Source organism: Glutamicibacter sp. (genome assembly GCF_035257265.1).
In the GTDB taxonomy this organism is placed as follows: domain Bacteria; phylum Actinomycetota; class Actinomycetes; order Actinomycetales; family Micrococcaceae; genus Glutamicibacter.
Genome location: NZ_DATEXC010000071.1, coordinates 1 through 114,027, shown reverse-complemented (window position 1 = coordinate 114,027; position 114,027 = coordinate 1). Strand labels below are relative to the sequence as shown.

At 56.8% G+C, this 114,027-nt stretch carries 112 protein-coding genes, 4 tRNA genes and 2 riboswitches; of the genes, 68 read left to right on the top strand and 48 right to left on the bottom strand.

From position 1 onward, the window contains the following. Positions 1-1,407: 1,407 nt before the first annotated feature. The 8 genes from VJ369_RS18890 to rpmH form a co-directional block, all read right to left on the bottom strand. Entirely contained in the window at positions 1,408-2,571 is a 1,164-nt protein-coding gene (locus VJ369_RS18890; RefSeq protein ID WP_324093536.1) for a ParB/RepB/Spo0J family partition protein, read from the bottom strand. Between the two features lie 181 nt (positions 2,572-2,752). Next, positions 2,753-3,682, bottom strand: a complete 930-nt coding sequence (locus VJ369_RS18885; protein WP_324093535.1) for a ParA family protein — start codon at positions 3,680-3,682, stop codon at positions 2,753-2,755. A gap of 176 nt (positions 3,683-3,858) precedes the next feature. After that, the gene (rsmG, locus tag VJ369_RS18880) at positions 3,859-4,500 is read right to left on the bottom strand and encodes a 16S rRNA (guanine(527)-N(7))-methyltransferase RsmG (RefSeq protein WP_188683888.1); all 642 of its coding nucleotides are present in this window, start codon (positions 4,498-4,500) and stop codon (positions 3,859-3,861) included. Between the two features lie 44 nt (positions 4,501-4,544). After that, the gene (locus VJ369_RS18875; protein WP_324093534.1) at positions 4,545-5,072 is read right to left on the bottom strand and encodes a protein jag; all 528 of its coding nucleotides are present in this window, start codon (positions 5,070-5,072) and stop codon (positions 4,545-4,547) included. Positions 5,073-5,074: 2 nt separating this feature from the next. Continuing rightward, positions 5,075-6,034, bottom strand: coding sequence for a membrane protein insertase YidC (yidC, locus tag VJ369_RS18870; protein WP_324093533.1), 960 nt, complete (start codon positions 6,032-6,034; stop codon positions 5,075-5,077). Then, positions 6,034-6,411, bottom strand: coding sequence for a membrane protein insertion efficiency factor YidD (yidD, locus tag VJ369_RS18865; protein WP_105676430.1), 378 nt, complete (start codon positions 6,409-6,411; stop codon positions 6,034-6,036). The genes yidC and yidD overlap by 1 nt, the downstream gene beginning before the upstream one ends. Further along, entirely contained in the window at positions 6,411-6,761 is a 351-nt protein-coding gene (rnpA, locus tag VJ369_RS18860) for a ribonuclease P protein component (protein WP_105676428.1), read from the bottom strand. The genes yidD and rnpA overlap by 1 nt, the downstream gene beginning before the upstream one ends. A 64-nt stretch (positions 6,762-6,825) precedes the next feature. Further along, a complete protein-coding gene (rpmH, locus tag VJ369_RS18855) occupies positions 6,826-6,963 on the bottom strand; it encodes a 50S ribosomal protein L34 (protein WP_096257183.1) in 138 nt (45 codons plus the stop codon). 513 nt (positions 6,964-7,476) lie between these two features. Between rpmH and dnaA the strand changes: the two genes are divergently transcribed. The 11 genes from dnaA (at position 7,477) to VJ369_RS18800 (ending at position 18,475) form a co-directional block, all read left to right on the top strand. Next, complete coding sequence (gene dnaA / locus VJ369_RS18850) at positions 7,477-8,913, top strand: chromosomal replication initiator protein DnaA (protein WP_324093532.1); 1,437 nt, start codon at positions 7,477-7,479, stop codon at positions 8,911-8,913. Between the two features lie 465 nt (positions 8,914-9,378). After that, the gene (gene dnaN / locus VJ369_RS18845; RefSeq protein WP_324093531.1) at positions 9,379-10,506 is read left to right on the top strand and encodes a DNA polymerase III subunit beta; all 1,128 of its coding nucleotides are present in this window, start codon (positions 9,379-9,381) and stop codon (positions 10,504-10,506) included. 59 nt (positions 10,507-10,565) lie between these two features. Further along, positions 10,566-11,729, top strand: a complete 1,164-nt coding sequence (gene recF / locus VJ369_RS18840; protein ID WP_324093530.1) for a DNA replication/repair protein RecF — start codon at positions 10,566-10,568, stop codon at positions 11,727-11,729. Then, complete coding sequence (locus tag VJ369_RS18835) at positions 11,722-12,249, top strand: DUF721 domain-containing protein (protein ID WP_324093529.1); 528 nt, start codon at positions 11,722-11,724, stop codon at positions 12,247-12,249. Before recF ends, VJ369_RS18835 begins: the two co-directional genes overlap by 8 nt. 340 nt (positions 12,250-12,589) lie before the next feature. Continuing rightward, positions 12,590-14,587, top strand: a complete 1,998-nt coding sequence (gyrB, locus tag VJ369_RS18830; protein WP_324093567.1) for a DNA topoisomerase (ATP-hydrolyzing) subunit B — start codon at positions 12,590-12,592, stop codon at positions 14,585-14,587. Positions 14,588-14,645: 58 nt separating this feature from the next. Beyond that, positions 14,646-17,273: a DNA gyrase subunit A gene (gyrA, locus tag VJ369_RS18825; RefSeq protein ID WP_324093528.1), complete on the top strand. Its 2,628-nt coding sequence runs from the start codon at positions 14,646-14,648 to the stop codon at positions 17,271-17,273. After that, the gene (locus VJ369_RS18820) at positions 17,270-17,878 is read left to right on the top strand and encodes a DUF3566 domain-containing protein (protein WP_324093527.1); all 609 of its coding nucleotides are present in this window, start codon (positions 17,270-17,272) and stop codon (positions 17,876-17,878) included. The genes gyrA and VJ369_RS18820 overlap by 4 nt, the downstream gene beginning before the upstream one ends. Positions 17,879-17,996: 118 nt before the next feature. Continuing rightward, positions 17,997-18,070 (top strand) — tRNA-Ile (locus tag VJ369_RS18815). Positions 18,071-18,101: 31 nt separating this feature from the next. Beyond that, positions 18,102-18,221 carry a DLW-39 family protein gene (locus VJ369_RS18810; RefSeq protein WP_219844195.1) on the top strand — a complete coding sequence of 40 codons (120 nt, stop codon included), beginning with the start codon at positions 18,102-18,104 and terminating at the stop codon, positions 18,219-18,221. 8 nt (positions 18,222-18,229) lie between these two features. Further along, positions 18,230-18,302 (top strand) — tRNA-Ala (locus VJ369_RS18805). Positions 18,303-18,402: 100 nt separating this feature from the next. After that, positions 18,403-18,475 (top strand) — tRNA-Ala (locus VJ369_RS18800). Positions 18,476-18,996: 521 nt separating this feature from the next. On the opposite strand, the gene VJ369_RS18795 is transcribed toward VJ369_RS18800, so the two are convergent. Beyond that, positions 18,997-20,181, bottom strand: a complete 1,185-nt coding sequence (locus tag VJ369_RS18795; RefSeq protein ID WP_324093526.1) for a glycosyltransferase family 1 protein — start codon at positions 20,179-20,181, stop codon at positions 18,997-18,999. Positions 20,182-20,488: 307 nt separating this feature from the next. Between VJ369_RS18795 and VJ369_RS18790 the strand changes: the two genes are divergently transcribed. After that, a complete protein-coding gene (locus VJ369_RS18790) occupies positions 20,489-21,358 on the top strand; it encodes a DMT family transporter (protein ID WP_324093525.1) in 870 nt (289 codons plus the stop codon). On the opposite strand, the gene VJ369_RS18785 is transcribed toward VJ369_RS18790, so the two are convergent. Next, the gene (locus tag VJ369_RS18785; protein ID WP_324093524.1) at positions 21,355-21,558 is read right to left on the bottom strand and encodes a hypothetical protein; all 204 of its coding nucleotides are present in this window, start codon (positions 21,556-21,558) and stop codon (positions 21,355-21,357) included. The genes VJ369_RS18790 and VJ369_RS18785 overlap by 4 nt on opposite strands. A gap of 168 nt (positions 21,559-21,726) precedes the next feature. On the opposite strand from VJ369_RS18785, the gene VJ369_RS18780 reads away from it, so the two are divergent. Further along, positions 21,727-22,272 (top strand): peptidylprolyl isomerase, encoded by a 546-nt coding sequence (locus VJ369_RS18780; protein ID WP_096257201.1) that lies wholly within the window; start codon positions 21,727-21,729, stop codon positions 22,270-22,272. A gap of 229 nt (positions 22,273-22,501) precedes the next feature. Next, complete coding sequence (locus VJ369_RS18775; RefSeq protein ID WP_324093523.1) at positions 22,502-23,224, top strand: rhomboid family intramembrane serine protease; 723 nt, start codon at positions 22,502-22,504, stop codon at positions 23,222-23,224. A gap of 507 nt (positions 23,225-23,731) precedes the next feature. Here the strand turns inward: VJ369_RS18775 and VJ369_RS18770 are convergent. Further along, the gene (locus tag VJ369_RS18770; protein WP_324093522.1) at positions 23,732-24,346 is read right to left on the bottom strand and encodes a LysE/ArgO family amino acid transporter; all 615 of its coding nucleotides are present in this window, start codon (positions 24,344-24,346) and stop codon (positions 23,732-23,734) included. Between the two features lie 71 nt (positions 24,347-24,417). Here VJ369_RS18770 and VJ369_RS18765 point away from each other — a divergent pair, with 71 nt between their 5' ends. Then, a complete protein-coding gene (locus VJ369_RS18765) occupies positions 24,418-25,302 on the top strand; it encodes an ArgP/LysG family DNA-binding transcriptional regulator (protein ID WP_324093521.1) in 885 nt (294 codons plus the stop codon). A 1-nt stretch (position 25,303) separates the two neighbouring features. Next, positions 25,304-25,372: riboswitch (guanidine-III (ykkC-III) riboswitch) on the top strand. A gap of 12 nt (positions 25,373-25,384) precedes the next feature. Then, positions 25,385-25,702: a multidrug efflux SMR transporter gene (locus tag VJ369_RS18760; RefSeq protein ID WP_324093520.1), complete on the top strand. Its 318-nt coding sequence runs from the start codon at positions 25,385-25,387 to the stop codon at positions 25,700-25,702. A gap of 3 nt (positions 25,703-25,705) precedes the next feature. Here VJ369_RS18760 and VJ369_RS18755 read toward each other — a convergent pair whose 3' ends face one another. After that, positions 25,706-25,963, bottom strand: a complete 258-nt coding sequence (locus VJ369_RS18755) for a cell division protein CrgA (RefSeq protein ID WP_096257211.1) — start codon at positions 25,961-25,963, stop codon at positions 25,706-25,708. A 221-nt stretch (positions 25,964-26,184) separates the two neighbouring features. On the opposite strand from VJ369_RS18755, the gene VJ369_RS18750 reads away from it, so the two are divergent. Next, positions 26,185-26,955 (top strand): class E sortase, encoded by a 771-nt coding sequence (locus VJ369_RS18750; protein ID WP_324093519.1) that lies wholly within the window; start codon positions 26,185-26,187, stop codon positions 26,953-26,955. 173 nt (positions 26,956-27,128) lie between these two features. Beyond that, on the top strand, positions 27,129-27,773 hold the full coding sequence (locus tag VJ369_RS18745; protein WP_324093518.1) for an aminodeoxychorismate/anthranilate synthase component II: 645 nt from the start codon (positions 27,129-27,131) through the stop codon (positions 27,771-27,773). Here the strand turns inward: VJ369_RS18745 and pknB are convergent, their stop codons facing one another. The 7 genes from pknB to VJ369_RS18710 are packed head-to-tail and all read right to left on the bottom strand — an operon-like array spanning position 27,774 to position 37,020. Further along, entirely contained in the window at positions 27,774-29,678 is a 1,905-nt protein-coding gene (gene pknB, locus VJ369_RS18740; protein WP_324093517.1) for a Stk1 family PASTA domain-containing Ser/Thr kinase, read from the bottom strand. After that, positions 29,675-31,492, bottom strand: a complete 1,818-nt coding sequence (locus tag VJ369_RS18735; protein WP_324093516.1) for a protein kinase domain-containing protein — start codon at positions 31,490-31,492, stop codon at positions 29,675-29,677. Before VJ369_RS18735 ends, pknB begins: the two co-directional genes overlap by 4 nt. Further along, a complete protein-coding gene (locus VJ369_RS18730; protein ID WP_324093515.1) occupies positions 31,489-32,937 on the bottom strand; it encodes a penicillin-binding transpeptidase domain-containing protein in 1,449 nt (482 codons plus the stop codon). The genes VJ369_RS18735 and VJ369_RS18730 overlap by 4 nt, the downstream gene beginning before the upstream one ends. After that, the gene (locus VJ369_RS18725; protein ID WP_324093514.1) at positions 32,934-34,322 is read right to left on the bottom strand and encodes an FtsW/RodA/SpoVE family cell cycle protein; all 1,389 of its coding nucleotides are present in this window, start codon (positions 34,320-34,322) and stop codon (positions 32,934-32,936) included. The genes VJ369_RS18730 and VJ369_RS18725 overlap by 4 nt, the downstream gene beginning before the upstream one ends. Further along, complete coding sequence (locus tag VJ369_RS18720) at positions 34,319-35,716, bottom strand: PP2C family serine/threonine-protein phosphatase (RefSeq protein ID WP_324093513.1); 1,398 nt, start codon at positions 35,714-35,716, stop codon at positions 34,319-34,321. The genes VJ369_RS18725 and VJ369_RS18720 overlap by 4 nt, the downstream gene beginning before the upstream one ends. A gap of 3 nt (positions 35,717-35,719) precedes the next feature. Then, complete coding sequence (locus tag VJ369_RS18715) at positions 35,720-36,199, bottom strand: FHA domain-containing protein FhaB/FipA (RefSeq protein WP_324093512.1); 480 nt, start codon at positions 36,197-36,199, stop codon at positions 35,720-35,722. Next, positions 36,196-37,020 (bottom strand): DUF3662 and FHA domain-containing protein, encoded by an 825-nt coding sequence (locus tag VJ369_RS18710; protein WP_324093511.1) that lies wholly within the window; start codon positions 37,018-37,020, stop codon positions 36,196-36,198. The genes VJ369_RS18715 and VJ369_RS18710 overlap by 4 nt, the downstream gene beginning before the upstream one ends. Before the next feature lie 269 nt (positions 37,021-37,289). On the opposite strand from VJ369_RS18710, the gene VJ369_RS18705 reads away from it, so the two are divergent. Further along, positions 37,290-37,373, top strand: a tRNA-Leu gene (locus tag VJ369_RS18705). Positions 37,374-37,452: 79 nt separating this feature from the next. Here the strand turns inward: VJ369_RS18705 and VJ369_RS18700 are convergent. From VJ369_RS18700 to VJ369_RS18690, 3 genes are read right to left on the bottom strand one after another with little or no spacing between them, the layout of a single operon-like run. Continuing rightward, positions 37,453-38,517 (bottom strand): NAD(P)/FAD-dependent oxidoreductase, encoded by a 1,065-nt coding sequence (locus VJ369_RS18700; RefSeq protein WP_324093510.1) that lies wholly within the window; start codon positions 38,515-38,517, stop codon positions 37,453-37,455. A gap of 2 nt (positions 38,518-38,519) precedes the next feature. Continuing rightward, positions 38,520-39,200 (bottom strand): NADPH-dependent F420 reductase, encoded by a 681-nt coding sequence (locus VJ369_RS18695; protein WP_324093509.1) that lies wholly within the window; start codon positions 39,198-39,200, stop codon positions 38,520-38,522. Continuing rightward, a complete protein-coding gene (locus VJ369_RS18690) occupies positions 39,197-40,264 on the bottom strand; it encodes an LLM class flavin-dependent oxidoreductase (RefSeq protein WP_324093508.1) in 1,068 nt (355 codons plus the stop codon). The genes VJ369_RS18695 and VJ369_RS18690 overlap by 4 nt, the downstream gene beginning before the upstream one ends. 202 nt (positions 40,265-40,466) lie before the next feature. On the opposite strand from VJ369_RS18690, the gene VJ369_RS18685 reads away from it, so the two are divergent. Continuing rightward, complete coding sequence (locus tag VJ369_RS18685) at positions 40,467-40,982, top strand: YdeI/OmpD-associated family protein (RefSeq protein WP_324093506.1); 516 nt, start codon at positions 40,467-40,469, stop codon at positions 40,980-40,982. On the opposite strand, the gene VJ369_RS18680 is transcribed toward VJ369_RS18685, so the two are convergent. Beyond that, positions 40,983-42,026 carry a LacI family DNA-binding transcriptional regulator gene (locus VJ369_RS18680; protein ID WP_324093505.1) on the bottom strand — a complete coding sequence of 348 codons (1,044 nt, stop codon included), beginning with the start codon at positions 42,024-42,026 and terminating at the stop codon, positions 40,983-40,985. It lies immediately after the preceding gene. A 139-nt stretch (positions 42,027-42,165) separates the two neighbouring features. Between VJ369_RS18680 and VJ369_RS18675 the strand changes: the two genes are divergently transcribed. The 9 genes from VJ369_RS18675 (at position 42,166) to VJ369_RS18635 (ending at position 49,163) form a co-directional block, all read left to right on the top strand. Then, positions 42,166-43,125, top strand: a complete 960-nt coding sequence (locus tag VJ369_RS18675; protein ID WP_324093504.1) for a nucleoside hydrolase — start codon at positions 42,166-42,168, stop codon at positions 43,123-43,125. A 92-nt stretch (positions 43,126-43,217) separates the two neighbouring features. Beyond that, a complete protein-coding gene (locus VJ369_RS18670) occupies positions 43,218-43,916 on the top strand; it encodes a dienelactone hydrolase family protein (protein ID WP_324093503.1) in 699 nt (232 codons plus the stop codon). A 77-nt stretch (positions 43,917-43,993) separates the two neighbouring features. Next, positions 43,994-44,428 (top strand): universal stress protein, encoded by a 435-nt coding sequence (locus VJ369_RS18665; protein ID WP_324093502.1) that lies wholly within the window; start codon positions 43,994-43,996, stop codon positions 44,426-44,428. 95 nt (positions 44,429-44,523) lie between these two features. Then, positions 44,524-45,243 (top strand): LysR family transcriptional regulator substrate-binding protein, encoded by a 720-nt coding sequence (locus VJ369_RS18660; protein WP_324093501.1) that lies wholly within the window; start codon positions 44,524-44,526, stop codon positions 45,241-45,243. Positions 45,244-45,285: 42 nt separating this feature from the next. Then, the gene (locus VJ369_RS18655; RefSeq protein ID WP_324093500.1) at positions 45,286-46,074 is read left to right on the top strand and encodes an enoyl-CoA hydratase/isomerase family protein; all 789 of its coding nucleotides are present in this window, start codon (positions 45,286-45,288) and stop codon (positions 46,072-46,074) included. 2 nt (positions 46,075-46,076) lie between these two features. Next, positions 46,077-46,751, top strand: a complete 675-nt coding sequence (locus tag VJ369_RS18650) for an alpha/beta fold hydrolase (RefSeq protein WP_324093499.1) — start codon at positions 46,077-46,079, stop codon at positions 46,749-46,751. Then, positions 46,748-47,653 (top strand): PfkB family carbohydrate kinase, encoded by a 906-nt coding sequence (locus VJ369_RS18645; protein ID WP_324093498.1) that lies wholly within the window; start codon positions 46,748-46,750, stop codon positions 47,651-47,653. Before VJ369_RS18650 ends, VJ369_RS18645 begins: the two co-directional genes overlap by 4 nt. Continuing rightward, the gene (locus tag VJ369_RS18640) at positions 47,650-48,444 is read left to right on the top strand and encodes an HAD family hydrolase (protein ID WP_105676315.1); all 795 of its coding nucleotides are present in this window, start codon (positions 47,650-47,652) and stop codon (positions 48,442-48,444) included. Before VJ369_RS18645 ends, VJ369_RS18640 begins: the two co-directional genes overlap by 4 nt. Further along, the gene (locus tag VJ369_RS18635) at positions 48,441-49,163 is read left to right on the top strand and encodes a glycerophosphodiester phosphodiesterase family protein (protein WP_324093497.1); all 723 of its coding nucleotides are present in this window, start codon (positions 48,441-48,443) and stop codon (positions 49,161-49,163) included. Before VJ369_RS18640 ends, VJ369_RS18635 begins: the two co-directional genes overlap by 4 nt. Positions 49,164-49,228: 65 nt before the next feature. Here VJ369_RS18635 and VJ369_RS18630 read toward each other — a convergent pair whose 3' ends face one another. Next, positions 49,229-50,206 (bottom strand): hypothetical protein, encoded by a 978-nt coding sequence (locus tag VJ369_RS18630; RefSeq protein ID WP_324093496.1) that lies wholly within the window; start codon positions 50,204-50,206, stop codon positions 49,229-49,231. Between the two features lie 91 nt (positions 50,207-50,297). On the opposite strand from VJ369_RS18630, the gene VJ369_RS18625 reads away from it, so the two are divergent. Continuing rightward, the gene (locus tag VJ369_RS18625; protein ID WP_324093495.1) at positions 50,298-53,480 is read left to right on the top strand and encodes an HAD-IA family hydrolase; all 3,183 of its coding nucleotides are present in this window, start codon (positions 50,298-50,300) and stop codon (positions 53,478-53,480) included. A gap of 64 nt (positions 53,481-53,544) precedes the next feature. Here the strand turns inward: VJ369_RS18625 and VJ369_RS18620 are convergent, their stop codons facing one another. The 7 genes from VJ369_RS18620 to VJ369_RS18590 form a co-directional block, all read right to left on the bottom strand. Next, positions 53,545-54,951: a sugar porter family MFS transporter gene (locus VJ369_RS18620; protein WP_324093494.1), complete on the bottom strand. Its 1,407-nt coding sequence runs from the start codon at positions 54,949-54,951 to the stop codon at positions 53,545-53,547. Positions 54,952-55,215: 264 nt separating this feature from the next. After that, complete coding sequence (locus VJ369_RS18615; protein ID WP_324093493.1) at positions 55,216-56,487, bottom strand: uracil-xanthine permease family protein; 1,272 nt, start codon at positions 56,485-56,487, stop codon at positions 55,216-55,218. 27 nt (positions 56,488-56,514) lie between these two features. Next, positions 56,515-57,951: a bifunctional hydroxymethylpyrimidine kinase/phosphomethylpyrimidine kinase gene (gene thiD, locus VJ369_RS18610; protein ID WP_324093492.1), complete on the bottom strand. Its 1,437-nt coding sequence runs from the start codon at positions 57,949-57,951 to the stop codon at positions 56,515-56,517. Further along, positions 57,948-58,589 (bottom strand): thiamine phosphate synthase, encoded by a 642-nt coding sequence (gene thiE / locus VJ369_RS18605; protein ID WP_324093491.1) that lies wholly within the window; start codon positions 58,587-58,589, stop codon positions 57,948-57,950. The genes thiD and thiE overlap by 4 nt, the downstream gene beginning before the upstream one ends. Beyond that, positions 58,582-59,376 (bottom strand): hydroxyethylthiazole kinase, encoded by a 795-nt coding sequence (gene thiM, locus VJ369_RS18600; RefSeq protein WP_324093490.1) that lies wholly within the window; start codon positions 59,374-59,376, stop codon positions 58,582-58,584. The genes thiE and thiM overlap by 8 nt, the downstream gene beginning before the upstream one ends. After that, positions 59,366-59,460: riboswitch (TPP riboswitch) on the bottom strand. It overlaps the preceding gene by 11 nt. A gap of 35 nt (positions 59,461-59,495) precedes the next feature. Next, a complete protein-coding gene (locus VJ369_RS18595; protein ID WP_324093489.1) occupies positions 59,496-59,864 on the bottom strand; it encodes a GntR family transcriptional regulator in 369 nt (122 codons plus the stop codon). Further along, positions 59,861-61,390, bottom strand: coding sequence for a hypothetical protein (locus VJ369_RS18590; protein WP_324093488.1), 1,530 nt, complete (start codon positions 61,388-61,390; stop codon positions 59,861-59,863). The genes VJ369_RS18595 and VJ369_RS18590 overlap by 4 nt, the downstream gene beginning before the upstream one ends. A gap of 85 nt (positions 61,391-61,475) precedes the next feature. Here VJ369_RS18590 and VJ369_RS18585 point away from each other — a divergent pair, with 85 nt between their 5' ends. Continuing rightward, positions 61,476-62,909, top strand: coding sequence for an aldehyde dehydrogenase family protein (locus VJ369_RS18585; RefSeq protein ID WP_324093487.1), 1,434 nt, complete (start codon positions 61,476-61,478; stop codon positions 62,907-62,909). 77 nt (positions 62,910-62,986) lie between these two features. Further along, positions 62,987-64,429: an amino acid permease gene (locus VJ369_RS18580; protein WP_324093486.1), complete on the top strand. Its 1,443-nt coding sequence runs from the start codon at positions 62,987-62,989 to the stop codon at positions 64,427-64,429. On the opposite strand, the gene pgm is transcribed toward VJ369_RS18580, so the two are convergent. Next, positions 64,401-66,017, bottom strand: coding sequence for a phosphoglucomutase (alpha-D-glucose-1,6-bisphosphate-dependent) (pgm, locus tag VJ369_RS18575; protein ID WP_324093485.1), 1,617 nt, complete (start codon positions 66,015-66,017; stop codon positions 64,401-64,403). The two genes, VJ369_RS18580 and pgm, sit on opposite strands and share 29 nt — an antisense overlap. Before the next feature lie 52 nt (positions 66,018-66,069). Here pgm and VJ369_RS18570 point away from each other — a divergent pair, with 52 nt between their 5' ends. From VJ369_RS18570 to VJ369_RS18560, 3 genes are all read left to right on the top strand, one after another. Beyond that, positions 66,070-66,387 carry a DUF4190 domain-containing protein gene (locus tag VJ369_RS18570; protein WP_324093484.1) on the top strand — a complete coding sequence of 106 codons (318 nt, stop codon included), beginning with the start codon at positions 66,070-66,072 and terminating at the stop codon, positions 66,385-66,387. Between the two features lie 72 nt (positions 66,388-66,459). Beyond that, positions 66,460-67,209, top strand: a complete 750-nt coding sequence (locus VJ369_RS18565) for a hypothetical protein (protein WP_324093483.1) — start codon at positions 66,460-66,462, stop codon at positions 67,207-67,209. A gap of 2 nt (positions 67,210-67,211) precedes the next feature. Beyond that, a complete protein-coding gene (locus VJ369_RS18560) occupies positions 67,212-67,415 on the top strand; it encodes a helix-turn-helix domain-containing protein (protein ID WP_324093482.1) in 204 nt (67 codons plus the stop codon). A 41-nt stretch (positions 67,416-67,456) separates the two neighbouring features. On the opposite strand, the gene VJ369_RS18555 is transcribed toward VJ369_RS18560, so the two are convergent. From VJ369_RS18555 to VJ369_RS18540, 4 genes are all read right to left on the bottom strand, one after another. Then, a complete protein-coding gene (locus VJ369_RS18555; protein ID WP_324093481.1) occupies positions 67,457-68,914 on the bottom strand; it encodes an oligopeptide:H+ symporter in 1,458 nt (485 codons plus the stop codon). Between the two features lie 94 nt (positions 68,915-69,008). Continuing rightward, positions 69,009-70,355: an amidase gene (locus VJ369_RS18550; RefSeq protein WP_324093480.1), complete on the bottom strand. Its 1,347-nt coding sequence runs from the start codon at positions 70,353-70,355 to the stop codon at positions 69,009-69,011. 6 nt (positions 70,356-70,361) lie between these two features. Further along, positions 70,362-71,453 carry a site-specific integrase gene (locus VJ369_RS18545; protein WP_324093479.1) on the bottom strand — a complete coding sequence of 364 codons (1,092 nt, stop codon included), beginning with the start codon at positions 71,451-71,453 and terminating at the stop codon, positions 70,362-70,364. 3 nt (positions 71,454-71,456) lie between these two features. After that, positions 71,457-72,089: a helix-turn-helix transcriptional regulator gene (locus VJ369_RS18540; protein ID WP_324093478.1), complete on the bottom strand. Its 633-nt coding sequence runs from the start codon at positions 72,087-72,089 to the stop codon at positions 71,457-71,459. A gap of 96 nt (positions 72,090-72,185) precedes the next feature. Between VJ369_RS18540 and VJ369_RS18535 the strand changes: the two genes are divergently transcribed. The 14 genes from VJ369_RS18535 to pheA all read left to right on the top strand — a co-directional run bounded on the left by VJ369_RS18535 (position 72,186) and on the right by pheA (position 81,371). Next, a complete protein-coding gene (locus VJ369_RS18535; protein WP_324093477.1) occupies positions 72,186-72,383 on the top strand; it encodes a helix-turn-helix domain-containing protein in 198 nt (65 codons plus the stop codon). Next, positions 72,383-72,949, top strand: coding sequence for a hypothetical protein (locus tag VJ369_RS18530; protein WP_324093476.1), 567 nt, complete (start codon positions 72,383-72,385; stop codon positions 72,947-72,949). The genes VJ369_RS18535 and VJ369_RS18530 overlap by 1 nt, the downstream gene beginning before the upstream one ends. After that, entirely contained in the window at positions 72,942-73,169 is a 228-nt protein-coding gene (locus tag VJ369_RS18525) for a hypothetical protein (protein ID WP_324093475.1), read from the top strand. Before VJ369_RS18530 ends, VJ369_RS18525 begins: the two co-directional genes overlap by 8 nt. Positions 73,170-73,396: 227 nt before the next feature. Next, positions 73,397-73,897, top strand: a complete 501-nt coding sequence (locus tag VJ369_RS18520) for a hypothetical protein (protein WP_324093474.1) — start codon at positions 73,397-73,399, stop codon at positions 73,895-73,897. A 192-nt stretch (positions 73,898-74,089) separates the two neighbouring features. Continuing rightward, positions 74,090-74,275, top strand: coding sequence for a hypothetical protein (locus VJ369_RS18515; protein WP_324093473.1), 186 nt, complete (start codon positions 74,090-74,092; stop codon positions 74,273-74,275). Positions 74,276-74,678: 403 nt separating this feature from the next. Continuing rightward, complete coding sequence (locus VJ369_RS18510) at positions 74,679-76,133, top strand: terminase large subunit domain-containing protein (protein ID WP_324093472.1); 1,455 nt, start codon at positions 74,679-74,681, stop codon at positions 76,131-76,133. Between the two features lie 10 nt (positions 76,134-76,143). Beyond that, complete coding sequence (locus tag VJ369_RS18505) at positions 76,144-77,442, top strand: phage portal protein (RefSeq protein WP_324093471.1); 1,299 nt, start codon at positions 76,144-76,146, stop codon at positions 77,440-77,442. A 15-nt stretch (positions 77,443-77,457) separates the two neighbouring features. After that, complete coding sequence (locus VJ369_RS18500; protein ID WP_324093470.1) at positions 77,458-77,937, top strand: hypothetical protein; 480 nt, start codon at positions 77,458-77,460, stop codon at positions 77,935-77,937. Between the two features lie 12 nt (positions 77,938-77,949). Then, entirely contained in the window at positions 77,950-78,147 is a 198-nt protein-coding gene (locus VJ369_RS18495; protein ID WP_324093469.1) for a hypothetical protein, read from the top strand. Positions 78,148-78,280: 133 nt separating this feature from the next. Further along, positions 78,281-79,129 (top strand): phage major capsid protein, encoded by an 849-nt coding sequence (locus VJ369_RS18490; protein ID WP_324093468.1) that lies wholly within the window; start codon positions 78,281-78,283, stop codon positions 79,127-79,129. A gap of 2 nt (positions 79,130-79,131) precedes the next feature. Beyond that, on the top strand, positions 79,132-79,449 hold the full coding sequence (locus VJ369_RS18485; protein ID WP_324093467.1) for a hypothetical protein: 318 nt from the start codon (positions 79,132-79,134) through the stop codon (positions 79,447-79,449). Beyond that, positions 79,446-79,778 carry a hypothetical protein gene (locus tag VJ369_RS18480; RefSeq protein ID WP_324093466.1) on the top strand — a complete coding sequence of 111 codons (333 nt, stop codon included), beginning with the start codon at positions 79,446-79,448 and terminating at the stop codon, positions 79,776-79,778. The genes VJ369_RS18485 and VJ369_RS18480 overlap by 4 nt, the downstream gene beginning before the upstream one ends. A 346-nt stretch (positions 79,779-80,124) precedes the next feature. After that, positions 80,125-80,451, top strand: coding sequence for a rhodanese-like domain-containing protein (locus VJ369_RS18475; RefSeq protein ID WP_324093465.1), 327 nt, complete (start codon positions 80,125-80,127; stop codon positions 80,449-80,451). Further along, a complete protein-coding gene (gene pheA, locus VJ369_RS18470; RefSeq protein ID WP_324093464.1) occupies positions 80,448-81,371 on the top strand; it encodes a prephenate dehydratase in 924 nt (307 codons plus the stop codon). The genes VJ369_RS18475 and pheA overlap by 4 nt, the downstream gene beginning before the upstream one ends. On the opposite strand, the gene VJ369_RS18465 is transcribed toward pheA, so the two are convergent. Continuing rightward, positions 81,368-82,414, bottom strand: coding sequence for a diacylglycerol/lipid kinase family protein (locus tag VJ369_RS18465; protein WP_324093463.1), 1,047 nt, complete (start codon positions 82,412-82,414; stop codon positions 81,368-81,370). The two genes, pheA and VJ369_RS18465, sit on opposite strands and share 4 nt — an antisense overlap. 38 nt (positions 82,415-82,452) lie before the next feature. Between VJ369_RS18465 and serS the strand changes: the two genes are divergently transcribed. Next, complete coding sequence (serS, locus tag VJ369_RS18460) at positions 82,453-83,730, top strand: serine--tRNA ligase (RefSeq protein WP_324093462.1); 1,278 nt, start codon at positions 82,453-82,455, stop codon at positions 83,728-83,730. Positions 83,731-83,843: 113 nt separating this feature from the next. Continuing rightward, entirely contained in the window at positions 83,844-84,674 is an 831-nt protein-coding gene (locus VJ369_RS18455; RefSeq protein WP_324093461.1) for an HAD family hydrolase, read from the top strand. Here the strand turns inward: VJ369_RS18455 and VJ369_RS18450 are convergent, their stop codons facing one another. Both VJ369_RS18450 and VJ369_RS18445 read right to left on the bottom strand, forming a co-directional pair. Then, positions 84,675-86,129, bottom strand: coding sequence for an HNH endonuclease (locus tag VJ369_RS18450; RefSeq protein ID WP_324093460.1), 1,455 nt, complete (start codon positions 86,127-86,129; stop codon positions 84,675-84,677). 49 nt (positions 86,130-86,178) lie between these two features. Further along, positions 86,179-86,781, bottom strand: coding sequence for a hypothetical protein (locus tag VJ369_RS18445; protein ID WP_324093459.1), 603 nt, complete (start codon positions 86,779-86,781; stop codon positions 86,179-86,181). 117 nt (positions 86,782-86,898) lie between these two features. Here VJ369_RS18445 and VJ369_RS18440 point away from each other — a divergent pair, with 117 nt between their 5' ends. Beyond that, a complete protein-coding gene (locus tag VJ369_RS18440) occupies positions 86,899-88,068 on the top strand; it encodes an amidohydrolase (RefSeq protein WP_324093458.1) in 1,170 nt (389 codons plus the stop codon). Next, positions 88,065-89,549: an MFS transporter gene (locus tag VJ369_RS18435; protein WP_324093457.1), complete on the top strand. Its 1,485-nt coding sequence runs from the start codon at positions 88,065-88,067 to the stop codon at positions 89,547-89,549. The genes VJ369_RS18440 and VJ369_RS18435 overlap by 4 nt, the downstream gene beginning before the upstream one ends. Here VJ369_RS18435 and VJ369_RS18430 read toward each other — a convergent pair. From VJ369_RS18430 to VJ369_RS18405, 6 genes are read right to left on the bottom strand one after another with little or no spacing between them, the layout of a single operon-like run. Beyond that, complete coding sequence (locus VJ369_RS18430) at positions 89,546-90,178, bottom strand: hypothetical protein (RefSeq protein WP_324093456.1); 633 nt, start codon at positions 90,176-90,178, stop codon at positions 89,546-89,548. The two genes, VJ369_RS18435 and VJ369_RS18430, sit on opposite strands and share 4 nt — an antisense overlap. A gap of 13 nt (positions 90,179-90,191) precedes the next feature. Further along, positions 90,192-90,821 carry a pyroglutamyl-peptidase I gene (locus tag VJ369_RS18425; RefSeq protein ID WP_324093455.1) on the bottom strand — a complete coding sequence of 210 codons (630 nt, stop codon included), beginning with the start codon at positions 90,819-90,821 and terminating at the stop codon, positions 90,192-90,194. Next, positions 90,794-90,946, bottom strand: a complete 153-nt coding sequence (locus VJ369_RS18420) for a hypothetical protein (protein ID WP_324093454.1) — start codon at positions 90,944-90,946, stop codon at positions 90,794-90,796. Before VJ369_RS18420 ends, VJ369_RS18425 begins: the two co-directional genes overlap by 28 nt. Before the next feature lie 52 nt (positions 90,947-90,998). Then, on the bottom strand, positions 90,999-92,192 hold the full coding sequence (locus VJ369_RS18415) for a heparan-alpha-glucosaminide N-acetyltransferase domain-containing protein (RefSeq protein WP_324093453.1): 1,194 nt from the start codon (positions 92,190-92,192) through the stop codon (positions 90,999-91,001). Further along, positions 92,189-93,121 (bottom strand): 4-hydroxy-tetrahydrodipicolinate synthase, encoded by a 933-nt coding sequence (dapA, locus tag VJ369_RS18410; protein ID WP_324093452.1) that lies wholly within the window; start codon positions 93,119-93,121, stop codon positions 92,189-92,191. Before dapA ends, VJ369_RS18415 begins: the two co-directional genes overlap by 4 nt. A gap of 17 nt (positions 93,122-93,138) precedes the next feature. Further along, positions 93,139-97,119, bottom strand: coding sequence for a Pls/PosA family non-ribosomal peptide synthetase (locus VJ369_RS18405; protein WP_324093451.1), 3,981 nt, complete (start codon positions 97,117-97,119; stop codon positions 93,139-93,141). A gap of 419 nt (positions 97,120-97,538) precedes the next feature. Between VJ369_RS18405 and VJ369_RS18400 the strand changes: the two genes are divergently transcribed. Beyond that, on the top strand, positions 97,539-98,249 hold the full coding sequence (locus VJ369_RS18400) for a hypothetical protein (RefSeq protein ID WP_324093450.1): 711 nt from the start codon (positions 97,539-97,541) through the stop codon (positions 98,247-98,249). Positions 98,250-98,252: 3 nt separating this feature from the next. Next, a complete protein-coding gene (locus tag VJ369_RS18395; protein WP_324093449.1) occupies positions 98,253-99,524 on the top strand; it encodes a DNA recombination protein RmuC in 1,272 nt (423 codons plus the stop codon). Here VJ369_RS18395 and VJ369_RS18390 read toward each other — a convergent pair. Then, the gene (locus tag VJ369_RS18390) at positions 99,521-100,012 is read right to left on the bottom strand and encodes a GNAT family N-acetyltransferase (RefSeq protein ID WP_324093448.1); all 492 of its coding nucleotides are present in this window, start codon (positions 100,010-100,012) and stop codon (positions 99,521-99,523) included. The two genes, VJ369_RS18395 and VJ369_RS18390, sit on opposite strands and share 4 nt — an antisense overlap. A gap of 66 nt (positions 100,013-100,078) precedes the next feature. Further along, positions 100,079-100,558: an inorganic diphosphatase gene (locus tag VJ369_RS18385; RefSeq protein ID WP_096254308.1), complete on the bottom strand. Its 480-nt coding sequence runs from the start codon at positions 100,556-100,558 to the stop codon at positions 100,079-100,081. 98 nt (positions 100,559-100,656) lie between these two features. On the opposite strand from VJ369_RS18385, the gene VJ369_RS18380 reads away from it, so the two are divergent. The 13 genes from VJ369_RS18380 to panC all read left to right on the top strand — a co-directional run bounded on the left by VJ369_RS18380 (position 100,657) and on the right by panC (position 112,849). After that, positions 100,657-102,018 carry a D-alanyl-D-alanine carboxypeptidase/D-alanyl-D-alanine-endopeptidase gene (locus tag VJ369_RS18380; RefSeq protein WP_324093447.1) on the top strand — a complete coding sequence of 454 codons (1,362 nt, stop codon included), beginning with the start codon at positions 100,657-100,659 and terminating at the stop codon, positions 102,016-102,018. Between the two features lie 9 nt (positions 102,019-102,027). Next, positions 102,028-102,951: a zinc-dependent metalloprotease gene (locus VJ369_RS18375; protein WP_324093446.1), complete on the top strand. Its 924-nt coding sequence runs from the start codon at positions 102,028-102,030 to the stop codon at positions 102,949-102,951. Then, complete coding sequence (gene tilS, locus VJ369_RS18370) at positions 102,948-103,889, top strand: tRNA lysidine(34) synthetase TilS (RefSeq protein ID WP_324093445.1); 942 nt, start codon at positions 102,948-102,950, stop codon at positions 103,887-103,889. Before VJ369_RS18375 ends, tilS begins: the two co-directional genes overlap by 4 nt. A gap of 66 nt (positions 103,890-103,955) precedes the next feature. Further along, on the top strand, positions 103,956-104,507 hold the full coding sequence (gene hpt, locus VJ369_RS18365) for a hypoxanthine phosphoribosyltransferase (protein ID WP_096254304.1): 552 nt from the start codon (positions 103,956-103,958) through the stop codon (positions 104,505-104,507). 107 nt (positions 104,508-104,614) lie between these two features. After that, on the top strand, positions 104,615-106,540 hold the full coding sequence (gene ftsH / locus VJ369_RS18360) for an ATP-dependent zinc metalloprotease FtsH (protein WP_324093444.1): 1,926 nt from the start codon (positions 104,615-104,617) through the stop codon (positions 106,538-106,540). A gap of 10 nt (positions 106,541-106,550) precedes the next feature. Then, complete coding sequence (gene folE, locus VJ369_RS18355) at positions 106,551-107,129, top strand: GTP cyclohydrolase I FolE (protein WP_105676201.1); 579 nt, start codon at positions 106,551-106,553, stop codon at positions 107,127-107,129. Positions 107,130-107,134: 5 nt separating this feature from the next. Beyond that, positions 107,135-108,037, top strand: coding sequence for a dihydropteroate synthase (gene folP / locus VJ369_RS18350; RefSeq protein WP_324093443.1), 903 nt, complete (start codon positions 107,135-107,137; stop codon positions 108,035-108,037). Continuing rightward, positions 108,024-108,857 (top strand): 2-amino-4-hydroxy-6-hydroxymethyldihydropteridine diphosphokinase, encoded by an 834-nt coding sequence (gene folK, locus VJ369_RS18345; protein WP_324093442.1) that lies wholly within the window; start codon positions 108,024-108,026, stop codon positions 108,855-108,857. Before folP ends, folK begins: the two co-directional genes overlap by 14 nt. Further along, positions 108,854-109,315, top strand: a complete 462-nt coding sequence (locus VJ369_RS18340) for a DUF3180 domain-containing protein (RefSeq protein WP_324093441.1) — start codon at positions 108,854-108,856, stop codon at positions 109,313-109,315. The genes folK and VJ369_RS18340 overlap by 4 nt, the downstream gene beginning before the upstream one ends. After that, the gene (locus VJ369_RS18335; protein ID WP_324093440.1) at positions 109,296-109,781 is read left to right on the top strand and encodes a PH domain-containing protein; all 486 of its coding nucleotides are present in this window, start codon (positions 109,296-109,298) and stop codon (positions 109,779-109,781) included. The genes VJ369_RS18340 and VJ369_RS18335 overlap by 20 nt, the downstream gene beginning before the upstream one ends. Beyond that, positions 109,778-111,106, top strand: a complete 1,329-nt coding sequence (locus VJ369_RS18330) for a PH domain-containing protein (protein ID WP_324093439.1) — start codon at positions 109,778-109,780, stop codon at positions 111,104-111,106. Before VJ369_RS18335 ends, VJ369_RS18330 begins: the two co-directional genes overlap by 4 nt. A gap of 4 nt (positions 111,107-111,110) precedes the next feature. Continuing rightward, positions 111,111-111,977, top strand: coding sequence for a Rossmann-like and DUF2520 domain-containing protein (locus tag VJ369_RS18325; protein ID WP_324093438.1), 867 nt, complete (start codon positions 111,111-111,113; stop codon positions 111,975-111,977). An 8-nt stretch (positions 111,978-111,985) separates the two neighbouring features. Then, positions 111,986-112,849, top strand: coding sequence for a pantoate--beta-alanine ligase (gene panC / locus VJ369_RS18320; RefSeq protein WP_324093566.1), 864 nt, complete (start codon positions 111,986-111,988; stop codon positions 112,847-112,849). Here panC and VJ369_RS18315 read toward each other — a convergent pair whose 3' ends face one another. Next, a complete protein-coding gene (locus VJ369_RS18315; RefSeq protein ID WP_324093437.1) occupies positions 112,850-113,812 on the bottom strand; it encodes a nitronate monooxygenase in 963 nt (320 codons plus the stop codon). Between the last annotated feature and the right edge of the window lie 215 nt (positions 113,813-114,027).

Sequence of the window (114,027 nt, the reverse complement as noted above, 5' to 3'; positions counted from 1 at the left end):
CAGTGGGGATCGTTCCCCTTCGCTTTGGAATCATCCCTCAACTACTTGATCGCGAGAACGAAGATGGAGCTAAGACTGCACCGCCTTAGTGGTGATTAGTCTGAGGATTCAGAGTCACCTGGTACGGCATTGAACGCCACCCAATATTCACAGTTATAGCCTTCGGTTCTCCCGTATATGATGTTCGGTAGCTCTAGGCAGGACTCTGCCGGGGTAGCGCTTCAGAAGTAAGAACGCCTGCTCCGAATGTTCACGAGTTTAGTCCGCTGAAGGTTCCGTAGCAGATCTGGTTCACAGCGATATGGAGCGTACCCGTCACTTATATCGTCACTGCCACGAGCGGGTTAGCTACTCCGATTGTGCGGGTTGTTACATTACGATGATCAAGGGCTCTGACAATTTGAATATGTGACTCTTCGGGAGCCACTTAGGTTTTGGTTCAGAGCCATCGGACAAAAACGATGTTATTGCCTCCGAGAGCCACCCAATATTCTCGTTCAGCGCCACTTTGTATGAACTCCCCACAGCACGCCAGAACTCAAATGACGACAAAGCGAGACGTCTTCACCGGGACGAACGCGCAGCTCTCATTGCTCTTCGCCCTCTGCGGGACGCTCCAACCCTATTCAGCGAGTTGAGAATATCTCCAAGTCTTCAATGAAGAATCTGTTCAGAGTTCACAGACACCATCAAGCAAGCCGTCGAGGGCCGTACGGGGGTAACTGAGCTGTGAAACAAAGTGCTAGAGGAAAAGGTCAAAGCCAACGCGAACCTGAAGCCTCGGCCAGCAGTCCAGCCGAAAAGACGCACTGGAAAACACGGGACACCTGCAATGGCCGACATATGCATGGACATAATCGACCACAACGCGCCCTGAATAGATACCGATTGGGAACAGTTTGCGTGCTGAGTGCGCGACTTCCGAAAAAGGACTGGTGGATTATCACCAAGGTGAAATGCATATTCAGGGCCGCCGGCTGAAAGGACAGATGGTCCCTGGCTCTGAACGAGAATATTGGGTGGCTCTGAAACCTTCGAATATTCAGTGAAAAGCCCTGAAGCGGTAAATCTGTCAGTAGGCGCTACCAGAGGCGGTCTCATCGGATAAACCGCGCAAGTTATAGTCCTCCATGACCCATACATTAAGGATTAGTGCTGCCATATCGCGCTACAGCGGACCTACAGGCCGCCAGAGAAGGTGAAAGGCCTTCCGTAGCTTAGAAAGGTCTCAGCGTCCTTCTAGAGGCATTTCTACGAGCTTTCCTGTGCGTTATGACCTCTAGTAATCTCGCGAGCTATTGGTGCCGTCTCGAACTTACTCCAGCCATCTCTGCTTATGTCTAGGTCCTCATTAAATAATGATGGTCATGTTTCACATGAAACATGACCATCATTATTAGTTGAACCCTAAGATTTTTTAAGGTCCGGATCTAGAACTTCCATGATTCGATTGAGGTCTTCAACCGAGGCAAATTCAATGCTGACTTTACCTTTTCGTGAGCCCAACTGGATCTTCACACTGGTGTCCAGTCGATCAGCTAGAGAAGTAGCTAGGAAATCTAGCCGTTCGTTCCGCTGGGTCTCTCGCGGTTTGACGTTCTTCTTGACCGGCTTGTCCCCACTAAGTGCTACAGCTTCCTCTGTAGCACGAACCGAAAGGCCTTCATTGACGATGCGTTGAGCTAGCTGTTCGATGGCTTCCCCATTGGACAGGCCGAGCAAGGCTCTTGCGTGACCCGCGGAGAGCACTCCCGCCGCAACTCGTCGTTGAACCAAAGCTGGTAGCTTCATGAGCCGAATGGTGTTCGAAATCTGAGACCGCGAACGACCGATTCGGTCAGATAAAACCTCTTGTGTGCAGTTAAACTCTTCGAGTAACTGCTGGTACGCAGCCGCTTCTTCTAGCGGGTTAAGTTCCGAGCGATGCAGGTTCTCCAACAGTGCGTCACGTAAAAGATCGTTATCTTGAGTGTCGCGGATAATGGCTGGAATCGTAGACAAGCCGGCGGCTTGAGTAGCGCGCCAACGACGCTCACCCATAACCAGTTCGTACGGAGCCTCATTCTCTTCTCGCGAAGGACGAACAACGATCGGCTGAAGCAATCCAATTTCACGGATCGAATGGATGAGTTCATCCAATTGTTCCTGATCGAAGTTAGTTCTTGGCTGCTTACGATTTGGATGAATGTCGTTAACATTGAGCTCTGCAAAACTTGCACCAGGGACCTCAACTAGACCTGAGCAAGATTCCTCAATATTAGGAGTAGTCGCCTTCGTCACGACTGCTGGTTCCGTTTCTCTTGGAGCCACAGACGAAGTTAAACCTGGCATCGCCGCACGAGTCTTTTTACTATTTTTTGCAGGGGTAACTTTAGCTGCAGAAGACGACGATTTTCGTCCCGGTTCAAAGAACATATCCACAGGTCGTGCAGATTTGGTCTTGCTTGTTTGCGGTTCAGGAGAGGATGTTTCACGTGAAACATCCTCAACAGTCTCAGGTACAGCGCCTGTTGGCGAACTGGAAATCAGTGCACCTAGTCCCCTGCCTAAGCCACGCTTTTTCTCAGCCATTTGCCGGCACTCCTTCTCATCCAAATACTCAGCCACGACTAGTCTACTGTTTACTCGACAAACAAGCGGGATGTTGCTTGCCTTAATTGCTAGAAGTTCCGAAGACCAAAAATTGAAAATTTAGTTGTTAAACAACAATAAGCGGGTTATTTCCCGCTTAAGTTGGCTCAAAGGCTTCCGGTTAGACTTTAACGGCTCTTTCGGCAATCTCTATGGCTGCTTCCATGTAAGACAGAGCACCCGTAGAGCTTGGATCGTAAGTAATAACCGTTTGTTGGTAACTAGGTGCTTCAGAGATACGCACGGAGCGTGGAATGACGGCCCCTAGAACTTGCTCAGGAAAATGTTCTCGGACTTCGTTAGCAACTTGAGCTGCAAGGTTCGTTCGTCCGTCATACATAGTCAGCAGAATCGTTGACACAGTCAACTTTGAATTCAAGTGTTTCTGAATCATCTCAATGTTCTTCAGCAACTGGCTAAGACCTTCCAATGCGTAGTATTCGCACTGGATCGGAATCAGAACCTCTCTGGCAGCAACAAACGCATTAACCGTCAACAGACCAAGGCTCGGTGGACAGTCAATGAAAACATAATCTAACCGAGGGAGTCCCTCACGCTGCCGGGTTCGCGCGTAGTCGTCCAATGCTCGCTGCAACCGCTGTTCACGGGCAACCAGAGAAACCAACTCAATCTCAGCGCCAGCCAGGTGAATAGTTGCAGGTGCAACTTGCAATAAAGGTAGTTCGGGGCACGTCGCAATGACGTCAGCCAACGGAAGATCATTGATTAGAACATCGTAGATGCTATCCACTTCCGAATGATGCTCGATGCCGAGCGCAGTTGACGCATTTCCCTGTGGATCAATGTCGATCACAAGAACGTTCAAACCGCTCTTTGCCAGCGCAGCTGCCAAGTTGACCGTAGTCGTCGTTTTACCGACACCACCCTTTTGATTCGAAATCGTGAAGTAACGAGTCTTCGGAGGAGTGGGGACCTTACGCTCAGAAATTGCTTCGCGTCGGCGGTGCTCGCTAGCCAATTGACTGGCAAGTGGTGAAGAAGAGTCATTGAAGTCAAAAACGTTACTCGACGAACCTTTAGCCTTGGACAAAGGTGAAACTCCTCCTCGTAATTTGATGCGTGCAATTCTCACGAATATTTTGACCGTGTTTCACGTGAAACATTCGAAAACAAACGTCTTAGCGTGTATTCAATTTAGATCTCAACAGGCTCCAGAATTTTGCGTCATGCCGCATCGAAAGCTACTTAAAGACTAACGCCTAAGCCTTAGCCAACCTTGATTCGAACCACCGTGGTGACTTCTTCAAGGATGTCTTCACCCACAGTCAAGACTTCGGTTTTGGTGCCACCGAGCTTACGAATAACTTTTTGGGCCTTGTCGATTTCTTCTGCAGCCGAACGGCCCTTGATCGCGATCAAGTCACCCTTGCCATGCAGTAGCGGAATGGTCAAGCCCGCCAAGTTACTCAGGGCAGATACAGCACGAGCAGTAACGTATCGAGCGTTGATCGTCTCGACCATCTGTTCCGCGCGCCCACGCATCACGGTAACGTTATCTAGCCCCAGATCATCAATGACCTCTGTCAGCCAGATGCAGCGACGCTCTAGCGGCTCGATCAGAGTTAGCTTCAAGTCTGGACGTGCGATGGCAAGACAAAGCCCGGGAAGCCCTGCTCCGCTGCCTACGTCGGCCACTTCAGCGTCCTGCTCCATAAGCGATTCGATGATCGCGCAGTTCAATACGTGGCGTGACCAAAGGCGTGGAACTTCACGTGGGCCAAGTAAGCCACGTTCAATTCCGGAGGTCGCTAGGTGCGTTACATAACGCTTGGCAAGATCCAGTCGGTCGCCGAAAATCTTCTCGGCGGCTACGGTCTCCGCAGCTGTCAGGCTGAGGTCCTCAGTCATTGCATTGGTCCTTAGAACGTTCGAAACCGCGAATAGCGATGTACTTAGTTAGCTAGCGTCGAGACGACGATGTGGCGGCGAGCTGACTCGCCCTCGGATTCCGAGTGCAACCCAGCATCGGCAATCACATCGTGAACAAGCTTGCGCTCGTATGCGCTCATCGGTTCAAGATGAACAGCTTCTCCACTTTTGCGCGCTTGCTCGATGGCCTGTACAGCAATTTCCTGCAATTCCTCGGCACGGTTGGCGCGGTAGCCAGCTATGTCCAAAACAAGCCGTGAGCGTTCTCCTGTAGCGGTCAGTACGGCCAAACGGGTAAGTTCCTGAAGTGCATCGAGGACTTCACCGTCCTTGCCAACCAGGCTGTTGAGGTCAGTGGTTGCTTCTTCGGCAACGATCGAAATGTAGGTACGTCCACCACGAATTTCAATGTCAATGTCGCCATCAAGATCGGCAATATCGAGCAGTTCTTCGAGGTAATCCGCGGCAACATCGCCTTCGTCAATTACCTCGTCTGCTTGCTCATGCTGATCCTCGAGCTCTGTTGCTTCAGGATTTTCAGTTGCAGTCATGACTACCTCTTCTTGCGGTTCTTGCGCTTAGGCTGCTCACGCTGGCCTTTAGGCTCTTCAATGGCTGGGGTCTCGGATTCGTCGACCTTCTTCTGCCCCACAGGAGGCAGACCCTTCTCTGCGCGGCGAGCGTTTAGTTCGCGTTCTGCCTGAGAGCCCGGGGTTGGGTTGTTGCGAATAACCCAGAACTGCTGTCCCAGGGTCCACAAGTTCGATGCGGTCCAGTAGATCAGCACACCGATTGGGAAGTTGATGCCACCGATACCGAAGACCAAAGGCAGGATGTAGAGCATCATCTTCTGCTGCTGCATGAATGGGCCCTGGAGAGCTTCTGCGCTCATGTTCTTCGTCATCAGCTGACGCTGGGTGAAGAACTGCGAGGCGGTCATTGCAAGGATCATGATGACAGCAACAACGATTACGGCCCAGTTGATGGCGCCGGAGTTAATAGTGCCCAAGAACGTCTCAGACAGTGGTGCTCCGAGAATCGAGGACTGATCGAAGCTGCGGATGTGATCAGCGGACAGGGCGCCGATTGAACGGCCGTCATCGCTGGCACGGGATGCTTCGTTGAGCACGCGGAACAGTGCAAAGAAGAATGGCATCTGCACGAGCAGTGGCAAGCACGAAGAAAGTGGGTTGGTCTTGTGCTTTTTGAACAGCGCCTGCTGCTCTTGCACCATGGCCTGACGCGACATTTGGTCGGTCTTGCCCTTGTACTTTGCCTGGAGCTTACGAAGGTCAGGCTGCAGTGCCTGCATCGCACGCTGACTCTTGATCTGCTTGACGAAGACCGGGATCAACAAGGTACGAATAAGCAGCACAAGGAAGATGATGGACAAGGTCCAGGTCACACCCGAGCCTTCATCCATACCAAGGACTGTGAACAGTTCGTGGAAGGCCCACAGGACCCACGACACGGCATACGTGAACGGAGTCAATATCGTGTCTAGAAAGTTCATTAGCGGTCAAGCTCCTTGTGGCCGCTATCCGCGGCGTCTTCATCGTCGGGAATCACAGGATGATTCAGAACTATGATCCTCGGCAGTTTACCTTCAGGCCAAATCCTTGGTCCTTCAGGCACTTGGTCTACACCGCCGTGGGAAAATGGATTGCACCTCAGAACCCGCCAAGCGGTCAAGACGATGCCTTTGATAGCGCCGTGTTGAGTCACCGCTTCGAGCCCATAGGCAGAACAGCTAGGAAAGTATCGGCATACATCGCCGTAAATCGGCGAGATGATTTTGCGGTAGGTCTTAAGGAATCCAATAAGCAGGTTGCGCGGAATATCAATGATGAACCAAAGCACCCCGGTACGCGGAGTTAAGTCCTTACGCATCAGCGAACCTCTGCTTTACGCTGTACAGATGCAAAGGCGGCAGTAACCTGGGTCCGCAGTTCGTCCCAAGTGAGCTCTGCAGCTCCGGGTAAAGCACGAACAACGATGTCCAGGTTCCCATCCACGCGCCTGAGCTCGTGGGCAACTTCGCGCATACGGCGTTTAGTCAGATTTCGTTTAACTGCAATTCCCACTGCCTTGGAGACAATAAATCCAAACCTGTCCCCCGCGGCCCCTTCGGGACGAGGACGTGCATATAGCACGACGTTCCGGCGTCCGCTTCGGGCGCCGGAACGTACAGTGACTGTAAGGTCTTGCGCTAAGCGCAATCGCTGATTCTTTGGCAACATTTTTGTTCTAGCCAGATCTAGTAGATTCCGCCAGAACTACGCAGCCAAAAGCTGTTTCGCAAATTTATGCGGAAAGCTCGGTACGGCTCTTGCCGCGACGTGCGGACAAGATTGCGCGACCTGCACGGGTACGCATACGAAGACGGAAACCGTGCTTCTTGGCACGACGACGGTTATTAGGCTGAAAAGTCCGCTTGCTCACGGTGACACTCCAAGAAATTTAAGTGATGCGCCGGACCCGCTACTAGCTAGCTGGATAACAACAGGCTGACGCTCGTTCTTTAAAAAATGTGTAATTTTGCGGGCTCTTCTAAAAACTGAGCAGGTCACAAAACGTACACATAGGACTGAATAACGATAGGAAAAATTCCGCCATAGGTCAAATTGGCGCGATTTTCAAGGACCTCTGTGCATATCAGAGCCTTACCTGTGAATAATCTACCCCAAAGTTGTGGATTACTTCATCATTTAACGAAAGACAACTCACAATCTGGGATGGAAATCCATGTCACTGCGCCCATGAAAACGGTATATCTCAAGGGGAAAGGCGTTTTCCACAGGTAAACAGCTAACTTTTTCCACCTGACTGTGCATAACCATGTGGATAGTGGTTAGAATCAGTGGAGATAACCTCGCCAAAACGGCGAAAATGAGGCCTAAAACCGGGCTTTATGTGATCAACATTGCATTAAATGATGGAAGTGGGGCGCCCTTAGTGAGCAGCGACGAGACCAATAGTATTGGGAGCTCCTGGCGTCAGGTCATTCGTAAGATCGAAGATGATGATCGAGTCAAAGCCCGTCATCGGCCATTCGTGTCCCTTGCTAAACCCCAGGGACTCATTGGCAGTACCCTGCTTGTTGCCGTACCTAACGACCTCACCCGCGATATCTTGCAAACTCAGCTACGCGAACCTCTCGATCAGGCGTTGCGTGAGGTCTTCCAAGACGATATCCGCTGCGCCGTCAGTGTCGATCTTTCTTTGGCTGAGGATGTTGAACAGCCATCCGAACAAAAGACTTCTCCAGCTCCGGTGCCAGCTCCAGTTCCAGAAACCCCCGGACCGCGACCGCAGCCTGCTCCACAACCGACGCCCCCATCAAACTCCCAAGAGTTTGGCCGGCTCAATCCAAAATACATTTTTGACACTTTTGTCATTGGGTCATCGAACCGATTCGCTCACGCGGCCGCGGTTGCTGTCGCCGAAGCACCGGCCAAAGCCTACAACCCGCTATTTATCTACGGCGATTCCGGGCTAGGTAAAACTCACCTGCTTCACGCCATCGGGCATTACGCGCGTCATCTCTATAAGGGGATCCGAGTACGTTATGTGAACTCCGAAGAGTTCACTAATGACTTCATCAACTCAATCCGTGATGACGAGGGTGCCAGCTTCAAGCAGACCTATCGTAATGTCGATATTTTGCTCATCGACGATATTCAGTTTTTGGCCAATAAAGATGCAACTCAGGAAGAGTTCTTCCACACCTTCAATGCGTTGCACAATCACAACAAGCAGGTCGTGATTACCTCTGACTTGCCGCCTAAACAGCTGCAAGGATTTGAAGATCGCATGCGTTCGCGCTTCGAGTGGGGTTTGCTCACCGACATTCAGCCCCCTGAATTGGAAACCCGTATTGCGATCCTGCGCAAGAAAGCTGACGCCGAGAATCTTTCGGCTCCAGGTGATGTCATGGAATATATCGCCTCTCGAATCTCTACGAATATCCGTGAACTTGAGGGTGCACTCATACGAGTGACCGCTTTTGCTTCATTGAACAACCAACACGTTGATCTGGCTCTGGCAGAAACCGTACTCAAGGATTTGATCAGTGCTGACGGTGCTCAGGAAATCACTCCTTCAACCATCATCAAACAAACCGCCGAGTACTTTGGGCTGTCTATTGATGAGCTCAACAGTAAATCTCGCACTCGGACCCTGGTGACAGCACGTCAGATCGCGATGTATCTGCTGCGTGAGCTGACTGATATGTCATTGCCGAAGATCGGCGCAGAACTTGGCGGGCGAGACCACACCACAGTTATTCATGCTGATCGCAAGATTCGTGAGTTGATGGCCGAGCGGCGCGCAATCTTCAACCAAGTGACAGAACTGACAAACCGGATTAAACAGAGTCAACGCGAGCATTAAACCGGTAAATCACAGCTGTGGATAAGACTGTGGATTACATGATGACAACCTGCGCATAACTAGCACCTTGCGTGTGGACTCCGAAAAGCGTGGCACTGAGTATCAACAGGACCATGGAACTCAGTGTCACTGCCAGTCACAGTTTGTTCACATGCACAATTGGTTCAAATTATGGGCTCGGGGGGCTTATCCACAGTATCCACAGGGGTTATTAACACTACTTCCTTTAAACACTTATTCATCCAAATAACGAGACCTCTCCCCCAACGCCGGTATTGAACTGCTTTTTGTTCATAAGCTCGTGGTTACACACACTTGGAAAGTTCTATGAGGGCTATTCCATGAAGCCGTGGCAAGATTAAGTGGAGATATCGTGTAGCTACCTGCTCTATGCTTAAGAACTTGGCGGGAAACAACCTTCTTGGCCTCACTTAAGACTTATGGGTTCCGAAAGGCGGATTTTTCGTGAAGTTCAGCGTTGAAAAGGATGTATTGGCAGATGCCGTTTCTTGGACCGCAAGGTCTCTAGCGCAGCGTCCACCATCTCCAGTACTTGCTGGCATTTTGATCACTACCCATGAAGGCATCGTTCGCCTTGAGGGATTTGATTACGAAATTTCATCCCACATCGAAATCCCTGCCGATATTGCAGAACAAGGCAAAGTCTTAATTTCTGGCAAGCTGCTTGCGGAAATTACACGTTCATTGCCAAATTCAACGGTGACGCTCGAAACTGATGGAACAAAGATCACCGTCTCCTGCGGACGTTCACGATTCCACTTAGCGACCATGCCAGTTGAGGAATACCCTTCCTTGCCAGCACTTCCAGAAGTTGCAGGTACCATCAATGGCCAGGCTTTCTCTGAAGCTGTATCCCAGGTCATTGTTGCTGCGTCGAAGGATGACACCCTGCCAGTGTTGACTGGTATCAAGGTTGAAATTGAAAATGACCTAATCACTTTCCTTGCCACGGACCGCTACCGTTTAGCGATGCGTGAACTGAATTGGACTCCAAACCAGCCAGAAATTTCTACTTCCTTCCTGGTCAAGGCCAAAACCTTAAACGAAGTAGCTAAAACACTTTCCAGTGCTGGCGACCTGAAGCTTGCAATCAGCCCTACCGGGGAAATGATCGGTTTCGAAAGCGCTAACCGTCGGACAACCTCGTTGCTTATCAATGGCGATTACCCAAAGATTCGTTCGTTGTTCCCGGATAACACTCCAATTCACGCTACTGTCCGTTCTAGCGATCTAATTGAAGCGGTACGCCGCGTTTCTGTCGTTGCTGAACGAAACACGCCAGTACGTATGGCGTTCACCGACGGACAGCTGACCCTTGACGCAGGCACCGGTGAGGAAGCCCAGGCCGAAGAATCAATTGTTGCTTCATTGCGCGGAGAAGACATTACGGTTGCATTCAACCCAACCTTCCTCAGTGAAGGATTGAGCTCGTTCAATACTGACTTTGTTCGTTTTTCCTTCACTAGCGCTCCAAAACCAGCAATGGTCACGGGTCAGAAGAAGATTGATGAAGACGACCAGGACCAATACCGGTACCTCGTTATGCCAGTTCGACTTCCAAACTCGAACTAGCCACAAGTTAGCGGTGGAATGCTAAATGTTCCACCGCTTCGTAGCTTTCAGGATTCTCGGTGTATATCTCGCAGCTTTCCCTCACGAGCTTTCGCTCGTACGTGCAGGCCGACGTGCAACTAGCCCCGGGCATCAACGTACTGGTTGGACCCAACGGCGTCGGTAAAACGAACATCGTTGAAGCCATCGGTTATCTTGCGAACCTCTCCTCGCACCGGGTCAGCAACGATGCTCCGCTGCTTCATTTCGGTTCCGAACGCGCGCTAATCCGCGGTACGTTACACCGTGGCGCTCAGTCCACCTCCCTCGAAGTGGAAATTACCAGCGGCAAAATCAACAGAGCGCGGATTAACCGGGCTAATCCGGTACGCGCACGAGAGATTCTTGGACTCGTGCGAACGGTACTCTTCGCTCCCGAAGATCTGTCCTTGATTAAAGGCGATCCATCTAATCGACGTCGTTTCCTCGATGAAATGCTGATCTCCTTAAGGCCTATCGAAGCCGGCACCAAAAACGACTACGAGCGAATCGTGAAACAACGAAATGCGTTGTTGAAATCGATCAGAGGCAAATCAAAACTCAATTCTTCGCAAGAGAACACCTTGCAGGCATGGGACATGCAACTGGCCACCTGCGGGGCCCGCCTCATTCGTGGCCGATTGATGGTACTCGCCTTGTTGCGACCCTATATGGAAGCGGCCTACGCAGATCTTGCCGATGGTAAAAAACATGCTGATGCGGTTTATCGCTCATCGCTTGAAGGTGAGATTGACGAAAATTCTTTGCCGGTGAAAAATCTTGAGGGGTTGAACCAAGACGAAATTCGCGATTTGCTGCTGAGCGCCATCGAGGCAAACCGGGCACGGGAACTAGATCGCGGAATTTCACTATTTGGTCCCCATCGCGATGATTTGACCCTGACACTAGGGGCAACTCCTGCAAAAGGCTACGCTTCGCATGGAGAAACCTGGTCCTTTGCGCTTGCATTGCGCCTTGCTGCTTACCGCGTCTTTGGCGATGATGATCCGCGAACTGGGTCCGGCCCGATTTTGATCCTCGATGATGTTTTTGCAGAACTTGACGCTACCCGGCGGGACCGATTGGCGCATATTGTTGCCGGTGCAGAACAAGTATTGGTGACCGCGGCGGTGGCTGCCGACGTGCCCGAGGCCTTGAAAGGACATTTTTTCATGGTGAGCCCTGGTCAGGTCAGCGATGTCTGAGGAAGAACTCGACTCGGCCAAGGCGTTGCTCAATCGCATGCGCAAAATTGCCGAAGAGCGTGGTGAAACTAGAATTGACGCTGCCCGCATGGAGCGCGTCAAAAAGCGTCAGGCAACGCGTCGCGGATTTGCTGCGCCGCAGGGTAAACCCGTTGAAGGATCCGCACGCGACCCACATGCTATCGGTGAGATCGTATCGAGAATGTCTAAATCTCGTGGCTGGAATACTCAAGTTGCGGTCGGCTCGGTATTGGGTCGCTGGACAGAATTGGTCGGCGAAGATGTGGCAGCGCATTGCAAGCCCGAATCTTTTGAAGACACCGTCGTAGTTGTACGCTGCGATTCAACTTCCTGGGCTACACAATTACGACTACTCAGCCATCAAATTTTGAAAAAAATTGATGCAGAATTAGGTTCGGGAATCGTCACGGTTATCAAGGTTTTGGGCCCTAATGCACCCTCATGGCGCCACGGTCTACGTTCGGTTGCCGGACGAGGCCCGCGAGATACATACGGATAGAATTGCTGGCACGGCATATGGCGCTCTAACGGAGCCGCTGGCTGGATCCCCCCTTACTGCTCCGCCAGTAACCGCTCTAAGTGATGATTCTGTGCCTACTACGGCCGATTTGATGCTCAGGATCCCTATATATTTCGCTAAACGCGGTAGAATTAGAGGCAGTGAGTGCGCGTCGCGTGGGTATCCCCCACATACGTTGCACCAGACCATGGTTTTTTGTTGTCCCGCACGCAGTGACGGCAAGAAATCGCGCACCAAATTCGAGGAGTTCGTAGCACAAGTGTCTACCGAAAACGCTTCACCGCAGGAGCCGGCCGAGAGCCAAGTACCCGCGGAATCGATGACTTCAAAAGTCGAACACACCTATGGCGCCCAGGACATTACCGTCCTCGAAGGACTCGAAGCGGTACGCAAACGTCCGGGCATGTATATCGGTTCAACCGGACCGCGCGGCCTGCACCACCTGGTCTACGAAGTTGTTGATAACTCCGTCGATGAGGCTCTAGCCGGATACTGCGACACTATCGACGTCACCTTGCAGAATGATGGCGCTGTTCGAGTACAGGACAACGGCCGTGGCATCCCCACAGATATGCACCCTACAGAGGGCAAGCCAGCGGTAGAGGTCGTCATGACGATCCTGCATGCTGGCGGTAAGTTCGGCGGCGGCGGGTACGCGGTCTCCGGCGGTCTGCACGGCGTAGGCATTTCGGTAGTTAACGCGCTATCTAGCCGCGTGGACACCATTGTTCGGCAAAAGGGTTACGCCTGGCGGATCTCCTTCGGCAATGGCGGCATGACTACCTCCCCATTGACACGTGGCGAAGAAACCGAAGAAACCGGCACCACCCAGACGTTCTACCCGGACGCCGGTATCTTTGAAACCACGGTATTTGATTTCGAAACCCTCCGTGCACGTTTCCAGCAGATGGCCTTCCTGAACAAGGGCCTGCGCATCCGTCTGACCGATGAACGTGTGGTTGAAGAGGTTGAGGCTGAAGTCGAGGACGAGCGCGAAAACCAGGTTGTTAAACCACGCGTGGTCGACTACCTGTACAAGGACGGACTGCTCGATTACGTCAAGCACCTGAACTCCGCGAAAAAAGTGGAATTGGTGCACGACGAGGTCATTGCCTTCGAGGCCGAGGACACCACTCGCGGTATCAGCGTTGAAGTTGCTATGCAGTGGACCAATGCCTACTCCGAGTCTGTGCACACCTACGCAAACACCATCAACACCCACGAGGGTGGTACCCACGAAGAGGGTTTCCGCGCTGCCTTGACCGGCTTGCTCAACCGCTATGCCCGCGATAACAAGATCCTGCGCGAAAAGGATGACAACCTCTCCGGTGATGACGTCCGCGAGGGTCTGACCGCAGTTCTTTCGGTCAAGCTCTCCGAACCGCAGTTTGAAGGCCAGACTAAAACCAAGCTGGGTAATTCGATGGCCCGTGGCTTCGTGCACGGTGTGGTCAACGAGGAACTTGGTGACTGGTTCGAGCGCAACCCGAATGTCGCTAAGGACATTATCCGCAAGGCGATGCTTGCCTCCCAAGCCCGTATGGCAGCCCGCAAGGCCCGTGACAACGCGCGCCGTAAGTCGCCGATGGAATCCTTCGGCATGCCGGGCAAGCTTTCGGACTGCTCCTCGAAGAACCCTGCCGAGTGTGAGGTTTTCATCGTCGAGGGTGACTCTGCAGGCGGCTCGGCTAAGCGCGGACGCGACCCACACACGCAGGCGATTCTGCCGCTGCGCGGAAAGATCCTGAACGTGGAACGTGCGCGTTTGGACCGTGCGCTGGGTAATGCCGAAGTACAGGCGATGATCACCGCCTTCGGCACCGGCATCGGTGAAGAGTTCGACATGGCTAAGCTGCGCTATCACAAGATCGTGTTGATGGCCGACGCCGACGTGGACGGCCAGCACATCACCACGCTGCTGCTCACGCTGATTTTCCGCTTCATGCGTCCGCTGATCGAGCAGGGCTATGTGTATCTTGCAAGCCCACCGCTGTACCGCATTAAGTGGTCCAACGCCGCTCACGAATACGTCTTCTCGGACAAGGAACGCGACGACGCGCTCGTCAAGGGCGCCGCGTCGAACAAGCGTATTCCTAAGGAAAACGGCATCCAGCGCTACAAGGGTCTGGGCGAGATGGACTACTCGGAACTGTGGGACACCACCATGGATCCGGCCCACCGCATTCTGCGCCAGGTGGCCATGGATGACGCGGCCGCAGCCGATGAGGTCTTCTCCGTGCTGATGGGTGAGGACGTCGAATCACGCCGAACCTTTATTCAGCAAAATGCCAAGGACGTGCGCTTCCTGGATATCTAACGCGCCTACCGCAGCGAAACGATAACCAGCAACGAATTTTAGACTTGTAAGGGACGAAATGAGCGACGAGCAAACCCCGGGGAACGAACCGTTGGACGGGGAGATCGTGCCCGCACTAGAGGGACACGACAAGATCGACCAGATCGATCTGCAGACCGAAATGCAGCGGTCCTACCTTGACTACGCTATGGCGGTCATCGTGGGCCGTGCACTACCCGATGTACGCGATGGACTGAAGCCAGTGCACCGCCGCGTGCTGTACGCGATGTACGACGGTGGCTACCGTCCGGAGCGCGCCTACAATAAGTGTGCCCGCGTGGTCGGCGAAGTGATGGGTCAGTACCACCCGCACGGTGATACCGCGATCTACGATGCGCTGGTCCGCCTGATTCAGGACTGGGTCATGCGTTATCCGCTGGCGCTGGGCCAGGGTAACTTCGGCTCCCCAGGTAATGATGGCGCTGCCGCCCAGCGTTACACGGAAACCAAGATGGCCCCGCTGGCCATGGAAATGGTCCGTGACATCAACGAGGATACCGTTGATTTTAAGGACAACTACGACGGCAAAAACCAAGAACCAACCGTGTTGCCGGCGCGTTTCCCGAACCTGTTGGTTAATGGTTCCTCGGGTATCGCGGTGGGTATGGCTACCAACATTCCGCCGCATAACCTGCGCGAAGTCGCCGAGGGTGTGCAGTGGTATCTGGAGAACCCAGAAGTTACCCGCGAGGAACTACTTGCGGCGCTGATGCAGCGCGTCAAGGGACCGGATTTCCCTTCCGGCGCCATGATTCTTGGCACCAAGGGCATTTCCGATGCCTACCGCACCGGTCGTGGCTCGATCACCATGCGCGCGGTAGTGAATGTGGAAGAAATTCAGGGCCGCTCCTGCCTGGTAGTCACCGAACTGCCATATATGGCCAACCCGGATAACCTCGCGGTGAAGATCGCCGAGCTGGTCCGCGATGGCAAGGTCGCCGGCATCGCCGATATGCGTGATGAGACCTCGGGCCGTACCGGCCAGCGTCTGGTGATCGTGCTCAAGCGCGACGCCGTGGCCAAGGTGGTACTGAACAACCTCTACAAGCACACCGAACTGCAGTCCAACTTCTCCGCGAATATGCTCGCGATCGTCGACGGAGTGCCGCGCACCCTGCCACTGGATGGTTTCATCCGGCACTGGGTGACCCACCAGATCGAAGTGATTGTCCGACGCACCAAGTACCGCCTGAAGAAGGCCGAAGCCGAGGCTCACATCCTGCGCGGCCTGCTCAAGGCCCTGGATGCTTTGGACGAGGTCATCGCGTTGATCCGCCGTTCTTCGACCACCGAAGCAGCCCGCGACGGGTTGATGGAACTGCTAGATATAGACGAGGATCAGGCACGTGCCATTCTCGATATGCAGCTACGCCGGCTTGCCGCCTTGGAACGCCAGAAGATTCAGGATCGTCACGCGGAATTGGCGGTGATGATTGCCGAGTTCAAGGAGATCATCGCCGACCCGCAGCGCCAGCGCACCATCGTCTCGGAAGAACTCGCCGAGATCGTGGAAAAGCATGGTGATGACCGTCGCACCAATATCCTCATGGGCTTTGATGGCGACATGAACGTCGAAGATCTCATTCCCGAAGAGGAAATGGTCGTCACCATCACCCGTGGCGGCTACGTCAAGCGCACCCGTATCGACAACTACCGTTCGCAGCAGCGCGGCGGTAAGGGTATCAAGGGCGCCAACCTTCGCGGAGATGACGTGGTGGAACACTTCTTCGTCACCTCCACACACAACTACCTGCTGTTCTTCACCAATCACGGCCGGGTGTACCGCACCAAGTGCTACGAGCTGGCCGAGGCTGGACGCGACGCCAAGGGACAGCACGTAGCCAACGTGATGGCTTTCCAGCCAGATGAGCACATCGCGCAGGTGCTTGATCTGCGCACCTACCAGGACGCGCAGTACCTGATGCTTGCTACGCGCAATGGTCTGGTCAAGAAAACGCGCTTGGAAGACTACGACACCAACCGCACCGCCGGAGTCATCGCGATCAACCTGCGCGAAGACGACGAACTAGTCTCCGCGCAGCTGGTGAGTGAATCCGATGATGTGATGCTGGTCTCGCGCAAGGGGCAATCGGTGCGCTTCACCGCGACCGACACCGCGTTGCGTCCGATGGGCCGCGCTACCAGCGGCGTGACCGGCATGAAGTTCCGCGAGGGCGACGAACTGTTGGCCGCCGAGGCGGTACGTCCCGAAGCGTTCGTTTTCACCGTGACAAACGAGGGCTACGCGAAGCGCACTACGGTCGACGAATATCGTGTGCAATCCCGTGGTGGCTTGGGTATTAAGGTTGCCAAGCTCAACGAGGAACGTGGCGAACTTGTGGGTGCGCTGATCGTTGATGAAACCGATGAGGTACTCGTGGTGATGGCATCGGGCAAGGTTGTTCGTTCTGCCGTCTCGCAGGTTCCTTCCAAGGGCCGTGACACCATGGGTGTCATCTTCGCAAAACCGGATAAGAAGGACCACATTATTGCGGTTGCAAAGAACTCGGAGACCGAGCTCGAAGAGAACTCGGAGGAACATGGCGTAACGTTGGACGCAGAAAACATGACAGATGAGTCATCTGCTGCGCCGGAAATCGCTTCGGACGTCCAAAACGATGACACCGATAACGGAGGTAACGCATGAGCACGCCCTCGACGCCTCGCCCAAGTGGCAGCGCCCCGAAGAGCGCAGCGCCGCGACCTACCCAGGTAAAGCGCCCAGCGCCAACCTCGAATGGTAACCGCCCAACCGGTGCCCGCCCGGCGCCAACCGGACAGCCGCGTCCTGCCGGCGGGCCTGCACGACCTGGTACAGGCGCACCTCGTCCCACCGGACAGCGGCCGCCGCAGTCGCAGGATCGTCTGGTTCGCCCTGCGCCTAAGGCCAAGGTCCGCAAAGCCCGACTGCTCGCGTCAAAGGTAGAGCCGTTCTCAGTCTTGAAGCTTGCCTTCTTGCTGTCGGTCGCCTTTGGTGTCATTACCGTGGTGGCCTCGGTAGCTATCTGGGCCCTGCTGGACCTGACCGGCACCTTTGACTCCTTCAACCAGCTGATGCGTGACGCGATTGGTGCCGAAGGCACTTTTGACCTGCGTGATGTGCTCTCGCTGGGTCAGGTCGCCTCGTACGCGACAATCATTGCGGTAGTCAACGTCGTGGTAATTTCGGTGCTCTCGATGCTCGGAGCGGTGTTGTATAACATTGCCGCTTCGCTCGTCGGAGGCGTCGGAGTGACCCTCACGGACGACTAAGAACGTGCTAGTCGAGCCCGGGATTCATGCTGTGATGCATGACACCCGGGCTCGATTTGTATCTTCTTGCAAACCCCGGTAAAGTTTTATTTCGTTCCGAAGGGAACAAAAAAGGTAAGGGCGTATAGCTCAGGCGGTTAGAGCGCTTCGCTGATAACGAAGAGGTCCCTGGTTCAAGTCCAGGTACGCCCACTGAATCCTTGCCGCTGAGAAAGAGGGTAGAATGAAAAAGCTCCTGATTCTCGGGACTGTTGTGGCTGCTGCGGTAGTCATGATCAAGAAGGTAAAGGGTTCAACGGAAATCAAGGAAACCTGGCAACAGGTTACCGATAAAGTTTCCTAACGCTTTTCGGGGCCTTAGCTCAGTTGGTAGAGCGCCTGCTTTGCAAGCAGGATGTCAGGAGTTCGAATCTCCTAGGCTCCACAGAATAGATTGGCGGAAAGCAGCAGCTTTCCGCCTATTCTTTTCCAAAGGGTGAGCGTTGCTCATTTTCGGAAGTGAAAAATCTTCCACAATTGAATACGGGGCCTTAGCTCAGTTGGTAGAGCGCCTGCTTTGCAAGCAGGATGTCAGGAGTTCGAATCTCCTAGGCTCCACATTTGAAGTAGTTCTAAGAGCGGTGATCGACTCAATGAGTCAGATCGCCGCTCTTTTTGTTTACGCTGCTGCACCCATAATCCGCGGGATCGCATCTGTCGCGTCGTCAATAAATTGTTGTACTTGCGAGCCCGCGGATTGAATAACATGTACTCGTTGTACTAGCTTCCTCGGTGATCCCGCCGACGTGGGACAAGCTAACCATTCCCCGCGCGCCAGCTTGCGGTAAATCTGTTGCGGTCATCCGCGGCATCCATAGCTCTGTGATCATGCCGCCAGTCGTTGATACGGCTCTGGCCGTTGGCGCAGGCACGGGATCAGTAGCGATGTTATTAACTCACGACGTCGCGCGAGTTGCTGCTCGCATCATTGCCCGACCGCGATTTGAGGTTACTGTGCCTGGGTGCGTTGGTATCCTCCATCGCATCCTCGGTCTGTTGCCGCAGAGACTGCGCGACCAAATTTTGGGAAAGATAGTCCCTAATCAGGTCGCCTCGGTGGACCTCAAAGTTTGCTCCGATTACGAGGAGATTTTCCCACCCGGCCAGCCGCCAACCTCATGGCCACTGCGGACGCGTTCAGAATGCACCGTTGAGTAGCTCTGCAGTAGTTCCTCGCCGATCCGATACCATGATCGGTCTTGAACCTGAGCATGTGCCGCGGAGGCAAAGGCTTGACGTTTGGCATCATCGTAGATCAGGTCACTGACCCGATCTCGAAGCTCGTTGAGGTCTCCCGGGGCATACAGCCAGCCTGTGCGCGAGGAATCCACCAGATCTAGCGGTCCTCCCCTGCCAACCGCAACGACCGGCACAGCGCAAGCCATGGCTTCCTGAATGGTTTGGCAGAATGTTTCCGAGGCGCCTGGATGAACAAAAACATCAAAGGAAGCAATGACTTCCGCCAACCGGGTTCCGGAGAGGAAGCCGGTGAAATGTGCGGTGGGCAAAATACTGCGCAGTTCGTCTTCCAGCGGGCCCGAACCGACGATCACGAGTCTTGTATTCGGTAGTGAGCTCAAAACCCGTAGGTCAGCGACCTGCTTTTCGGCAGCAAGCCGGCCAACATATCCAATGATGCGTTCCCTGTTGGGGGCAATAGTCTCACGGAACTTTTCATCACGCCGTTGTGGGGTGAATTGCACGGTGTCCACTCCCCGGCCGCTCAAAACTAGGCGCGTAACGCCCAGAGATTCGAGCTGGCGGCGAGAAAACGTACTTGGCACCAACGTTAGGTCTGCAGTCGTGTGAATGGCTCTCACATGATCCCAAAGCTTTTCGGTGAGCCATGGCATTTTATAACGCGCGGCATAGGTCGGAACCTCGGTTTGATACATGGCAACGGACGGTATGTTCAGTTCTTGAGCCGCACGTAGGGCACGCCAGCCCAGTAAGAATGGGCTGGCCAGGTGCACCACGTCGGGTGCCTCTCTGGCCAAGATTCTTTTGAGACGGCCAACCCCTCCGGCAGCCAAGCGAACCTCCGGGTAATTAACCATTGCCACAGAGGGAACGGTAATGATCGGAAATCCCTTATATGAGCGGGGTACGCTGTGGCCCTTGAGCTCGCCGGCCAACGAGGCTGCGGGAGTGATGACCACGGCGCTATGACCGGTCAGCTCAAGATGATCAAGGGTCCTTAGGACCGAATTTGTAACCCCATTCACGTGGGGCAGGAACGATTCAGCAACGATGGCAACCTTCACAATTTCATGATGCGTGCCGCGGGTAACGCCGAGCTTAACAAGGCATACTGCGTTCGTAAACTTCTCACAACGGCATGGACAAGTCCGTCGAAGAATGAATCGAACCTGGGTCAGATATTCTGTTCACGAAGGATTCTCGGGAGGACAGCGTTATTTCCTCAGCAGACATGGAATCAAGATAGAGCATTTTATAAAAAATGAGTTTGAACAGTATATATGTCCATACGAGCATGTGTATGAGTAACTTGACCTTACTCACTCAGAGACCCAGTTCAGGCAAGTCACGAAGAGCTTGTAAACTTAGCCGGTGACGTTCTTGTTAGCCGCGTTGGGAATACTCGGCATTTCAGCTTCTGGACCAATTATTGCGGCGTTCCCCGCCGTCCCGGTGATGTCCATGGCGTTCTGGCGCAATGGCGCCGCGGCCCTGATCCTCGCCGGCCCGGCTATCAAGGAAAACCCGTGGCAGTACTTACGCTTCACTCGACGAGAATGGTTTTACATTCTGGTTGCCGGCGGGGCGCTCGCCTTGCACTTCGTATGTTTCATGTTTGCGGTCCGAATGACCAGCGTTGCGGCGGCTACCGCGTTAGTTTGTATCCAAGGCGTATGGATTGCATTGTTTCAAACCCTGCGCGGGGTGAGATACCGGTCGCCCGTGTTAATCGGAATGAGCACCGCTATCGTTGGCGTTGTACTCATTACAGGTTTTGATTTGGGCCAAGGGCTCACGGCATTTATGGGTGACTTGTTAGCACTTGCCGGTGGGGTGCTCGCTGCGGTCTATACGTTTGCAGGATCTGCGGCACGGCGCACCATGAGCACCTCTCGATATACCTCGATCTGCTATGCCGTTACCGCGGTACTGTTGCTAATCATTTGCCTAGCTACAAGGCAGCCCCTGTGGGGATTTGATGTCGGGGGTTGGGCTGGAATCATTCTGCTGACCGTTTGCGCGCAACTATTCGGACACACTGCGATGAATCATCTGCTGAGCGTGCTGGGGCCATTGACCGTGTCCACCCTGATCCTGCTTGAAATTCCTGGTGCTGCGTTGCTCGCCGCATTGCTCTTAGGACAGGTGGTCCCGGTGGGCACATACATAGGATTGGGAATCATCTTGCTTGGACTCGTATTTGTCGTACGAGGCCAAGCAACACCAAAACTTAGGGCTTAGCTTTCCTCGATCAAGGTTCGAACCTCAGCAATGTCCGCTTCGCGAGATTCGACAGGCTGCTGTGGTTCGGAAATCCTTGGTTCATTTTCCCAAGGGTCTTCCACCGGACGGGATGCTTTCCACATGGCCACAATTAGAGCCACAATTCCTACGAACACGCCGAATGCTAAAAATTTTCCTGCCGCACTTTTCTTGCTCATGATTTCTCCCATGTGAATCAATTTTTGTTACCAGATACCTCCAGACTAGGCAGTTAGCCAATGTGAGGCCAGTGTCCGCGAGTCTGACACCGTCGATGACGTAATTGTTTCACTCAGCGCGTACCTCAGCTTTGGCGGCCTTGGCCCTACTCATGGGAGAATGAAGCCATGACCGCAAACGCAACGCATAAAGCCACGATTCACACTACTTTGGGCGACATTGTCGTCGATCTTTTCGGCAACCACGCCCCGAAGACCGTAAAGAACTTCGTTGGCTTGTCGACCGGTGAGCAGGAATGGGTACACCCAGAGTCCGGTGACAAGAAGACCAACACCCCGCTGTACAGCGGCACCATCTTCCACCGCATCATTTCAGACTTCATGATTCAGGGTGGCGACCCACTGGGTCAGGGCTTTGGCGGCCCCGGCTACCAGTTCGACGATGAGATCCACCCAGAACTGAACTTCAACGATCCATACAAGCTTGCCATGGCAAATGCCGGCATCCGCATGGGTCGTGGAACCAACGGTTCGCAGTTCTTCATCACCACCGTCGCAACCTCATGGTTGCAGGGCAAGCACACCATCTTCGGTGACGTAACCGATGCAGAATCACGCAAGGTTGTTGACGCCTTGAACGCCGTTGCAACCGATGGCCGTGACAAGCCATTGGAAGATGTTGTTATCACCTCGGTAGATATCGAAACGCTGTAACTTTCAGTAGTAATAACTGCGGCTCCGGTGATTCCCTTGGGAAGTCGCCGGAGCCGCAGTTTTTTAAACCACCACGATGAGGTCAAGGTAGAAACAGATGTCTTACGGTCAAGTCACTCCCGCGGGGCAGTCGGCTCCAAGCTGCTATAGACACTCAGGAACGGTCTCATATGTGTCCTGTAATCGATGCGGCCGTCCAGTATGCCCTCAATGTCAGGTGCCGGCTCCGGTGGGAGTGCAGTGCGTCGAATGCGTCCACGCAGCGAATAAGAAGATCCCTTCTCAGCGGACAGAATTTGGTGCGCGGGCGCGCCAAGGTGTCCCGATAATTACTTATTCACTGATCGCGGTAAACGTTCTCGCCTACATACTTCAATGGGTAATCCCGGTGGTCACCCAGAATATGGTGTTGGTCCCTGCCCTGGCTGCTTGGGAACCATGGCGTTTGATCACCAGTGCGTTCGCGCACTCCACGGGCTCTATCTTTCATCTCGCGATGAATATGTACGGTATTTATCTCTGTGGAGTTTTCCTCGAGCCGCGCTTGGGTCGTGCACGTTTTAGCTGGCTATATCTACTGAGCACCTTGGGTGGATCCTTGGGTATTCTTCTGTTTAGTCCCCCACTGAGCGCGACTTTGGGTGCCTCGGGCGCTCTAGCAGGGCTCTTCTTATCCCTCTTCGTAGTTTTCCGCACCAACAAGCAAGTCCTACGTCAGATGGCCATTGTTCTAGTACTCAATGTGGTGCTTGGATTTGTGGTCTCGGGTATTTCCTGGCAGGGACACCTCGGTGGTGCTGTCGTTGGCGCACTGGCAGCCGCTTGCATTGTGTTGGTGCCACGTAATCCACAACGTACGAAGACCCAATTCTCTTTGTTGGGTGTCTTGACGATAGTTGTGGCAGTAGCGATATATCTTGCGGCTATGGCCGTGAAGTGGCCGCTAAGCTGATTCGAACTCTTCTGCGCTCAGTTATCCACAAGTATTATCCACACTGTTAATAACTTACAGCCATGTAACTCTCTTCTCAGTAGCGATAGGACACCCCTTGAATGCCCTAAAATCCGCGGATATGCCACTTCCGGCATCGAATACTCACAGCTTTACCCACAATTGTGGATAACTTTTAAACAGGCCCTGTAGATAATCTTGTTCCGAGGCTCTGTATCGGGCGGTTTAGTTGTTCGAATTTTTAAACGAATCTTTGATATCTGTCGACTGGGTCACCATAAAGAAGATGTCCACACGCGTAATCCACACGCGTAATCCACAGTGTTAATAACTTACAACCATGTCATTCAGCAGTAGGTAATCGATGATGACTTGGGGTAATGCATGGTTTATACATCCCCTTCGCGGGTTATCCCCACCTGTGGATAAAGTTGTGAACAAGTAAATAAGAACGTTCTCCACAAGGCGTGTGGATAACCTGTTAATACTGTGGATATCTTGCACTCTTTACAGAAAGAGCGGCCGTATCAGCAACACCGCAAAAATGGTCATAAGCATGCAAATGATCGCATCCAGAATGCGCCAGGACGTGGCGCTTGCGAAGATTCGGGATAAGAATCTGGAAGCATAACCAAGTGCCGTGAACCAGCAAATGCTGGCAGTAATCGCTCCAAGTGCGAAATACCATTTACCGTCGTGCTGTGCGACTGCTACGGAACCGAGCAGAATCACCGTATCTACGTAAACATGAGGATTAAGCCAAGTCAGAGACAAGGCGGTCAGCGCAACCGTCCATTTCGCGGTCGGTGCTGGGGAACTGGAAGTGCTTAGAATGCCAGGGGAGACCGCACGCTTTAGCGCAAGGACGGCGTAGCAGAGCAGGAAAATAAAGCCACCAATCCGTGCATAAGTGAGGATCCGCGGAGAGTGCTCAACGAGGGTGCCGATACCCATCACCCCGGCCAAAATTAGTACTACGTCTGATGCCGCGCAAATTACGACGGTGAGCAACACGTGTTCCCGTCTAATCCCTTGACGCAGCAGGAACGCGTTCTGGGATCCAATGGCGATGATGAGCGAAAGTCCTGTGGAGAATCCAAGGAATATTGGTGCGGGGATCATAGGGTAACGGTAAAAGACGGCACTAACCGGTGTCTAACTTAAAATACTGAAGCTACATTAGTCTTGCTAATGTGAACTTAGATCTTGAACACCTCGAAACCCTGCTTGCGGTCATCGACGCGGGGAGCTTTGATGATGCTTCCATTGATCTCGGGGTGAGCCCGTCGGCTATTAGTCAACGGATTAAAGCCTTGGAAAGCAGGTTGGGAGCAATCTTGCTGGTGCGAAGCCGGCCAGTGAAGCCCACTGAGCAAGGAGCGCGAGTGTTGCGCTACGCGCGACAGATTTCTCTACTGGGCACCGAATTCAGTGAGGAACTCATGCGTCACGAAGGCCTCGAAGGCAAAATAGCACTCTCTATCGGCGTTAACGCCGACTCTTTGGCTATCTGGTTCGCTCCGGTCTTCACCGCTCTGGCGAAGTGGCCTCAGCTCAATTGCGAGATTTTACGTACGGATGAGAATCTCACTGTCGGACTGCTTCGTTCAGGCAGGGTCAGTGCGGTGGTGACAAATAGCCAAGAAGCTGCGCAAGGGTGCACCATTCGACGTTTAGGGAGTATGCGTTACTACGCCGTAGCAGCCCCGGGCGTGGTAAGCGAGGCAAGTAAAGATGAGCTCTCCTCGGCGCCAATAGTACTTTTTGATAGAGAAGATCCGTTACAGCATCAAATGCTCGAGCGAATTGATCCCACGAAGCCACGACCAGTGGGCACCATCTCTTATGTTCCAGACTCGCTGCTCTTTGTACAGGCGATTCGTGCGGGTATGGGGTGGGGTATGGTTCCCGAACAGCAATTAGCTAGAGCACCCGAGCTCACGGTTCTCAACGAGCAATGGTTTATTGATGTGCCGTTGTTCTGGCAACGCTGGTCCGTTGACTCTCCAGCACTTGATCGTCTGGGGAATATTTTGTACACGGCAGCGCAAGAAAGCGGTATTGGTTTGCTAACCTAAGGGGGAGTCGGCGGTAGGTCGATTCCCGGACGAGGGAGCCGTACCCGGAACGAGCGCTAAGACGGCCAGTAAGGTATCTGGCATGTATTGGCTAATTCTCGTAATTTCCGGTCTTTTTGAAGCAGTTTGGGCTACCGCACTAGGTATGAGTTCTGGGCTGACGAAGCTCGTTCCCAGCATCATATTTTTCGCCGCACTTATCGTTTCTATGGGTGGCCTGGCATACGCAATGAAAGAAATCCCCACCGGAACCGCATATGCGGTCTGGGTGGGGATTGGTGCTTCTGTCACAGTGATCTACGCAATTGCGACCGGTCAAGAAGCGTTTTCTGTACTGAAAATGCTATTCATTGTGGGCCTGATTGGTTGCGTTATCGGGCTCAAAGCAGTCAGTGAATAACTACTATTTCCAGCCAGTTGTCATGAAAAAACCAACCATGGCAATACCAAAGCCGATGACAATGTTCCATCCGCCAATATTTGGGATCGGGAACAGGGTCTGCGAAATGTAATAAACGATTATCCAGACCAGACCCAGTAGCATCAATCCAAACATCACTGGTTTGTACCAGCTTGGCATGGGCTTATCCGCGGCATGTGTGCCCGGTGCGACCTGCTGGGTCTGTGGTTTGTTCTTGCGTCGTGGCTTAGACTCCGGCACTAGAATTCTCCCTCGGCTTCATCCGCATGTTGTAGTAAATGGGGGAGACTCTCAGGTCTTCCCGGTAGTGTTAGGACAGGTAATGAACGAAAGTTCGCATTATTTTCCTGCGTAGATTCCATACTAGCGGTAATGTGCTTAGTCCTTGATTTAGGATTCATGGAAAATTCGAAAATTGAGTCCGTAGTGAATGCCAAACCGCCCAAAGGAGCACCACCCAAGTGAACCGCGTATCGTCTGCGCCCGGGCGAAGGATGGCCCGGGAAAAGCAAACATTTGGAAACCGGGTTACCGGCTTCCTCGGTGAATTGCTGATCACCCTTGGCATTATCCTCATGCTTTACGTTGTCTGGGAACTTTGGTGGACGAACATAGATTCCGCGAACGCGCAGAAGGAAGTGACGCAGAATCTAGTTCAGGATCTAGGCGACGTGGTGATTCCCCACGAAGAAGTGGAAGAAGACATAGATTACGGTCCGGCACCGGTCAGCGAAGCCTCGCCAGGTGAAACTTTCGGCATCATGTACTTCCCAACATTCGGCAAAAAAGGCACGCATCACCCAGTGAGCTACGGCGTGCAGAGCTCGGTCATCGACAATCTCGGGATCGGCTACTACCCGAACACCCAGTTGCCCGGCGAAAAAGGAAACTTTGCCGTTGCGGCGCATCGACAGACGCACGGTCAAGTTTTTTGGGACATCGACAAATTAGACGATGGCGATCATATCTACCTGCAAACCAAGGAAGGGTATTACACCTACACCTGGTTTGATACCGAAATTGTCGCGCCATCTAATGGCGACGTGTTGCTTCCAACGCCGCACAAATGGGGTGTGGAACCCAAAAAATCGATTCTGACGATGACAAGTTGCCACCCGCCGTTTAGCACTCGGGAGCGCATCATTGCCTACTCCGAACTCACCGATTGGCAGCCGTTAGATGCTGGGCCGCCTAAGGAAATTCGGAAACTCGTTGTCGACGCCACAAGCTAGGGAGTAATAATGTACGCATGGATTTTTCGAAATCTGCCAGGACCAATCTGGTTACGCATTATTGAGGCATTAATATTGCTGGCCGCTGTCGTGCTATTACTAATGATGTACGTCTTCCCGTGGCTGTCACAGTTCAGCCCATTTACCGACTCAACGATTGGCCAGAGTAACCCGTGAGCACCACCAAGATCCTCGTAATCGACAACTACGATAGCTTCGTTTACACCCTCGTTGGTTACCTCCAAGAGCTCGGTGCCCAAACTACGGTTCACCGTAACGATCAGATAAGTCTCGAGCAGGCACAAGAGCTTGCAGCAGAATACGACGGTGTTCTTATTTCTCCGGGACCAGGTGATCCCGCAGGGGCAGGCGTGAGTGTCGACTTGATCAAGTGGTGCGCCGGACACGACAAACCGATGCTCGGTGTGTGTTTAGGCCACCAGGCGCTTGCTGAAGCATTCGGCGGAGTCGTGACGCATGCTGAAGAGTTGATGCACGGCAAAACTTCGTTAGTCAGTCACGAAGATCATCCGGTATTCAAGAACGTGGCGAATCCGTTTACCGCCACTCGATACCACTCGCTGGCTGCGGTTCGCGATAGCATCCCGCAGGAATTGGAGATTATCGCGGAGACCGCTGGGGGAGTCATCATGGGATTGGCTCACCGCACCGCCCCATTGTGGGGTTTGCAGTATCACCCAGAATCGGTACTCACCGAACAGGGTTATCAGATGCTTGGCAACTGGCTGGAATTTATTGGACTGCAAGGGGCAGCCGAAAAGGCCGGCACCCTGAGCCCACTATTTAGTGGCGAGTAGTTAATCGCCGCGATTGCCGCGGCCGTCGTTATTCCCATTGCCGTTGGTGGACCGTGGAGGCATCGACTTCTCAGTCCCAGAGGATTTACTTTCCTCCGGTGGTGTTGACTCATCAGTTTCGTCAGAGCTCTGTGAGGTTTCCGGGTCGGATGGGCTCTGGCTTGGTTCTGGCTTCTCGACTGAAACCGATACGGTAACAAAAGCGCCCTGGGTTACCTCGGCGCCAGCGGCTGGATCTTGCAGGAATAACGTCCCTGGTTCAGACTCGTCGGGAACTTCGACAAACTTCGCCAACAAGCCCACGTCGTCTGCGGTGAGAGCCTTTTCTGCTTCATCACGAGTCATTCCACTGATATCAGGCACCTTGACCATACCGGTGGAAAGAATAAGATCCACGGTAGACCCGGTTTTAACCTTCGACCCAAGCTCGGGACTCGTGCCGATAACCCAATCGGTAGGAATACTTGCGTGATTCTCTCTGCTGACCTCACCAACTTCTAGACCCGCTGCGCGAATTGCCTCGCGTGCAGCGACCTCGGACTGATTTTCGAGAGATTCTGGAATAACGCGCTCTTCGGTACCATCGGAGATAAAAAGCTTGACAGTTGAGTCCTTGGACAGCTGTGTCCCGTTATTCGGATCGGTGCGCGTCGCCTTGTTTTCATCTACGTCATCGCTGAACTCACGCTCAACATCGACCTTGAAGGTCGCATCGTTGAGTAGTCGGGTGGCGTCTACTTCAGAGAGGTTTTTGACCTCGGGAACCGCGACGGGTGCCCGCTGTTCGGCCTCGGCCTGCAGTGACCTAATCACCAGGAAGCTGGCGATACCCACCGCTACCAAAGCGATAATCGTCAAAAGCCAAATCAGGCCACGGTTCGAGCGGTGTTCCCGTGGACGTTCGTCGCGCTCATCGGCTCGGGAAGAGAACACCGGATGCTCGCTAGTGCGCGGATGCCGAAATGCTGTGGTTTCCTCCTGATGCTCATAGAAGGGCACCGTAGCAGCCACCATCGTGGCCGCCTCATCCCGGTAAGGAATACCGTTCTGAGCATCTTCCAACGCCGTTGCAAACGCTCCAGCAGACTGGAATCGCTGGTCTCGTTCCTTAGCTAAGGATTTGAGCACCACAGCGTCATAGATCTCAGGAAGTGAATTGTTAACTTCGCTGGGAGGAACCGGGTTCTCCCCAACATGCTGGTAAGCCACAGATACCGGAGAATCACCGGTAAATGGAGGTTGATGAGTGACAAGCTCATAAAAAAGACAACCGGCCGAATAAATATCGGAACGGTAGTCGACCAGTTCTCCTCGTGCCTGTTCAGGAGAAAAATACTGTGCGGTGCCGACCACCGCGGCCGTTTGAGTCATGGTGGAAGAGGTATCCATGGCTCGGGCTATACCGAAATCCATGAGTTTTACATGGCCTTGGTCGGTCAACATAATGTTGGCCGGTTTGATGTCGCGGTGCACGACATTTTTCATATGAGAATGATCCAGCGCATCACACACACCACGGATCAGTTCTACCGCGTATTGTTCATCGACATGCTCATCCTTGAGCACCTGCCTCAGTGTGCGTCCAGAGACATATTCCATGACGATATAAGGCGAGGTGCTCCTGCTATATTCGGTGGCAGGAAGCTCGCCGGTGTCGTAAACAGCAACGATATTTGGGTGGCTGAGTCCGGCGACAGACTTCGCCTCGCGGCGGAATCGGTTGGTCACCATCGGATTATCTGCGGTGTCGTGGCGCAGGACTTTGACCGCAACCTGACGGGCAAGAGTATGATCTGTCGCTAGATAAACGTCAGCCATGCCACCACGGCCGATCAGCGACCGTATTTCATAACGGTCGGCAATCAGCCGAGGCAAACCGGGCGGCAATGCATCAAAATTACTCATGGAGCTTCGCTTGCGCCGGTTTCTTTAGGTGTTGCCGATTCGGTCGGGGTAGCAGTTGGTGTTGGGGTCGAAGTCGGGGTTTCGGTAGGAGTTTCTTTTGGCTCCGGGCCAAGTGAGATGATCAACGAAATTCGCGAACCAGGGGTGACCTTGGTGCCTTCCGCAGGGGTTTGCTTCAGCACGGTATTTGCAACCGAAGAATCATGTTCTTCTCCACCCTTGGATACTGCAAGACCAGAGTCCTGCAACAGCTTTTGGGCGGCTTCGTAGCTCATACCGGTAACCGCAGGAACGTCAACGGTTTCTGGGGCCTTCGCGTAGCTCACCTTGACCGTAGAACCGGGTTCAACACTTCCGGTAGGTGAAACCGATAGCACCTCGCCAGGATTCGCTTCCGAGCTTTCCGTTGCAGAATCGCTTACCTCTAGACCTAGGGACCGCAATTGTGCGATGACGGTATCAATATCCTTGCCCACTAAGTTGGAAGGCACGGTGACGGACTCGACCGTTTTTGTGGGAGCGGTGGTCTCTTCGCTTGGTGTGCTGGTTTCGTCGCTTGGTGCGGTAGTTTCAGCACTAGGTTCGGAACTTTCCACCGACGCACTGGTGCTGACCGGTGAGCTAGTTGGTTCGGTGTTCGAGGAACCCAATTTCGGAATGAGCCAGGCACCCAAGGCAATCAATGCTGCCAAGACGATGACTACTACCAGTGGAATGATCCAAGGGTTTCGTTTCTCGTCCTCATAACCCTCCTGATTGTCCGCCTGATGTTCGTCAAAGCCTTCGTCATCGTAGCTCGCGGCGGAAGCACCTACAGCCGCGGCACCCACGGCGGCTGGCGCCGAGACCGTAGGCATGGCGTTAGTCATCGGCGGAGCAGCATTTACCGAGGTAACGGCTCGGGTAGCGTCCTCATCGAGGTTAAGCGCCTGAGTAGCGTCATCGTGCACACCGGTGATGAGCATTCCTGGTACGGCGATGGTGGCGGTGTTCGTGTCACCCTTGCGTAGCGCCTCTGCGGCATCTGCCAGAGCATTCGCGTTAGCTGGACGATCTGCCGGGTTCTTGGCGAGCATCGAAATGATCAGCTGACGAACGGGTGCGGGCAGCGAATCGGGAAGCGGTGGGGGAGCGTCGTTGACCTGAGCCAACGCGATCGCGATTTGCGATTCACCGGTGAATGGCCGGCGTCCGGCAAGACATTCGTAACCGATGACACCCAGTGCATAGATGTCCGAACTGCCGGTGGCGATCTGCCCGGTGGCCTGTTCCGGCGCGAGGTACTGGGCGGTGCCCATCACCTGACCGGTCGCAGTCAACGGAACCTGATCGGCCAAACGGGCAATGCCAAAGTCGGTAATCTTCACGACGCCGGTAGGCATCACTAGAATATTGCCGGGCTTCACGTCGCGGTGTACGAGACCATGTTCATGCGCTGCGGCCAATGCCCGAGCGGTCTGTGCAATCAACGACAGCGTGCGATCAACATCGAGCTTTCGCTCGCGTTCGATAATGGTCGACAGTGGCGGACCAGGAACAAGTTCCATGACCAGATACGCGGAGCCCTGCTCCTCGCCGTAGTCGAAAACGCCCGCGATACCCGAGTGATTGAGCAACGCAGTATGGCGCGCCTCAACGCGGAAACGAGTCAGGAAGCTCTCGTTATCCGTGTATTCCTCTTTGAGAATCTTGATCGCAACTAAGCGTCCAAGAACCTGGTCTCGGGCCTTCCAGACCTCGCCCATGCCACCGATCGCGATGCGGTCAGTCAGCTTGTATCGACCGCCCAAGGTGGTGCCGGTTACTGGCCTCACTTGTAGAACACCGCCTCTGTCATCTTCTTCATCAGTGACCCGGCCGTGTTATGGCCAGTGTCGTAATCTACTTGTTCAATGTTCACGGTGATCGCGACTTGGGGATCATCACCCGGCGCGAAGCCGGTGATCCAGGAATTCACCATTCCCGAGGTTCCAATCTGCGCAGTACCGGTCTTGACGCGAAGATCAACACCTGGCACCGCGGCATTCATTGCCGTGCCCGACTTCACGGGGCCCTTCATCAATTCCGCCACTGTGTTAGCGACTTCCTTGGTAGTTGCCGTAGAGAAAGCCTTGGGCTTTGGATCTTCAATTACTCGCAGATCCGGCGCGATGACCTTATCAATCATATTTGGTTGCATGATTACCCCGTCGTTAGCGATAGCCATGGCGACCATATTCATTTGCAAGGAAGTCGTTTTTGTATCGAACTGTCCGATGGTGGACATGGCAAGCTGTGAAGCTGTCATTCCAGTTGGGAAAACACTGGCAGTTACGGACTGCGGAATGTTCAGCTGTTGTCCAAAGCCGAAACGTTCGGTGACATCCTCATATGGTTTTTCCCCGAGCTTCTCGCTGATATTCACGAATGGCGTATTGCAGCTCTGGGTAAAGATGAACTCGAGCTTTGCCTGCGGTTGACGGGCACAAATGCCGGCTTCAAAGTTTCCGAGTTTGGTATTCGTCCCAGGCAAGGTAATGCGGGTCGGGTTATCGATTACCGTATTCAAATCATATTCACCGGATTCCAGCGCCGCCACGGTACTCAAGATCTTGAATGAGGAGCCTGGCGCAACGAGGTTGCCGATCGCCGGATTAATGTAAGGACTCAATCCCTTGACGTTGGTCAGCTTCTTCATATTTTCGGCTGCTTTAACCGTTGAGTGGACTGCAAGGTCATTGGGGTCAAAGCTCGGCTTGGAAGCCATAGCTAAAATGTCACCGGTCTTTGGATCCGTCACCACGATGGTGGCTCGCAATCCATCCGGGATCATTTCGTAAGCCTTCTTCTGCAGCTCACCATCAATGGTGAGCTCTACCGAAGCGCCCTCGGCTTTCTTGCCGGTGAACATCGCGGTCAAGCGATCAAAGACTAGATCGGAACTGCTGCCGGTCAGCCAAGAATTCAGATCTGATTCCAGATGGGTGCTGCCATTAGCCAGTGAGTAATAACCGGTGAGGTGAGCGTATTCCTCGGGATTGTTGTACTTGCGCTGGTACGTGAATTGACCGTCATCGGTAGGAACCGATTCCGCAATAGGTTTACCGTCTACCAAGATCGCCCCGCGCGGTAGATCAAATTCGCGGTAAAGCTGACGCTTATTTAGCGAGTTATCGGCAAGCTTTTCGGCACTGAAGAACTGGATATAGCTCAAGCCTGCAAGGCAGACAATGAACATCATGGTCAAGGCGACCCAGACGCGCTTAATGGCTTGATTCATACGTTCTTCACCGCCTTTGTAGTCAAAGCTCCCGGAGTTGCAACCTCGTCGGTTGGTCCCACGCCGCCGAGCATTGGACGACGTGAATTATGCGAAATCATTAGGAGTAAGGCGACGATAATCCAGTTCGCGAGCAACGATGAACCGCCGGCGGCCATGAAAGGAGTAGCTAAACCGGTCAATGGAATCAGCCGCGATACGCCACCAATAATGACGATGCACTGTAATCCAAGGGTGAAAGACAACCCAGCTGCCAAAAGCTTGCCAAAAGTATCTCGTGAACCCAAGGCCGCGCGGAGTCCTCGACTGATCAGCAACATATAGAGCAGCACGATCGCCGCTAGTCCTATCAGACCGATCTCTTCACCAAAGGAAGCGATGATCATGTCCGAGTTTGCAAGCGGAACACGGTAGGGAGAACCTTCACCCAGACCGGTGCCAAAGAGCCCGCCGTCGGCCATCCCAAACAGCCCTTCGACGATCTGCATACTGCCGCCACGAGCCTGATAAATTTCCGGGGAGAAGGCATTGAGCCAAACGTCGATGCGTCGAGTTACGTGACTCATCGTCATCGCAGCAAAGACGCCCCCGGCGGCAACCATCAGCAGACCTATGAGCACCCAGGAGATTCGTGCAGTAGCCACATAGATCATCACGATAAACAGGCCGAAGAACAGAATCGAAGAACCAAGATCGCGCTGCACCACGAGTACACCAATGGACAGCACCCAGGCCACCACCATTGGTGCCATATCGCGCAGTCGCGGCAATTGCAGTGGGCCAAGCTTGCGGCCGGCCATCAAGATCAGATCGCGGTTGGACGAAAGATAACCAGCGAAGAAGATCGACAAGGTAATTTTGGCTAGCTCTCCGGGCTGCATCGAGAACGGGCCTAGCCGGACCCAAATGCGGGCACCGTTGATGGTCACTCCAAACCCTGGAATCATCGGCAAAAGCAGCAAGATTATTGATGCCAGCAATGCGATGTAGGTGAAGCGGCGCAACATGCGATGATCGCGGATTGCCCACAGAACCACCGCAGCAATGACGACAGCGATCGCGGTCCACAGGAGTTGTCGCATGGATTGATCCGTGGTTTTTGCCAAGTCAATCCGGTGAATCATCGCTAAGCCAAGGGAATTCAAGGCTACTGTAATCGGAAGTATTACCGGATCAGCATATTTAGCGAAGATGCGTAACATGATGTGCATAAGGAGGGCTAGCCCAGCCAGAATTCCGGTTTGCACGAAGAAGTCGGTGTTGTCGTTTGCGTCCGAGCTACTCCCGACGAGGAAGAAGGCTGCGGCACCAACACTCAGCGCCAGCAGTAGTAAAACCAGCTCCAAATTGCGTCGTGGAACCGGCGCGGTGTGCAGTTCGCTCATCGCATGATCTCCTGACAATAGGCTGGCGGAAGTGGGGAAGACTGATTGCTGCCGTTAGTACCCGGGGCTTGGACCGGACAATTTTGTTTTGCCGTGACAAGAAGTTCTTGAATCATCATTGCCGCATGTTCCTGGCTGTCGGCCAGAATCGCAGATTCCACGCGTTGGCGTGAATATTCCGGCAGAGCTTCAAGCGGAATACTGCTGACGGTGTCGACCTCAGACAAGGAAATCGGCCCGAGTTCTTGTGGAACACCGCGATAGATAGCGACCTTGTCTCCAACGGCTCCCACGTAGAACTGGGTTTGTGTCCAGAGATAACCCCAGACCCCCAGTCCGATGATGAGTAGCGTGGCCATGGTTAACAGCAGTGGCATAAACCAGCGACGCTGCACGGGGCGTGATTCCAATGGGTCTAGTACTTCACCGGCAGCTGGCGAACGGTGCGTGAGTAGCGCGGCGGCTCGACGTTCACCGGTGTGCTGGGTGACCACAGGAATTTGACCGGTCTGCGTGGCCAGTTGGGCGGCGCCGACCAAAAGGTGTGGACGTTGAGAAATTTCGTGGCGCAGCACAGACGCGCTGGCCTCAACATCGCCTTCGGCGGCAATGGTGAGCTGACCGGTATCTGGCGCCGGTTCGAAGCTGGCCGGACCCGCATCTTCGGTGTCATCTACTTCGACGACGTCAAAGAGCACGACGGTGACGTTATCCGGCGCACCGTTACGCAGAGTAGTTGCTACGAGGTCGTTGACCGCCGCATTCATATCTGCGGTGCCACGCACAATTTGCTCGATGATGGGCACTGCCACCGCATCGGTCAGACCATCTGAGCATAGGAGCCAGCGTTCTCCGGGTTGCGCTTCGAGCTGTAAAACATCTACTTCGGGGGAGGCATCAGAATCGCCCAGCACACGCAGTAGTACGTTTTTATGCGGGTGAGTTTCTGCCTCGTGAGGCTGGATTCGACCCTCTTCAACGAGTCGTTGCACAAAGGTGTGATCGCGGCTGATCTGTTCAAATTCATTATTCTTCAGGCGATAGGCGCGTGAGTCACCAATATGCGCCAGATGCAAGGTCTCGCCGGAGAGAAGGACCGAGGTGACGGTAGTGCCCATGCCTGAAAGTTTCGGATTCGCACCGACAAGTTCGTTGAGCACCAAATTTGCTGCCTGGATTTCATCGGTCAGGGCATTTTGTGGGTCTACCGTGTAGCGGCGGTCCAGATGCACCAGATCTAGCACCGTGGATGCAGATGCTACATCGCCACCGACGTGGCCTCCCATGCCATCAGCTAGAACTGCGAGATATTCGCCGGCATAGGCAGAGTCGTCGTTCTTTTTGCGTATGCGTCCGACATCAGACATGGCTGCAAATTTAAACTTTAGAGCCATTGGCTAGGCCTTCAATTCCAGAACAGTCTTCCCGATGCGGATTCGCTGTCCCGGTTCAACTGGCTGTGCACGAGTGAGCTGACTATCGCCAACAAAGGTGCCGTTGGTAGAGCCTAGATCCTCGATAAACCACCGTGACCCCTGAGGGAAAAGGCGTGCGTGACGGCCCGAAGCATAGTCATCTTCGAGAACCACGGTGGCGTCTTGCGCGCGACCGAACATAATAGGTTCTCCCTGCAGAGGTATGCTGCGTCCGGCTAGCGGGCCCTCCACAATGTGTAAGGTGCTAGCTGTCTTGCGTGTACTGACCTCAGGTTCGGCAAGTTCTGGATTCTTCTTCAAAGCCCTGGCACTGGGTGCGCCGGTACGTGCCCGAGCACCAATTACTAGGTCGCGGCGCATAGCGCCAACAATGCTCAAAACGAGTAACCAAATCAGGACGAGGAAGCCAAGGCGGAACAGGCTGAGAACGAGATCATTCATGCACGGCCTCCGTTGCTAGGCGTAATTAGGCGAAAAACTATCTTGGTCTGTCCAATAGTAATGATTGAACCGTCCAATATACGCGTCTGTGTGGAAATCTTCTTACCGTCAACGTAGGTGCCGTTGGTTGAGCCGAGATCGGTGACCACATAGGAGCCCGGAGACTTCTGCTCTACTCGAATATGCTGACGGGAAACTCCCGTGTCGTCTACCGGAATATCGGTGCTGGCCGAACGGCCAAGCACGATCGAGTGGTGATTGAGCGCGAAGCGCTGTCCATTAACTTCAACTACCGCTTGTTTGGCAAGTGGCGCGGCGGCCGAGGCTGCTGGCTTCGCGGTAGGTCGAGGTTGTGCGGTGGTCTGCGGTGTTGGCGTTGCGGCATCACGCGTTGGTACTGCCATCGGCGCCTGAGGCTTCACAGGGGCAGCCGCGACCGGATTTGCACCTGAATCCTTGACGGATCCTGCAACCTCCACTTCGCCGGCCTTGAGTTCTTGAGAATTCACGAAATGAATCATGATCTTTCCCTGAATCGAGTATCCCTGGGTGACGGCGTGTTCCGCGGTGACCTTAGCCATCTCGTTGACTACGGGGGATCCCCACGCTTTGGCGGTGTCAAAATCTTTAGTGCTCAACGACACGACGAAGTCGTTCGGAGCAAGGCTGCGACCTTCACTGATCGCTAGAATTCCGCGATCCATTTCATTGCGCAGCGCGGTGGTTAGTTCGACTGGCTTGATGTCTGCGGTGCTGTTCCCACGAAAGAAGCTGGTGACGACCTTCTCTAAGCCTCGTTCGACATTATCGAGAAAGCTCATTACGTGTGCTCCTTTCCTGTAGTCCGTGGCGTTTTTAGGCCCGGTATTTCGGTTCAATGTCCTTGTGACACAGAACGTCATTCTCGATCTTACTGTTTTCAGCTGTGCAATTCCCGGAAATATCCTTGAAGAAAAGACAGGCAACTGATTCAACGTACCAACTGGTCAAAAGGTTTCATGTGGTGCTGAGCACATGGGGTTGATTCGATTAGGCGATCAATAAAAACAACGTGTAAGCTATTTCTTGTTGCCGCGAGAGCGGGAATCATGCGCGAATGGCGGAATTGGTAGACGCGCTGGCTTCAGGTGCCAGTGCTCGCAAGGGCGTGGGGGTTCAAGTCCCCCTTCGCGCACATGGGAAATGTCCCGGAACATCGTTTGATCGATGTTCCGGGACATTTGTTCTTAACTATTCACTGCGTCGACAGTGGGTCATGCGCGGAGTTGAGAAAAGCTATCGAGATTCCGCTTGACGCCGCGTGCGGCGGATCGTCCGGCTCGATTTGCGCCAATGGTGCTTGCCGAAGGTCCGTAGCCGACCAGCTGCACGCGGGGATCCTGGACTGATCCGGTACCCTTTCCCGCGCGGTCTAGCTGGATACCACCGTGGGTACTGCGTAGTTTCAGCGGGGCAAGGTGAGCTATGGCGGGCCTGAATCCCGTGGCCCAGAGGATCGCGTCAACTCGTTCAAAGCGACCGTCGGCCCAGCGTACGCCGTCGGTCTCCACCGACGTGAACATTGGGTGACGTTCATAAGCGCCGAGGGATTTGGCTTCCTGCTCTTGGGCGCGTAGCGCGAGTCCGGTTACGCTCACCACGCTTTGTGGAGCCAAACCCTGCGCGACGCGTTGTTCCACCAGCGCAACCGCGGCAATCCGTGCTTCATCGGAATCGAATGTATCTGCTCGCCAATTTGGCTCGGTGCGTGTGACCCATAGCGTGTCGGTAATTGGACGTAATGCACCAAGAAACTGCACGGCCGATGCGCCGCCGCCCACGACCAAGACTCGTTTGTCTCTAAAGTATTCGGGGCCAGGGTATGCCACCGTGTGGAATTGCTCACCGATAAATGTTTCCACCCCGGGGTAGTGCGGGAGGAACGGGCGTGTCCAGGTTCCTGTCGCGTTAATCAGGGTGCGAGTGCGCCAGATTTCCTTTCCAGCGTGAACCAGTAAGGTACCCGCGTCGTCGGTAACGCTAGTTACGTTGACCGGCCGAATAATTGGTAGTTCATGTTCTTTTTCGTAGTCTGCAAAGGACTTAGGTACCGCCGCATTGGCCCGTCTCAGGTCGCGCTTTGGTGGCATGGCATCCGGTAGCTCGGCGACACCGTGGACGTCCTGCATGGTCAATGCGTCCCACCGGTGCTGCCATGCTCCACCGGGCGCTTTGTTTGCATCGAGCACAATGTGTCGTAGACCTAAGCGTTTCAGGTGATAGGAAGCCGATAATCCGGCCTGTCCGGCGCCGATGACAATGCTGTCCAGAATTTCCACGGTTAGCTTGTTTCCTTTACCGGCTCTCGGATTCCATCCCAATTCACGTTCGCTTCGTCGATCTTCTGCGCCAGCTGTGCCTGCGGAAGGTTAGCGCCGAAGGCGGGGTTTCCTGGCTGTAGGAGTGCACCGTTTGCCAGCGATCCAATGAGTAATGGGTCGAAACCAAGGGCGTCGATCAGGGAGGTGACCTCTGGGAGCTGATGTTCTCCGGCGATGGCAATCGCCTTGCGGCCGCTGCTGCCAGCGGGCTTCGACTCTTCTTCAAGGTCGTGATATCCCATGTGATTAAGCGCCTTGACCACACGGGAGCGTGGCAGGAATTCCTGCACAATTTCGCTGGTGGAGGTCAGTGGGTCACGCAGGTCCTCGCGGATTCCATCGGTTTCCCACCAATAGTTCATTGTGTCGATAACTAGTTTGTCAGCCAGCTGCGCCACGGGCAGTGTGTGGTACTTACCCAGCGGAAGCGCCAGAATGACAATGTCTGCGTTACCCGCGGCGTCGGCCGACGACATCGGCTGCGCGCCGGGGGTCAGAATTTCGACGGTCAGGGCGATCTTCGCTGGGTCCCCGGAACCTGCGATAAGTACACGATAGCCGGCGGCTAACGCGAGGCGGGCCAGGGCTGTGCCGACCTTTCCTGCACCGAGAATCCCTATCGTGGTGTTTGAGTTGTTCATCGTGTGGCCTTCTGATTTGCCGGTTGGTCGGCGAGCATTTCGCGTACCAGTGGAATCACCTTGGTGCCGTAGAGTTCCACGGCCCGCAAGCGATCGCTGGCGGGCACCGCTCCGCCGCTGTAGATCAGGTCAAAGCGTCCGATGTCCAGGGTGCCGATGGTCTTGGCAATCTTGCGCGCCACCGTTTCGGGCGAGCCAATGTAGAGCGAACCATGGGCAGCTTCGGCCTCGAATTCTTCGCGACGCATCGGAGACCAACCACGTTCGGCGCCGATCTGATCACGCATTTTCTTATAGTCTTCGAAGATGATTTCCTTGGCCTGCTCGTCGGTGTCTGCAATAAATCCAGGAGAGTGCAGACCTACCGAGGGCGAGCTCTGACCTAGCTGCGCGTTCGCCCGGTGGTAAAGATCAATGTAGGGAGCGAAGCGGTCAGGGGCGCCGCCGATGACGGCGAGCATCATTCGAAAACCGTAGTTCGCGGTTCGAATGACAGATTGTGGGGAGCCGCCGACACCAACCCATGTTTTCAGACGTCCCGACTCGGTCTTCGGGAAGACATCAGCCTCGTTGAGGGAGGCGCGCGTAGTGCCCTGCCAAGTCACTGGCTTCTCGTCGAGTAGCTTGTGGAAAAGGTCAATCTTCTCGTCGAAGAGTAAGTCATAATCGGCCATGTCATAGCCGAAGAGCGGGAAGGACTCGGTGAATGAGCCGCGGCCTAGAATCACTTCGGCTCGGCCACTGGACAGCGCATCAACTGTGGCGAAGCGCTGGAAAACGCGTACCGGATCGTCTGAGGATAAGACGGTCACGCCGGAGGCGAGACGAATATTGCTCGTTGCCGTCGCAATCCCTGCGAGAACTGTTTCCGGGGTGCTAATTGCGAACTCTGGGCGGTGGTGTTCACCCACCGCTACGACATCTATGCCTACCTGGTCTGCGAGGACAGCTTCCTCCACCGTGGCGCGGATTGCCTGAGCGTAGGATACGAGCTGACCGTCCTTGCCACGCGGTACGTCGCCGAAGGTGTCGATACCAAATTCGATGTTTTCGATGCCATCCATGTTCGGGCTCCCTAGCAGACTTCATTTTTAGTTGACACGTCAAGCATATGCCGTAGTGGTTGACGTGTCAATAAGCAAGGGTCAGCAGACGACTCAGCGGTGCCACGCACAGAAAAAGTGTAATTTAGGTGCCGTTCTTAACCCGGGCCAATCGAGCGCCCACGCGGGACATAGAATCAAAGACGAAAGAAAGTGGGATGACATGTCAAAGGATCTGAAGATCGTGGAGCTCACCGGTTTGGCTGACCAGATCGGCGACAGGCTGATTCTGCGCTTGGATGAGGAATCCAGCAAAAGCCTGCCTAGCCGCGGACAAGTTGCCGTCCAATTGCTCAACTCCACAGAGATGGTCGTCGTAGAGCCCGATGGCCGGCGGGGGCATTGGATTCCGGGCGAAGTACTTGATCTTCACCCCGGACAGGAGGTGAGCCTTTCGGCCGCCATTGCCGAGTCGTGGCCGGAAGTTAACGTTCCCCAAGACCTTGCCGGCGCATTGGCGGATGCCGATGATCTACATGAAACTTGGCTCGGGCTGACGCCCATGGCCAGATGGGAGTGGGCACGCTGGGTGAAATCTACGCAAAACCCGGTCACTCGGGAGCGTCGAGTGCAGGTGAGTATTTCCAAACTTCGTGACGGAAAGCGCCGGCCGTGTTGTTTTGATCTGTCCTCATGCACGGATCCGGAGGTTGCCAAAAGCGGCAAGCTGATCCAGTAGCTACTGGGTTCCGCCGCTTGAGGCACGCACCATAAGCTGGCTGGAGAGTTGAAGTTTTGACTCCTTCAAAGGTGTGCCGTCGATCAATTGGCGCAGTGCCTGGGCGGCCTGCACCCCGACACTGTGTGCGTCGAGACGAACACTGGTCAATGACGGGTGCGAGGCGGTAGAAAACGGCAAGTCATCAAATCCGGTGACAGCTAAATCCTGCGGAACCCGAACACCTGCGGTGCTGGCAGCTTGCAGGACACCATAGGCATGGGTGTCGGTGGCACAGGCCAACGCGGTGATTCCGGATTCTTTCCATTCATCCCAGTGGGCGGCGAACGCTGCCGCAGCATCTCCCATTTCAATGGTTGAAGAGCTGATAGCTACTGCCGGAACCTGCATTCCGAGCTGTGCGGCGGCGCTTAAGAATGCTTCACGTCGCATACGCAGTGTGGCGGTACCGGTAGTTGCATCCAAATAGCCAACCTTGCGATGCCCTTGTGCGGCGAGGTGCGCTGCCACATCGTGGGCACCTTGGAGTACATCAAAGTTAACCGACGGGATGTGTTCCGGGGCATCTGGTGCGTCCAGTGCAATCAACGGTAACGGACTGGAAAGTTCGGATAAGAACAACGGTGTGGGTGCATGGACCAGCAGGCCAGCGGGGCGTAATCCGAGCAACCGTCTGATTTCCGTAGCGCTGGGGGATAAGCCGGCGTCGGTGACCGAAAGCAGCAGCTGATAATCCTCGCCAAGAACTCCGCGCACACCTGCAATGAGCTTTGCAAAGAATGGGTTTGAAATATCCGGGGCAACCAAGATGACCAGCGAACTAACCCCGCGGGCCAGCGAACTACCGATGCTATCTACGTAGTATCCGAGCTCGCGTATTGCTTCGCGAACCCGTTCCTCATTGCGCTTGGAGACTCGGCCGGCGGACTTTCCATTGGCCACGAGAGAAACTGTCGCCGTGGAAACTCCTGCGTGAGCTGCGACCATAGCCGCGGTGACCTTGCGCGCTGGGCGTGGTTCGTTCGGCGAATCAGCATTGTTCATGGCTCCATCCTAGTGTGCGGGCGGGTGTGCGCAAGCCTTTTAGTTAAGCGCTTGACTGCTAGGGTTTGAGCGGGAAGAATTAGGCTCAATAACCATCTAACTCCCGATATCTAGTTATCGGACGGGACCAGGGGCGTACATGAGCACACCACGCAAGATCATCCTTGACTGCGATCCGGGGCACGATGACGCGGTCGCTATCTTATTGGCGCACGGCAACCCGCAGATCGAATTGCTCGCGGTAACGACCGTGGTAGGTAATCAAACCCTGGAGAAAGTCACCGATAACGCGCTTGTGGTGGGAACCATTGCCGGAATTACCGGTGTACCTTTCGCTGCCGGGTGCCCCCGCCCGCTGGTCCGCGAGATTGAAAACGCCCCGGAGGTCCACGGCGAATCCGGCATGGATGGTCCGGCTCAACCGGCCTCACGCATAGTGCTTGATGAGCGCCACGCGGTAGACCTGATTATTGAATTGATCATGACTCACGAGCCGGGGGAGATCACCTTGGTTCCCACCGGTGCGCTGACAAATATCGCGTTGGCGGTCCGCCGCGAACCGCGCATCGTCGAGCGCGTACGCGAAGTGGTGCTGATGGGCGGCGGATACCATACGGGCAACTGGAGCGCGGTAGCCGAATTTAACATCAAAATCGACCCGGAAGCCGCCCATATCGTCTTTAATGAAAAGTGGCCGGTGGTCATGGTCGGACTGGACCTCACCCATCAGGCCCTTGCCACCAAAGAAGTGGTGCAGCGCATCGAAAAGGTCGGCACGGGGCCGGCAAAATTCGTTCGCGAATTGATGGACTTCTTTGCGCAGGCCTACCTGGATCATCAGGGCTTTGACGCTCCTCCGGTGCATGACCCTTGCGCCGTCGCCTATGTCATTGACCCAACCGTGGTACGCACGCTGCGTGCTCCGGTCAGTGTTGAACTGCGTGGGGAGCTCACCCTCGGCATGACCGTCGCCGATTTACGCGCCCCGGCCGCCGACGATTGCCACACTTCGGTGGCAGTTGATCTGGACCACGAACGTTTCTGGGATCTGGTAGTTGATTCACTTGAGCGCATCGGTGAGGTCGATCTAACAGCGTAGTCTAGGCAAAATGTCTTAAATTGTGATGGTAGTCAATGCCAAAGCATCTACGGCATGCATAGACTGGAGATAAATACAGCTCAGGAGGCGAAGTGGCAGTCAAAACCCCGCACCAGAACGTAACTTTTGAATCGTCCGGAACGCAGGCGCACGGATACCTTGCGCTTCCCGAATCCGGTAAAGGCCCCGGCGTGATCGTCATTCAGGAATGGTGGGGACTGACCGACCACATCCGCGATATCGCCGATCGCCTCGCCGCCCAGGGTTTTGTTGCCTTGGCGCCAGACCTTTATGGCGGATCGATCGCGCATGACGGTGAAGAAGCCGGCCAGATGATGTCGCAGCTGCCCGAAGAGCGAGGTGCCGAATTACTCTCCGGAGCGGTCGACTACCTCTTGGCTAGCGATTCTGTCACCAGCACCAAGCTAGGGACTATTGGTTTCTGCATGGGTGGCGGTTTTGTCCTGCAGCTGGCAGCCCAGCAGGGTGAAAAAATTAGTGCCGCGGTTCCGTTTTACGGTGTCGGGCAGGGTGTGCCCAACGATTTCAGTGGCGTGCGCGCCGCGGTTCAAGGTCATTACGCAAACTTCGACGACTCATACCCCGTCGCGGATGCCAAGGCTCAGGAAGAACAGATTCGCTTAGAATCCGGGGCCGAAGTTCAGTACTTTTACTACGACGGCAAGCACGCTTTCCACAACGATGAAAATCCTGCGGGAAACTACGACGCACAGCTTGCCGCCCTCGCCTGGCAGCGCGCCGTAGACTTTTTGCGACAAAAAGCCAACTAAGCGCATAAAGTGGTAGGCATCACAGTTGGTGTCTGCCTCGAAATACTTACGAAGCAATCCCTATTCAAGGAGAAATAATGTCAGAAATCATCCTCGTTGGTGTTGACGGTTCCGAAACCGCACAGCGTGCGGCCCGCCGTGCAGCCGAGCTCGCAGTGAAGATCGACGCCGAATTGATCGTGCTCACCGCACACGCTTCGGATAACACCGAAGTAGTTTCCATCGGTAGCGACACCTGGATCTTGGACGACGCAGAGCAGGCCCGCAAGCTGGCTCAGCGTGTGGCCAACGACGTGCGCAACGCCGTACCTGGCGTGAAGATCAGCGCAGCTGCCGGTCACGGTAAGCCAGGTGACGTATTGATCTCCGACGCCACCGAGCGCGGTGCCTCGATGATCGTCGTGGGCAACGTAGGCATGAAGGGTCTGGGCCGCGTGCTCGGCTCGGTTGCTTCCTCGGTAGCCCACTCGGCTCCATGCGATGTACTTGTAGTCAAGACCGACGGCAAGTAGTTTAATTTTCAGCTGCGGCGGGCACGGAGTAATCCGAGCCCGCCGTACCGCGTTAATCGGATCGATCACGCCTCAAAGACCAGTAGGATTTAACCGTGCACACACTTCGAATTTCCTACGTAGCAGGCGTCACCCCGGGTAAATGGATGGATCGGTTCACCGAGCGCTACCCGCAGGTAGCCCTGGCAGCGACCCGCTACGACGGTGACGGCATCCTTGAACTTCTGGCCAACGATCAGGCTGACGCGGTGTTTGTGCGCTATGAGGGATCCTCGCCCAAGGACGAGACACGTCACTTGATTCCGCTCTATGACGAGCTCGAGGTCGTCTGCGCGGCCAAAGACCACGATGTTGAGTACTACGAAGAGTCGATTCCCGAAGCGGACGCCGCGAAATTTCCACAACTGAACTTAAGCGAATACCCCGAGGAAGCCGGCGGGGTGCCCACCGCGATGGAGGTTGTTGCCTCCGGGGCGCAGGTCTTGCGAGTTCCGCAGAGCATCGCCAGGCTCTATCAGCGCAAAGACGTGGTGTACCGGGAAATTGAGGGTGGAAACACCACACATATCGGCATCGCGTGGCCAACCGGACTTGAAGATTCTGAGCTGGTTGATGAATTTATCGGCATTGTGCGAGGACGCGGGGCAAACTCTTCACGCCAAGCTTCGGTGCGCAACACCCAGCAGGTAGCTAAAGAACGCAACGATAAATTGCGCGCTGCGGCGAAGGATAAAGCGAAAGCGCGCGCCAAACAGGAAAAGAAAGCCAAGGCTAAGGCCCGCAGTGGCGGGGCAAAATCTGGCAAACGCCGGTAATTTCCTAGTCAGGCAAGCGTGCAACATGAGAGAGTGATCAGCATGGAGCAATTTGATACCCTCACCATGACCACGCAGGGCGCAGCCCTCATCCTGACCGTCAATCAGCCGGCCTCAATGAACGCGCTGGCCTTGGAGGTAGTCGCGGATCTCGAGCGCGCGGTGGACTACCTTGAAACCAGCGAGTTCAAGCACCGCGGCGTGGTGCTCACCGGAGCCGGAGAAAAAGCATTTGTCGCGGGGGCAAATATTGTCCAGATGAACTCCATGGACGCCGATGCGGCTTTGGCTTACGGACGCCGGATGCATGTGCTCACCGAACGACTAGAATCCCTGCAGATTCCGGTAATCGCCGCGGTTAACGGTTTTGCCCTCGGCGGCGGCTGTGAACTCGCCCTGGCCTGTGACTTCATTTACGCCTCGGAGCGTGCCAGCTTCGGCCAGCCAGAAGTGACCTTGGGCCTGGTGCCAGGCTTTGGCGGATCGGTTCGACTACCGCGTCGAGTAGGCAACGCGATGGCGCGTGAGTTGATCTTCACCGGTCGCCGTATCAAGGCGGCCGAGGCACTGCGTATTGGTCTGGTTAATCGTGTGCTGGCTCCGGAAGAACTGCTTGCTCAGGCGGTGGCCACCATCGATGAGCTGACGAAGGTTTCCCCCATGGCCGTAGCCAACGCAAAGCGCGCGATGGTCACCATGGATGCACTGAACGTTCATGATGGACTGAAGATCGAGGCGCAGAGCTTTACCGAAGCGTTTAACACCGCTGATTCCGTGGAAGGCCGCGCCGCCTTTGTCGAGAAACGCGCCGCAGATTTCCCCGGAAACTAACCATGCATTACGGGGCGCATCATGATCAGTGGCTGCGCTTTTATGCGCCGGAACAGGTCACCGCGCTTGGCGCGGTGATGATCATTCATGGCGGATATTGGCGCGAAAAATACACCGCGCAGCTCGGTGAGGCACTGGCCATGGACCTGGCCGCTCGAGGTATCCCCAGTTATAACCTTGAATACCGGCGTGGGCCGGGCAGCGCAGCGCAGATGCTGGCAGATGCCCGACTCGCGCTCGCGCTGATCAAAGAAGAAGGCCCGATCACGATCATTGGTCATTCTGCCGGCGGGCATTTAGCCTCATTGCTTGCAGCGCACGAAGATCGCGTCACGCAGGTCATTTCGCAGGCCGGACTATTGGATTTGCAGCTGGCTAAAACCTTGCGGTTGAGCAATGATGCGGTAGATGAGATGCTCGGCGACGCCGATTTGTCCTCGGTGAACCCCGTGGAATTATGGCCGATGCCAGCACGTGTCGTAATCTTTCATGGACGGGCCGATACAGATGTTCCGGTGAAAATTGCACGGCGTGCGGCAGACCATGCCGCCGCGCTGGGTCAGCAGCACACCCTGCGCATTTTTGACGGCGACCATTTCAGCTGGATCGATCCGTCAAGCCACCAGTGGGAGGCATGCGTTAAACAGCTGTACCCGCTGCATTACAAAGGAGCATGATGAACCCGACGGTCATTGGCGAGGCACTAGTCGACGTATTGGCCTCAGGAATCGCCCCGGCGCAAGAATTTGTGGGCGGAAGCCCGCTCAACGTTGCCGTCGCGTTGGCCCGGCTCGGGTACCCCGGTACGCTCATCACCCGCTGGGGACACGATGATAAGGGTGCGAGTATCGAGCGTTTCCTGTCAGCAAATAACGTCAAATACCTTGGCGGTGCCGACGATGAGCCGACGGTGATTGCCCACGGCATTTTGGATCCAGCCGGCGGAGCAACCTTCGCATTTAATGCTTTTTGGCAGATGCCAACGGTGGGTCCAGAACTCGCCCAAGACACCGAACTAGTGCACACCGGCTCCATAGCTACACTCTTCAGCCCGGCCGAACTGCTCCCGTTGCTGGCCGCGGCCCGCTCTCACGCCACCATCAGCTACGATCCGAACCTGCGCCCGTCGCTGGTGACAAACCACGGGCAAACCGTCGCAGAAGTCGAACGTTATGTCGGCCAAGCCGACGTGGTGCGTGTCTCCGGAATCGATTTGAAATGGCTCTACCCGATGCGTTCGGTGCATGAGTCTGCTCGGGCCTGGTTGGCGATGGGCCCAGCCATCGTTGTGGCCACCGCCGGATCACGTGGATCCTGGGGTGTGGTGCGTGCCGGTGAGGCTGAATACAGTGCCCCATCGGTAGAGGTAACCGACACTGTTGGCGCCGGAGATACGTTTACCGCTGCTCTCTTATGCTGGCTTGCCGAACGCGGGATGATCGGAGCCGCAAACCGTGAAAAACTTGCGCTCCTAGAAGCTCACCAGTTGGAGCAGGCACTGATTTTTGCCGCTCACGCGGCGTCGGTAACGGTTGGCCGCGCCGGGGCGAACCCGCCGCACCGCGGGGAACTTTCATGATTAAACTGATCGCCTCTGATCTAGATGGCACCATTGTGGACCGCGAAGGGAATATCAGCGAACGTACCCGCCGCGCGTTTCTAGACGCTCGGGATGCCGGTATTCACATCGTTTTTGTGACCGGCAGGCCGTTTCGCTGGCTTACGCCCATTATCGAAGCCTTTGGAGGCATGGGCACTGTGATCTGCTCTAACGGCGCCGTACTCTACGATCTGGAACAAGACCGAGTCATCTGGTCGCGGACTCTCTCCGCGGCTACCGCCAAACAGGCGGAGCAGATTATCCTGGAACATGAACCGAACGCTGCTTTTGCCGCGGAAACCACGCGTGGATTGCATCTTGGGGCGAACTTTGCCGAACAAAATCGTACTTTGGGAAGCCAATCTGTCTTGGATCTGAACTCGGAAGCCATTGATGAAGAGGGTATCGTCAAGTTTTTGGCCAGGTCCAAGTCGCTGCCTATCGATGATTTCTACGCCGCTGTGGCTCCAGAATTAGCTCAGCTACTCTCGGTCACCCACTCGGCCTTCGGGGTCTCGTTGCTGGAGATGGCGCATGTAGACATCCACAAGGCCACCACTTTAGACGTGTACTGCCGTGAATTGGGGATCAGCGCCGATGAGGTGATGGCCTTCGGGGATATGCCCAACGACTTGGAGATGCTCGAATACGCCGGCCATGGTTACGCGATGGCCTCGGGCCATCCATTGGCCCTGGCCACCGCGCAGCACACCGCGGACACCATTGAGGCAGACGGTGTCGCGCAGGTGATCGAGAAGCTGCTGAAATGACCTATGCATTCACGCATCGCGGCATTCGGTTCGGCGATGAAGAGAATACACTCATCGCCTTTCAGCGGGCCTGGGATCTGGGAATCACGCATTTGGAAACGGATGTACGCGTCTCCAAGGATGGAACCGTCTATGCCTTCCACGACGAAACATTAGATAGGGTGACCAATGCTCAGGGGCCATTGCATGAGCGTACCGACGAAGAGCTGTCTATGGTGCGAGCCGGAGATCAACCGCTGTGCACACTCCGCGAATTACTTGGCAGCTTCCCCAACGCTGTGCTCAACATCGATGTCAAAGACGAGCGGGTAATCGCCCCACTGGCCAAGCTCATCGAGGAACTTGGATGTCACCGGCAGATCGCGCTGGCCTCTTTTGATAGCGCGCGCAGTGCCGCGGTGCAGCACCTAATTTCCGCCCCAGTCCGGCGTTCCCCCGGCATGCGGCAGATGGCGCTAATCTGGCTATGTGCGACTCTTCTGGGGCGGATTCCCCGGAGCCTTGCCCACGAGTTTTGGGCGGTCCAGGTGCCAATGAAGTACGGGGTATTACCCGTGGTTACACTCAGGTTTATCAAGGCGGTACAGCGCGCTGGTTTGCAGGTCCATGTCTGGGTTATCGACGATGAGTCGACCATGCGTGCGCTGATTGAGAAAAAAGTTGACGCCATTATGAGCGATGACGCCGAACTGCTGCTGCAGGTTTTAGCTAAGAAATAAGGATCTGATCTGCATATAAGTCTGGCGCGGAATATTAAATTCCGCGCCAGGCCGTTTAATGCTTTTTAGCGTACCGAAAGAGTATCTAAGACCACTGGTGCGTGTTCTTGGAGCTGCTCCTCGCTTGCGTCAAGGAGTAACCGCAACCAGGTTTCATGCTGGGATAGTGGCGCAACCAGACAAGCCGGAGCAATCAGATCGTAAAGCTCATCGGCGTTACCGTAGGCAGCAAATTCCTCTAGGTAGGCACCTAGTACTCGCATGACTCGTTCGTCATCGGTTCGGCAATTCCAGGTCTGGGTCATGGCAGCCAGCGGGGCGGCCAACGAAGAGAAAGGGTGAGCCCAGTGTGCGGCTGCAAAGTTAATGATCCGTGCTTGCTGACCTTGCTCGGCGGGAACCACTGCCTGGGCTAAGTCGAAGGCTCCGTGTTCCAAGCTCAACGGAACCGGGCCCCGATGCAAGGCCGCACAGGCGTCGGAGAGTGTGGTGATATGACGGTGCAGCTCATCGGCTTGCTGCGGATCCAGATGTAATGGATGTTGGACACCAAGCGAGACATGCATGCTCAAGGCCTGCTCAAATTGTTCTGGCAGGAACTGCGGATCTACCACCGGCATGCCCACGTCAAAGAAGGCCTCTTCGTTGCCCATCAGTGCAACCTGGAAAGAACCGAGCGAGGCCAGCGCCAACTGCCAATTTTCGACACTGTCTTTGAGATCTGCCAAGGTATGACCGAAGTCGGGGGAAAGCATATAACCGGCCACGCGGTCGATTGCCAAAGGCATCACCACACGGTCCGGAAGTAATTCACCGGCGGTAATCGTAATGGCGGCCTCCGCCGTCAAACCAGGCGCGTTTGTGCTAAACACCAGATCTGCCGCGTCGGTACCTACCAACGCCGAGATCTGATGCAGAGAAGCCGGCCAAAAGTCCGGTCCTGCAACACGCTCGATGCCGTAAGCCGCGCAGGCCTCATCGATCCAGCCGGCGGCTTCTTCACGCCATTGCTCGCTATTCCATACATCTATCCACTGAGCCACATTCCTTATCGTAGTATGTCGATGCAAGTGCAATCACTTGCTACGGTGGGGACTACGGCCATTCATTGCCCTCTTTCGAAGGATTTCGATCGTGAACGCTACCCGTCCGACCTACCGGCACCGTGATTTTAAGGCCGTCCTTTTTGATTTGGATGGTGTACTCACTCCGACCGCGCTGCTGCACCGCGCCGCCTGGAGGGAACTCTTCACAGAATTTTTCACCCAAGAACATCCGGGTGTGCCGTCCTACACGGAACAAGACTATTTCGACCTGCTCGACGGCAGACCGCGCTACGAAGGGGTGAGCGCGGTGCTTGCCTCCCGAAATATTTCGCTCCCCTATGGTGACCCGGCCGACCTTCAGGGCACCAATTCGGTCTGCGCTCTGGGTAATCTCAAAAATGCGGTGTTCACCACCGTGCTGGAACGAGATGGCATCGGACCTTACCCGGGTTCCAGCGACTACCTGCAACAGGCACTGAAAGTCGGTCTGGACGTTGCGGTGGTTTCCTCCTCACGTAACGCCAATGCGGTGCTGGAAGCCGCCGGGCTTTCGCCGTACTTCTCAACAGTCATGGGCGGCCGCGAGGCGGAAGCCCGCCAGCTAGCCGGTAAACCGGCTCCGGACACCTTTCTAGCCACCGCCAAAGACCTTGGCTGGCGTCCGGAAGAGTGTGTGGTGATCGAAGATGCCAGCAGCGGAGTAAAAGCAGCCCGCGCCGGGGGCTTTATGGTCGTCGGTGTAGCCCGAGAAGATAACGCCGAGCAGCTCTTAGCCGCCGGCGCAGACTTCGTCGTCGAAGACCTGAGCGAATTGGTCTCATCCTTGGCGATTCAAGCCTGGACCTTTGACCCTTGGTCAATCACCCGAGACAGCGAACGTGACCATACTGGGGCCCAAGACACCGTCTTCGCCTTAGGCAACGGTTTCCTTGGAGCTAGAGCGGCGCAGGTTGGACTCGGGGAACAAGTGGCCGGTACCTTCATCAACGGGCTGCATGAGACCTGGCAGATCCGCCACGCCGAAAGCGCTTTCGGGCTGGCCGAGACCGGGCAGACGATGATCAGCGCCCCGGATTTCCGCACGCTGCGCGTGTTCATCAACGATGAGGCGCTCGAGGTGGGGCGTACCGAGATGATCCGTGATGACCTGCGTCTTGATTTCCGTGAAGGAACGCTGATTTCCCAGACCCTCTGGCGGACGGCTGAGGGCCATCGGGTCGCGGTGACCGAGCGAACCATGATTTCCTTCAGCGACCGGCACCTGGCGGTAACTGACCTGCATGTGCGCCTGCTCGATGAACCTGCACATGTGCTGGTGCAGTCTTCGCTGATTGGGTATCGTTCGGAACCCGAGGTGTCGTCGCCAGCCGAAGTAGATTCTGGCAAGGACCCACGCAAATCAGATGAATCTTCGGATAACCCGTTGCATCCCGCGGGGCATATCTCTCAGGGTGCTCAGCTCGGTTTGTCCTACCACGTATCAGGTTCCCAGATGTCCGTTGCGGCGGTCATGGAACACCGGGTAGAAAGTACCGGTGGGGCCAGCGCACAGGTCCACACCGAACGTACCGCGCAGCCGAACCGTGCGGATGAGGTTTCAAGCGCAAACCTCGATGCGGGACAGGGGCTGCGCGTCTCAAAATTTGCTGTGTATCATTCGTCGCGCCGACACCCAGCCCAAGAAATGCTGCAACGCTCCACTCGCGCACTGGATCACCTGGTGCCTCGTGGAATCGATGAACACTTCCGCACCCAGCGGGCCTTTATGAAGTCGTACTGGCAGCGCAGTGACGTGCTGGTCGATAGTGATGACCCAGCCTTGCAGCGGAAGATCCGTTGGAATCTCTTTCAATTGGCTCAGGCGTCGGCCAGAGCCGACGGTCTGGGGATCAGCGCCAAGGGAGTGAGCGGTAACGGGTACTCCGGCCATTACTTCTGGGACACCGAAATTTATGTGCTGCCATTCTTGACCTACACGAACCAGCAGTGGGCGCGTAATACCCTGCGCGCCCGCATTTCGATGATCCCGGCATCGATTCGTAGAGCGCGCACCATGAACGAGGAGGGGCTGCTTTTCCCTTGGCGCACCATCAACGGCGAAGAAGCCAGCGCCTACTACCCAGCGGGTACCGCGCAGTATCACATCAACGCGGACGTGGTGTATTCGCTGAACCGCTACCTTTTCGCCGCCTGTGACGACGAGTTCCTCGAGGCAGGCGGGGCCGAGATTCTCATTGGCACCGCGCGCATGTGGGCCTCGTTGGGGTTCTGGCGCGGCTCGGGTGACCAGCGTAGTTTCCATATCCATGGGGTGACCGGTCCGGACGAGTACACCGCGGTGGTCAACGACAATACCTACACCAACGTCATGGCGCGCTTTAACCTCCGGCGTTCGGCCCAGCTGCTAGGCGAATTGGCTAGTCGCCGTCCGGAATTTTATGCGCAATTGACGCAGCGCCTGGAACTGGAAGATTCCGAGATCGATACCTGGCAGCTGGCGGCCGAGCGAATTCATATTCCTTATTCGGATGCGGTAGGAATCCACCCGCAAGATGACCATTTCCTGAACCGCGAGGTTTGGGATTTAGCTGCCAGCGGCGCCGATAAACGTCCGTTGCTGCTGCATTACCACCCGCTGGTTATTTACCGTTTCCAAGTCATTAAGCAGGCCGATACGGTGCTTGCGCTCTGGTTGCGTTCTAGCGATTTCACCGCAGAACAGAAACTCGCTGACTTCAACTACTATGACCCGTTGACTACCGGGGACTCGACGCTTTCGGCGACGGTACAGTCAATTCTTGCGGCCGAGGTCGGCTATCGTGAGTTGGCATTTGATTACTTTGAGCATGCGCTAAACGTGGATCTGGAAAACCTTCATGGAAATACCGCTGACGGGGTGCATGTGGCTTCCACCGGTGGAGTGTGGGCGGCGCTGGTCAACGGGTTCGCTGGGCTACGCGACGATAATCAAAAGCTGGAATTCGACCCACGGTTGCCAAGGGTATGGAAATCCATTGGTTTCCAACTGATATTTAACGGTTCGGTGATCAAGGTGCAGGTTAAATCCTCATGGATTGAGTTCACCCTGACCGGAGCGCGGCAACAAAGCGTTTGGGTACGAGGACAAGAGATTGTGCTAGAGCCAGGCCAGAGCCAACGGGTGCCCCTGGCCGATCAAGGCCCGCAGCTTTCCGGGCGTCCCAGCTTAGAACATGTGCTTTCCTTGCAGCGTGATGCCGGAGTGGATGTGCCGCACAAGCCGTGGAAATAGAAAAAGCCGGGTGGGCACCGCTTGGTGCTCGCCCGACTTCTCCTCCTCGAGGGTTATGCGTGTATTACAGGGTCATCTCTTCGAGCTGACGGCCCTTGGTCTCCTTGACCATGAAGAACACGAAGATCAATGAGAGTAACGCGAAGAAGGCGTAAATGCCGTAGGCCAACGCCAGTCCGGCCTCGGCCAGGGAGGGGAAGGTAGTGGACACGACGAAGTTGGCGATCCACTGAGCGGAGGCGGCCACACCGAGAGCCAACGCGCGAATAGAGTTCGGGAAGATTTCTCCAAGCAAGACCCAAACCGCAGGGCCCCAGGTCGCTCCGAAGCCGACTACGAACAGGTTCGCGGAGACCAGTGCGATGATGCCCCAGTTACCAGGCAGTGATACTGCCCCGTCAATGGTGACCGACTGCGCGAATGCGATAGCCATCATGCCCAATGACAAGGTCATGAGCGTGGAGCCGATCATCAGCAGCAGCTTGCGGCCCAAGACGTCGATCAGCAGCACCGCAATAATGGTGGCAAGCACGTTGGTCACCGAGGTAATCAGCGAGATGGTGAACGAGTCAGACTCTGCGAAACCGACGGACTTCCACAGCGTGGTGGAGTAATAGAAGATCACGTTGATGCCGACAAACTGCTGGAAAACCGAGAGCAGGATGCCCACCCAGACCAGTGGATGGAATCCGAAACGGCCCAGGAGGTCTTTGAACACCTGACGGCGTTCGACGTGCACGGTGGTACGAATTTCTTCGATTTTAGCTTCCGTGGCTTGACCCGGATCCATGCCCATATCGCGGGTTAGTACGGTAGCGGCTTCAACAAAACGGCCACGTTCAACCAGATAACGCGGGGATTCCGGCAGGCGCAGCGCGAGCAGCCCGTAAATGATCGCCGGGATCGCCAAGGACAGGTACATCCAGCGCCAGGCTGCCAAGCCGAGCCAGCCGATAGCGTCTGCCGAACCCATGACAAAGACCAGCAGCGCGCTGATCAAGAAGGCCACGAAGATACCTAGCACGATGGCCATCTGCTGCATGGAGCCCAAGCGTCCGCGGTGCTGTGCCGGAGAAATCTCGGCGATATAGGCCGGAGCGATAACCGAGGCGAAGCCGACGCCAATGCCGCCGACGATGCGCCAGATGATCAGGTCGACCTCGCTGAAGCAGAGGCCGCAGCCCAGCGCGGACACCAAAAGCATCGCGGAGGCAATCACCATGGTGCGCACTCGGCCGACGCGTTCGGAGACCATTCCGGCGATCCAGGCACCAATAGCCGCACCGAGCAGGGCACAAGACACGGTGAAACCAATGGTCACCGGGTTGAGCCCGAATTCGTGTTCCACGGCGTCTACCGTGCCGTTAACAATTGAAGAGTCATAGCCGAAAACAAAACCGCCAAGGGCAGCGCCGAGGGCTATGAAGATGAGTCGCGCGGAGATCTTTCCGTCAGATGTAGTCGCAGTCACAAGCATTCATGCTATCGCCAATAGGCAGTGCCGCAAAGAACTCTGGCTTGTTTTTCCCTCCAATAAAACCTCTTGAATGCGACTCGCGTCATAAATAGGAAAGAATCCTTACAATTTGGATCGACGCTGCTCCGAATCCCTGCACACCAACCCCGAATTCATGCGAAATTCCGTCAGGCGAGCAAAACCCGGCGCGGGTTTGAGATTAAAGCAAACCGGCACCGTGAGCTTCGCCACAGTGCCGGTTTGCCGAGTCTTTTCCAGCTACGCGTCAAGTTCTGCCGGATCGGTCCCGCGAAGTTTCGCCACGGTGCTCATCAGGTGGAAAACGACCAGTGTAGCGATCGTGCCCAAGGCAATGCCGCCCATCTGGAATTGCCCAAAGACCAAGTCCTTGGTCACTGCGATCGCAATGATCAGGCCGGTACCGGCGGTCATCAGGTTGATCGGGTTGCCAAAATCAACCTTCGCCTCGATCCACAAGCGGGCACCAACGATACCGATCATGCCGTACAGCACGATTCCCAGTCCGCCGATAACTCCCACCGGAACGGTGTTGATCAACGCGCCGAATTTCGGCAGGAAGGCCAATGCCATGGCGGCAATTGCGGCCACCCAATAAGCAGCGGTGGAATAGACCCGCGAGGCTGCCATGACGCCGATGTTTTCCGCATAGGTAGTCGTCGCAGAACCGCCGCCAACGCCTGCCACCACGGTGCCGATGCCGTCGGCCATCAAGGCGCGGCCGTTGAACTTCGACAAATCCTTGCCGGTCATCAGACCCACGGTGCGCACGTGACCGATATTCTCCGCAATCAACACAAAGACCGCCGGCAGGAACATCAGTGCCACATTAAAGTCGAAACTCGGAGTGTGGAATGCGGGCAGGCCCAGCCACGCTGCCTGGCCTACCGGGGTGAAATCCACCTGACCTTGAACCAATGCAATTAAGTAGCCGATGACCAGTCCCACCAAAATGGACAAGCGGCCTAGTAAACCCTTAAATGCAACGGTAGCCAGCACCACCGCGAGCACGGTTAAGAAGGTAGTGGCCGGGAAGTCGCGCATCGGTGCGAGGGTAGCGCTGGCCAGGTTCAGCCCGATCAGCGCGACGATGGTTCCCATCACCACTGGGGGCATGAGTGAGTGAATCCAGCGGGTACCGGTCTTCGCTACGATCACACCGACAATAAAGAGGGCTGTGCCGGTCATCACGATGCCGCCCAGCGCCGCAGAGAAATCGTCACCGACGGTCGCGGCGGTCACCGGGGCAATGAGTGCGAAGGAGGAACCCAAATAGCTAGGCACCTTATTCTTGGTCATCAGCAAGAAGATAATGGTTGCGACACCGGTAAACAGCAAGGTCGTAGTCACCGGGAAACCGGTCAACGTTGGTACCAGAATGCTGGCGCCAAACATCGCCAGAATATGCTGAACACCGATGGAAATGGTCTGCGGCCAATGCAGCCGCTCATCCGGGGCAACAACCTCACCTTCGGTGATGGTCTTCCCGTTGCCGTGAATGCTCCACTTCATGCGTTCCTCCAGAATCCGGGCCCGCGTTTAGGCCGTAGAAAAGTCTACGCCCTGCAGGTGCGCCTGCGCGAAGAATGACAGCTCATGTTCGGCCGAACGCCTGAACGCATTCCACATCCGGTCCCGGGTATCACGATCCGCCAGGTGCCACGCCTCAGCCACCAGGTTAATTGCCTGCGCCGTGGCCTCATCAAAGTCGACCGAGCTATAGGTGGACAGCCAGCTCTCATAACGATGACCTGGATGGTTCGCGGCACTCAGCCGGTGGCCAATGTCCTGATAGATCCAATAGCACGGCAGAATCGCGGCGATCAGTTCCGCGTAGTTTCCTGCGCAGGAACTTAGGTGGTTGACGTAGTTCAACGTGGTGGCACTGGGTTCGGGAGATAAATTACGCAACTGACTGCGGTGCAACTGCAATTCTTCTTCCAAGATCCCCTGCGCACCCTTAGCCCAGAACCGTTGTGCCTCGATGCCGGGGGCGAGCGTACTCGCCTGTGTCAGAACCTGCGCGTAACGCTGCAGGTAGAGGGCGTCTTGTGCCAGATAATATTCAAACCGCCCACGCTCCAAGGTCCCCGCCGATAGCTGGGTAATGAATTCCAGTTCATCAATTCCTGCACGGAGCTCTGAGAGATCTTCCCACCACCGCGCCATGGGATTGTGCGAGGGGTGCGGCAGCAGCGCGGCGAAGTGATTCACCGGGCCGTGCCCACTGCCTACGGTGAGCTGATCGGCCGCGGCAATCGCCGCATGAAGGTAGTTTTTGGCTGCTCCCAGTGCGGTGGCCCAGTCGCCGAGCAGTGCATACTGTGTGGCCAGTGCGCTAGACAGGGTACAACCGGTACCGTGGGTGTTTTTGGTGGACAGCCGTTGCCCATCAAAACTGGCGATCAATCCCTCGGGACCAACCAATGCATCGGGGCACCTGTCTCCGGGAAGATGCCCGCCCTTGGCTACCACCAGTACCGAATATTTAGCAGCCAGGCGTCCAGACTGTGCCACCAGCTCTTCCCAGTTGCTGACCTGTTCCTCGCCGAGCAGCGCGGCGAGTTCCGCAGTATTCGGGGTGAGCACATCTGCTCGGGTTAACAACGCGTCCAAGGCCGAATCGCTTTCCAGCAGCCGGTCCCCACTGGTGGCGATCATCACCGGATCCAACACCACCGGGGCGCTGAGCGTTTCTAACCAGGTAGCCACCGCCGCAGCAATCTGCGAATTTGCCAGCATCCCGATCTTAACCGCATCGATGTGCACGTCCTGGGATACCGAGGTGAGCTGTTTGGCCACGAACTGCGCATCAATGGGCAGCACCGCGTCCACACCCTGAGTGTTTTGTGCGGTGAGTGCGGTAATCACGCACATGCCGTATCCGCCATTGGCGCCGATGGTCTTCAGATCTGCCTGGATCCCGGCACCCCCGGACGGGTCGGATCCGGCGATGGAAAGGATGTTTGGACTCAATTGGTTGCCTCCCAAATGCTGAGCAGTTCGGCGCTCGCCGAATGCGGATCCTCGGCGGAGCAGATGGCGCGCACTACTGCCATACCGGCTGCCGCGCCGGTTTTCAGGGCTGGCACATCGGCTGCGGTGAGTGAACCGATGGCCACACAGGGCAGTGTAGTCAGTGCCGCTGCGCGGGAAAATCCAGCTAAACCCAGTGGGGTCGGGTGGTCCTTTTTGGTGGGAGTAGCGCGAATCGCGCCGACCCCCAAATAGTCCAGGTACTGCGCCTGGTCATTGGCGTGAGCAAGCTGTTCATCGGTGGAGGCGCTCAGTCCGATGATTCCCTCACCAATGATCTGCCGGGCGTAAGAAACCGAAATATCCTTCTGGCCGATGTGAATTCCTGTCACCGCTGCGCCGGCGGCGCGAGCTGCCAAAAACACGTCAATCCGATCGTTGACCAGTAGTTCTGCCTTGCCAGCGGTGAGCTGCGCTGCGGCACAGGTCAGTTCGAAAAATTCGCGGGCACTTTCGTCTTTGGCGCGCAACTGCACCCATTGAACGCCAGCGGCTACCGCTGACTCGATAACTTCTAGGGTGCTGTGTGGCTGGCAGCTTTGGGTGTTGGCCACGAGGTAAATTCCGAGATCACGCATGGTTTGCCTCCTGGAGGCGCAGATTGAGCAGTTCTTCCGGGGCAAATAGCGAAAGCTCGTCGAGGAAGGCCGAGGCAAAGCTTCCCGGACCTCGGCTGAGCGCTAGCGCCTTCTCGGCGGCCAACCCATACATGCCGTGAGCTGCGATGGTTGCTTTAAAAGGGTCATCGGTGATCGCCAGCATGCCGGCACACACCGCTCCCAGTGCGCACCCACCGCCGGTTATCCCGGTGAGGCCGATGCCATTGCTATGGACCAAGGTGGTGCGATTGGCATCAATAATCGCGTCGGCTGCCCCAGAAATTGCCACCACGCTCCCGTAATTCTGGGCAAGTTCACGTCCTGCGCTGATCGCTGCGGATACGGTGTCCTGCGCATCTACTCCGCGCCCGGTGGACTGATATCCAGCCAGCGCGAGGATTTCTGAGGCATTGCCGCGGATCAGTGTGGGACGGTGGGCAAGGATCTTCCGGGCGAATTCGGTGCGCACCGGCAAGGCGCCCACCGCCACAGGATCCAATACCCACGGTGTCCCAGCTTTGGACGCACCGTGCACCGCTTCGTCCATTGCATGTAGTTGTTCGGTGCTCGGCGTCCCCAGATTTACCAATACCGCGGACGCTACCGCGGCGAATGGACCGGCCTCTCCAGGAAGGTCTGTCATCGCTGGTGAAGCGCCGGAAGCAAGCAGTACGTTGGCGGTGAAATTTGTGACCACGGTGTTGGTCAGGCAAAACACCAAGGGCGATTGCTGCCGATATTTTTGGGCAACGGTCACGAGAGTCATGCGACATCCCTCCGCTAGTTTGAACTAGTTCAGGTTCGACGGGTCTCATCTCAGTCGGTGAATCCGACACCCCGTGTCACTGAGTCGAGCGTACTCAGATTAGTGTGTGAAGAACAAATTTAGCCTCGCGCCCGGCGTTGCACGAGCGCTTTGACTGTCAGTTCGTCGATTCCTTGCTCGTGGGCTAAGCGCCACACTTTATCCACCGCTGCAATCAGCTCGTCGTTATTTTCTTCCGTGGCGGTCATGGGGTTAACCACGGTTCCGGCACGCCGGCGTGAGGTCACCAGCCCGTCAGCCTCAAGTTCTTTATAGGCACGTGCCACGGTTCCCGAAGCTACCCCTAAGTCGGTAGCCAACGCGCGTACGGTGGGTAATTTACTGCCCGCAGGTAGCTCTCCGAGCGAAATCAGGGAAGAAATTTGTGTGCGGATCTGCGCATAGGGCGGCAATGCGGCATTCAGATCCACAATAATATGATGGCTCATACCGGCTGGCGTACTTTCGCCAGTGGCCGAGCCAGGATGATGACCGCCGGGCAGCAGAAGACGATGACGGCGGCGGCCCACAGGTACGGGGCAGGACCGTAGCCCCAGCCAGGCATCATGAGTATGGCAGCGGTTCCGGTGCGCAGTGCTCGGAATTCCAGCACCCGGCGGTACCAAATTTCTTGCTCAGCACTGACCTGCCAGGGCAGGGACACCCGTCGCGTCCACCAAATATATCCGGCGGTTAGCACGAGTACCGCGAGGACCATCAGCAGTGCAAAAGTCGGACCGACTTTAACCAGCCCCCAGAAATATTTTAATGGGGGATTGATCAATAGATAACCGCTGCCAAGGATCAAGATGCCGGCAACTGCATAAACATAGCGCGGAAGGTTCCGGACGTTGGGTGTCTGATGGTGGACGGATCTGGAGCTGTAGTGCACATATCCCAAGTATCCGGCGTTTAACGCCAGGTATAGGGTGGCAAAGCCCACCAGCAGCAGCATCACCTGTGGGGCATCCTCCCCGGGGAGTGTTTCGAAGCTGACTTCACTCTGCCTGGACCATGGCATCAGAGCCAACACCACCAGGCTGAGTGCGGTGGTGATGAAGCCCAGGGAGAAGAGATTTTCGCGCATGCGTGAAAAGGCGCTGCTCGGCACGGTGTCCGCATTTTTATCAAAGTTTGTGGGAGGCGCCCACGCGGCTACAAGAATGAAGATCGGTAACATCGTAAAATTCGCGATGTTCTGCCATAACCGATATGCGTCTGCCTCGGGGTAAAGGTTGAGTAACCAGGACGACTTGTACTGCAGCGCGGCCGCGCCCACGGCAGCGAAGCCGAGGATTGCGGTGCGGAAGAGCCGATTCAGCCAGATCGCACGGATTATCTGATTGTCGTGGGGAGTCAGCGATCCCAGTGTTTTGCGGAACAGAATTAAGGCCGCGGCGATTGGCAGCGCAATGCCTAACGAAGCAAGATTCAACGCATATAACGGGATGAGCGTTGCGGCCGCAGCCAGCCCGTCCTGAGCGTCTTGTATAGTCCCGCCACTGCCAGTGGAATCGAAGGTCTCTACGGCAAATTGTGCGGGATATCCTGCGACATCGCGGATAAAGTATAGTGCCGTTGCGGAGCCCAGAAATACCAGCCCGGCGATCAGACTCAGTGCCCGGGGCAAGGGAGTGAATACCGATCGGGCTTCCAATGACGCGGCACGCACGGCGGTGACCGACTTCGGCCACGAATAAAGTCCCAGCAGGTAAATCAGCAGTAACCAAAGGCCCGGGTTAATAGCGTCCAAAACCTCGGCGACACCTATGTCCGATCCGGTGACGGTATCTTTTAGATCTCCGGCAGAGCCAGAAGTGCAGACGAAAAAAGCGATCAGCGCGCACCAGAAGGAATGCGAGCGTGCGCGGGTGAGCGCCGGGCGGTTGTCCTGCTGGGCTACCAAGCGTAGCCACAGGTAGATCAACGTGGCACCGATTGCGATTCCGAATGTAGCGGAGGAGAGCTGATCCATAATTTCCTTCGTTGGCTGAAAACTAATGTAGCAACTACTTGATACAAACGGAAGATCTCGACGGCTAATGAAGTAGCATCAACCCATGGGTCTCTTCACCTCAAATCCTTTGCCCGATCCCGTCGGCGACTCCGCGCCACCGGTTGATGAACATCCCTCGCGTATTGCCACGGTCTTGGAACATCTGCGTCATTCCGCGGACACTCGCATCACACACCCGCGGCGCTTTCGTGCCGGGCAGCTACGCGCCCTGGAAAAAATGCTGGCCGAACGTACCGGGGAGTTCGTTGAGGCGCTAAATCAGGATCTAGGGAAGGGGGCCACGGAAGCAAAGTTCAGCGAAATTGACGTGGTCCGATCGGAAATCGACCATGCCCAGAAGCACCTGGCCGAGTGGATGGATTCCACTAGCGTGAAGGTGCCGCTCGCACTGCAACCGGCCATCGCAAAGGTTGAGCCACGCCCGCTGGGCGTAGTACTAATTATTGGGCCGTGGAACTATCCATTGCAGTTGATGCTTGCCCCGCTAGTTGCTGCCATCGCCGCTGGTAATGCCGCGCTGCTGAAACCCTCCGAGCTTGCCCCGGTGACCTCCGGGGTGCTGGCCAAACTCCTGCCGATGTATCTGGATTCCAGGGTCTATGCGGTAGTCGAGGGTGGAGTGGATACCGCCACGGAACTACTTGCAGCGCGCTGGGATCACATTTTTTACACGGGCGGAGAAAAGGTTGCCCGCATCGTGGCGCAAGCCGCGGCGAAACATCTGACCCCCACCACACTGGAGCTAGGTGGCAAGAGCCCAGCCGTGGTTGATAACCATCTCTTGCCGACAGCAAAGCGTCTGGCCTATGCGAAGTTCATGAATGCAGGCCAAACCTGTGTTGCTCCGGACTACGTGTTGTCCTTCGCGGATACCGATGCGCTGATTAGCCGTCTGGGCCAAGCGATCACCAGTTTTTACGGCAAGGATCCGATCAACCATCCGGATTTTGGGCGCATCGTCAGCAGCAACCACTTCGACCGGCTCGTGAGCATGCTTGACTCGGGCGATGTTGCCCACGGCGGTGACTATGACGAACAAACGCTGCGTATCGCGCCGACCATCATGCGCAATGTTGATCTGGACTCGCCGTTGATGACAGAGGAAATCTTCGGCCCCATCCTGCCGGTTATCGAGGTGTCTTCCTTCGATGAGGCGCTCGAATTTATCGCCTCGCGACCTTCCCCGCTGGCCGCCTATCTGATGAGTGAGTCCCCACGCCTGCAGTCAATTTTTTCGGATCGGGTGCGTGCGGGAGCCATCGTGCACAACGCGCCACTAGCTCAAATGATTATTCCGTCATTACCCTTCGGTGGGGTTGGCGCTAGTGGAATGGGGTCGTACCACGGCAAGTTTGGCTTCGATCGTCTTTCGCAAATTCGTTCAGAACTCAGCAAAACGACGGTCATTGACACTCTGAGCGCAATATATCCTCCATATACATGGGCTAAGCGAAAGATTATTGATCGCTTACTGTAGCGCGGTTCATAGCTGTTGAGTCGGCCGAGGTGGAATGCTTGTTAAGGCCCAAAAACCTTAAAAGCAGGAGCATTCGCATGACCAAGCCCGTAGCCCCCACCGATGGCTTAAAGCGCGGTCTCAAAGCCCGCCATATGCAGATGATCGCCATTGGCGGGTCTATCGGCACCGGACTCTTTGTCGCCTCCGGCGGCACCATCGCTCAAGCTGGACCCGGCGGATCGCTGCTGGCCTATGCGCTCATTGGCGCGATGGTGTTGCTCTTGATGCAGTCACTGGGTGAGATGAGTGCCCGACTGCCGGTATCCGGTTCCTTCCAGACCTACGCCTCGGTCTTCGTCAACCGGCACTTCGGCTTCGCTATCGGCTGGAACTACTGGTTTAACTGGGCGATTACCGTGGCCGCAGAACTAGTGGCGGCCGGCATTGTGATGTCCTACTGGTTGCCGGATGTTCCCGGATGGATCTGGGCGGGTATCTTCCTGCTCTTGCTGACCGGACTAAACGCGCTGTCCACCAAGGCTTTTGGCGAGAGTGAATATTGGCTCGCGATGATCAAGGTCATCACCGTCATCGTCTTCCTTATTGCCGGCGTGGCCATGGTGCTGGGAATTTTGGGTGACAGCTCGCCGGGCTTCAGCAACTGGACAAGCGGAGACGCGCCCTTCGTGGGCGGTTGGCTTTCGGTGGTGTCGGTGTTTATGATCGCAGGCTTCTCATTCCAGGGCACCGAGCTAGTTGGTGTGGCCGCAGGTGAAGCGGAGAATCCACAGCGCGATATTCCCCGGGCCATCAAGGCGATCTTCTGGCGCATCATGCTCTTCTATGTGGGTGCGATCTTCATTATCGGCACGTTGCTTCCATACGCCGATCCGAGTCTGCTTTCCAGCGGGGAAGCCGACATTGCCAGCTCACCGTTCACCATGGTCTTCGAGCGGGCCGGCATCGCCTTTGCTGCCGCGTTGATGAACGCGGTAATCCTGTCCGCGATTCTCTCGGCGGGCAATTCAGGCCTATATGCCTCAGCTCGCATGCTTTACTCGATGGCTCTTGACGGTAAAGCTCCGAAGATCTTTGCTCGGCTAAACCGCCGCGGCGTTCCTGTACCTGCGATGCTATTGACAGCTTCGGTAGGTCTTTTTGGATTCCTCACCGCAATTATCGGCCAAGGCTCTGCCTATACATGGTTGCTCAATGTCTCCGGCCTCTCCGGCTTTATCGCCTGGGTGGGTATTGCGGTTAGCCATTACAAGTTCCGCAAGGCATACATAGCCAGCGGTCAAGATCTGACAAAGCTACCCTACAAAGCGCCACTATTCCCGTTGGGGCCGATCCTCGCATTTGTCATCTTGATCGTGGTGATTGCCGGACAGAACTACGAGGCGGTCGTTGAGGGCCGCGTGCTAGAGGTGCTCTCCAGCTACATCGGCCTACCGCTCTTCCTGCTGCTCTGGGCGGGCCACTGGTGGGTGACCCGCAAGCAGCCAGAGGTTAAGATCGATCCGTGGACCCTGCGCTAAGCGCAGCGTTTACGATGATCTGCGCCTCGCGTAAAACCTGCGCGAGGTGCTCTGCGGAGCGAGTGGACTCCGCGTAAATCTTGTAGATATCTTCGGTCCCCGAGGGACGTGCAGCAAACCAGGCATGCTCACTGGAGACCTTCAGGCCGCCGATGGCAAAGCCCGAGGCCTCGGTGCGCTTTGAGGTGATCTGGTCCCCGGCGAGTTCGGTTGCCGTGACCGCCTGCGGGTTAAGCTTGCCCAGAACCGACTTCTGCTCACGGTTAGCCGGGGCGTCAAAGCGGTCGTAGAAACTCACCCCATGCTCGGCTACCAGCTCGGCATGGCGCTGGCTTGGACTTTTGCCTGTGACCGCACGAATCTCACTGGCCAGTAGCGCCAGCATCAGCCCGTCCTTGTCGGTGCTGAACGCCTGACCGGTGAAATCCAAGAAGCTGGCTCCAGCGGATTCTTCTCCACAGAAAACCACTTTGCCTGAGGCCAGCGGTTCGACGAAGTATTTGAAACCCACCGGTACCTCGCGCAATACGCGACCGTGCGCGGCTACCACCTTGTCGATCAGCACGGAGGAGACCAGGGTTTTGCCGATCTGTGCATCCGCTGGCCACTGTGGGCGATGGGTCAGGAGGTAATCGATAGCTACCGCCAAAAAGTGGTTTGGGTTCATCAGCCCGGCATCTGGAGTGACAATGCCGTGACGGTCGGCATCTGCGTCGTTGCCCGTGGAGATGTCGAACTTATCGCGGTTGGCCACCAGCGAAGCCATGGCATGTGCCGAGGAGCAGTCCATTCGGATCTTGCCGTCTTTATCCAAGGTCATGAATTCAAAACGCGGATCCACCTGTTCGTTGACCACGGTCAAGTTCAACCCGTATCGTCGACCAATCTCCGCCCAATAATGCACCGAGGCGCCACCTAGTGAATCGGCACCAATCGAAATACCAGAATCGGCAATCGCTTTAAAATCAATCACCGTAGCCAAATCGGTGATGTACAGTTCACGAAAATCAAAATCTTGGGCATCAGCGGTTCCGCGAAGGATTTCCCCGGTGGACATGAGTTCGTTGGCGCGCGCAGCGATTGGTGCAGTGATTTCGGATTCTGCCGGACCGCCGTGCGGCGGGTTGTATTTGATACCACCATCCGCCGGTGGGTTATGCGAAGGCGTGATAATCAGTCCATCGGCCTGCTCTGCACCGCGTGCATTGTGCACCAGGATGGCGTGGCTGACCGCAGGAGTTGGCGTCAACCCTGAGTCGGCAAGCACCGTGACACCATTGCCGGATAACACCTCTAGGACGGTCCGGTAGGCCGGCTCGGAGAGCGCATGGCTATCCTTGCCCACATACATCGGTCCGGTGATTCCTGCACCCTGACGATAATCCACCACAGCCTGAGTGATGGCCGCGATATGAAGTTCGTTGAATGTTCCGTTCAGCGAGCTGCCACGGTGACCGGAGGTGCCGAAAACAACTGCCTGGTCTGGGTTGTCGGCCGCTGGGCGGATTGATGAATAAGAATTAAGGACAGCATCTAGGTCGATGAGATCTGCTTCGCGGGCAGGTGTCCCGGCGCGTTCGTGGGCCATGTTCCCTCTTATCTTTGTGCTTCTGCTCGGGTTCATAGAATAATCAAAAGTGATGACTTACTACCCGAGCAATCCGTATCAGCAGCCACGTCAGCCAGTAGGGCTTTCGACGGCGTCGCTTGTGCTGGGCGTCTTATCGATGCTCGGCCTATGTCTACTCATCTTAGTTCCCTTGGCCGGAGTTATTACCGGCCATATGGGGTATCGGCGCGAACCGACTGTCCGTGGACTGAGTCTGGCAGGTTTGATTACCTCGTGGGTAGGGCTAGCTATCGCGGTCCTGTTCTACGCGTTTATCATCTGGGCCATTTGGTTTTCGGTTGGATATGCCGAAAACTTCGACTACTCCGGGCTCAACGATTTCGCGTAAGGATGTAGTTTTTCCTGACACTTGGGACTAACATAACGATTATCGTTAATAACGACTATCGTTAGGTTTGTGATGTCTGGCTTCTCCTTTGGAATAAGCGCCGTGTTTGTCATCGTGGTTTTGGCTCTGGTGCTTTACGCAGTTTTCGGCTCTGGGCGAGTGCAGGCCGTCGTTGACTTCACGCGTGGCATCGCGATCGTTGCACTTGTGAGCGTTGGTTTCGCCATCATCGCTCAGATGGTGTCGGCGCTGTCGAATCCGCAGGTGCAGCTCGAAGTTCCAGTCGAGCCCTACTGGCCGGAATATCCGCATGTCACCGACGTCTCTCCAGCTCATGGCGGGAACGTTACCGCGCAGATCAACGAGGTACTGATTACCAGCGGCTCGCTGAGTACCGGAACCAGGGTTCTGCTCGCAACCGGTGCGCTCTGCGAAGGTCTGGTGGTATGCGCGGTGATTCTCGCGGTGATCTTGTTATGCGATAAGTTGCGCGTAGGCAAACCCTTCACCGCGAGCCTGCGTAAAACCGGACGGATCGTGGCGACGATACTCGGTTTCGGCACCACATTGGGACAAATCCTTAATGGATTCGGCTCCAGCTTCGCCGGCGAGGAGTCGTTGCATATCGATAGTTTCGTCAGCGCCACACAGAGTTTCGAGGAATTCTCTCCGTGGCCCGAACCCACATTCGCGATTTACTTCGAATTTAATTCGCTGTTCATCGCCCTGGGGATCTTTGTGGTCGCCGAGCTGGTGACCGCCGGGCTGCGGCTAACCGAGCAAAACAATCGACTCACGGCCGATACCGAGGGACTGGTCTAGCGATGGAGCACGTACATTGCAGGCTTGGAGATTTGTTGGCCAAACGTCACATGACTCTCGTGAATCTCAGCGAACTTGTCGATGTCTCGGTGGTCAATCTTTCGATCTTGAAAAATGACCGCGCTAAGGCAATCCGCTTTTCCACGTTGGTAGCCATCTGCCAGGCGCTTGATTGCGAAATCGGCGAGCTACTAGTACTTAAATAAAAAACAGGCCCCGCCCGAGGGCGGAGCCTGCCTTTGAAGCCCTAGAGCACGGAGCCCATGAGCTTCTTCAAAGCCGGGGTAGCTGCAATCATTGCCAGACCCAGCACGATAGCGGTACCGCCCATCGCGATGAAGTAAGGGATTTCGTTGCCTTCAACGTAGTAACCGGCCAGCACGCCCGACAGCGTAGTGCCCAGCGATACGGACAGGAAGAACAGGGCGACCATCTGTGTACCGAAAGCCGCCGGAGCCAGCTTGGTGGCCACTGCCTGGCCGATCGGGGACAGGAGCAACTCTGCGATGGTGCACAGCAACAAGATGCCAACGAGCGCCAACAGCGGTGTCATCTCCAGCGACTCAAGCGGAATGAAGCACAAGAATGCCGCACCCACGACAACCAAAGCCAGGCCGAATTTCACCGAGGTGCGCGGCTGGCGGTTGCCCAACTTGGTCCACAGTCCTGCGAAGACACTGGCCAACAAGATAATGAAGACCGGGTTGATCGACTGGACCCAGCTGGCAGGCATTTCCCAGCCACCGAGGTGGCGATCCAAACGGGTGTCGGAATAGGCTGCGATGAAGGTGAACTGCTGCTGGAACAATGCCCAGAAAGCTGCCGAGCCGATGTAGAACGGAATAAACGCCCAGACATGCTTTCGCTCGGTGGCGTCAATTTTCTTGCTGCGCAAGATCAACACGAAGTACACCACCGAAGCGGCGATGACGACGTAGGCGATGGTGCTAGCAAGGTTTGCCGGGGTGACAATCTTCAGCGCGAAGACCAGCACAATCAAGACCACGATGGCCGCGAAGATCCCGATGTAGCGTTTGTGTTCGCCAGCAGGTAGTGGATTTGCCACTAGGCCCGCCGTCTCCGGAAGGTTTTTGCGACCCTTGGAGTAGATCAACAGGCCAATGGCCATGCCTACGGCGGCGGCGCCGAAGCCCACATGGAAGCCGAACTGCTTGTGCAACAGGCCGGTCAGTAGCGGGCCGAGTAGACCGCCAACGTTCACGCCCATGTAGAACAGCGAGAAGCCCGCGTCGATACGTGAGTCTTCCTTGGAGTACAGCGAACCGACCAAGGCTACTGCGTTGGCTTTCAGGCCACCGGAGCCGATGGCCACCAGGATCAGACCAATGGTGAGTCCAACGTAGCCCGGCAATAGTGCCAGTGCGACGTGTCCGGCCATGATGCCGATCGCGGAGAAGAAGAGCACTCGCTCGGAACCGAAAAGTCGGTCCGAGAGCCAAGCTCCCAAAATTGTGGACAGGTATACGGCGCCGCCGTAGGCGCCGACCAGTGACAGTGCTAAGCCCTGATCCATCCCGAGGCCACCGGCGGTGACCTCGTAGTACATGTAATAGGCCAGTAGGGCCTGCATGCCGTAGAAGGAGAAGCGCTCCCACATCTCGACACTAAAGAGGTTTGCAAGCGCGCGCGGGTGACCGAAGAAGGTTTTATCCGTACCCGTGGTGCTCGAAGTAACAGTAGACATACGTTACATTTTTCGCGCTTTCAGGAGCAAGTGCCTACTTTAGCGATCTATTTCACATGTTTCATATACCGCTGGTATCGGCTAAATTCCCGGTTCACTTGCCCAATTGTTTGGCCAACGCCAAAAGCAGCCCCTCATCTGCACGTGGCGAAATCAGTTGCACGCTCATCGGCATTCCAGAGCTGGAATTGCTGATTGGAACGGTGATCGCGGCTACCGAAGAAACATTCACCATGGAGGTGTAGGGGGTGTATTGGCACTGCCGCATGTAATCGGTATCCGCATCCGCGGCAGTAAAGTAGCCGACCTCCGGTGGCGTCGAGGCCATTGCCGGCGTGAGGATCACGTCATGAGCGGACCATTGTCGCACAAAGTCTGCCGAAATTTGTTTGAGCCTAGCGGCCGCCTGCAGGCTGACCTCCATGCTGCGCGCTGCGGAGCGTCGCCGGAAATCTTTTGCCAAGTCACCAAGCATCCCCTCGTCGTCGAGTTGAATATTGCGCAGCCCATTGCTCCACACACGAGCAAAGGCCTCGGGATAGTCGCTGGCGTAGCGCAGATCCGCCGGCTCCACCCGGTGACGGTCAGACAATAACTGCTTGGCTCGATCAAATGCCTGCAGCGCAGCGGGCTGCAAGGAGATCGCATAAGCACTTTCGAAAGGAGAGTGCGTGCTGTAACCGATGCGCAGCCCCTTGAGCCGCTCCGGGTAGCTGCCACGAAGCAGTGGTAGATAGTGGTCGGAGCCGCGCATCGCGTCGAGCAACATCGCCGCGTCCAGGGAATCATGGGCCAGTGGGCCGGAAACGGTCAATTTCGGCGCACCAAAGCCATCTAGGTAACCATCAACCACATCACTGGGAATTCGGCCCAGGGAAGGCTTGAGTCCTATCAGGCCGCAACTTGCCGCAGGTATGCGCACCGAACCGCCGCCATCGGATCCCGGGCCAACGGGAATCATTCCCGCGGCGATCGCCGCCGCTTGGCCACCCGAGGAACCGCCTGAGGTCAACCGTGGGTCAAGGGGGTTGCGCGACGGCGGGGCAACGAGGTTCTCTGAATAACTGCTCAATCCAAATTCCGGAACCTGCGTCTTACCGGTAATCACCACACCTTCGGACCGTAAGCGTGCTACCAGCGGATGATCTGCCCGCGCCACATGATGCTTTAATGCCGCGGTTCCATAGGTGGTGGGCATGCCGGCGACCTCATTGAGGTCCTTAAATGCCGTGGGAAGACCATGTAAACGCCCGATTTGCCCGCGCACCTGCCGCTCGTCGGCCGCGGCCGCGGCGTCCATCGCATCGGGGGAGACATACACAAAGGCGCCCAGCGAGCTCAGCTCGTCAATGCGACGCAGATAGTGTTCGGTGACCTCGCGGCTAGAACGTCCTCCACTGGCCAGCTCATCACGCAATTTCAGGGCGCTTCTTGTCTTCATGTCGGCTTACCTCTGTATTCTAGGGGCTAGATCGGTCCCAGTCCGCAAACAGTCCGCACGAGCCGCCAAAACGTTTCCTACGACCGCACGAGACTTATCGTCCGAGTCTGGCCACAAGTGACCATATACATCAAGTGTTGTCTTCGCGGACGCATGGCGCAGACGCGCCTGGACAACCTTCACATCCAAGCCTTCCGAGATCAGGAGCGACGCGAAATAGTGGCGCAAATCGTGGATACGGAAATCCTCTGGCAATCCTTTGACCGCAACCTTGGCATTCTTGAATCTGTGATCAATCGACCGTGGCGCTAAGGACCGGCCAAACTCCGAAGTAACGAAAGTTGGGCTGCTCCACTTCGCGGGATTCTTGTTCAACTCATAAACGAGATCCAACGGAATCGGGATAGGCAGCTTCGATTCTTCCGTCTTGAGTGGGTCCGAAGGATATTGAATCTTAGGGTGAATCACCCCGCGCAACGGGTCCACATCTTCGACGCGCAACGCAGATATTTCTCCCACGCGCAGACCAGCGAAAGCGCCAAGCAGGATGACGTTCTTCATTCCGTCGGGCATAGCGTCATAGAGTGCCCAGACCTGCTCCGTAGAAGCAACGTAAGGGCGCTGCTTACCCTTGGGCGGTGTGGTGCGACGAGTCAGAGGCGACTTTGGGATATATCCATCTTCAACGGCAGCGATCAGCATCTGCGCAAAAATGCTGTAGTACGTGTACACGGTCGCATCTGCCAAACCACTGGCTTTCAGTGCGCCGGTCCAAGTCTTCACATGGGATGGGCGCACATCTTTCAGAGCCTTCGATCCGAACTCCGCAACAATATGCTTCGTGGCAGTCTTCGCGACGCGCACCGAATTAAGGCGACCGCCAAGCTTGCCCTCCAACCAAATCTCAGACCACTCTTTCACAGTGACCTTCGCAGCCTTAGGGCTTACATGCGTGCCGTCAATCAAGCCAACGGTCTGTTTGGCAATCCACGCTTCAGCATCTTTCTTAAGGCGACAGTGCTTCGCGTGCTCTTTGCCGTCATCGTCACGATACCGGGCACGCCACTTACCGTCAGGACGTTTAGTTATCGAGGCCATTAGTTAATCCTCGTCCCCTGTCTTCAAGTCCCACATCTCGTCGGCGGGCATGTCCTGTGGCCAGTGGCGATTAATTAGAATTAGATGATCGAAATACGCATTGACGCATTCCAGCAGTTGCCTTTTATCGGTCTCGTCTCTAACTCCCAAATGATGCTCCGATGGCTTTACAGCCTTCCGGAAACTATAGTGCCTCAACTTTTTGGCGACCATTGGCAGATATTCCTCCGCCGATTCAAGTTCAGGTGAAATCGACTTGAGAAGTTCAGGCAACCTTTCCAAAGTGAGTTTTGCGTCATAGTGATATGCCAGCCAACGCCATAGATTCCTCTGCGCGGAAGCCAGTTCAAGATCTGCGTCACGGATAGTTTCCCGAATCCGCTGGGCAGGTGTTTGCACGCCGCGCAGTAGGTTCTCTATCCCCATGTTTAGCACCTCGGCAATAAGGACGCATTCAGCTACCCTCAGCGATCTCTCCCCCTTTTCTAGGCGCGATACGGCAGATGAATCAACGGCCATGCCTCGCACAGTCAATGCATCTGCGAATTGCTTTTGGGTATATCCGCGAACTTTCCGCACCCGCGATATTTCGGACCCTATTTGTTTCTCGATGTTCTTAGTCTGGTCAATTTGCATAAATCCCATCCTATGCGCTTGACAGCAAATTTCAACCATGGCAAACTCATACTTGTTCCCACAAACAATATATGCGGAAATCACAAGGAGAGCATCATGAACACCGGCCCTTACACCCTTTGCTTGATCGAAGAAGCATCCGAGTTCCTGCGCGTCCCAGTCGCGACATTAAGGTACTGGCGGCATATGTCCACCGGTCCGAAGGCGGCTCGCATCGGGGGGCGACTTATGTATAAAAAGGCTGATCTGGAGAACTGGCTCAACGAACAGTTCGACAAGGAAGAAGCCAAGTAATGACCCTCACTCCGAAGACAGAAAAAGACGGCAGCATCTCCGACCAAGAATCTGCTACCGCCTGCGAAACCATCACTCAGAAAAAGGAAGATTCCATGGACCAGTCTATCGACTTCAACGGCCACGTGCCATGTACCCCAGAACCTCCAGCAGTATTCCGTGCCTACACCGTGCAAGACACCATCAACGGTGAACCATACGGCGAAAGCTGGACCGAATACCTAGGCCCCGAAGCACACCACGGCTCAGTCAGCATCGAAAGTTCCTGGTCCGCAGATAGCGGCATCATTCACTTCGTCTCCAACCAATCCCAGGCAGACAACGGCATCTTCACTACTGATGAACTTATCGAACTGGGCCGAATGATTCGTGAAGTTGTCGCCGCAACCAAAGTGAGCACCGCTGAGAACTCCGGTATCAAGGTTTGCACAACCTGCAACGAGGGAAAGCTGCTCAGCGAGTACTCCAAGCACGTGAGCAACCGCGACGGCCTCCAAACCCACTGCAAAGACTGCGCAGCCGAGTACTACGCCAAGGGCAAGGGCAACGGTGCTGACAATGCTTAGCACCACGACGGTATCAACTGAACCAAATGTTTCACCTGCCCCGGTGGAGCTGCACTACGTGAAAAAGGTCTACATCAACTCTGGTGAAGCAACGACCTCGCTCTGTGGTGAACCAATGCTTGCCACAAACAACACGAAGGGCATGGGCAACGGAACCTCATACACCTGCCCAGACTGCATGTTGCGCTACTCAATGTTGTCAGGTGATGACAATGCGTAAGGCGCTCAGGGTCATGCAGGACACCGCGCTACTAGGAATCTGCTTCATCGCCCTAGTGCTGCTCCCACAACTAGTTTGCGCAGCTATCGGCGCACCAATCCACTACTAAGGAGGCGGCTATGGACTCTAGGTTCCCTACTTACTACTTGCAGGATCGCCGGGTCCTAAAGGCCACTCCAACCGCGTTTAGGTTATTCGTTATCGGTAGTGCCTGGTCTGTATCCAACATGACTGATGGGCTGATCCCTTCGGATGACTTTCCTCTTATCCCACTGGCTCAGACTCATGACGCTGACGCGCTTGTGAGTCTGGGCCTCTGGTCCAAGGTAGACGCAGGTTGGCGGATCAACGACTTCTTGAAGATCCAAACCAGTGCATCACAGATGGAAGCATCCCTTGCCAATCGCAAAGCTGCTGACGCTGAACGGCAGCGCAAGAAGTATGCACGCGACAAAGAGAAGCGTGAGCAGGAGATTGAAGGGGAATCTACCCAAGCATCACGTGAGACTCACGTGAGGATTGAAGGTAGAGGAAAGGCAGAGGCAGAGGAAGAGGCAGAGGCAAGGACTATGAATCTACCTAATAACGAAACCTTTGATGCAAACACTGGTGAAGTCTTTGATGACAACAATCCTTGGAAGAACAAACCCTTGAAAACAGATTCGGGTCCGAACTCTGAATTGCCTTTGATTGAACAGTTCAAGGCGATGGGAAGGAAAGCGTCATGAAGTGCGATGAATGTAATTTTGCCCGGTGCGCATGTTCTTACCTCAAGGATCTGATGACGGGGAAACTTGGCGGAACTTCTAGGGCGGTCGCTCTGGAGCAGATGGAACTGGAGCAACCTCACCGGGCAGGTTGTCCTTGTCCAGAGTGCTGGTCACTTCGGGCGGCTCGTTGGGATGAATGGAGTGCGAACTATGGAAAGTTCTAACCGGGACCTCGGGCGCTGGCAACACCTCACCTCGCAGAAGCGCCTGCGTCGTGAACTTGATTTCCTGCAGCGCATCATCGACAGCGAACGTGCTCAACGGCTCCAAGCTCAAGCTGACTACGACTTGGTTGAGGCTGAGCTGAAAGCTCTCATTGGCGGCCAGCATGAGTGACCTTCTGAAAGCTTGTGCACACTGCGGTGAACTATCCGACCAGACGTACTGCGCACCACATCGACCCAAAGATACTCGCGGGAAGAACCGACGCAACCAGGGCTACGACGCTGCTTGGGACCGGCTCAGCAAGCGTGCACGGTTCATGCAACCGTTCTGCTCAGTGCCTGGATGCAAAGACATGGATCTGACCGTGGACCACAGCCCGGAAGCATGGGAACGCAAACAACTTGGCAAACCAATCCGGTTGCAAGACGTTGAAGTTCTTTGCCGGTCGCACAATTCCAAACGAGGAGCTGCACGATGAGTGGGGGTTGGGGTTCAAGGTTTCTGTTTCTTCGCCCCGGGTCTAGTCCCCAATTCAATTACTTGAGAATGATTATCATTAAGGAAGGGGGTTGTTATGGCGGGTCCTAAGGCGAAGATCACGGCTGAGCCACTGGATTTCAAGGGCTGGCCTAAAGATCGTGCGAAGCGGCGTTTGAAGTTCATCGAGAAGTATCTGATTGTTCCTAAGGGGCACGGTGCTGGTAAGCCTGTGAAGCTTCGGGAGTTCCAGAAGGACATTATTGGTGGCGCGTTTGCTGAGGGTATCCGCACTGGGCTGGTCAGTCTCCCGCGTGGCAATGGCAAGACTGGCTTGGCGGCGATGATCGGCCTCGCTGAAATGTTTGTTGGGGACATGTCGGCTGAGGTGCTTGTGGTGGCTTCGGATCTTCGGCAGGCCAAGATCACTTACAACATGGCGAAGCGCATGATCGAGCTAAACCCGGAGTTGGAAGAACGTGTTCAGGTATTCCAGGACCGTCTTTACTACCCGCACAATGACGCGACGCTCACACCGTTGCCGGCTGACTATAACGCTTTGCAGGGTTATGACCCCACGCTCCAGATTGTCGATGAACTCCACGTTGTGAAGGAAGACATTTGGGAGGCAGTGACCACGGCAGCGGGTAAACGTCCTGAATCGCTCACGTTGGCTATTTCCACGCCGGCTAACAGCCCGGACAGCGTGATGTGGCGTTTGGTGGAGCATGGGCGGTCTGGTGAAGATCACCAGTTCTATTTCAAGGAGTATGCGGCCCCGGATGGGTGCGATACGGCTGACAGGGACGCTTGGAAGGCTGCGAACCCTGCTCTTGCTTGTAAAGACCCGTTCTTGGCTGAGGATGCTCTGGAGGCGGTCAGGAAGACGATTCGTGAACCAGTGTTCCGGCAGTTGCGGCTTGGACAGTGGGTTACAGGTGTCGAGGGCTGGATGCCCTGGGGTATGTGGGATTCGATCAAGGACAATTCCCGCGAAGTTCAGCCTGGGGAACGCATCGTCATGGCTTTCGACGGCTCGGCCTCTGGCGACAGTACGGCCCTTGTAGGTTGCACGGTCCATGATCCTCACTTATTCGTTATTGGGCATTGGGCGAACCCGGGCGATGAACGCTGGCGGGTCCCTCGTGCTGAGGTTTCTCGCACGTTGGATGAAGCTTTCGAGAAGTACGACGTAGTAGAAGCAAGTTGTGATCCGTGGGGTTGGCGCTCAGAGATTGAAGGCTGGGCGCAGAAGCACGGTGAACGGCGCGTCATCGAGTGGAACACGGCTAATGCCACTCGCATGGCTCCAGCTACGGACCGGCTATTCCAGGCGGTCAAGGAAGGGGCCGTGAGTCATGACGGGGACAAGGATCTTGCTTCGCACGTGGCGCACTGTGTTGCTAAATCGACGGCTTTGGGCGATTTGGTGGCGAAGGACAGGAAGAACAGCCCGCGAAAGATCGACTTGGCTATCTGCGCGATTGTGGCGACAGATCGAGCGGCTTTCCACGGCAATAAGAAGCGGCGCGGTCGCGTCGTCTCATTCTAGGGAGAATTAAATGAACATCATCATCAAGGAACTTTCAGAGAAGCTAGACACTTCGGCCCCGACGCTTTCCACGTTGGATTCGTACTGGGACGGCACACAGCCGGCAGCGTACCTGTCCAAAGACGCTAGGGACGCGCTAGGAACGACGCTCACGGGGTTGGCGGTGAACTTCCCCAAGCTGGCGGTCACGTCGCTGGCAGAGCGTTTGGAGGTGCGAGGATTCCGTGAGGCCGGTTCGTCTGAGGCTACAGACACCGGCCTCTGGCGTACCTGGCGACGTTGCCACATGCTGGATGCTTCGGCACAGGCTCATATGGACGCGCTGGTGTACGGGCGTTCATTCATCATCGTGTGGGCGGACGAGAACGGCCCTCTGGTCACGGTGGAGTCACCTAAGCAAGTCGCCGTGAAGCATGACCCGGCAACTCGCAAGGTCACGGCTGCTTTCAAGCGGTGGGCTACCGATGGGCAGGCTCACGGCGTGCTCTATGAGCAGGACAAGATCACTCGTTTGGTGTCCAGTTCCAACGTTGTCGATGGCACTGGATTCCCTTCTACAGGTTGGCAGACGGTGGAGGTCATCGCGAACCCGTTCGGTGTGGTCCCGGTTGTGCCTCTGGTAAATCGTGGCCGGCTGCTGGACTTGGACGGCGTATCCGAGATGACCGACATTTTGGGACTCACGGATGCACTGAATAAGTTGCTTTCGGACTCGCTGGTGTCTTCGGAGTTCTACGCACGGCCACGGCGCTGGGCTACCGGCTTGGAACTCCAGGAAGACGAAGACGGCAACGTTATTCAGCCGTTTTCCAATGAAGCTAACAAGGTGTGGATCTCCGAGAACGAGGGAACGAAGTTCGGACAGTTCGACGGTGCACGTCTGGATGGGTATTCGGACCTTATCGCCACGGTCACTAATCAGATTGGCGCGCTCAGTGGGCTACCTCCGCACTACATCGGCATTAACTCGGCACAGCCACCTTCGGCTGACGCTATCCGCTCCGCTGAGGCTTCACTGGTCGCTAAGGCAAACAGTCTCCAGCGCACTTTCGGCCAGGCTTGGGCGAACGTCGCCGCGCTGATCAAGTCTGCTGAAACTGGCGAAGATCCTCTGGGCTACGACTTCGAACCGGTGTGGGCTTCGGAGGAAACCCGCACCACGGCACAGGCTACGGATGCAGCGGTGAAACTGCACAGCATTGGTGTCCCGTTGCCGGCGATCCTCTCAGAGACTCTGGGTTGGACTCCAGAGCAGGTAAGTCTTGTTTCTACTCCAGCAGTGCCAGCAACTCCAGGAATCGAAAACTAGGAAAGGCAGAACATCATGTCTGTGGAAAATTTGAACGAGAACCCAGAAGAAACCCAGTCTCAGGATGACCTCGTTACTACCGAGGTCACCGAGCCGACCGAGGATGAAACCACGGAAGTCGTATCGAACATCGTGGTCACCAATGAGGAGCAGGAAGTCTCCGAGGATGCCGAAACCTTCCCCCGCTCATATGTCGAAAAGCTACGCAAAGAGGCTGCTGGGCATCGTGACCGGGCTAAGCGTGCCGATGACCTCGCAGCACGACTCCACACGGCGCTAGTGGAGGGCACAGGACGGCTTGCAGACGCTCGTGACCTTCCATTCGATGAATCCCACCTAGATGACCCTGTGGCGCTCTCAGAGGCGATTGACGCGGTGCTGGCAGACAAGCCACATCTCGCCACTCGCAAGCCAATGGGGAACATCGGCCAAGGTGTCGCCCCGGTGAGCAACGATGTAAGCCTGGGCGGTATTCTCCGCGCAGGGGCAATGTAGAAAAGGGGAATCATGACGGAAAAGCTTCTCAAGGAATTGATCGACGAGATCAAGAGCTTGCACAGCACCATCGGAATCATGCAGGAAGATATCAACTGCATCCGCAATGGTGAATATGACAAGCCAAGTGGCGCGTCTCCTGCTAAATCCCCGTCTCCCAATATTCGGCCAGCGGGTGCAGTGAATCTCGAGACGAAGGTTGACTGGTAGATAAAATACCCCATAGGGGTATATCTGGTACAATATGTGGTACAGACTCCCGGTGGGTTTGTACCACATATTGTTTTTGGGGCTGGCTCCCAAAACGTTCAAACAAAACTTTGACACGTAAGGAGCCAAGAAAATGGCTGTATCCACCGTAAACGCACCTGAACTCACTCAGGAACAGGTCCAGAAGATCCTGGTCAAGCCTCTAGAGCAGGCTTCGATCTTCCTCGCTGCTGGCCCTCGCATCTTCGACACCAACGGCAGCGCAATCCGCATTCCCAAGCTGGGCGCACCAACCACCCCGGCATGGCACGGTCAGAATGAACTGATCACCGAGCAGGACCCAACCTTCGATGAAGTGCTGCTGCTCCCGGACACCATGAAGTCCGTCAAGGTCATCACCCGCTTCTCCAATGAACTCGCCCGTCAGTCGGTCGTAGCTTTGGATACCGCTCTCCAGGATCGTCTGGTCACTGATGTGGCTTCGACCTTGGACACCGCGTTCCTAGGCTCCACCGGCGACGGCATCAGCACCCCGCAGGGCATCTTCGCATGGGCTGACACCCAGGAACTCGCGGTCACCACCGCCCTGGACCTGGATATCCTGCTGGATGCATGGGGACTCGCACTGGCAGCCAACGTGAACACCGCATCATTGCAGTGGTTCCTGCGCCCTACCGACTTCACCGCACTGCGCAAGGTCAAGGACACCGCCGGCCAGTACTTGCTCCAGCCAGATCCAACCGCAGACGGCGTGTTCCGGCTGTGGGGTTCCAAGGTGAACATCTCCAACCGTGTTCCAGCCGGCAACGCCGCACTGGTAGACATGGCTCAGGTTGCAGTAGCTCGCGACATGGCACCGAGTGTCAAGGTACTCACCGAGCGTTACGCAGACTACGACCAGCAGGCCCTGCGCGTCATCGCACGCTACGACGCGCAGCCACTGAACGCCGAGGCCGTCATTAAGATCACCGGTCTGGTCTAAGCATGATTGAGCCATCGAAGGTCGCTAAGTTTCTTGGGCGGGATGGGGACGCGCAAGTGCTCTCACTCGCCCAGGAACACCTTCGTGTTGTGACCACGTTTGTCAGGGCATACACCCGGGGCAACGGGTTTCATATCGACGGTGAACCGACGTTAGACCTAGAAGACGTCATCATCACTGCTACGGCGCGTTACCTCGTAAACCCGCAGCAGAACGTTCGGGAACAGCTAGGGACCCAATCGGTCACCTATGCCAGTTTGAACGGCTTCACCATCCCAGAACAGGCCGTGCTGCACCTGTATCGGAGGCGCACAGCATGATCTTCGGAGAGAACGTGATCCACACAAGGCGCGTCCAAACCGGGCGCACCCCGCAGGGAATGCCGATCTATGAAGATCAAGTCCAGCCGGCCATTCACGGGGCATCGTTACAACGTGTGGACAGCGTAGAACCAAATGATGCTGCATCGTTTCGGGTATCAACCGAGGCGGTTCTCTACGTCCCAGCATCGGCAGTCATCAAGGCTCTGGACAAGATGACCGTGCGAGGCGCTACTTATGAAGTGCAAGGTGAGTCTCTGGGCGAAGTAAGCGCGTTCACTGGCTTCCTGGCACATATCCCGGTGAAGCTGAAAAAGATCACCGGCTAAGAACTTGGCGTTAACGTCACCCTCTGGAGACTTTCCTCTTTTCCATCCAGCAGGGAACGATGGAGTCACTGGTTAGATAGCGTAGGACTCCAGCGCCAATACAAAGAAATCCCCCGGTAGCAATACCGGGGGATTCTTTCATCAGTCCGCAACGAGTCCGCAAAAGCATCAATTTAGGTCACTTTCAGCCATTGCCTACCAACCATGAAAACCCCGAAAACTCGCGGGAATCAGCTAAGCTCAACATAGGCCAACCATGCACCCCGTTATTGTCTTCATGTCGGCTTTCGAGGCGGGGAATGGATAGTCTTATAAGCAAACACCCATCCAGAGAGGAAAGCCAACCATGAGCGACTTTGAGACTGTTCAGGTCACCGACGTACCTAAGGACGCATTGATTCTTGACGTCCGTGAGGACTTCGAATGGGAAGCGGGCCGCGCGACCGGCGCCAAGCACATTGTGCTCGGTGAATTGCCTGCCCGTGTTGAGGAACTGGACCCCGACGTTGATACCTACGTTATCTGCCGCACCGGTGGCCGTTCGGCACAGGCGGCCGCGTGGTTGACCGGCCTGGGATATACCGCATTTAATATCGCCGGAGGTTCCGATGCCTGGCTAGAAGCCAAGCTTCCGATGGATGCCGACAATGGTGCGGAACCTACCGTTCGATGAAGTATGCCTATCTAGGCCCTGCGGGCACCTTCACCGAGGCGGCTTTGCTGCAGGTTCCCGGAGCCGGGGATTGTGAGCGGATTGCTGCCAGCAGCGTTAATAGCGCATTGGATATGGTCCGCTTAGGGCAGGCAGACGCTGCGATGGTCCCAATCGAAAATTCGGTAGAGGGCGGAGTTTCTGCCACATTGGATGCCATTGCTGCCGGGGAATCGTTACAGATTGTCGCCGAAGTGCTGGTCCCGATTACCTTTGTGCTGGCGGTGCGCGAGGAAATTGCCTCGCTCGAACAGATCCGGGAGATTTCTACTCACGGACACGCTTGGGCGCAGTGCCGGCATTGGGCGGAAACAAACATTCCCGCCGCCAGTTTCACCCCGGCCTCATCCACCGCTTCCGGTGCGCTGGGCCTATTGGATCCAGAGACTCATCACGATGCCGCGATTTGCTCACCCTTGGTGGCGCGGGAGAAAAACCTCAAGGTGTTGGCGCGTGAGGTGGAAGATCACGCAGGGGCGGTAACCCGCTTTATCCTTGTCACACGGCCCGGAGCCATTCCGGCGCCAAGCGGTGTGGATAAGTCGACGTTGATTTTGCCGTTGTCCGAGGATCGTCCCGGAGCGTTGATGGAATTTCTGGAGCAGTTCACCGCTCGTGCGGTGAACCTTTCGCGCATCGAGTCACGCCCTACCGGCGCGGGGCTCGGGCACTACTTCTTCTCCGTAGATGTTGAAGGTCATATTGCTGAAGAACGTGTCGCCGCGGCGCTCGCCGGATTGCACAGGTTGTGTCCAGAACTGCGGTTCTTGGGATCCTATCCGGCAGCGCAGGGCACCCGCCCTTTCATCGATACGCACAATTCAGATAGTGCGTTTGCCGAATCCCGGGCGTGGGTGCAGTCGCTCAAATCGCGGCTCTAAGGCGTGCGAATACGCAGCGCCGAAGGGCTGATGGTAACTTTCAGCTCGTTGACCTGACCTGTAGGGTCGCCGTCGATCTGTGTATTCATAGGTTCAGCACAACGCAATGAGACCTCGGTGGTTTGGTAAAAACTCATCACCGGGATCTTGTTGCGCGAGCGGAAGGCGGTCTTCAACAAGATCCAACCCCAGCCGGCCGCCGAACGCGGGGAGAGCACTACGGCATCGAGAATTCCGTCGTCGATCTTGGCGTCCGGGACAAAATCCACGCCCTGCAGCTTGCCGCAGTTGGCGAAAAGCACGGAGCGAACCTTACGGGTCTGCCAGGCCTCATCTTCGGAAAGCTTAAATTCGACCCTTTTGCGTTGTCCGGGAAGCTGGCGCAAACCGGCTTCCGAATATGCCAACCAGCCCACCTTGGACTTCAACTCTTCGTCGGTATCGTCAAAGAGGTCTGCGTCGGTGCCGACCCCGGCGATCACCAGGAATGCATGATCCGCCTTTGTGCCATCGAGCAGGTTCAGCTTCATATGTCCCACATCAATGCGCCGCACCATGCCCCGTACGGCGATTAACGCAGCGGTGTGCAAGTCATCAAGCGGGACCTCAATATTACGCGCCAGCAGGTTGCCGGTGCCTAGCGGAAGCAGTCCCAGGGTGCAATCGGTGCCTTCAAGTACTTCTCCGACGGCGCGAATCGTGCCGTCGCCACCGGCCGCAATAATTGTGTCGCATCCGGCATCGATCGCCTTTTGAGCAGCTTCTTGACCCGCGTTTTCGGGGATGGTTTCAAAAACCAGCGGCTCTTCCAGGCCCGCTTCTGCGCAGACATGCTTAACCGCCTCACGTGCCTCGTCAGCACCTGACTTGGACGGATTAATTACTAGTCCGACCTTCTCAGACTCGGATTGCTCCTTGATCGAAGGCTCTTTGCTGATCGGTTTGCTCGTGTGCGAAAGCTTGCGCACGGAGTACCCGGTAACGCCCGCAAGTACTGCCGCGGCGCCGGCTACAGAAATTAAGATCACGCGGTTTGTCTGCATAGTGCTCTCATCGTACTCAAAATTGCTACGCTTAAGATGTGATCGACCTGAAAATGCTCACCGATAATCCGGAAATGTACCGCGCCTCGCAACGCGCGCGCGGTGCCGACGAAGCGCTAATCGACCAGCTTATTAAGGCTGATTCGGCGCGTCGCGAGACCATAAGCACCTACGAGCGCCTGCGCGCGGAGCAGAATGCCTTCTCCAAGAAGGTTGGCGCCGCTAAGGGCGAGGAACGTACAGCACTGCTGGCGGAGGTCAAGGAGCTAGCGGCTTCCGTGAAGGCCGCCCAAGCTGCCTCCGACGAAGCGGCTGCTAAGTGCACCTTATTGCAGCGCTCCATCCCGAACCTGATCGTCGATGGCATTCCGTCCGGCGGTGAAGACGACTTCGCCCTGGTGAAGACCGTCGGCACCCCGCGCGACTTTGCCGCCGAGGGTTTTGAACCGCTGGACCACCTGCAGATCGCCGAGAAGCTCGACGCGATCGACATGGAACGCGGCGCAAAGGTCTCTGGTTCACGCTTTTACTTCCTCAAGGGCATCGGCGCCCGCCTGGAAATTGCGATGATGAACATGGCGCTGGATCTTGCGGTCGAGCGTGGCTTCATTCCGATGATCACCCCGACGTTGGTCCGCCCAGAAACTATGCAGGGCACCGGCTTCGATGTCGAACACGACGACGAGATCTACAAGCTGGAGCGCGACGACCTTTACCTGGTCGGAACCTCCGAGGTGGCGTTGGCCGGGTACCACGCCAACGAGATCATGGACCTCACAGATGGTCCGATCCGCTATGCCGGTTGGTCCTCCTGCTACCGCCGTGAAGCTGGCTCCGCGGGTAAGGACACCCGGGGCATTATTCGCGTGCACCAGTTCAACAAGCTCGAAATGTTCATCTACACCACGGTCGAAGAGGCCGCTGCAGAACACGAGCGCTTGCTGGCCATGGAAGAAGAAATGCTCGGTCGCATGGAACTTCCTTACCGGGTCATCGATACCGCAGCAGGTGACCTCGGCATGAGTGCAGCACGCAAGTTCGACTGCGAGGCTTGGGTGCCAACGCAGGGAACCTTCCGCGAATTGACCTCGACCTCGAACTGCACGACCTTCCAGTCACGCCGACTGAATATTCGTGAACGCGAAATCGTCGACGGCAAGCCGGGGAAAACGCGCGCGGTAGCTACCTTGAACGGAACGCTCGCCACGACCCGCTGGATCGTTGCGATTCTGGAAAACCACCAGAACCCGGACGGTACGGTCAACGTGCCTAAGGCGCTGCAGCCTTATCTTGGTGGACTCGAAATCATGAAGTAAAGCGAACGTCGGCCGGCCCCACAAGGCCGGTCGATTTTCATTTAACCAGCCGTTCACCTGTCGTTGTGTTGTGGCTCATCGTAATATTTACGTAGCAGTGGTTCACTGGAACTATGACAATTTTGACTAAGACCGGCAACGATGACCGGCTAGATGACGACAAGTTGATGATTTGCCTTGATGTTGACGGAACGATTGTCAATCATCAGGGACTGATGAGTGCCCGAGTGCGTGAGGTTGCCCGCGCGGTAGTGAAGGCAGGGCATGAGGTAGTGATTTCTACCGGCCGGTCACTCGGTGCGGCTGTGCCGCTGATGACCGAACTGGGTATCGACCACGGTTATGTGGTGGCAAGTAACGGCGGCGTGCTCGCCCGAATGCGCGGCGACGATGTTGAGATTTTGCACCGTGAAGTTTTTGATCCATCGTTAGCGCTGGCCGCCTTGATGCGTCAGCTTCCTAATGCTAAATATGCCGTGGAAAATGAACTCGGAGAGTTCCTCTCCAGCGATGTGTTCACCGATGCGAGCTTTGGCGCCACCTCCAAGGTGGTCGAATTTGACGAGTTACTGCGCAGCAAGGCGGTGCGCGTAGTGGTCTTCTCCACCGATGCCACCGCCGAGGACTTTGGTCAGGCCGTACATGGGCTGGGGCTTTCGGGCGTAACCTACTCGGTGGGTTGGACCGCGTGGTTGGATATTGCAGCCGAAGGTATTACCAAGGCCAGTGGCCTGGAGCGTCTGCGCACCGAATTGGAGTTCGAATCGTCTCAGACTCTTGCCGTGGGTGATGGACGAAACGATATTGAGATGTTGCAGTGGGCCGGGCGTGGTGTCGCCATGGGCCAAGCTCCCGAAGAGGTCAAGATTGTTGCTGATGAGGTGACTGCTTCGGTGGATGAAGACGGTCTAGCGATCGTCCTTGAAGGACTCTTGCAGGTTTAGTCAGGGCCCGGGGCTGTTTGAATCCTGCTGGGCATGCAGTCTGCGCTTCACCCGACGTATCCATTGTGAATCACAGATCAACTGTGGAAATGGTTTATGTGCGTATCCCGTTGCCGGTGGTGCGGTGGAGCGGTAGGTCATCGAGGAGCCGGGGTTCACACGCATAGTGTGAGGCCCTTTGAGCGCCACAATTTCAATCCACCCTGGACTCTCCTTGGCCTTGTTGCATGATGAACACCGGCCATCTGCATTGTCTACATCTGTGGGGCCGCCCAAATGATGCTGCAATACGTGGTCAATTTCCGTAATCTTGCCATCGCAAAATGGGGTGCGGCAATGCCTGTCACGAATTTTTACGAAGCGCCGAAGCTTTTCCGGAAAGATGCGAGCCTTGGAGTCCATGGCGATTAATTCTTTATCCCCGGGTGCCGTATAGAGTCGAATAAGGTCGGGTAACGTCTCTAACCGGTCCAAATGCTCGTCTGCTTTACCAGCCTCCATTTGGGCGAAACTCAGCTCGTTTGCGATAGCGCTTCCGGCGATGAGTTCCCGCGCGTATTGCGGCGGAACGTAGCCATAACCTTCCATATAAGCGGGTTCCCGGTCGCCGAGGAAGAGCGTCTTGTCGGTCATGATCAGGCCGACATGCAACTGAATCGGTAGTTTTTCCGGACGACCTGCGAGGAGGTAAGTGCAAAGAAGATCCGCTTTGATCTGTTCTCTAGTACGGGGATCTCCAAGTTGCTTCAAGCGGTAAGACTCCTGCTGCAGGTGCATCTGTAACGCTGTGCCGGAGACAACGGGCAGTCTGCCGTTGATCAGAACGCAGTCCTTCCCTCTTTTGAGGTGAACGTAGCGCTTGGAATCTTGCTGTTTCATTTTTAGACATTGCTCATCGGAGGCGAAGTCCAAGGTGAAACGTTTTACGGTTTCGCCAATCTGCTTTGGCCCCTGAGATTCGAACATTTCCGGGTTGTCCCGGAAAATAGCATCAAATTCGGCGCGACGTTCGGTTTTGACCTCTTGCAGTGGAGTGAGGATCGCCAGCATTTGCTGCTCGGTGAATTTACCCTGTGCAAAGTGCTGCCGGAGGTAGGGGGTGTCTTCTGCCAGGATTCGACAGTTGACCAAATAGTTTCGAAATCCGTTGGGTGCTTGTTGCCGGGCTAAAGCCACGGCGCTTGCTGCCCCGCGGGTGAGGTCGTTGCAAGAGGTTCCAAGGTACTCATTCTCGCGCACGATTTCTTTTTCGGCCTGATAGCTCTCCGCTGCCTGTCTGCTGCGAAGGCGGGCGATTTCTTTTTCGTAGTCCGCAATTTTCTGGAAATGTTTAGCGGCCGCACGCTGCGCGTTACTTGGAGTTGCCTCGCGCCGCGGTGAAATTACCAGACCATCTGCGACCTGGTAAAACTCTGCTTGGGGCGGGCGATGTCTTGGCGCCATTGCTTCGGACATATCTCTATTATACGCTTATTATTCGAAAATGTCTTCGAATGTTTGGGCTTTAAAACTGGTCGGCTAGCTCCAGCAACCGTACGATTCCGCTGCGGGCGTCGATCTCATCGTGATATCCGGAGCGCACGATGGCGGCCGAGACCGCTTGCGGAGTGACATCGAGAACTTGCGCAATGGCCTTCTGCTGGCCGCGCACCCCGGGGGTCAGCAGATCCACCACGGCCCATTCGGCGGCGCTACGCGTGCGCACGGACTGGCCGAGCAGGCGTAATAAGCCTTCGAGCTCAAGGTCGAGGTCTGGATCTCCGCAGGACACGGAGATAGGTACGCGTTCTCCGCGGTGCGTGGCCGCTTCTAAGGCACCCAGCGCGCGACGCTGAGCCTTGCCCTCGATCAGATCTGCCTGCGCCGGCACAGGCTCGTAGAGCGTGCCTACGCCTAGTCCGATATGGCAGAAGTTCAGCCTGGCGCAACGCATGATCGCGTCGATGGCAGCGTGCGCATCGCGCGGTACACCCAGCAGCAATTGACCGCTGAGCGCCATAAATGGCGCGTGGGTGTGCACCTGATCTAGCTGGTCCCACAAAAGTTCGGTGGCCGCCTGCACGTCGGTGACGGAGCGCGGCTTCGGGCTGAGCGCGAGGACAAACATGGTTTAAGTATTGCCCGAGGTGCTCGTTTTGTCTTGCAATCCCGCAACATACCGTGTTCTCTTTCGCCGGCAGGGCAGCGGGCATATATTGAGAACTGTCTGCTGAAGGGGAGCGCAATGGAAACCGCACGCAAAGTATTGGCCGAACTCGACACCGAACTTGAGTGGCTTCATGAAACTTATCGGGATCTGCACCGGCATCCTGAGCTGAGTCTTCAGGAAACCCGGACGTCTGCGCTGGTGTCCGGCAAGCTCGAAGAATTCGGCTACCAGGTGCAACGTATCGGCGGCACCGGGGTAGTTGGTGTGCTGGGCAATGGGCCCGGGCGCACGGTACTTGCCCGTGCGGATATGGACGGACTGCCGGTAGCTGAGGCCACCGGGCTGGACTATGCCTCCGAAAATGACGGGGTGATGCATGCCTGCGGACACGATGTACATGTGGCGTCGCTGCTCGGTGCGGCGAAGCTTTTGTCCGATCACCGCGCTACGTGGTCCGGAACATACATTGTGCTCTTCCAGCCGGCCGAGGAAACCGCGCAGGGTTCGGCGGCGATAATTGCCGACGGACTGGTCCAGAAGATCCCCGCACCCGACGTGGCTTTTGCGCAGCACGTGATGCAGCTGCCCGCCGGTGAACTGCAAACCGTCACCGGCCCGGTGCTTTCGGCCGGAGACTCGATCCGCATTACCGTACATGGCGCCGGCTCCCATGGGTCGACGCCGCAATTGTCGGTGGATCCGGTGGTGCTGGCCGCCTCGATCGTGATGCGCTTGCAGTCGGTGGTCTCCCGCGAGGTGGCTCCGGGCCAGTTCGCGGTGCTCACCATCGGTTCGGTCCAGGTGGGCACGAAGTCCAATATCATCGCCGACCGGGCCACACTGCTGCTGAACTTGCGCACCTATGACAACGCGGTGCGGGACACGCTGATCAACGCGGTGCAAAGGATCGTGCGGGGTGAATGCGCGGCGGCCGGATCGCCGAAGGAGCCCGAGTTCGAATACTACGACCAGTTCCCGCTGACCACCAACGATCCGGCAGTGACCGCACAGGTGAGCGAGGCGTTTAAAAAGTACTTCGGGCAGGTGGGCACCGCCAGCAGGCAAAGCGCCTCGGAGGATTTCAGCCGGATCCCGGATGCCTTTGGGATTCCGTATACCTTCTGGCTGCTAGGCGGAGGGACTGCGGTGGGCAACCATTCGCCGCTGTTCGCCCCGGTACTTGAACCGACCCTGTCCCGCGGTGTGCAGGCGATGGTGCTCGCCGCGCTGAGCGAGCTGTCATGAGCACCTGGAAGCCGGACGACAAGTGGCTGATCGGCATCGTGCTGGCGGTGATCAACTTCTGGCTTTTCGCCCAGACACTGCTTAACGTAATCCCCGGCATCCAGGGGGAACTGGGCATCGAGCGGACTATCGGCAACCTGGCCGTGTCGATCACCTCGCTGTTCTCCGGGATCTTCATCGTCGTAGCCGGCGGTCTGGCGGACCGGCTGGGCCGGGTGAAGCTGATGTATGCGGGCATCTACCTGTCCATTCTCGGTTCGCTGCTGATCGCGCTGACACCGGAGAACTTGGGCGGGCTGACAAGCTCGCTGCTGCTGGGCGGACGCATCGTACAGGGGCTGTCCGCGGCGTGCATCATGCCCTCGACCATGGCGCTGGTGAAAACCTACTATGCGGGCAAGGAGCGGCAGCGGGCGCTGTCCTTCTGGTCCATCGGTTCCTGGGGCGGCTCGGGGTTCTGCGCGCTCTTTGGCGGGCTGATGGCCACCTCGGTCTTCGGCTGGCGTTCAATCTTCTGGATTTCGATCGTGCTCTCCATCCTCGCGCTCTTCTTGCTGCGCGGTACCCCGGAATCCAAAGCCGAATCCGCCGGCCCGGCCGCGCGGTTCGACTTCGGCGGGCTGATCGCGTTCATCATCGCGCTGGTAGCGATCAATGTGTACATCTCCCAGGGGCCGGCGATGGGCTGGCTATCGCTGGCCGGAATCGGGCTGGTGGTCATTTCCGTGATCGCCGCGCTGGTGTTCTTCTCCATCGAGTCGCGCAAGGAGCACGCGTTCTTGGACCTGAAGCTCTTTGGCAACATGACCTTCACCGGCGCGACGCTGTCAAACTTCCTGCTCAACGGCGCCGCCGGCACGCTGATCGTGGCCCTGGGCCTGGTGCAGGTGGCCGCAGGGCTCAGCTCACTGCAATCCGGGCTGCTGACCCTGGGCTACCTGATCTCGATCATCGCCACGATCCGCGTCGGCGAGAAACTGCTGCAGCGCTTTGGCCCGCGCCGTCCGATGATCTGGGGCAGCGCCATCGCGGGGTTGGGCATCTTGCTGACCTCAATGACCTTCGTGCTGGTCGACCAGTACCTCGTGCTGGCGGTCATCGGGTTTACGCTCTTCGGCGTGGGGCTCGGATTTTATGCGACCCCGTCCACCGACGCGGCGCTGTCCAGCGTGCCGGACAATCAGGCAGGAGCCGCCGCCGGCATCTACAAGATGGCTTCCTCGCTGGGTAATGCCATCGGGGTGGCTGTCTCCGCGGCGCTGTATGCGGCAGCGCAGGCAGCCAACCCGGATATGATCCGTTCCTGGGGGTTGTTCATCGGCAATCAGGAGAACGTTGGCTTGCGCTTCGGCGGGGCCGTCGGAGTGCTGTTCAACCTGCTGATGGTGGTGATCGCGATCATCTCGATTATGGTCACCGTACCGCGCGGGACGCAGAAGACAGGAAACGAGGTTCCGGCAACGCCATCGATTGGTGCCTAGGCGCTGGCCAGCTTGATGATGGTGAAGCGGAAAAAGAACTGCGTGGAGGGGCCGATCAACAGCGCGTAGGCCACGGTGCCCAAACCTACCGGACCGCCCAGCAGCCAGCCGATGCCCAGCACCAGCAGTTCGATACTGGTGCGCACCAGCCGGATGCTCAACCCGGTGCGCAGGTGCAGCCCGGTCATCAGCCCGTCGCGCGGGCCGGCGCCAAAGTGGCTGCCGATGTACATGGCGCCGCCCAGGCCATTGATCAGGATCGCGGCGATGAGGCACAGAATTTGCCAGCCCAGCCCGGAAAATTCGGGCAGGCTCAGCAGGAAAACGTCCAGCGCCACACCGATGACAAAGACGTTGGCGATGGTGCCGACCCCGGGCCACTGCTTCATCGGAATCCAGGTCAGCAGCATGATCACCCCGACGATGATCACGATGCTCCCCAAGGAGAGCGGCACGTGGCCGCTGATGCCCAGATGGAACACATTCCACGGGTCAACACCTAGATTTGCCCGGACCATCAACGCCATCGCCAATGCGAAGAGCAGCAGCCCGGCGAACAAACTGGCTAAACGCAGTGGGACTCGGCCGGCGGCAAACTGCTGGCGCGGGGAAAGGTTGGTCAGGCTCATAGGTTAACCGTAACTAGCTATGGGGCCGGTGGTGAAAACAAATGTCCTGAAGATACTGAGTCAGCAAATCCGCCAGCTGCGCCGCAGTCAGCTCGCTGGACACCGGGGCGCCGGCGTCGGTCTCCGCGCCAACGAGTGCGCGCTGTCGGTTCGGGCGTACCGCAGGCACATGAATGAACTGGGCGGGCAGGGCTAAGCCATAGGCGTGGTAAGCGATCCGGTTGCAGACAAAACGACCGGCATCCTCGCTGAACGAAAGCTCGCTGGGGACCGTGAGCGTGGCGGTGCGCCGGGCAGGGCCCGCTGGCTCGATGCGCTCGCCGTCCGGTTGGGCACCGTCGTTATCGGCGATGCGCGCGCTCATCTGGTTCACCGCAAAGCGCTCCAGATTGATCTGCTGCCGTCCCCCGGCCTCGCCCAAAAGCACCAGCACATCGGGCACGTGCACGGCGATCAGTTCATCAAGTACCCGGGCGCTGCGCCGGAAAGAGACCGGCAGAACGCCGGTGTGGATCCGGTGCTCACCCAAGGACTGCGGCAGAAGGCTCAGCGTCTGCTCGCTGGCATTGCTGCTGTCGGCGCCGAAGGGCTCAAACCCGGTGACAAGAATGCGCATTACTGCTCGTCCTGCGCATAGGAGCACCAGCGTTCGCGTACCTCACTGGCGAGATCTTCCCATGCCGGAGCGTCGGGCATCAGCAAGCCGTGAAGGTTTTTCAGTCGGCTTTCGTACAGCGCCCTGCCGGCGAGCTCGCGTTCAGTGTCCACGGCATTGAGTATCGCCTAGAGATCAGCGCAGTGCAATCTGTGGTGCGCAATATTAGCCCTTTCGGCTCAATGTCCGTGCCTTGGACCGGTTAGCCAGGGCGGAAGTGAGATGCTCCAGCGGGCCTTGCGGAAGTTCGGAAATATTGCGCCATAAGACCGCAAACAGCAGCGATCCAAAGATCTGCAGCCAGAAGGACAGGGTTGGTACTTCGGTGCCCAAGCCGGTGGCTAAGAAGAACAGGTGCAAGGTGTAGATGCTCAGCGTCATCGAACCGATGATGGCTAGCGGCCGCAGCAACCAGGAAAGCTGTTGGCCGATCAGCAATGCGATCGAAAGGACCAGCAGGGCGACGCCTAGGGTATTCAGCAGTTCGAAGACTAGATTTGAATGCGGGGAAAGTGTCACCTGCCACCAGAAAGAATCCAGCGGGACATCGTCGGGGGTCCCGAAGGTTAAAGCCTCGGTGACGTCGGCAGGTTCCATCCAGCGGCCGGTTGATTCGATCAATGCAGATGTGCCGCCCAGTGGGCCAAGCAAGAGCCAGGAGAGCCCCTGCGTACCAAGCCAGAGGACTAACCCGGTGAGCCCGATGCGTAGCTGGAGGTCTCGCGAGCGCAGATCCGTTTTGCCCAGTGCCATACCGGCGCACAGGAAGGTCATCCACGGCAGTGCCGGGTAGGCGCCGGTGAATAGTAGCGCACCGAGGGTGGCTCCGGGGTCGCTGAATATGGTGCTCAACGAAGGATCGATGCCGTCTAGGTGGGGCAGCGCAGGCGAAATGAGCCAGGTGAAGATTGCGCCGAGCGTGGCGAAACCCAGGGAGGCAAATCCTAAGCTGGTGGCCTTGAGCCGCAGCAACGGAATCGCCAGCGCAAACATCGCTCCGTAGTAGGCGAGGATGACAAACGCGGGAATGTCGAATAGGCCCAGCAGCAGACCCAAAGCCATGATGAACCCGGCGCGCGCTCCCAGCGCGGCCCGTGCGCCAGCCAATTGGGCCGCGGAATCGGTGGCAGCTTTGGACCCCAGACTCAGCCCGACCCCGGCCAGGAGCGCAAAGAGCGCAGCGGAGGTACCGGCGGCAATAGACCACACCAGCGTCGGTTCATACTCGTCGTTGAACTGCGGCATCACGTGGATCGCGACCATGCCCAGCAGGGCAACGCCGCGCGCCGCATCGATTCCGGTGATGCGCGTGGGCCGTGCGGCTCGTCGACGTACACGGGGTTGAAAGTCTTGACTCATCGGATACCCGCAGCCGTTTGTAGTTGTGCGCCCAGATCGACCCGGATCAGGTCCGCGCGTAATAATTGCGCCAGTTCGGCGTCGAGTTCCACCATCGGGGAACGCACGGTGGACTCGCTGCGGCCAAGGGCGGCCAGCGCCGACTTCACCGAGGAGGCCGCCGGGGCGCGGAACATTCCGTGATAGATCGGCAGCAGGCGCTGGTGCAGCTCTAGGGCTTCGGCGTTACGTCCGGCGCTGTGGTGTTCAAGCAGTTGCCGCAGTTGCTCACCGACGACGTGGCCGACTACCGACACGAAGCCGACCGCGCCGATGGAAAGCAGCGGCAGGTTCAGCGCGTCATCCCCCGAGTAGTAGGCCAGCGAGGTTTCGGCGATCACCTGCGAGCTGGATTCCAGGTCTCCCTTGGCGTCCTTGACCGCGATGATCCGGGGGTGACGGGCCAGCCGGGTGAAGGTTGCCGGATCGATAGCCACCCCGGTGCGTCCGGGGATGTCGTAGAGCATGATCGGTAGTTCGGTGCTGTCCGCGACGGCTTCAAAGTGTTTCACCAGCCCCTGCTGGGTGGGGCGCGAATAGTACGGGGCCACCACAAGCAGGCCGTCGGCGCCTGCTTGAGCCGCGTCGACGGCCATGCGGATGCTGCTTGCAGTATCGGCGGCACCCACCCCGGCGATTACTCGTGCGGTGGCGGGGACGGCTTCCTTTGCTGCGCGGATGATTGCCAGTTTTTCGCCTTCGGTGGTTGAGATCGACTCACCCGTGGTGCCGTTGACTACTACTGCATCGTTGGAGCCGGGAGCGGTAAGCTCGGCTGCTAAACGCCGCACGGCCGCCAGATCCACGGCCTGCGCACGATCGAACTCGGTAATCATTGCGGTGCTGACTCGTCCAAAACATTCGGTAGCGTACTTGAGCTGTTTATTCATGATGTGCGTCTCCAAGACTAGGACCAGCTGCGGATGGGGTTGCCGTGCCAGAGGCTATTAGCCGGCACTTCTTCGGAACGCATCACCAGCGAGCAAGGACCAATGCGGGTTCCTTCGCCGATGCGGCTGCCGGGCAGGATAACCCCGTTGGGGGCAAGAGTTGCGTGCTCACCGACGTGTACCGGTTCCAAGCGCATAATTCGATCGTGGAAGAGATGGGTTTGCAGCACCGTGCCACGGTTGATGCTTGCCCCGTCGCCGATGCTGATCAGGTCTTGTTCGGGCAACCACCAGGTCTCGCACCAAACTCGCCGGCCGATGCGGGCGCCGAGCAGCCGCAGCCAGAAGTTGAGCATCGGGGTGCCAAGGCTCATGCGCACGACGCCGGCTACCGCAAGCGACTCGCTGAACACGTCGGCTAGTTCGTTGCGCCAGATGAATGAGGTCCACAAGGGGTGCTCTGCTGCGCGGAAGCGTCCGATCAAAGCCCACTTGGCAAGCAGTGCAATCAGCGCCGCGGCGGTGGCCGACGCCAGCAAGACCGGACCAGAGAGCAACAGGGTCAGCCCCAAACCGGACCGCACGTACATTTCCGACAGCACCCAAACGGTGCCCAATGCCAACCAGATGGTGATCAACAGCGGCAGGATCCGGCAGGCTTCAACCAGTGCGCGGGCCACCTTCAGCCGCCGCGGCGGGTTGTAGGTCAACTCGGACTGCGCGTTATCTATTGGACGTGGCAATTCCATTGCCGGACGGCCAAACCAGTTGGAGGCCGCCGGCATATTCTGCGGCGCCGAGGAGAGCACCGCGATCAGCGAATCATCCGGTACATGGTTATCCGGGCCGACGATGCCGGAGTTGCCAACAAATGACTTCTCCCCAATGCTCGTCTCGCCCAAATGCAGCCACCCGCCTCGCACCCGCGGATGCGAGGCGAGGGAATGGTCGGCCATGAAGGAACGCTGCGCAATATGGGTCAGGTGCGGAATGGTTTCCATGGTGGAGATTTCGGCGTTAGCCTCCACCTTTGCACCAAGCAGGCGCATCCACAGCGGGGTGATGATGCTGGCGTAGATCGGATAAACCGACATCAGCGACTTAGCCAGCAGCAGGTTGGTCAGCCAGGCGGCCCAGGCGGCGGTTCCCTGCGCCGGGTGGAAGCCGGGTAGTAAGAAGCGCGCCAGGAAACGCACGCTGGCCGCGGTGAGGCCAAGGAAAATGAGGATCGTGAGCACCGCGAAGAGCGGCGCTAAGAGGGCTAGCTGCCAGAGCACCAGAGAAAGCGTTTCCGCCCCGTCAATCAGCGAGAAGAGCAGGAGCGAACCTGGAATGACCGATACCATCGGCATCAGGCCAAGCGCGCCCAGGGAGAGGCTATAGCGCAGCCCACCCAGGAATCCGGCACGCGGTGCCTGCTGGGGATTATCGTGTGCCGGCCAGCTGCTGCCGGCGTCTCCGAGATGTTCCAGCGCCGAACCGGAGACCAGCTGATTGGCCGCCACGGTGGCGTCCACGCAGCTTCCCGGCTCAACTTCTGCACCGTTTTCGATTATGGCCCCGCCGATGACGGTCGAGCGGGTACCTACGCGTACATCACGGCCGATGATGATCCGGCCGATGACGAGGGTGTCTCCGTCCAGCCAGTGCCCGGCTAAGTCAACCTCGTATTCGATGGAAGTATTTGCGCCGATACTGTTCAGTCCGGTGACCGCAGGCATGGCGTCGAGGTGCACGTTGTCCCCGATCTTGTTTCCCAGTGCGCGGGCGTACCAAATGCCCAGCGGGGTCCCCATAATCGGTTCGATCTTTGCAAAGGTCACAATGCGGTCCACCGCCCACAGGCGTAGGTGAACCCAGCCTCCGCGCCGATAATTTCCCGGTTGGACTCCAGCGAGCAGCAGCCGGGCCGAAAGCAGTGCAAACAGCACGCGGAAAGGCAAGGTGTAGAGCACTACCCAGGCCGTCAGGATCGGCACTAGCGGCGGGTTGGGCACCCAGGAAGCATCTATAAAATTGAACAGCACCCAGCACACCAGCGCCATGCCGGTGAGATAGCGCAAGCCGATAATCGAATACAGGGCGCCGATCACCGGGGCCTGCACCAAGGCGGTCCACCAGGGAGTCGGCCGCGACTCGTACACCTGAACTTCGCGCAGCTGCTGCGCGTCCAGGTGAGCCGCGAGGCGGCCGAGGGTCGGCCTGTCATAGATGTCGGCGATCGAGACCTGCGCGTGCCGGGTGCGCAGTACCCCGACTAATTGTGCGGCGGCCACACTGGCCCCGCCGAGGGCAAAAAAGTCACTGTCGCCATCGAGCGGAACCGGGCCAAGCAGGTCCGTCCAAATGCCGGCAATCCAGCCTTCGGTGCCGGAGAGGTTATGTCCGCCGCGGGCGTCGCTGGCCAGCTGCAAAGGCCAAGGAAGAGCCTTGCGGTCTACCTTGCCGGAGGTTTTCATCGGTAATTCTTCGACCAGCCCCAGAGCGGGGACTAGCGGTGCGGGCAAAGTTTGGCCCAGCAGGCTCCGGCAGCGCGCCAGATCAATCTCGGTGTCAGGTTCCAGCACTAGGTAGCCGGCCAAGACCTTGTTCCCGCTGGGGGTGGACTGTACCGCGGCGGCGGCCTGAGCCACCCCGGGCAATGCCGCGAGGGCCTCGTCGATCTCGCCGAGTTCCACGCGGCGCCCTCCGAGTTTCACCTGTTCGTCGGCGCGGCCGACAAAGAGCAGCCCGTCACGTTCGGCGCGCACTATATCGCCGCTGCGGTAGGCGCGCTTCCAGCCCAGGGTCGGCATCGGCGCGTACTTTTCCGCGTCCTTTTCCGGGTCCAGGTAGCGTCCTAGGCCTACGCCGCCGATAATCAATTCGCCTTCGGAACCCCAGGACACCGGGTGGCCTTCGGTATCGACAACAGCCAGATCCCAACCGCGCAACGGCGTGCCGATGGCTACTGGTCCGTGGCCGTCTACCGCTGCGCCACAGGCGATTACGGTGGCTTCGGTCGGTCCGTAGGTGTTCCAGACCTCGCGGGTTGGCCCGGCAAGGCGTTGGACCAGTTCCGGCGGCAACGCTTCACCGCCAAAAATGAGCAGGCGGATATTTTCCAGAGTTTCCGAGGGCCACATGGCGGCCAGTGTCGGTACCGTGGAAACAACGGTGATTTTGCGATCGGTGAGCCAGTCGCCGAGGTCTGCGCCGGAACGCACAATGGAGCGCGGGGCCGGGACCAGGCAGGCGCCATGGCGCCAGGCCAGCCACATTTCCTCGCAGGAGGCGTCAAAAGCGACGGAGAGACCGGCCATCACGCGATCTCCGCGGGTCAGCGGATCGTTGGGCAGAAACATTTCTGCCTCGGCATCAATCCAGGCGGCGGCCGAGCGGTGCGTAATTGCCACGCCCTTTGGCTTGCCGGTAGAGCCGGAGGTGAAGATAATCCAGGCATCGTCATCCGGGCTGGGAACCGGGCTGTTGCCTTGGGTGCGTACGGCTTCGCGGTGGGTGATGCTCAGGTTCTCGCCGATGACCGCGCAGACCCCAGCTTCTTCCCATACGGTATTCGCTCGCTCTTCAGGTTCGTCGGCATCTACCGGAACATAGGCGGCGCCGGCAAAAAGCGTACCGAGAATGGCGACGTAAAGATTCTTCGAGCCGGACGGCACTCGGATTCCTATGCGGTCCCCGGCTCCGACGTCCATTGCCCACAGACGCTTCGCTAACTGATCGACCTCTTCGCGAAGCTGTTCATAGGTGAGTTTGTGTGCGCCGTCATCAATGGCTAACGCGAAAGGATAAACATCCATGGACGCGCTGATGACATCGACCAGCGTGCGTTCACGGGCCGGAGTGGTCCTAGGAAAGAGTGCCTTTTCAGCATCAAAATTGATGACTGCGGTGGCTGGTTCCGCAAAGTTTGTGTTTATCGACGAATCACGTTGGTCTGTCGTCGCTGTATTGCCCGATGAAACATCGGAGCGCGCAGAGTGGTCCCTATCGCTCAATTTTCCCCCAAGGATCATTGTTATTTGTGGACCGGAATTTTTCCGGCCAATTGCTCCCCAGCAATTGTGAATCACACGTTTTACTTGAGTGTGAATCTGACCTGCGCCGTATCTGACCGCTACCTGCCATCCCCATGGCGGTAGCTGTCACCAACGCGAGTCGCTAATTCAAATCATGGCAATAATTATCGAGCCGAGCAAGCTAGGTATCGCATATATGAGGTGGATCACGGATTTCAGCCGAACTTCAAGGTGTGGCTTAAAGGGCTATCTGGTGATGGGCACTAGTCGGCTCGGTGTTTTCGATTGCTACGTCAAAAAACAGAATATTTCATTAGATATAGACATCTTGAGAATACGAAAAAAGGCTTACTGACCAGTAGGTAAAGTGCGGGTTAAAGGTCTGCGAAGATGGATGCATGAAGTTATTGACTCGGTCGCTGGGAGTCGCGCTGGCAGCTCTGCTCTGCCTGACTGCTTGCACTTCGGAGCCGCAACTCGCGCAACGCGTGACTCCACCGGGCCCCTGCGAATCGACGAACACGGTGAAGCCCGAATATGCGCTAAGTGAGCGGGTGACTTTCGTGCTGGCCGCAGACTACGAGCAAAATTCGGTGCAGATAACCCATTGCGAGTTATCGGACACCGGGTACATCGAACGGTGGAGCGCCGAAGGGCGCTCCGGCAGTAACGGTTTTGCTAAACCCGGACCGGTGTACGTCAATTCCTTGCTCAGCCCCACTGGTTCCTATTCGGTCACCGAAGCCTTTGGCCGGCAGAACCCGGGAACCGCACTGAGCTATCAAGAATTGCAGGAGAATTCCTTCTGGGGCGGACGCTACAGCGCGCACTTTAATGACTATTTTGAGGGCAAAGGGCAGTTCCCCGACGAGCCGCTCTGGAAATATATGCAAGCCGGCGACTATGAGCAGGCCGCGGTGATCAACTACAACCGGCCACCGGGTGCGCAGCCGGTGGCCGGGGAAACTTTTGCAATCTTTTTACATGCGGGCATGAAGGAAACCTGGGGCTGTATTTCCACCGACCTGGACACCGTAGAGAGATACCTGCGCGGAGTACAACCCGGAGATCGCATCGTAATGGGTGTGAAGTCCGAAATTTTCCAGTAGCCGATGAGCTACCGCGAACCCATTATGTCCCACGGCGCTGATAGTTATGAGTACATGAATATTGTCCTGCTGCTACTCAATATCCTCCTCGTGCTTTGCACCATGGCGCTCCTGGTGCGGCGTACCGGAAACGTGGATCAAGACTCGATCGCGGCCAGTGTGCGCGCCACCCACGGAGAGTTACGGCAGGACTTGGGGGCACAGCGCGGAGAACTGCGTATTTCATTGGGCGAGGTTCGCCGCGATAATGAGGCTCGGTTGGAGACGATCCGCGCCACCGTGGATGACAAGATCAGTTCGCTGAGCCAGTCGAATCGGCTGATGCACAGTCAATTACAGGCGGCATTGCGCGAAGAGCTGGAATTGCTGCGCGTGGGCAACGAGGCAAAGCTAGAAAAAATGCGTGAAACCGTTGATGAGAAACTGCAGGGCACGCTGGAGAAACGGCTTTGTGAAAGCTTCGAACTAGTAAGCAAACGGCTCGAAATGGTGCAACAGGGCCTGGGCGAAATGCAGAACCTCGCAGCCGATGTCGGCGGCCTTAAACGGGTGCTGACCAATGTGAAGAGCCGTGGCACCTGGGGCGAGGTGCAGTTGTCACGCCAGCTCGAAGATATTCTCACCGCGGAGCAGTATGCGCAGAACGTGGTGATTAAACCCGAGACCAGAGACAGCGTCGAATTTGCGGTGAAGATGCCGGGCCATAATGAAACTTCGGTGTATTTGCCGATCGACTCGAAGCTGCCGCAAGAAGACTATGAGCGGCTCCTGGATGCTCAGGAATCGGGTGGAAAGGAAGCCATCGAGAAGGCCAGCAAGGCGCTGGATCGGGCAATTATCGAGCAGGCCAAATTGATCTCGGCCAAATACATCGCCCCACCGTACAGCACCGATTTTGCGATCATGTATCTGCCCACCGAGGGGCTCTTTGCGGAGGTCGTGCGCCGCCCGGGACTGGCCAGTAAACTGCAGACCGAACACCGGGTGCTGGTTACCGGACCCACCACGCTGATGAGCCTGCTTAACTCGCTGCAAATGGGTTTCAGAACCCTGGCAATCGAAGCGCGCAGCAGCGAAGTGTGGCAGGTGCTTTCCGCGGCGAAAGCCGAATTCCGTAAATATGGCGATGTGTGGGACAAGCTTGGCAAACAGCTATCGGCGGCCCAAAATACCGTGCAAAGTGCTGGGACACGCACCCGCGCGGTGGAGCGAACGCTGCGCGAAGTTGAAAATCTGCCCGATGAGCCGGCATTGGAAACCACCCTCGGTCTTTAGCGGCGTAACTTAAATCCCAGGTGTGAGCAGGTGAACCCCAGCCGCTCATAAAAACGGTGTGCGCCGGCCCGTGAGCTATCCGAGGTGAGCTGGATCAGGTCGGCGTCGCAGGCGGGTGCGGCCTGGTCAATGACCCAGCGCAACAGTGCCGTGCCAAGTCCGCTGGAGCGATGCTCCGCGCGCACACGCACCGCCTCGACATTGAGCCGGGTGCAGCCGCCCCGAGAAATTCCGGGAATGCGAGTCAGCTGCAGCATGGCGATGATCTGTGCACCTTGCACACCAACAATGAGCTCATTTCCGAGATCCTCGATGATCTGTGCCAGTGCGCGCGCATAACCGGCATCGTGCGGATAAGGCGCCTCGCGGCTAGCACTTAGCGGATCGTCGCTGAGTAGTTCCAGCAGCTGAGCTAAGTCGCCCGGCTCGGCACGGCGCAGCTGAACCAGCGCGGTCAGCGGTGTGGGCAGTGCAAGCGCATCGAGCATCTGAGACCTTTCGAAGGGGATAACAAAGGGCGGGCACCGCACAAGGTGCCCACCCTTTGATCGTACTTAAGCCTTGAAGCGCTCGATGGAGCGTGCCAGCTCGGCCTCGGCGGCTTCGCGGCCTTCCCAGCCCTCGGCCTTAACCCACTTGCCCGGTTCCAGGTCCTTGTAACGGGTGAAGAAGTGCTCGATCTCCTTGATCAACCACTCATCCATGTCTTCAAGTTCCTTGATGTGATCAAAGCGCTTGTCGGTCGGGACGCAGAGTAGCTTTGCATCTCCACCGCCATCGTCGGTCATGTTGAAGACGCCGATAGGGCGAGATTCAACGATGACACCAGGGATCAAGTCGACGCCTGGGATGAAGACCATGGCGTCCAGAGGATCGCCGTCTTCGCCTAGGGTTTCGTCGAAGTAACCGTAGTGGGTTGGGTACTGCATGGCAGTAAAGAGCACACGGTCCAGGCGCAAGCGGTGGGTCTCGTGGTCGATCTCGTACTTGACGCGTGATCCCGTTGGGATCTCGATGGTCACGTCGTGGCGCATAAAAAGCACACTCCTAAACTAGTCTTAGGGATATCCGCTAATAAGCGTAGCGCCCCCAAGAGAATAAGTAGCTAAACTTTCGAGAGGAACCTGCTCACATGAACATTGCCTTCCGACGCGTCATGACGCTTGGAGTGGCGCTGTTAGCAGTGGTGGGCATGGCCACGGCGATGTTCCTCTCGCCGCGGACCTTCACCGGTGAACCCGCCGCACATTACGTGAGCGCGCAGGCTGCAGCAGCGGACGCGCAGCCGGTCACCGTGAAGGATTTGAACCCCGAAGCGCCGGTGCCCGATCAGGCAAAACTTACCGCGCAACTGGACGCGATCCTGACTACCAAGCCAGATAAGACCTCATTTAACGCACAGGTGGTCGACGTTGCTAGCGGCCAGGTGCTCTACGACAAAAACTCTCAGACCCCCGGAACTCCGGCCTCAAGCTTAAAAGTGGCCACCGCGGTGGCAGCCTTGGATACCTTCGGTGGGGACCACCGGTTAGCGACCAGTGTCTGGCTGGACGGGGACACCTTGGTGCTGCGTGGCGGTGGTGACGTGCTGCTCGGTGACGGTCAGTCGAATCCGGCACATCCCAAAGGGTATGCGGGGCTGGCAACCTTGGCGGAGCAGACCGCTGAGGAGCTCAGGGCGCGTGGGGTCAGTCAGGTAAAACTTTGGTTAGACGATTCGCTGTTCGGCGATGCGCAGGTTAATCCGGCCTGGGACAAGTCCTTGTTCACCTCGAACAATATTGGCGACGTCTACCCGATTGCGCACTATGCCGGCCGTGCCACCGAGAGCACCCGTTCGGCCTATCAGTCCGATGCTGCTCAGCAGGTGCGCAAGGTGTTTAGCGCAGCGCTGAGCAAAGAGGTTCGGGTCAGCGAAGGCGGCCGGGGGGCTTATGGCGGCGGGGAGCAAATCACGCAAGTGCTTTCAGCACCGCTGCGCGACCAGATTAAGCACATGCTGCTGGTCTCGGATAATTACCTCACCGAAACCATGGGCCGACTCGTTGCGGTGAAAAAAGAGCTCGACCCGAAGCAGGCCGGCCTGGCGGTGCAACAGGTCGCCGAGTCATATGGCGCAACTGGTATATCTTTGGTGGATGCCAGCGGGTTAGCGGCTAGCAATAAAATTTCACCGGCAGCGTTGACCACTTTATTGCGTGCAGCGGCCACCAGCGGCAAACCCGAACTGCGCGAACTGGTGTACTCCCTCCCGGTGGCCGGCTACAACGGAACACTGATGAATCGGCTGACTTCGGAACAGACGCTGGGTCTGGTGCGTGCCAAAACCGGGTCACTGTCTGGAGTGGCCACACTGACCGGAATGACACTCACCGAGGACGCGCGACTGATCGCCTTCAGCATTTTTGCCACGCAGCCTGACGGAGCGTTGGCGCCACATAAACAAACTATCGACCAGGCAGTCACCGCCCTGCGCGGATGCGGTTGCCGGTAGGAGAAAATCATGAGCCAGTTCATCGATTGGGACCTCGCGGTCGGCACGGCCAAAACCTTGATGCCCGCCGGGCCTGCACTCAGCGGAAAACAGGCAGCACGGATTGTCGAGGAGCTGCGCATCGCCGCCGGGCAGGGATTGCACGAGGCGGAGAAAATCTCGAAACTGACCAGCACCGCGCCCTCGCAAACCCTGGTGGTGGACCGTGGCGGCTGGGCTAAGGCGGTCAGCCAGAACTTCGCGGCGATGCTTCCCGAGCTGCCGAACACGCCTAGCGCGTTACCGCTGATCGCCGGCGCCGAACTCGGCGCGGTGCTCTCCATTCTGGGCACCCGGGTGCTTGGCCAGTTTGATCCTTTCGCCGGCCCCAGATTGCTGCTCAACGCCCCAACGATCACACAAATCCGTGGCGAACTGAACCTTAACGCACGCGATTTTTACCTGTGGATTGCCACCCACGAACAGACTCACCGGCTGCAGTTTGAACACGCCCCGTGGATTCCCGTAGTGATGAAGCAGATTCTCGCCGAGGTTTTTGAGCCTCTGGGCGAGAAAACAAACTCAATGAATGACATCGGTGCACGGGTGAAATCCATGCGCAGCGAGGTCGGGGAACTGACCAGCATCATGTCCGTGCTCGAAGGCCACGCCATGGTCGTGATGAACGATGTTTCAAGCATCGCAAGCATCAAGACCATCCAAAATCGTTTCACCGCCCGAGGCAAAAATCGTTCACCATGGGCCGCCTGGATTGGCAAACTGCTGGGCATGGACGCCAAGGCGCGCCAGTATGAGCGCGGCGCGAAGTTCGTTCGCCATCTGGTCGATGAGATCGGCTACACGGAATTTAATACTATTTTCGGTGCCCGGGAGCTGTTCCCCAGCTCCGCGGAACTCGACAGCCCCGCGCTCTGGCTGGCCCGTACTCGATGAGCCGACCCATCGATCTGGCCCGCAACCAGATCATCCGGCTCGCGGCGCCGCATACCTTGCTGGGTATCTCTGGCGGGGCCGATTCGATGGCCCTGGCGATTGCCGCTAGCCAGCTACTGCGCGATACCCGTTTCGGGGTGGTGATCGTGGATCACGGGCTGCAACCGGATAGTGACCGGGTAGCAAAGCGGGCCGCGGCCCAATGCACCGAACTGGGTTTCGAGCAGGTACAGATCAAAACCGTGAGTACCAGCGGCGACGAGGCCTCGGCGCGAACCGCGCGTTATGCCGCCTTTGAACAAGCCCTGAGCGAATCCGGGGCGCAACGCTTATTGCTGGCACACACCAAAGATGATCAAGCCGAACAGGTGCTCTTAGGAATTCTGCGCGGATCAGGTACTCGAACGCTGGCTGGCATCCCGCCCATCCGAGGTCAGTACGCGCGGCCGCTACTGGAACTAACCCGAGCCGACACCGAATCGATCTGCCGGCGGGCAGCGGTAGATTATTGGGAAGATCCAAGTAATACAGACACCGCTTATCGGCGTAATCACATCCGTCACACGGTGCTCCCGTTTCTGCGTGAGCAGCTTGGCAGACAGCTGACCGAAGCACTGGCCCGCACCGCGCGGCTGGCGGCCGCGGATGCCGAGGCGCTGGAGACCTGGTCGCATCAAGCCTGGGAACAGTCACGCGGAGCGCAGGGCATAAACCTGCGGGTTCTTCACAGTTTTCCGCCGGCTATTGGCTCGCGGGTCCTGCGCCTGGCGGCTATCGAGGCCGGGGCGCGGAATCTGAGCAGCGAACGAACTTCGGCTCTCTGCGCGTTGGCCGGGGTGGGAACGAATAAGTCACGTTCCGCCGGTCCGGTGCAGTTAGACGGGAAAATCAGCGCGTTTCGGCGCTCGTCGGTGATAGTTTTCACCACCACCGGATGAACAACACTAAACTAAATGTGGCACTCTAGTTGAGTACCCCACCTTTCAAGAATCAGGAGAACCCTCGTGGATTCGAACACTGTCAAGGCCGATCTGGCGCATGTCCTTTATACCAAGGAAGAAATCCAGGCTCGTATTGAGGAGCTGGCAGCACAGATCGATACGGATTACGAGGGACGCGACATCCTCGTGGTCGGCGTGCTCAAGGGTGCGGTGATGGTCATGGCCGACCTCGTCCGCGCACTGAAGTCCCACCTGTCCATGGACTGGATGGCGGTCTCCTCCTACGGTTCGGGCACCCAGTCCTCCGGCGTAGTTCGGATTCTCAAGGATCTGGACACCGACCTGATGGGTAAGCACGTGCTGATTGTTGAGGACATCATCGACTCGGGCCTGACCCTGTCGTGGTTGAAGGCGAACCTGGAATCCCGTGGCCCAGCCTCGGTAGAAATTTGCACCCTGCTGCGCAAGCCGGAAGCCGCAAAGGTAGAAATCGACGTGAAGTACGTCGGCATGAACATCCCGAACGAATTTGTGGTTGGTTACGGTCTGGACTACGCGGAAAAGTACCGCAACCTTGACTGCGTGGGCACCTTGGCTCCGCACATCTACGAGTAGGGAACTTTTAACGCCACTTGGGCGTTGAACTGTATCGAAGGTGGCGTTGCCCGGACGCCGGCAGAACGCGTGAGGGGGATGCGGAAGGTACGGGACCTTTCGGATCGATGAAAACTAAGAAGATTTTTAATAGCTGGATCATTTGGGTCCTGGTCGGTGTCACCGCAATGGTGTTGTTCCTGCCGATGGTATTTGGCAACGGTTCGGCAAGCGTGGATACCTCCGTAGGGCTGAACCAACTAACCAGCGGTAACGCCACCGAAGCGAAGATCTTCGACGGAGATCAACGAGTAGACCTGACCCTGCGCGACGCGCTGAACGTCGACGGGGTGGACAAGGGAAAGAAAGTTTCCTTCTACTACTCCATTCCCCGCGCCGATCAAGTGGTCGACGCGATGAACGAAGCCAAGCTGAGCAAATTCACCGATCAGCCGGTGGAAAACAACTGGCTGCTGTCGATGCTCGGCATCATCATCCCCTTTATCCTGATCGCAGGCATCTTCTGGTTCATTCTGGCGCGTAGTCAGGGCGGCGGCTCGAAGGTGATGCAGTTCGGCAAGTCCAAGGCGAAGCTCATCACCAAGGACATGCCACAGGTGACCTTCGTGGACGTAGCCGGCGCGGACGAGGCGGTGGAAGAACTTCATGAAATTAAAGAGTTCCTCCAAGAGCCGTCGAAGTTCCTGGCCCTGGGCGCGAAGATCCCTAAGGGCGTTTTGCTTTACGGTCCTCCGGGTACCGGTAAAACCCTGCTCGCCAAGGCTGTTGCCGGCGAAGCGCAGGTCCCGTTCTACTCAATTTCGGGTTCCGACTTTGTTGAAATGTTCGTCGGCGTTGGCGCCTCACGCGTGCGTGACCTGTTCGAACAGGCTAAAACCAACTCTCCGGCAATTATCTTCGTCGATGAGATCGACGCCGTGGGCCGGCACCGCGGTGCCGGCATCGGCGGCGGTAACGACGAACGCGAACAGACACTGAACCAGCTGCTGGTCGAAATGGACGGCTTTGATGCCTCCACCAACGTCATCCTGATCGCCGCGACCAACCGTCCGGACGTGCTTGATCCGGCGCTGCTGCGCCCGGGACGTTTTGACCGTCAGATCCCGGTAGAAGCACCTGACCTGGCCGGCCGCGAGCAGATCCTGAAGGTTCACTCGGCGGGCAAGCCAATGGATGAGACCGTGGACATGCATGCGGTAGCGAAGAAGACCCCGGGTTACACCGGTGCCGACTTGGCCAACGTACTGAACGAAGCGGCGCTGTTGACCGCCCGTTCGAACGCAAACCTGATTGACGACCGTGCGCTGGACGAAGCGATCGACCGTGTGATGGCCGGACCGCAGAAGCGTACCCGCCTGATGGACGAGCACGAGCGTAAGGTCACCGCCTATCACGAGGGTGGCCACGCGCTAGTCGCCGCGGCCATGAACCAGACCGCACCGGTCACCAAGATCACCATCTTGCCGCGTGGCCGCGCGCTGGGTTACACCATGGTGGTTCCGGAATCCGATAAGTATTCGGTGACCCGTAACGAACTGCTGGACCAGATGGCTTACGCCATGGGTGGCCGTGTCGCCGAGGAAATCGTCTTCCACGATCCATCCACCGGCGCGTCTAACGATATCGAGAAGGCTACCGATACCGCCCGCAAGATGGTCACCGAGTACGGCATGAGCGAAAAGGTCGGCGCGGTGCGTTTGGCTTCCTCGGCGGCCGCACAGGGCATGGGTACCGCCACCCGAGAGTTCTCTGACGAGATGGCGCACCTGGTGGACGAGGAGGTGCGCGCGCTGATCGAGCAGGCGCACGACGACGCGTACTCTGCGCTGACCGCTAACCGTCACGTGCTGGACCGTTTGGCCTTGGCCTTGCTGGAACGCGAAACGCTGAACCAGAAAGAAATCGCGGACCTGTTCGTCGACCTGGTTAAGCGCGAAAAGCGTGAGGTTTGGTTGAGCAATGATGCGCGTCCGGTCCACGAAGAAGGACCGATATTAAGTCCAAAGGAGCGCGCGGCGCAGTCAACCGACTAGTATCGAAGTCGTGATTGAAGAGACGAAGATCGACCAGCCGCGTATTGCCGCCGCGGTCCGTGAAATCCTTGAAGCCATTGGCGAAGATCCGGACCGCGACGGTTTGCTCGATACCCCCAAGCGGGTTGCGAAGGCCTACGCAGAATTTTTTGCCGGCTTGCATCAGGACGCCGCCGAGCACCTGTCCACCACCTTTGACATCGAACATGATGAGATGGTGCTGGTGAAGGACATTCCGTTCTACTCCACCTGCGAGCACCACCTGGTGCCGTTTTACGGGACCGCGCATATCGGTTACATCCCGGGCAAGGGCGGAAAAGTCACCGGGCTCAGTAAACTGGCGCGCCTGGTCGAGGTCTTCGCCCGCCGCCCCCAGGTCCAAGAACGTTTGACCACACAAATCGTAGACGCGCTGGTGGAACATCTAGAACCCTCCGGCGCGATCGTGGTGATCGAATGTGAGCACATGTGCATGTCGATGCGCGGGGTGCGCAAGCCCGGAGCGAAGACGGTCACCAGTGCGGTGCGCGGCCAGCTGCGTGAAACCGCGACGCGTGCCGAAGCCATGAGCCTAATCCTCGGAAGGTAAAACCTATGTCACTTGGAGCTATCCCGGGCACCGGCCCGAACACCAGTCCGTTGTCAGTGGTCCGTAAGTCGAAGCGCAAAAGCTTCGCAGAGCTGCCAACCGGGCGTACCTTGGTGATGGGAATCTTGAATGTCACCGAGGATTCTTTCTCCGATGGCGGGCAGTATCTGGCCATCGACAAGGCGCTGGATCACGGTCTGAAGCTGCTTTATGCCGGAGCCGATATTATCGACGTCGGCGGTGAATCTACCCGCCCCGGAGCCAAGGATGTTGATCCAGCTCTGGAGCAGGCGCGGATCATTCCGGTCATTGAGGCATTGGCCAAAGCCGGTGCGGTGATTTCCGTGGACACCATGCACGTAGCTACGGCCCGCGCGGCAATCGCTGCCGGGGCGCACCTGATTAACGATGTTTCGGGGTTGACCTACGAAGCGGGTATGCCCGAACTGATCGCAGAAACCGGGGTCCCCTACGTACTCATGCACCGCCGCGGTACCGCCGCGGATATGGTGCGCGAGGCGAACTACACCGAGGTGGTCACCGAGGTGGTGGCCGAGCTACGCACGCTGCGCGACGAATTTGTGGCTAAGGGTGTCAAGCCAGAACAGCTGATCATCGATCCGGGATTGGGCTTCGCCAAGGATGCAGCGCATAACTGGGCGCTGCTGGCGAATCTGCAGGCGGTCGGAGAACTAGGTCACCGCGTACTGGTGGGCACCAGCCGCAAGCGGTTCCTCGGCGAACTACTGGCCGATGGCGGCACTCCGCGTGAACCCCTAGGACGCGATGGAGCCACCGCTGCCACCACCGCACTGGCAGCCCGCGACGGTGTCTGGGCGGTGCGTGTACACGATGTGGCAGGCAGCCGCGACGCGCTGGAAGTCGTGAAGGCTTATGGATCGAATTAGTATCGACGGAATTTGCGCCACCGGCTATCACGGAGTCTTTGACTTCGAGAAGCGCGAAGGCCAGGAATTCCGCATCGACGTCGTGCTCCATGTGGACATCACCCGAGCCGCGCTCAGCGACAATGTTGCTGACACCGTGGACTACGGGGCGGTGAGCCAACTGGTTGTCGAACAGATTAAAGCCGGGCCCTGGGATTTGATTGAAAAGCTCGGCTTGCAGATCGCAGAGGCAATTTTGGGCACCTGGCCCACGGTGGCAACCGTGGATGTGGTGGTGCACAAACCACAAGCGCCCATCCCGGTGCCTTTCTCGGATGTTTCAGTCGCCTTGACCCGGCACCAGCAGGTGCACACCGCGATTATTGCGCTGGGCGCTAACCTCGGCGATAGCCAAGGCACCCTGCGCGCGGCGATCACCGAACTTGCCGAGCATGTGCAAATTTTGGAAACCTCCCCGGTGGCGATCACCAAACCCGTGGGCGGACCACCGGATCAGCCCGATTACACCAATCAGGTCATCAAGGTGCGCACCACCCTGGGACCTCACGAACTCCTGGATTTAGCTCAGCGCATCGAAGCGAATCATCACCGTACCCGCCAGGTGCGCTGGGAAGCGCGCACGCTGGATTTGGACTTGATCACCTATGATCAGCTTGAACTAGACGATGAACGGTTGACGTTGCCCCACCCGAGGGCGCACATCCGCGGATTTGTGCTGGCTCCGTGGAGCTGGATGGACGCCGACGCGGTACTGCATGGACAGCTGGTTTCCCGACTCGCGCAGTCGGCCGCTGATACCAAGGACATCATCAGGCTATGAACCGGCTCAAGTTGCGCACGCTGATCTGGTGCATGCTGCTTGGCGGCATGCTGGGCTGGGGAGCGTTGCGCCTGCTCACGGCCGCGGGCAGATTTTCCCCGGTGCTGGATTACACGGCATTGTTCTCCCTCGGGGCGGTTTGCGCGGTCATTCTTTTTCTGGGTATTCGGGTCAAACGCTCCACGCTGGGCCGATCGCATATTGATCCGATAGCCGCCGCACGTACCCTAGTGCTCGCACAGGCTGCAGCCTATGCCGGCGCATTGATAACCGGCTGGCACCTGGCACCGCTGATTACCTTAGTGTTCGTTTCCGGACCGAGCCCCACGCTGACCCGTGCGCTGGTACTGGCCGGTTCCGGGATGCTGATGGTGATCATCGGCTACATCGTTCAGCACCTTTGCAAACTACCGCCCGAGGACACCGATGAAAATACCGATGGAATCGTTACCGAATAATTTCACCGCGGTAGACCCCGACTATTTTAAGGTCAAGCTGGTCAACTGGTCGATCCAGAGCAGCTGCTACCTGCTGGTCGCGCTACTGCCGTTGATCTTGCGACTGTTCGGCCTCCTCGTGCCTTGGTGGCTGGTGATCGTACCCCCGGTACTCGTCACTGGACTTGCGCTGCTGGTTCTGCGCATCCTGCGCCGTCAGGTTCGCGCCCTCGGTTACCAGGAGCGAGCCGAGGATCTCATGGTCCGCTCCGGGGTGCTGTGGCGTAAACAATTGGTCATTCCCTATGGCCGAATGCAGTACGTGGAAGTGACCTCAGGCCCGGTGGAGCGCCGTTATGGCCTGTGTAAGCTGACGCTGAATACCGCAGCCGGCGCGGCCACCGCGGTTATTCCCGGGCTGCGGGCGGAGACCGGTGAAGAGCTTCGTGAACGTTTGGTCGCGGCCGGCGAGGCGAACCTGCTGTGAATGAGTGGCAGCGGGTACACCCGGCAAGTCCTTTCGTGCACGGCTGGCTGGCCATCGTCGGCTTGTTGTGGGTGTACTGGCAAAATACCGAGGAGCTGTCCTGGGAGGACCGATTTTCCGGTAGCCGGCTGACCTGGACCGTGGCCATCGGCTCGGCAGCGCTGCTATTGGTGCTCATCTTTTATGCGCTGTCGTGGTATTTCACCCGCTACAAGATCAGCGAAACTCATGTCTACGTAAATTCCGGAATGATCTTCCGCAGCCAAAAACAGGCACGTATCGACAAGGTGCAGGGAATCGATATCGCCCAACCATTGGTGGCGCGCCTGCTGGGATTAGCCGAGCTGCGCTTTGATGTTGCGGACGGTTCAGCCTCGGTGATGCGCCTGTCGTTTTTACGCAAGGCCCACGCGCACCAGTTGCGTACCGAAATCCTGGCCTTAGCCCAGGGAGAGGTAGCCGCGCCGAGCGAAGATGTGGAACAGCCTGAGGCCATGGAACCAGTTCCGCTGATGGCCAAGGTGCCAGCTGGACGCCTGCTTGCTTCCTTGCTGTTGCGCGTGCCGACAATCATCGGGCTGCTCGGAGCGCTGACCGTGGGGATCGTGAGTATCACCGGAAACGGTGCATTTGTTGCCGGTCTGCTGCCGATTCTGCTCGGCTTTGGCGGTTGGTTCTACAAGGAACTGAATAACTCCTGGAATTTCAGCGCCAGCGCCACGGATACCGGGCTGCGGATCAGTCATGGGCTGGCCGATACCAAGCAGCAGTCATTGCCCGCAGGGCGCGTGCAGTCGATCCAGGTCAGCTCGCCGGCTTTTTGGCGGCTACTTGGTTGGTACCGGGTAGAGGTCAATGCGCTGGGCGTTGGTGATGAGGAATTTTCAAACCTCTTGGTGCTTCCGGTCGGCGACTTTGATGCCGTCACCCAGGTGATGGGGATCTTGCTGCCGGACCTCGGCGCGGAAAATCAGCGCGAGGTTCTGCTGACGGCTATCACCACCGGCACCACACACGGATTTATCAATTCACCGGTGCGAGCCAAAACGCTCTCCCCGGGAGCTTGGAAACATCAGGCATTTCTTGCAACACAGAATTGTGTCATCACGCGCTTCGGCTGGCTTTCGCGCAGTGCAGCCTTTGTGCCGCACAACAGAATCCAGGGGATGGGTTGGCAACAGGGTCCGTGGGAACGCCGCCATGACCTTGCCGGGGTCAGGCTTTACAGCGCCGGTGGCACGATTATCGGATACCTGCATCAGCTAGACGCGTCGGTAGCCAGCGAATTTTTTGCGGCTCAAGCGCAGCGCCAGGTCGAAAGGTAGCCACATGGACGCACCACGCTTAGGAATTGGAATCATCTCCGCCGGGAAGGTGGGAGTTGTTCTTGGTGCCGCGCTGGCGGCCTCCGGGCACCGAATCACCGGAGTCCATGCGGTCTCCGAAGCCTCGCGAGAGCGTGCCGACGCGCTGCTTCCGGGAGTTCAGATCCTTGATCCGGCCGAAATCCTGCGACGCAGCGAGCTGGTGATATTTGCGGTTCCAGACGACGTGTTGGGTGAACTCGTTCAGGGGCTAGCCGCAGGTGGGCACTTTGTCACCGGGCAGCTGGTGGCGCACACCGCGGGACGGTACGGCATTGGGATTCTTGAGCCCGCGATAGCAGCCGGGGCCTTCGGCCTGGCGATCCACCCGGCGATGACCTTCACCGGGATGTCCATGGACCTGCACCGGCTGACCGACTGCGTTTTTGCGGTCACCGCAGATGAAATCATGCTCCCGGTCGCACAGGCACTAGTGGTGGAGATGCGCGGAGAGCCGGTGGTGATCGCCGAGCACGATCGGGTTAGTTACCATGCGGCGCTGGCGCATGCGGCAAATCATTTGAACACTATTACCGCGCAATCCGCTGACATGTTACGCCGAATTGGCGTGGAGGATCCGTCGGCTACCTTGCGTGCTCTGATGAGTGCGAGTCTGGACAATGCCCTACGCTCCGGGGCTTTGGCATTGACCGGCCCTGTGGCCCGAGGCGATGTAGGTACCGTGCAAGCGCATCTGGCCTCGATGGTTAAAGACCAGCAAGATACCCAAGACAGCTACCGTAGTCTGTCCCGCGCTACCGCTATGCGGGCCGCGGCTCTTGGCCGAATTTCTCAGGCCACGCTCCAAGAATTGTTGCAGGTTCTAGAATAGAGTCCGTGATGACCCCAATGATTGTTCATACTCGCGAAGAGCTGAAGTCTGCTATTGCGCATGCCAACCCGAAGTCTTTGGGCTTCATTCCTACGATGGGAGCGTTGCACGAAGGCCACGAGCGTCTTTTTGACAAGGCGCGTGCCGAAAACGAACTGGTCGTCATCTCGATTTTTGTCAACGAGCTGCAGTTTAATGATGCGCAGGATTATGCCAACTATCCGCGGGATCTGGATACCGATCTCGTCATGGCTACGCGTGCCGGGGTTGATATTGTCTTTGCGCCATCGGCCGAGGAAATCTACCATGCTGGCAAACCGCTCATTCAGTTGCACAGCGGCATCTTGGGTGAAATGTATGAAGGCGCCTCACGCCCCGGACACTTTGATGGAATGCTCGCCGTCGTTGCAAAACTTTTGCATCTGGCCGACCCTCGGCAGGGCGAATACCGCGCTTACTTCGGACAGAAGGACGCACAGCAACTAGCGCTGATTCGGCGGATGGTGGCAGACCTGGATTACCAGGTGGAATTATGTTCGGTGCCAATCGTGCGTAATACCAAGGGTTTGGCTCTCTCTAGCCGCAACGCGTTGCTTAGCGCCGAGCAGTTGGAAGCCGCATTAGTTCTGCATCGGGCGATCGAACTAATTGCTTCACGCGCGGCACGCCATGAACCACTCAATATCGACGATGCTTTGGGCCTGTTCCAAATGGAACCCTCTGTGCAGCTCGACTACTTTGTAGTGGTAGATCCCCATACCCTCCAAGAGCTGGCGTTCATCTGCCAGGACACACCTTTTACCGGTGAAGCCCTCATCTTGGTGGCGGCAAAGGTTGGCGGTGTGCGGTTGATCGACAACCAGCCGATCTAACTAGCCGAAGCGCCGTGCAGTCTGTGCCAAGATCTGCCGGAATTGCGTTAGTTCCTCGATGATCTGTGCAGCGCTTTGCTCGCCTTGGACGAACTCCACAGCTTCGCCGGCATACACGGGAGCCATGTCAACCTGCGCTTGCGCGCGGGCAGCCAGCATCTGTTCCCGCAGGGGATCGCCGGCAGCGGCTTGAAGCCCAGCGATATCCCCGGACCAACGCTGGCTGAAGCCGTTGTCTAATGCCCGACCGCCGAACTCTTCGGCCCAAGGCAGCTGTTGAGCGATATCAAATGCTCGGGTGTAGACGGTGTCATCCAGGCCAGCTGCCAGTACCGCGGCCTTAACGTTCTGATGCCCGCTGGATTCGGTACATGCCAAAAAGCGTGTCCCAATCCACGCTGCCTCAGCTCCTGCCGATAGGACAGCGGCAACTCCCCGTGCGGTGCCGATGCCGCCAGCTGCGATGACGGGCTTACGATTCTGCGCGGTAGCTAACTGAAGTAGCGAAAGAGTTCCTGCTTCATTGCGGCCATGGCCGCCTCCCTCACCGCCTCGCGCGATGACGATATCTATATCATCGTGCATTGCACGAGCTAAATCCTTGGCGTTTCCAACCTGCATGGCGGTTAGTACCCCAGCCTCATGGGCTAGCGCGGCACTTCTCGTGGGATCTCCGAAACTCAGTACTACCAATGAGGGGTCGTAGTTGAGGAACGCTTCTAATGGACTCAGGTCCTCTTCTAATGACCAAGCCATGAAACCAACTCCCCACGGGGAATCCGTTGAGGCTAGGTATGCTGCCTGATTTGAGATCCATTCTTCGGTAGGTGAAGCAGGGCAGCCGATCATCCCAACCCCACCGGCAGCGCTCACTGAGGCGGCAAGCTTACCGCCAGCGGCTCCGGCCATCGATGCGTTAAAGATTGGTTCGCGGTATCCAAGGAGTGTTTGAAGGTCGCTCATATGCCCAGATTAGAACAGGGATCTGAATGTGACCTAGAACGTAGCCCCCGATTTGTGCGAACCTGAAAACTTATGTATAGTTTTTCTCTGTTGCCGAAACGAAAACAACGTGGAATACACGAAGAATTCATTCGGTAGCAAAGAGCTTTTCACAAGGCGTTTCGACTGGTTATGACCGGTTCACGAAACATGCTAGAGTTGAAAAGTTGCTCCGG

What these genes read in the sequence shown, in the direction of transcription:
- VJ369_RS18340 (WP_324093441.1), top strand. Translation starts at nt 108,854, where the DNA reads ATGAACCGGCTCAAGTTGCGCACGCTGATCTGGTGCATGCTGCTTGGC.
- VJ369_RS18615 (WP_324093493.1), bottom strand. Translation starts at nt 56,487, where the DNA reads ATGAAGTGGAGCATTCACGGCAACGGGAAGACCATCACCGAAGGTGAG.
- VJ369_RS18545 (WP_324093479.1), bottom strand. Translation starts at nt 71,453, where the DNA reads ATGGCCTCGATAACTAAACGTCCTGACGGTAAGTGGCGTGCCCGGTAT.
- tilS (WP_324093445.1), top strand. Translation starts at nt 102,948, where the DNA reads ATGAGCCGACCCATCGATCTGGCCCGCAACCAGATCATCCGGCTCGCG.
- VJ369_RS18450 (WP_324093460.1), bottom strand. Translation starts at nt 86,129, where the DNA reads ATGTCCGAAGCAATGGCGCCAAGACATCGCCCGCCCCAAGCAGAGTTT.
- VJ369_RS18635 (WP_324093497.1), top strand. Translation starts at nt 48,441, where the DNA reads ATGACCTATGCATTCACGCATCGCGGCATTCGGTTCGGCGATGAAGAG.
- gyrB (WP_324093567.1), top strand. Translation starts at nt 12,590, where the DNA reads ATGACTTCAAAAGTCGAACACACCTATGGCGCCCAGGACATTACCGTC.
- VJ369_RS18535 (WP_324093477.1), top strand. Translation starts at nt 72,186, where the DNA reads ATGAACACCGGCCCTTACACCCTTTGCTTGATCGAAGAAGCATCCGAG.
- VJ369_RS18570 (WP_324093484.1), top strand. Translation starts at nt 66,070, where the DNA reads ATGACTTACTACCCGAGCAATCCGTATCAGCAGCCACGTCAGCCAGTA.
- VJ369_RS18385 (WP_096254308.1), bottom strand. Translation starts at nt 100,558, where the DNA reads ATGCGCCACGACGTGACCATCGAGATCCCAACGGGATCACGCGTCAAG.
- VJ369_RS18820 (WP_324093527.1), top strand. Translation starts at nt 17,270, where the DNA reads ATGAGCACGCCCTCGACGCCTCGCCCAAGTGGCAGCGCCCCGAAGAGC.
- VJ369_RS18675 (WP_324093504.1), top strand. Translation starts at nt 42,166, where the DNA reads ATGAGCACACCACGCAAGATCATCCTTGACTGCGATCCGGGGCACGAT.
- VJ369_RS18770 (WP_324093522.1), bottom strand. Translation starts at nt 24,346, where the DNA reads ATGATCCCCGCACCAATATTCCTTGGATTCTCCACAGGACTTTCGCTC.
- VJ369_RS18465 (WP_324093463.1), bottom strand. Translation starts at nt 82,414, where the DNA reads ATGCAGACAAACCGCGTGATCTTAATTTCTGTAGCCGGCGCCGCGGCA.
- VJ369_RS18440 (WP_324093458.1), top strand. Translation starts at nt 86,899, where the DNA reads ATGGAAACCGCACGCAAAGTATTGGCCGAACTCGACACCGAACTTGAG.
- folK (WP_324093442.1), top strand. Translation starts at nt 108,024, where the DNA reads ATGGATCGAATTAGTATCGACGGAATTTGCGCCACCGGCTATCACGGA.
- VJ369_RS18445 (WP_324093459.1), bottom strand. Translation starts at nt 86,781, where the DNA reads ATGTTTGTCCTCGCGCTCAGCCCGAAGCCGCGCTCCGTCACCGACGTG.
- VJ369_RS18590 (WP_324093488.1), bottom strand. Translation starts at nt 61,390, where the DNA reads ATGGATCAGCTCTCCTCCGCTACATTCGGAATCGCAATCGGTGCCACG.
- VJ369_RS18725 (WP_324093514.1), bottom strand. Translation starts at nt 34,322, where the DNA reads ATGAGCGAACTGCACACCGCGCCGGTTCCACGACGCAATTTGGAGCTG.
- VJ369_RS18835 (WP_324093529.1), top strand. Translation starts at nt 11,722, where the DNA reads ATGTCTGAGGAAGAACTCGACTCGGCCAAGGCGTTGCTCAATCGCATG.
- pgm (WP_324093485.1), bottom strand. Translation starts at nt 66,017, where the DNA reads ATGGCCCACGAACGCGCCGGGACACCTGCCCGCGAAGCAGATCTCATC.
- folP (WP_324093443.1), top strand. Translation starts at nt 107,135, where the DNA reads ATGTCACTTGGAGCTATCCCGGGCACCGGCCCGAACACCAGTCCGTTG.
- VJ369_RS18520 (WP_324093474.1), top strand. Translation starts at nt 73,397, where the DNA reads ATGACTGATGGGCTGATCCCTTCGGATGACTTTCCTCTTATCCCACTG.
- thiE (WP_324093491.1), bottom strand. Translation starts at nt 58,589, where the DNA reads ATGCGTGATCTCGGAATTTACCTCGTGGCCAACACCCAAAGCTGCCAG.
- VJ369_RS18690 (WP_324093508.1), bottom strand. Translation starts at nt 40,264, where the DNA reads ATGGATGGCATCGAAAACATCGAATTTGGTATCGACACCTTCGGCGAC.
- panC (WP_324093566.1), top strand. Translation starts at nt 111,986, where the DNA reads ATGACCCCAATGATTGTTCATACTCGCGAAGAGCTGAAGTCTGCTATT.
- VJ369_RS18730 (WP_324093515.1), bottom strand. Translation starts at nt 32,937, where the DNA reads ATGAATCAAGCCATTAAGCGCGTCTGGGTCGCCTTGACCATGATGTTC.
- dapA (WP_324093452.1), bottom strand. Translation starts at nt 93,121, where the DNA reads ATGAATAAACAGCTCAAGTACGCTACCGAATGTTTTGGACGAGTCAGC.
- VJ369_RS18785 (WP_324093524.1), bottom strand. Translation starts at nt 21,558, where the DNA reads ATGAGCAAGAAAAGTGCGGCAGGAAAATTTTTAGCATTCGGCGTGTTC.
- VJ369_RS18390 (WP_324093448.1), bottom strand. Translation starts at nt 100,012, where the DNA reads ATGCTCGATGCGCTTGCACTGCCCACACCGCTGACCGCGCTGGTTCAG.
- VJ369_RS18415 (WP_324093453.1), bottom strand. Translation starts at nt 92,192, where the DNA reads ATGAGTCAAGACTTTCAACCCCGTGTACGTCGACGAGCCGCACGGCCC.
- VJ369_RS18540 (WP_324093478.1), bottom strand. Translation starts at nt 72,089, where the DNA reads ATGCAAATTGACCAGACTAAGAACATCGAGAAACAAATAGGGTCCGAA.
- VJ369_RS18655 (WP_324093500.1), top strand. Translation starts at nt 45,286, where the DNA reads ATGGAGCAATTTGATACCCTCACCATGACCACGCAGGGCGCAGCCCTC.
- VJ369_RS18560 (WP_324093482.1), top strand. Translation starts at nt 67,212, where the DNA reads ATGGAGCACGTACATTGCAGGCTTGGAGATTTGTTGGCCAAACGTCAC.
- VJ369_RS18325 (WP_324093438.1), top strand. Translation starts at nt 111,111, where the DNA reads ATGGACGCACCACGCTTAGGAATTGGAATCATCTCCGCCGGGAAGGTG.
- yidC (WP_324093533.1), bottom strand. Translation starts at nt 6,034, where the DNA reads ATGAACTTTCTAGACACGATATTGACTCCGTTCACGTATGCCGTGTCG.
- VJ369_RS18595 (WP_324093489.1), bottom strand. Translation starts at nt 59,864, where the DNA reads ATGAGCCATCATATTATTGTGGATCTGAATGCCGCATTGCCGCCCTAT.
- VJ369_RS18555 (WP_324093481.1), bottom strand. Translation starts at nt 68,914, where the DNA reads ATGTCTACTGTTACTTCGAGCACCACGGGTACGGATAAAACCTTCTTC.
- VJ369_RS18685 (WP_324093506.1), top strand. Translation starts at nt 40,467, where the DNA reads ATGTCAAAGGATCTGAAGATCGTGGAGCTCACCGGTTTGGCTGACCAG.
- VJ369_RS18680 (WP_324093505.1), bottom strand. Translation starts at nt 42,026, where the DNA reads ATGAACAATGCTGATTCGCCGAACGAACCACGCCCAGCGCGCAAGGTC.
- VJ369_RS18645 (WP_324093498.1), top strand. Translation starts at nt 46,748, where the DNA reads ATGATGAACCCGACGGTCATTGGCGAGGCACTAGTCGACGTATTGGCC.
- VJ369_RS18695 (WP_324093509.1), bottom strand. Translation starts at nt 39,200, where the DNA reads ATGAACAACTCAAACACCACGATAGGGATTCTCGGTGCAGGAAAGGTC.
- VJ369_RS18400 (WP_324093450.1), top strand. Translation starts at nt 97,539, where the DNA reads ATGAAGTTATTGACTCGGTCGCTGGGAGTCGCGCTGGCAGCTCTGCTC.
- VJ369_RS18430 (WP_324093456.1), bottom strand. Translation starts at nt 90,178, where the DNA reads ATGAGCCTGACCAACCTTTCCCCGCGCCAGCAGTTTGCCGCCGGCCGA.
- VJ369_RS18530 (WP_324093476.1), top strand. Translation starts at nt 72,383, where the DNA reads ATGACCCTCACTCCGAAGACAGAAAAAGACGGCAGCATCTCCGACCAA.
- gyrA (WP_324093528.1), top strand. Translation starts at nt 14,646, where the DNA reads ATGAGCGACGAGCAAACCCCGGGGAACGAACCGTTGGACGGGGAGATC.
- VJ369_RS18455 (WP_324093461.1), top strand. Translation starts at nt 83,844, where the DNA reads ATGACAATTTTGACTAAGACCGGCAACGATGACCGGCTAGATGACGAC.
- VJ369_RS18720 (WP_324093513.1), bottom strand. Translation starts at nt 35,716, where the DNA reads ATGGCTCTAAAGTTTAAATTTGCAGCCATGTCTGATGTCGGACGCATA.
- VJ369_RS18580 (WP_324093486.1), top strand. Translation starts at nt 62,987, where the DNA reads ATGACCAAGCCCGTAGCCCCCACCGATGGCTTAAAGCGCGGTCTCAAA.
- VJ369_RS18710 (WP_324093511.1), bottom strand. Translation starts at nt 37,020, where the DNA reads ATGAGCTTTCTCGATAATGTCGAACGAGGCTTAGAGAAGGTCGTCACC.
- VJ369_RS18665 (WP_324093502.1), top strand. Translation starts at nt 43,994, where the DNA reads ATGTCAGAAATCATCCTCGTTGGTGTTGACGGTTCCGAAACCGCACAG.
- VJ369_RS18640 (WP_105676315.1), top strand. Translation starts at nt 47,650, where the DNA reads ATGATTAAACTGATCGCCTCTGATCTAGATGGCACCATTGTGGACCGC.
- VJ369_RS18500 (WP_324093470.1), top strand. Translation starts at nt 77,458, where the DNA reads ATGTCTGTGGAAAATTTGAACGAGAACCCAGAAGAAACCCAGTCTCAG.
- pheA (WP_324093464.1), top strand. Translation starts at nt 80,448, where the DNA reads ATGAAGTATGCCTATCTAGGCCCTGCGGGCACCTTCACCGAGGCGGCT.
- VJ369_RS18585 (WP_324093487.1), top strand. Translation starts at nt 61,476, where the DNA reads ATGGGTCTCTTCACCTCAAATCCTTTGCCCGATCCCGTCGGCGACTCC.
- VJ369_RS18760 (WP_324093520.1), top strand. Translation starts at nt 25,385, where the DNA reads ATGTATTGGCTAATTCTCGTAATTTCCGGTCTTTTTGAAGCAGTTTGG.
- VJ369_RS18715 (WP_324093512.1), bottom strand. Translation starts at nt 36,199, where the DNA reads ATGAATGATCTCGTTCTCAGCCTGTTCCGCCTTGGCTTCCTCGTCCTG.
- VJ369_RS18335 (WP_324093440.1), top strand. Translation starts at nt 109,296, where the DNA reads ATGGAATCGTTACCGAATAATTTCACCGCGGTAGACCCCGACTATTTT.
- VJ369_RS18650 (WP_324093499.1), top strand. Translation starts at nt 46,077, where the DNA reads ATGCATTACGGGGCGCATCATGATCAGTGGCTGCGCTTTTATGCGCCG.
- VJ369_RS18780 (WP_096257201.1), top strand. Translation starts at nt 21,727, where the DNA reads ATGACCGCAAACGCAACGCATAAAGCCACGATTCACACTACTTTGGGC.
- VJ369_RS18510 (WP_324093472.1), top strand. Translation starts at nt 74,679, where the DNA reads ATGGCGGGTCCTAAGGCGAAGATCACGGCTGAGCCACTGGATTTCAAG.
- VJ369_RS18490 (WP_324093468.1), top strand. Translation starts at nt 78,281, where the DNA reads ATGGCTGTATCCACCGTAAACGCACCTGAACTCACTCAGGAACAGGTC.
- VJ369_RS18890 (WP_324093536.1), bottom strand. Translation starts at nt 2,571, where the DNA reads ATGGCTGAGAAAAAGCGTGGCTTAGGCAGGGGACTAGGTGCACTGATT.
- VJ369_RS18485 (WP_324093467.1), top strand. Translation starts at nt 79,132, where the DNA reads ATGATTGAGCCATCGAAGGTCGCTAAGTTTCTTGGGCGGGATGGGGAC.
- VJ369_RS18315 (WP_324093437.1), bottom strand. Translation starts at nt 113,812, where the DNA reads ATGAGCGACCTTCAAACACTCCTTGGATACCGCGAACCAATCTTTAAC.
- VJ369_RS18480 (WP_324093466.1), top strand. Translation starts at nt 79,446, where the DNA reads ATGATCTTCGGAGAGAACGTGATCCACACAAGGCGCGTCCAAACCGGG.
- pknB (WP_324093517.1), bottom strand. Translation starts at nt 29,678, where the DNA reads ATGAGTAATTTTGATGCATTGCCGCCCGGTTTGCCTCGGCTGATTGCC.
- VJ369_RS18435 (WP_324093457.1), top strand. Translation starts at nt 88,065, where the DNA reads ATGAGCACCTGGAAGCCGGACGACAAGTGGCTGATCGGCATCGTGCTG.
- VJ369_RS18525 (WP_324093475.1), top strand. Translation starts at nt 72,942, where the DNA reads ATGCTTAGCACCACGACGGTATCAACTGAACCAAATGTTTCACCTGCC.
- VJ369_RS18565 (WP_324093483.1), top strand. Translation starts at nt 66,460, where the DNA reads ATGTCTGGCTTCTCCTTTGGAATAAGCGCCGTGTTTGTCATCGTGGTT.
- VJ369_RS18515 (WP_324093473.1), top strand. Translation starts at nt 74,090, where the DNA reads ATGGAAAGTTCTAACCGGGACCTCGGGCGCTGGCAACACCTCACCTCG.
- ftsH (WP_324093444.1), top strand. Translation starts at nt 104,615, where the DNA reads ATGAAAACTAAGAAGATTTTTAATAGCTGGATCATTTGGGTCCTGGTC.
- VJ369_RS18380 (WP_324093447.1), top strand. Translation starts at nt 100,657, where the DNA reads ATGAACATTGCCTTCCGACGCGTCATGACGCTTGGAGTGGCGCTGTTA.
- rsmG (WP_188683888.1), bottom strand. Translation starts at nt 4,500, where the DNA reads ATGACTGAGGACCTCAGCCTGACAGCTGCGGAGACCGTAGCCGCCGAG.
- VJ369_RS18395 (WP_324093449.1), top strand. Translation starts at nt 98,253, where the DNA reads ATGAGCTACCGCGAACCCATTATGTCCCACGGCGCTGATAGTTATGAG.
- VJ369_RS18495 (WP_324093469.1), top strand. Translation starts at nt 77,950, where the DNA reads ATGACGGAAAAGCTTCTCAAGGAATTGATCGACGAGATCAAGAGCTTG.
- thiM (WP_324093490.1), bottom strand. Translation starts at nt 59,376, where the DNA reads ATGACTCTCGTGACCGTTGCCCAAAAATATCGGCAGCAATCGCCCTTG.
- yidD (WP_105676430.1), bottom strand. Translation starts at nt 6,411, where the DNA reads ATGCGTAAGGACTTAACTCCGCGTACCGGGGTGCTTTGGTTCATCATT.
- VJ369_RS18505 (WP_324093471.1), top strand. Translation starts at nt 76,144, where the DNA reads ATGAACATCATCATCAAGGAACTTTCAGAGAAGCTAGACACTTCGGCC.
- rnpA (WP_105676428.1), bottom strand. Translation starts at nt 6,761, where the DNA reads ATGTTGCCAAAGAATCAGCGATTGCGCTTAGCGCAAGACCTTACAGTC.
- VJ369_RS18810 (WP_219844195.1), top strand. Translation starts at nt 18,102, where the DNA reads ATGAAAAAGCTCCTGATTCTCGGGACTGTTGTGGCTGCTGCGGTAGTC.
- VJ369_RS18375 (WP_324093446.1), top strand. Translation starts at nt 102,028, where the DNA reads ATGAGCCAGTTCATCGATTGGGACCTCGCGGTCGGCACGGCCAAAACC.
- VJ369_RS18550 (WP_324093480.1), bottom strand. Translation starts at nt 70,355, where the DNA reads ATGAAGACAAGAAGCGCCCTGAAATTGCGTGATGAGCTGGCCAGTGGA.
- VJ369_RS18875 (WP_324093534.1), bottom strand. Translation starts at nt 5,072, where the DNA reads ATGACTGCAACTGAAAATCCTGAAGCAACAGAGCTCGAGGATCAGCAT.
- VJ369_RS18475 (WP_324093465.1), top strand. Translation starts at nt 80,125, where the DNA reads ATGAGCGACTTTGAGACTGTTCAGGTCACCGACGTACCTAAGGACGCA.